The sequence below is a fragment of the Pseudomonas sp. 8 R 14 genome, assembly GCF_900005955.1.
In the GTDB taxonomy this organism is placed as follows: Bacteria; Pseudomonadota; Gammaproteobacteria; order Pseudomonadales; family Pseudomonadaceae; genus Aquipseudomonas; species Aquipseudomonas marginalis.
This window is the reverse complement of the sequence record NZ_CVTH01000092.1, coordinates 1,436-113,094: the sequence shown is the minus strand read 5'-3', so window position 1 is coordinate 113,094 and position 111,659 is coordinate 1,436. Positions and strand designations below refer to the sequence as shown.

Annotated in this window: 102 protein-coding genes and 2 pseudogenes; 56 read left to right on the top strand and 48 right to left on the bottom strand. The window is 58.3% G+C overall.

Features of this window, described 5'->3' with window-relative positions; translation table 11 throughout:
* Nucleotides 1-169 precede the first annotated feature (169 nt).
* Genes BFQ01_RS30085 through mfd form a run of 3 tightly spaced genes read right to left on the bottom strand, consistent with a single transcriptional unit; the run spans nt 170 to nt 6,900 of the window.
* A complete protein-coding gene (locus tag BFQ01_RS30085; protein ID WP_065928157.1) occupies nt 170-2,863 on the bottom strand; it encodes a DEAD/DEAH box helicase in 2,694 nt (897 codons plus the stop codon).
* A 9-nt stretch (nt 2,864-2,872) separates the two neighbouring features.
* Nucleotides 2,873-3,439, bottom strand: a complete 567-nt coding sequence (locus BFQ01_RS30080; protein ID WP_065928156.1) for a CsiV family protein — start codon at nt 3,437-3,439, stop codon at nt 2,873-2,875.
* Between the two features lie 11 nt (nt 3,440-3,450).
* Nucleotides 3,451-6,900: a transcription-repair coupling factor gene (mfd, locus tag BFQ01_RS30075; protein ID WP_027604233.1), complete on the bottom strand. Its 3,450-nt coding sequence runs from the start codon at nt 6,898-6,900 to the stop codon at nt 3,451-3,453.
* Between the two features lie 340 nt (nt 6,901-7,240).
* Here mfd and BFQ01_RS30070 point away from each other — a divergent pair, with 340 nt between their 5' ends.
* On the top strand, nt 7,241-8,704 hold the full coding sequence (locus tag BFQ01_RS30070; RefSeq protein WP_065928155.1) for a glyceraldehyde-3-phosphate dehydrogenase: 1,464 nt from the start codon (nt 7,241-7,243) through the stop codon (nt 8,702-8,704).
* A gap of 337 nt (nt 8,705-9,041) precedes the next feature.
* Here the strand turns inward: BFQ01_RS30070 and BFQ01_RS30065 are convergent, their stop codons facing one another.
* Nucleotides 9,042-9,575 carry a chalcone isomerase family protein gene (locus tag BFQ01_RS30065; RefSeq protein WP_065928154.1) on the bottom strand — a complete coding sequence of 178 codons (534 nt, stop codon included), beginning with the start codon at nt 9,573-9,575 and terminating at the stop codon, nt 9,042-9,044.
* 234 nt (nt 9,576-9,809) lie between these two features.
* On the opposite strand from BFQ01_RS30065, the gene sthA reads away from it, so the two are divergent.
* Nucleotides 9,810-11,204 (top strand): Si-specific NAD(P)(+) transhydrogenase, encoded by a 1,395-nt coding sequence (sthA, locus tag BFQ01_RS30060; RefSeq protein ID WP_005786183.1) that lies wholly within the window; start codon nt 9,810-9,812, stop codon nt 11,202-11,204.
* Between the two features lie 42 nt (nt 11,205-11,246).
* On the opposite strand, the gene BFQ01_RS30055 is transcribed toward sthA, so the two are convergent.
* Both BFQ01_RS30055 and BFQ01_RS30050 read right to left on the bottom strand, forming a co-directional pair.
* Complete coding sequence (locus BFQ01_RS30055) at nt 11,247-11,969, bottom strand: glycerophosphodiester phosphodiesterase (protein WP_027604230.1); 723 nt, start codon at nt 11,967-11,969, stop codon at nt 11,247-11,249.
* A gap of 44 nt (nt 11,970-12,013) precedes the next feature.
* Nucleotides 12,014-12,598 (bottom strand): PilZ domain-containing protein, encoded by a 585-nt coding sequence (locus tag BFQ01_RS30050; RefSeq protein WP_065928153.1) that lies wholly within the window; start codon nt 12,596-12,598, stop codon nt 12,014-12,016.
* Nucleotides 12,599-12,692: 94 nt separating this feature from the next.
* Here BFQ01_RS30050 and BFQ01_RS30045 point away from each other — a divergent pair, with 94 nt between their 5' ends.
* Genes BFQ01_RS30045 through BFQ01_RS30035 form a run of 3 tightly spaced genes read left to right on the top strand, consistent with a single transcriptional unit; the run spans nt 12,693 to nt 15,937 of the window.
* On the top strand, nt 12,693-13,943 hold the full coding sequence (locus BFQ01_RS30045; RefSeq protein WP_065928152.1) for a lipoprotein-releasing ABC transporter permease subunit: 1,251 nt from the start codon (nt 12,693-12,695) through the stop codon (nt 13,941-13,943).
* A gap of 7 nt (nt 13,944-13,950) precedes the next feature.
* Complete coding sequence (gene lolD, locus BFQ01_RS30040) at nt 13,951-14,634, top strand: lipoprotein-releasing ABC transporter ATP-binding protein LolD (protein WP_024074097.1); 684 nt, start codon at nt 13,951-13,953, stop codon at nt 14,632-14,634.
* Nucleotides 14,635-14,692: 58 nt separating this feature from the next.
* On the top strand, nt 14,693-15,937 hold the full coding sequence (locus BFQ01_RS30035; protein WP_065928151.1) for a lipoprotein-releasing ABC transporter permease subunit: 1,245 nt from the start codon (nt 14,693-14,695) through the stop codon (nt 15,935-15,937).
* Nucleotides 15,938-15,990: 53 nt separating this feature from the next.
* On the opposite strand, the gene BFQ01_RS30030 is transcribed toward BFQ01_RS30035, so the two are convergent.
* The gene (locus BFQ01_RS30030; RefSeq protein WP_065928150.1) at nt 15,991-17,346 is read right to left on the bottom strand and encodes a heavy metal sensor histidine kinase; all 1,356 of its coding nucleotides are present in this window, start codon (nt 17,344-17,346) and stop codon (nt 15,991-15,993) included.
* Nucleotides 17,343-18,023 carry a heavy metal response regulator transcription factor gene (locus BFQ01_RS30025; RefSeq protein ID WP_027604224.1) on the bottom strand — a complete coding sequence of 227 codons (681 nt, stop codon included), beginning with the start codon at nt 18,021-18,023 and terminating at the stop codon, nt 17,343-17,345. The genes BFQ01_RS30030 and BFQ01_RS30025 overlap by 4 nt, the downstream gene beginning before the upstream one ends.
* A gap of 157 nt (nt 18,024-18,180) precedes the next feature.
* Here BFQ01_RS30025 and BFQ01_RS30020 point away from each other — a divergent pair, with 157 nt between their 5' ends.
* Both BFQ01_RS30020 and queF read left to right on the top strand, forming a co-directional pair.
* The gene (locus BFQ01_RS30020) at nt 18,181-18,702 is read left to right on the top strand and encodes a copper-resistant cuproprotein CopI (protein WP_065928149.1); all 522 of its coding nucleotides are present in this window, start codon (nt 18,181-18,183) and stop codon (nt 18,700-18,702) included.
* A 67-nt stretch (nt 18,703-18,769) separates the two neighbouring features.
* On the top strand, nt 18,770-19,600 hold the full coding sequence (queF, locus tag BFQ01_RS30015) for an NADPH-dependent 7-cyano-7-deazaguanine reductase QueF (RefSeq protein WP_065928148.1): 831 nt from the start codon (nt 18,770-18,772) through the stop codon (nt 19,598-19,600).
* Nucleotides 19,601-19,663: 63 nt separating this feature from the next.
* Here queF and BFQ01_RS30010 read toward each other — a convergent pair whose 3' ends face one another.
* A complete protein-coding gene (locus tag BFQ01_RS30010) occupies nt 19,664-19,930 on the bottom strand; it encodes a DUF4404 family protein (RefSeq protein ID WP_065928147.1) in 267 nt (88 codons plus the stop codon).
* A gap of 110 nt (nt 19,931-20,040) precedes the next feature.
* A complete protein-coding gene (locus BFQ01_RS30005) occupies nt 20,041-20,649 on the bottom strand; it encodes a phosphatase (protein WP_065928146.1) in 609 nt (202 codons plus the stop codon).
* A 194-nt stretch (nt 20,650-20,843) separates the two neighbouring features.
* On the opposite strand from BFQ01_RS30005, the gene BFQ01_RS30000 reads away from it, so the two are divergent.
* Entirely contained in the window at nt 20,844-21,533 is a 690-nt protein-coding gene (locus BFQ01_RS30000; protein ID WP_027604219.1) for an MlaA family lipoprotein, read from the top strand.
* Between the two features lie 62 nt (nt 21,534-21,595).
* Here BFQ01_RS30000 and BFQ01_RS29995 read toward each other — a convergent pair whose 3' ends face one another.
* Nucleotides 21,596-21,892: a PilZ domain-containing protein gene (locus BFQ01_RS29995; RefSeq protein ID WP_065928145.1), complete on the bottom strand. Its 297-nt coding sequence runs from the start codon at nt 21,890-21,892 to the stop codon at nt 21,596-21,598.
* Between the two features lie 276 nt (nt 21,893-22,168).
* Between BFQ01_RS29995 and rssB the strand changes: the two genes are divergently transcribed.
* Together rssB and rssC are read left to right on the top strand one after the other, a co-directional pair.
* Nucleotides 22,169-23,350 carry a two-component system response regulator RssB gene (rssB, locus tag BFQ01_RS29985; RefSeq protein ID WP_027604216.1) on the top strand — a complete coding sequence of 394 codons (1,182 nt, stop codon included), beginning with the start codon at nt 22,169-22,171 and terminating at the stop codon, nt 23,348-23,350.
* The gene (gene rssC, locus BFQ01_RS29980) at nt 23,350-23,832 is read left to right on the top strand and encodes an anti-sigma factor antagonist RssC (RefSeq protein ID WP_010212025.1); all 483 of its coding nucleotides are present in this window, start codon (nt 23,350-23,352) and stop codon (nt 23,830-23,832) included. The genes rssB and rssC overlap by 1 nt, the downstream gene beginning before the upstream one ends.
* A gap of 88 nt (nt 23,833-23,920) precedes the next feature.
* Here rssC and tal read toward each other — a convergent pair whose 3' ends face one another.
* A complete protein-coding gene (tal, locus tag BFQ01_RS29975; RefSeq protein ID WP_065928144.1) occupies nt 23,921-24,847 on the bottom strand; it encodes a transaldolase in 927 nt (308 codons plus the stop codon).
* Nucleotides 24,848-25,034: 187 nt separating this feature from the next.
* Nucleotides 25,035-26,021, bottom strand: coding sequence for a tRNA dihydrouridine(20/20a) synthase DusA (gene dusA, locus BFQ01_RS29970; protein ID WP_065928143.1), 987 nt, complete (start codon nt 26,019-26,021; stop codon nt 25,035-25,037).
* A gap of 347 nt (nt 26,022-26,368) precedes the next feature.
* Between dusA and BFQ01_RS32015 the strand changes: the two genes are divergently transcribed.
* Nucleotides 26,369-26,590, top strand: a complete 222-nt coding sequence (locus BFQ01_RS32015) for a hypothetical protein (protein ID WP_083244959.1) — start codon at nt 26,369-26,371, stop codon at nt 26,588-26,590.
* A gap of 52 nt (nt 26,591-26,642) precedes the next feature.
* On the opposite strand, the gene BFQ01_RS29965 is transcribed toward BFQ01_RS32015, so the two are convergent.
* Together BFQ01_RS29965 and BFQ01_RS29960 are read right to left on the bottom strand one after the other, a co-directional pair.
* Nucleotides 26,643-27,482, bottom strand: coding sequence for a lipopolysaccharide kinase InaA family protein (locus BFQ01_RS29965; protein ID WP_065928142.1), 840 nt, complete (start codon nt 27,480-27,482; stop codon nt 26,643-26,645).
* Between the two features lie 162 nt (nt 27,483-27,644).
* The gene (locus tag BFQ01_RS29960) at nt 27,645-28,832 is read right to left on the bottom strand and encodes an MFS transporter (RefSeq protein ID WP_065928141.1); all 1,188 of its coding nucleotides are present in this window, start codon (nt 28,830-28,832) and stop codon (nt 27,645-27,647) included.
* Nucleotides 28,833-29,313: 481 nt separating this feature from the next.
* Between BFQ01_RS29960 and mqo the strand changes: the two genes are divergently transcribed.
* Nucleotides 29,314-30,960, top strand: a complete 1,647-nt coding sequence (gene mqo / locus BFQ01_RS29955; RefSeq protein ID WP_065928140.1) for a malate dehydrogenase (quinone) — start codon at nt 29,314-29,316, stop codon at nt 30,958-30,960.
* An 87-nt stretch (nt 30,961-31,047) separates the two neighbouring features.
* Here the strand turns inward: mqo and BFQ01_RS29950 are convergent, their stop codons facing one another.
* On the bottom strand, nt 31,048-31,761 hold the full coding sequence (locus BFQ01_RS29950; protein ID WP_256097801.1) for an NADPH-dependent F420 reductase: 714 nt from the start codon (nt 31,759-31,761) through the stop codon (nt 31,048-31,050).
* 71 nt (nt 31,762-31,832) lie between these two features.
* Between BFQ01_RS29950 and BFQ01_RS29945 the strand changes: the two genes are divergently transcribed.
* Both BFQ01_RS29945 and BFQ01_RS29940 read left to right on the top strand, forming a co-directional pair.
* On the top strand, nt 31,833-32,708 hold the full coding sequence (locus BFQ01_RS29945) for a LysR family transcriptional regulator (RefSeq protein ID WP_065928291.1): 876 nt from the start codon (nt 31,833-31,835) through the stop codon (nt 32,706-32,708).
* A gap of 131 nt (nt 32,709-32,839) precedes the next feature.
* Nucleotides 32,840-33,169, top strand: coding sequence for a YXWGXW repeat-containing protein (locus BFQ01_RS29940; RefSeq protein WP_065928138.1), 330 nt, complete (start codon nt 32,840-32,842; stop codon nt 33,167-33,169).
* A 7-nt stretch (nt 33,170-33,176) separates the two neighbouring features.
* Here the strand turns inward: BFQ01_RS29940 and BFQ01_RS29935 are convergent, their stop codons facing one another.
* The 5 genes from BFQ01_RS29935 to BFQ01_RS29915 form a co-directional block, all read right to left on the bottom strand.
* Entirely contained in the window at nt 33,177-33,548 is a 372-nt protein-coding gene (locus BFQ01_RS29935) for a hypothetical protein (RefSeq protein ID WP_065928137.1), read from the bottom strand.
* A 69-nt stretch (nt 33,549-33,617) separates the two neighbouring features.
* Entirely contained in the window at nt 33,618-34,013 is a 396-nt protein-coding gene (locus BFQ01_RS29930; protein WP_053132385.1) for a PIN domain-containing protein, read from the bottom strand.
* The gene (locus tag BFQ01_RS29925; protein WP_074845160.1) at nt 34,010-34,267 is read right to left on the bottom strand and encodes an AbrB/MazE/SpoVT family DNA-binding domain-containing protein; all 258 of its coding nucleotides are present in this window, start codon (nt 34,265-34,267) and stop codon (nt 34,010-34,012) included. Before BFQ01_RS29925 ends, BFQ01_RS29930 begins: the two co-directional genes overlap by 4 nt.
* A 207-nt stretch (nt 34,268-34,474) precedes the next feature.
* The gene (ppnN, locus tag BFQ01_RS29920) at nt 34,475-35,848 is read right to left on the bottom strand and encodes a nucleotide 5'-monophosphate nucleosidase PpnN (protein WP_065928136.1); all 1,374 of its coding nucleotides are present in this window, start codon (nt 35,846-35,848) and stop codon (nt 34,475-34,477) included.
* Nucleotides 35,849-35,995: 147 nt separating this feature from the next.
* Nucleotides 35,996-36,820, bottom strand: coding sequence for an aspartyl/asparaginyl beta-hydroxylase domain-containing protein (locus BFQ01_RS29915; RefSeq protein WP_027604202.1), 825 nt, complete (start codon nt 36,818-36,820; stop codon nt 35,996-35,998).
* Between the two features lie 309 nt (nt 36,821-37,129).
* Between BFQ01_RS29915 and fabV the strand changes: the two genes are divergently transcribed.
* The gene (gene fabV, locus BFQ01_RS29910; RefSeq protein WP_065928135.1) at nt 37,130-38,326 is read left to right on the top strand and encodes an enoyl-ACP reductase FabV; all 1,197 of its coding nucleotides are present in this window, start codon (nt 37,130-37,132) and stop codon (nt 38,324-38,326) included.
* A gap of 149 nt (nt 38,327-38,475) precedes the next feature.
* On the top strand, nt 38,476-39,099 hold the full coding sequence (locus BFQ01_RS29905) for an HAD family hydrolase (protein WP_065928134.1): 624 nt from the start codon (nt 38,476-38,478) through the stop codon (nt 39,097-39,099).
* On the opposite strand, the gene BFQ01_RS29900 is transcribed toward BFQ01_RS29905, so the two are convergent.
* The gene (locus tag BFQ01_RS29900) at nt 39,096-40,001 is read right to left on the bottom strand and encodes a LysR family transcriptional regulator (protein WP_065928133.1); all 906 of its coding nucleotides are present in this window, start codon (nt 39,999-40,001) and stop codon (nt 39,096-39,098) included. The genes BFQ01_RS29905 and BFQ01_RS29900 overlap by 4 nt on opposite strands.
* Before the next feature lie 103 nt (nt 40,002-40,104).
* Between BFQ01_RS29900 and BFQ01_RS29895 the strand changes: the two genes are divergently transcribed.
* Nucleotides 40,105-41,274: an aspartate aminotransferase family protein gene (locus BFQ01_RS29895; RefSeq protein ID WP_065928132.1), complete on the top strand. Its 1,170-nt coding sequence runs from the start codon at nt 40,105-40,107 to the stop codon at nt 41,272-41,274.
* On the opposite strand, the gene punR is transcribed toward BFQ01_RS29895, so the two are convergent.
* The gene (gene punR / locus BFQ01_RS29890) at nt 41,263-42,183 is read right to left on the bottom strand and encodes a DNA-binding transcriptional activator PunR (RefSeq protein ID WP_065928131.1); all 921 of its coding nucleotides are present in this window, start codon (nt 42,181-42,183) and stop codon (nt 41,263-41,265) included. The genes BFQ01_RS29895 and punR overlap by 12 nt on opposite strands.
* 122 nt (nt 42,184-42,305) lie before the next feature.
* On the opposite strand from punR, the gene punC reads away from it, so the two are divergent.
* Nucleotides 42,306-43,490, top strand: coding sequence for a purine nucleoside transporter PunC (gene punC, locus BFQ01_RS29885; RefSeq protein ID WP_065928130.1), 1,185 nt, complete (start codon nt 42,306-42,308; stop codon nt 43,488-43,490).
* Here the strand turns inward: punC and BFQ01_RS29880 are convergent.
* On the bottom strand, nt 43,487-44,320 hold the full coding sequence (locus BFQ01_RS29880; protein WP_065928129.1) for a nucleoside-binding protein: 834 nt from the start codon (nt 44,318-44,320) through the stop codon (nt 43,487-43,489). The genes punC and BFQ01_RS29880 overlap by 4 nt on opposite strands.
* Before the next feature lie 159 nt (nt 44,321-44,479).
* Here BFQ01_RS29880 and BFQ01_RS29875 point away from each other — a divergent pair, with 159 nt between their 5' ends.
* A complete protein-coding gene (locus BFQ01_RS29875; protein WP_065928128.1) occupies nt 44,480-45,982 on the top strand; it encodes a nucleobase:cation symporter-2 family protein in 1,503 nt (500 codons plus the stop codon).
* A 111-nt stretch (nt 45,983-46,093) separates the two neighbouring features.
* Here BFQ01_RS29875 and BFQ01_RS29870 read toward each other — a convergent pair whose 3' ends face one another.
* Both BFQ01_RS29870 and BFQ01_RS29865 read right to left on the bottom strand, forming a co-directional pair.
* On the bottom strand, nt 46,094-47,026 hold the full coding sequence (locus tag BFQ01_RS29870; RefSeq protein ID WP_065928127.1) for a proline iminopeptidase-family hydrolase: 933 nt from the start codon (nt 47,024-47,026) through the stop codon (nt 46,094-46,096).
* A 92-nt stretch (nt 47,027-47,118) separates the two neighbouring features.
* Nucleotides 47,119-47,883, bottom strand: a complete 765-nt coding sequence (locus BFQ01_RS29865) for a LuxR family transcriptional regulator (RefSeq protein ID WP_065928126.1) — start codon at nt 47,881-47,883, stop codon at nt 47,119-47,121.
* 183 nt (nt 47,884-48,066) lie between these two features.
* Here BFQ01_RS29865 and BFQ01_RS29860 point away from each other — a divergent pair, with 183 nt between their 5' ends.
* From BFQ01_RS29860 to BFQ01_RS29835, 6 genes are read left to right on the top strand one after another with little or no spacing between them, the layout of a single operon-like run.
* A complete protein-coding gene (locus BFQ01_RS29860; protein ID WP_027604191.1) occupies nt 48,067-48,954 on the top strand; it encodes a proline iminopeptidase-family hydrolase in 888 nt (295 codons plus the stop codon).
* A 3-nt stretch (nt 48,955-48,957) separates the two neighbouring features.
* Entirely contained in the window at nt 48,958-49,905 is a 948-nt protein-coding gene (locus tag BFQ01_RS29855; protein ID WP_065928125.1) for an ABC transporter permease, read from the top strand.
* Nucleotides 49,902-50,759: an ABC transporter permease gene (locus tag BFQ01_RS29850; RefSeq protein ID WP_065928124.1), complete on the top strand. Its 858-nt coding sequence runs from the start codon at nt 49,902-49,904 to the stop codon at nt 50,757-50,759. The genes BFQ01_RS29855 and BFQ01_RS29850 overlap by 4 nt, the downstream gene beginning before the upstream one ends.
* Nucleotides 50,756-51,712 carry an ABC transporter ATP-binding protein gene (locus tag BFQ01_RS29845; RefSeq protein ID WP_065928123.1) on the top strand — a complete coding sequence of 319 codons (957 nt, stop codon included), beginning with the start codon at nt 50,756-50,758 and terminating at the stop codon, nt 51,710-51,712. The genes BFQ01_RS29850 and BFQ01_RS29845 overlap by 4 nt, the downstream gene beginning before the upstream one ends.
* Entirely contained in the window at nt 51,709-52,728 is a 1,020-nt protein-coding gene (locus BFQ01_RS29840; RefSeq protein WP_065928122.1) for an ABC transporter ATP-binding protein, read from the top strand. Before BFQ01_RS29845 ends, BFQ01_RS29840 begins: the two co-directional genes overlap by 4 nt.
* A complete protein-coding gene (locus BFQ01_RS29835) occupies nt 52,710-54,224 on the top strand; it encodes an ABC transporter substrate-binding protein (RefSeq protein ID WP_065928121.1) in 1,515 nt (504 codons plus the stop codon). Before BFQ01_RS29840 ends, BFQ01_RS29835 begins: the two co-directional genes overlap by 19 nt.
* A 199-nt stretch (nt 54,225-54,423) precedes the next feature.
* On the opposite strand, the gene BFQ01_RS29830 is transcribed toward BFQ01_RS29835, so the two are convergent.
* The 4 genes from BFQ01_RS29830 to BFQ01_RS29815 all read right to left on the bottom strand — a co-directional run bounded on the left by BFQ01_RS29830 (nt 54,424) and on the right by BFQ01_RS29815 (nt 58,091).
* Nucleotides 54,424-55,164 (bottom strand): YciK family oxidoreductase, encoded by a 741-nt coding sequence (locus BFQ01_RS29830; RefSeq protein WP_065928120.1) that lies wholly within the window; start codon nt 55,162-55,164, stop codon nt 54,424-54,426.
* 156 nt (nt 55,165-55,320) lie between these two features.
* Complete coding sequence (gene mupP, locus BFQ01_RS29825; protein WP_065928119.1) at nt 55,321-55,992, bottom strand: N-acetylmuramic acid 6-phosphate phosphatase MupP; 672 nt, start codon at nt 55,990-55,992, stop codon at nt 55,321-55,323.
* Between the two features lie 4 nt (nt 55,993-55,996).
* Nucleotides 55,997-56,695: a bifunctional 2-polyprenyl-6-hydroxyphenol methylase/3-demethylubiquinol 3-O-methyltransferase UbiG gene (gene ubiG / locus BFQ01_RS29820; RefSeq protein ID WP_003172645.1), complete on the bottom strand. Its 699-nt coding sequence runs from the start codon at nt 56,693-56,695 to the stop codon at nt 55,997-55,999.
* 64 nt (nt 56,696-56,759) lie between these two features.
* The gene (locus tag BFQ01_RS29815) at nt 56,760-58,091 is read right to left on the bottom strand and encodes a TRZ/ATZ family hydrolase (protein ID WP_065928118.1); all 1,332 of its coding nucleotides are present in this window, start codon (nt 58,089-58,091) and stop codon (nt 56,760-56,762) included.
* A 109-nt stretch (nt 58,092-58,200) separates the two neighbouring features.
* Between BFQ01_RS29815 and mtnA the strand changes: the two genes are divergently transcribed.
* From mtnA to BFQ01_RS32010, 18 genes and pseudogenes are all read left to right on the top strand, one after another.
* The gene (gene mtnA / locus BFQ01_RS29810; protein ID WP_065928117.1) at nt 58,201-59,271 is read left to right on the top strand and encodes an S-methyl-5-thioribose-1-phosphate isomerase; all 1,071 of its coding nucleotides are present in this window, start codon (nt 58,201-58,203) and stop codon (nt 59,269-59,271) included.
* A gap of 421 nt (nt 59,272-59,692) precedes the next feature.
* On the top strand, nt 59,693-62,347 hold the full coding sequence (gene gyrA, locus BFQ01_RS29805) for a DNA gyrase subunit A (protein ID WP_065928116.1): 2,655 nt from the start codon (nt 59,693-59,695) through the stop codon (nt 62,345-62,347).
* Between the two features lie 212 nt (nt 62,348-62,559).
* Nucleotides 62,560-63,645: a 3-phosphoserine/phosphohydroxythreonine transaminase gene (serC, locus tag BFQ01_RS29800; protein WP_065928115.1), complete on the top strand. Its 1,086-nt coding sequence runs from the start codon at nt 62,560-62,562 to the stop codon at nt 63,643-63,645.
* Entirely contained in the window at nt 63,645-64,739 is a 1,095-nt protein-coding gene (gene pheA, locus BFQ01_RS29795) for a prephenate dehydratase (RefSeq protein ID WP_032892790.1), read from the top strand. The genes serC and pheA overlap by 1 nt, the downstream gene beginning before the upstream one ends.
* A gap of 9 nt (nt 64,740-64,748) precedes the next feature.
* A complete protein-coding gene (gene hisC, locus BFQ01_RS29790; RefSeq protein ID WP_065928114.1) occupies nt 64,749-65,861 on the top strand; it encodes a histidinol-phosphate transaminase in 1,113 nt (370 codons plus the stop codon).
* Nucleotides 65,862-65,889: 28 nt separating this feature from the next.
* Nucleotides 65,890-68,100 (top strand): bifunctional prephenate dehydrogenase/3-phosphoshikimate 1-carboxyvinyltransferase, encoded by a 2,211-nt coding sequence (locus BFQ01_RS29785; protein WP_065928289.1) that lies wholly within the window; start codon nt 65,890-65,892, stop codon nt 68,098-68,100.
* Nucleotides 68,097-68,786 carry a (d)CMP kinase gene (gene cmk, locus BFQ01_RS29780; protein WP_003172653.1) on the top strand — a complete coding sequence of 230 codons (690 nt, stop codon included), beginning with the start codon at nt 68,097-68,099 and terminating at the stop codon, nt 68,784-68,786. Before BFQ01_RS29785 ends, cmk begins: the two co-directional genes overlap by 4 nt.
* A gap of 120 nt (nt 68,787-68,906) precedes the next feature.
* Complete coding sequence (gene rpsA / locus BFQ01_RS29775) at nt 68,907-70,592, top strand: 30S ribosomal protein S1 (protein WP_027604177.1); 1,686 nt, start codon at nt 68,907-68,909, stop codon at nt 70,590-70,592.
* A gap of 151 nt (nt 70,593-70,743) precedes the next feature.
* On the top strand, nt 70,744-71,028 hold the full coding sequence (locus BFQ01_RS29770; RefSeq protein WP_027604176.1) for a hypothetical protein: 285 nt from the start codon (nt 70,744-70,746) through the stop codon (nt 71,026-71,028).
* A 130-nt stretch (nt 71,029-71,158) separates the two neighbouring features.
* Nucleotides 71,159-71,455 (top strand): integration host factor subunit beta, encoded by a 297-nt coding sequence (gene ihfB / locus BFQ01_RS29765; RefSeq protein WP_003218804.1) that lies wholly within the window; start codon nt 71,159-71,161, stop codon nt 71,453-71,455.
* Between the two features lie 26 nt (nt 71,456-71,481).
* Nucleotides 71,482-71,712, top strand: a complete 231-nt coding sequence (locus tag BFQ01_RS29760; RefSeq protein ID WP_065928113.1) for a DUF1049 domain-containing protein — start codon at nt 71,482-71,484, stop codon at nt 71,710-71,712.
* Nucleotides 71,713-72,048: 336 nt separating this feature from the next.
* Entirely contained in the window at nt 72,049-73,083 is a 1,035-nt protein-coding gene (locus tag BFQ01_RS29755; RefSeq protein ID WP_065928112.1) for a polysaccharide biosynthesis protein, read from the top strand.
* A gap of 3 nt (nt 73,084-73,086) precedes the next feature.
* On the top strand, nt 73,087-74,205 hold the full coding sequence (locus tag BFQ01_RS29750; protein ID WP_065928111.1) for a UDP-2-acetamido-2,6-beta-L-arabino-hexul-4-ose reductase: 1,119 nt from the start codon (nt 73,087-73,089) through the stop codon (nt 74,203-74,205).
* Between the two features lie 51 nt (nt 74,206-74,256).
* A complete protein-coding gene (wecB, locus tag BFQ01_RS29745) occupies nt 74,257-75,387 on the top strand; it encodes a non-hydrolyzing UDP-N-acetylglucosamine 2-epimerase (RefSeq protein ID WP_065928110.1) in 1,131 nt (376 codons plus the stop codon).
* A 69-nt stretch (nt 75,388-75,456) separates the two neighbouring features.
* Nucleotides 75,457-76,653, top strand: a complete 1,197-nt coding sequence (locus tag BFQ01_RS29740; RefSeq protein WP_083244962.1) for a glycosyltransferase family 4 protein — start codon at nt 75,457-75,459, stop codon at nt 76,651-76,653.
* 240 nt (nt 76,654-76,893) lie between these two features.
* Nucleotides 76,894-77,910, top strand: coding sequence for an MraY family glycosyltransferase (locus tag BFQ01_RS29735; RefSeq protein ID WP_065928108.1), 1,017 nt, complete (start codon nt 76,894-76,896; stop codon nt 77,908-77,910).
* Nucleotides 77,911-77,995: 85 nt separating this feature from the next.
* On the top strand, nt 77,996-80,017 hold the full coding sequence (locus BFQ01_RS29730) for a polysaccharide biosynthesis protein (RefSeq protein ID WP_065928107.1): 2,022 nt from the start codon (nt 77,996-77,998) through the stop codon (nt 80,015-80,017).
* Between the two features lie 129 nt (nt 80,018-80,146).
* Nucleotides 80,147-80,284: pseudogene (locus BFQ01_RS32010) on the top strand (transposase); the annotation flags it as partial.
* Between the two features lie 51 nt (nt 80,285-80,335).
* Here the strand turns inward: BFQ01_RS32010 and BFQ01_RS29725 are convergent.
* The 3 genes and pseudogenes from BFQ01_RS29725 to tnpB form a co-directional block, all read right to left on the bottom strand.
* Nucleotides 80,336-81,580, bottom strand: a complete 1,245-nt coding sequence (locus BFQ01_RS29725; RefSeq protein ID WP_256097800.1) for an IS66 family transposase — start codon at nt 81,578-81,580, stop codon at nt 80,336-80,338.
* On the bottom strand, nt 81,486-81,848 hold the full coding sequence (locus BFQ01_RS33150) for a transposase (protein WP_256097799.1): 363 nt from the start codon (nt 81,846-81,848) through the stop codon (nt 81,486-81,488). The genes BFQ01_RS29725 and BFQ01_RS33150 overlap by 95 nt, the downstream gene beginning before the upstream one ends.
* 27 nt (nt 81,849-81,875) lie before the next feature.
* Nucleotides 81,876-82,232, bottom strand: a pseudogene (tnpB, locus tag BFQ01_RS33145) (IS66 family insertion sequence element accessory protein TnpB).
* Nucleotides 82,233-82,625: 393 nt separating this feature from the next.
* On the opposite strand from tnpB, the gene ltrA reads away from it, so the two are divergent.
* Nucleotides 82,626-84,176 carry a group II intron reverse transcriptase/maturase gene (gene ltrA, locus BFQ01_RS29715; protein ID WP_370671285.1) on the top strand — a complete coding sequence of 517 codons (1,551 nt, stop codon included), beginning with the start codon at nt 82,626-82,628 and terminating at the stop codon, nt 84,174-84,176.
* Nucleotides 84,177-84,367: 191 nt separating this feature from the next.
* Here the strand turns inward: ltrA and BFQ01_RS29710 are convergent, their stop codons facing one another.
* The 8 genes from BFQ01_RS29710 to BFQ01_RS29680 all read right to left on the bottom strand — a co-directional run bounded on the left by BFQ01_RS29710 (nt 84,368) and on the right by BFQ01_RS29680 (nt 93,007).
* Nucleotides 84,368-85,717, bottom strand: a complete 1,350-nt coding sequence (locus BFQ01_RS29710) for a hypothetical protein (RefSeq protein WP_065928105.1) — start codon at nt 85,715-85,717, stop codon at nt 84,368-84,370.
* A gap of 52 nt (nt 85,718-85,769) precedes the next feature.
* Entirely contained in the window at nt 85,770-86,813 is a 1,044-nt protein-coding gene (locus tag BFQ01_RS29705; RefSeq protein ID WP_065928104.1) for a glycosyltransferase family A protein, read from the bottom strand.
* Nucleotides 86,806-87,684, bottom strand: a complete 879-nt coding sequence (locus tag BFQ01_RS29700) for a hypothetical protein (protein ID WP_065928103.1) — start codon at nt 87,682-87,684, stop codon at nt 86,806-86,808. The genes BFQ01_RS29705 and BFQ01_RS29700 overlap by 8 nt, the downstream gene beginning before the upstream one ends.
* 39 nt (nt 87,685-87,723) lie before the next feature.
* Nucleotides 87,724-89,484, bottom strand: a complete 1,761-nt coding sequence (locus BFQ01_RS29695; protein ID WP_065928102.1) for an ABC transporter ATP-binding protein — start codon at nt 89,482-89,484, stop codon at nt 87,724-87,726.
* A gap of 4 nt (nt 89,485-89,488) precedes the next feature.
* Nucleotides 89,489-90,613: a DegT/DnrJ/EryC1/StrS family aminotransferase gene (locus tag BFQ01_RS29690; RefSeq protein WP_065928101.1), complete on the bottom strand. Its 1,125-nt coding sequence runs from the start codon at nt 90,611-90,613 to the stop codon at nt 89,489-89,491.
* Entirely contained in the window at nt 90,610-91,074 is a 465-nt protein-coding gene (locus BFQ01_RS31995) for an acyltransferase (RefSeq protein WP_083244956.1), read from the bottom strand. The genes BFQ01_RS29690 and BFQ01_RS31995 overlap by 4 nt, the downstream gene beginning before the upstream one ends.
* Nucleotides 91,067-91,477 carry a sugar 3,4-ketoisomerase gene (locus tag BFQ01_RS29685; RefSeq protein ID WP_065928100.1) on the bottom strand — a complete coding sequence of 137 codons (411 nt, stop codon included), beginning with the start codon at nt 91,475-91,477 and terminating at the stop codon, nt 91,067-91,069. The genes BFQ01_RS31995 and BFQ01_RS29685 overlap by 8 nt, the downstream gene beginning before the upstream one ends.
* 564 nt (nt 91,478-92,041) lie before the next feature.
* Entirely contained in the window at nt 92,042-93,007 is a 966-nt protein-coding gene (locus BFQ01_RS29680) for an NAD-dependent epimerase/dehydratase family protein (RefSeq protein ID WP_065928099.1), read from the bottom strand.
* Between the two features lie 311 nt (nt 93,008-93,318).
* Between BFQ01_RS29680 and BFQ01_RS29675 the strand changes: the two genes are divergently transcribed.
* Entirely contained in the window at nt 93,319-93,651 is a 333-nt protein-coding gene (locus tag BFQ01_RS29675) for a ComEA family DNA-binding protein (protein ID WP_027604151.1), read from the top strand.
* A gap of 17 nt (nt 93,652-93,668) precedes the next feature.
* Here the strand turns inward: BFQ01_RS29675 and BFQ01_RS29670 are convergent, their stop codons facing one another.
* Nucleotides 93,669-94,247, bottom strand: coding sequence for a TetR/AcrR family transcriptional regulator (locus BFQ01_RS29670; RefSeq protein ID WP_065928098.1), 579 nt, complete (start codon nt 94,245-94,247; stop codon nt 93,669-93,671).
* Nucleotides 94,248-94,378: 131 nt separating this feature from the next.
* Here BFQ01_RS29670 and BFQ01_RS29665 point away from each other — a divergent pair, with 131 nt between their 5' ends.
* Both BFQ01_RS29665 and BFQ01_RS29660 read left to right on the top strand, forming a co-directional pair.
* On the top strand, nt 94,379-95,023 hold the full coding sequence (locus tag BFQ01_RS29665) for a GntR family transcriptional regulator (RefSeq protein WP_065928288.1): 645 nt from the start codon (nt 94,379-94,381) through the stop codon (nt 95,021-95,023).
* A gap of 15 nt (nt 95,024-95,038) precedes the next feature.
* On the top strand, nt 95,039-95,887 hold the full coding sequence (locus BFQ01_RS29660) for an urea carboxylase-associated family protein (RefSeq protein ID WP_027604148.1): 849 nt from the start codon (nt 95,039-95,041) through the stop codon (nt 95,885-95,887).
* A 6-nt stretch (nt 95,888-95,893) separates the two neighbouring features.
* Here BFQ01_RS29660 and BFQ01_RS29655 read toward each other — a convergent pair whose 3' ends face one another.
* Together BFQ01_RS29655 and eat are read right to left on the bottom strand one after the other, a co-directional pair.
* Nucleotides 95,894-96,061, bottom strand: a complete 168-nt coding sequence (locus BFQ01_RS29655) for a DUF2897 family protein (protein WP_003172675.1) — start codon at nt 96,059-96,061, stop codon at nt 95,894-95,896.
* Between the two features lie 110 nt (nt 96,062-96,171).
* Complete coding sequence (eat, locus tag BFQ01_RS29650) at nt 96,172-97,536, bottom strand: ethanolamine permease (protein WP_065928097.1); 1,365 nt, start codon at nt 97,534-97,536, stop codon at nt 96,172-96,174.
* Nucleotides 97,537-97,948: 412 nt separating this feature from the next.
* On the opposite strand from eat, the gene kdpF reads away from it, so the two are divergent.
* The 6 genes from kdpF (at nt 97,949) to BFQ01_RS29620 (ending at nt 105,834) form a co-directional block, all read left to right on the top strand.
* Nucleotides 97,949-98,038, top strand: a complete 90-nt coding sequence (gene kdpF, locus BFQ01_RS29645) for a K(+)-transporting ATPase subunit F (protein ID WP_003218754.1) — start codon at nt 97,949-97,951, stop codon at nt 98,036-98,038.
* 9 nt (nt 98,039-98,047) lie between these two features.
* A complete protein-coding gene (gene kdpA, locus BFQ01_RS29640) occupies nt 98,048-99,742 on the top strand; it encodes a potassium-transporting ATPase subunit KdpA (RefSeq protein ID WP_065928096.1) in 1,695 nt (564 codons plus the stop codon).
* A gap of 9 nt (nt 99,743-99,751) precedes the next feature.
* The gene (gene kdpB / locus BFQ01_RS29635; RefSeq protein WP_065928095.1) at nt 99,752-101,815 is read left to right on the top strand and encodes a potassium-transporting ATPase subunit KdpB; all 2,064 of its coding nucleotides are present in this window, start codon (nt 99,752-99,754) and stop codon (nt 101,813-101,815) included.
* A 64-nt stretch (nt 101,816-101,879) separates the two neighbouring features.
* On the top strand, nt 101,880-102,425 hold the full coding sequence (kdpC, locus tag BFQ01_RS29630) for a potassium-transporting ATPase subunit KdpC (protein ID WP_065928287.1): 546 nt from the start codon (nt 101,880-101,882) through the stop codon (nt 102,423-102,425).
* A gap of 30 nt (nt 102,426-102,455) precedes the next feature.
* Nucleotides 102,456-105,107 (top strand): sensor histidine kinase, encoded by a 2,652-nt coding sequence (locus BFQ01_RS29625; RefSeq protein ID WP_065928094.1) that lies wholly within the window; start codon nt 102,456-102,458, stop codon nt 105,105-105,107.
* 37 nt (nt 105,108-105,144) lie between these two features.
* On the top strand, nt 105,145-105,834 hold the full coding sequence (locus tag BFQ01_RS29620) for a response regulator (protein WP_027604142.1): 690 nt from the start codon (nt 105,145-105,147) through the stop codon (nt 105,832-105,834).
* A gap of 297 nt (nt 105,835-106,131) precedes the next feature.
* Here BFQ01_RS29620 and BFQ01_RS29615 read toward each other — a convergent pair whose 3' ends face one another.
* A complete protein-coding gene (locus BFQ01_RS29615) occupies nt 106,132-107,169 on the bottom strand; it encodes a patatin-like phospholipase family protein (RefSeq protein ID WP_003172684.1) in 1,038 nt (345 codons plus the stop codon).
* Nucleotides 107,170-107,385: 216 nt separating this feature from the next.
* Here BFQ01_RS29615 and BFQ01_RS29610 point away from each other — a divergent pair, with 216 nt between their 5' ends.
* The 3 genes from BFQ01_RS29610 to BFQ01_RS29600 all read left to right on the top strand — a co-directional run bounded on the left by BFQ01_RS29610 (nt 107,386) and on the right by BFQ01_RS29600 (nt 109,358).
* Nucleotides 107,386-107,664, top strand: coding sequence for a hypothetical protein (locus BFQ01_RS29610; RefSeq protein ID WP_003172685.1), 279 nt, complete (start codon nt 107,386-107,388; stop codon nt 107,662-107,664).
* A gap of 44 nt (nt 107,665-107,708) precedes the next feature.
* Complete coding sequence (locus BFQ01_RS29605; RefSeq protein WP_065928093.1) at nt 107,709-108,470, top strand: CHAD domain-containing protein; 762 nt, start codon at nt 107,709-107,711, stop codon at nt 108,468-108,470.
* A gap of 90 nt (nt 108,471-108,560) precedes the next feature.
* Complete coding sequence (locus tag BFQ01_RS29600) at nt 108,561-109,358, top strand: acyl-CoA thioesterase (protein WP_065928092.1); 798 nt, start codon at nt 108,561-108,563, stop codon at nt 109,356-109,358.
* A 3-nt stretch (nt 109,359-109,361) separates the two neighbouring features.
* Here BFQ01_RS29600 and BFQ01_RS29595 read toward each other — a convergent pair whose 3' ends face one another.
* The 3 genes from BFQ01_RS29595 to BFQ01_RS33140 form a co-directional block, all read right to left on the bottom strand.
* A complete protein-coding gene (locus BFQ01_RS29595; RefSeq protein WP_027604139.1) occupies nt 109,362-109,724 on the bottom strand; it encodes an Mpo1-like protein in 363 nt (120 codons plus the stop codon).
* 196 nt (nt 109,725-109,920) lie between these two features.
* Nucleotides 109,921-110,553: a hypothetical protein gene (locus tag BFQ01_RS32530; RefSeq protein ID WP_141691326.1), complete on the bottom strand. Its 633-nt coding sequence runs from the start codon at nt 110,551-110,553 to the stop codon at nt 109,921-109,923.
* A gap of 3 nt (nt 110,554-110,556) precedes the next feature.
* The coding region (locus BFQ01_RS33140; protein WP_256097798.1) for an RHS repeat-associated core domain-containing protein at nt 110,557-111,659 on the bottom strand (1,103 nt) is incomplete at its 5' end.

Genomic DNA, 111,659 nt, shown 5'->3' with positions numbered 1-111,659 from the left:
GCCTCACCCCCCGTAGCAGCTGCCGAGCGCAAGCGAGGCTGCGTAGGCCGCGCTGATGATCCAGGACCAAGTCGCGGCCTACGCAGCCTCGCCGGGGCTCGACAGCTGCTACGGATTTGCGTGGTGTTGGATAAGGCGGTATCTACGGGGGCGCGTCAGGTATGTTTTTTCAGCGCTTTTCCTGCTTATTGGGCAACGGCGCAAACAACGCCTCGATATCGTCGTTGCCCAACTGCCAATCCCCCGTGGTACGCCCATCCAGCACACCCGCTGCCAGGTCGGATTTTTCCTTTTGCAGGTGCTGGATTTTCTCCTCCACCGTGCCCCGCGCGATCATCTTGTACACGAACACCGGCTTCTCCTGGCCAATGCGGTATGCGCGGTCGGTGGCCTGGTTTTCCGTGGCCGGGTTCCACCAAGGGTCGTAGTGAATCACGGTATCGGCTTCGGTCAGGTTCAGCCCTACACCGCCGGCCTTCAGGCTGATAAGGAAAATCTGCAACTTGCCGCTCTGGAAATCCTTCACCGGTGTGCGCCGGTCGCGGGTCTGGCCCGTCAACAGGGCGTAGGCGACACCGCGCTTTTTCAGCTCCACTTCGATCAGGCTCAACATCGAGGTGAACTGGGAAAACAACAGGATCCGGCGACCTTCCTCAAACAGCTCTTCGAGCATTTCCATCAGGCTGTCGAGCTTGCCCGAGCTGCTGCCACGGGTGGGCAGGGTCGCATCGTTGACCAGGCGCAGATCGCAGCACACCTGGCGTAGCTTCAGCAGTGCTTCAAGGATGATGATCTGGCTGCGCGCCACGCCTTTGCGGGTGATTTCGTCGCGGACCTTTTTGTCCATGGCCAGGCGCATGGTCTCGTACACATCGCGCTGGGCCTCATTGAGGTCGACCCAGTGAATGATCTCGGTCTTGGGCGGCAGCTCCGTGGCCACCTGCTCCTTGGTGCGGCGCAGCAGGAAGGGTTTGATCCGACCGTTGAGGTGCTGCAGTCGTACTTCGCTGGCGCGCTTTTCGATGGGGACGCGGTAGTCGCGGTTGAAGCTTTTGACGTCGCCCAGCCAGCCCGGCAGCAGGAAGTGGAACAGCGACCACAACTCGCCCAGGTGATTTTCCAGCGGTGTGCCGCTCAGGCACAGGCGCTGCCGGGCATTCAGCTCGCGCGCGGCCTGGGCAGCCTTGCTGGAAGGGTTCTTGATGTACTGGGCTTCATCGAGGATCAGCACATGCAAGGGCAGGGCGGCCAGTTGCTCGATGTCCTTGGGCAGCAGCGCGTAGGTGGTCAACAGCAGGTCGTAGTCCTGCAGGCTGGCGAAGTGTTTTTTGCGCGTGGCCCCGTACAGCGCCAGCACCTTGAGTTGCGGGGTGAAGTGCGCCGCTTCGTCCAACCAGTTGGGGATCAGGCTGGTGGGCATCACCACCATGCACGGCCGGTCCAGGCGTCCGGCGATCTTTTCACTGAGGATATGCGCCAGGGTCTGCAGGGTTTTGCCCAGGCCCATGTCATCCGCAAGAATGCCGCCCACCTCCAGCTGGCGCAGCGACTGCATCCAGCTCAACCCTTCCAGTTGATAAGGCCGCAAGGTCGCGTTCAGGCCTTCGGGTGCCACACAGGTGAAGTCCTTGATGTCCCGCAGGCGCTGGGCAAAGTTGCGGATCTTCTCGCCGCCCTCCCATTGCAGGGGCAGGTCTTCCAGCGGGTTGAGGCGAATCGCATCGGCCTTGGCCAGGCGCAGCGCGGTGGTGCCCGGCTCCTGCAGGTAAAACTCACCGAGGGTGGCCAGTACCGGTTTCAGGCGGCCGTAGGGCAGGGCCACTTGCAGCGGGCCATGACCGCCATTGGGCAGGCCGGGGATATTCACCAGGATCAGCTCGTCATCGCGGCGCCGCGCGAGTTTTTCCGGGTTGAGGATCTCGGTGTGGGAGCGCATCAGGTTGAGCAGGATCGGCAGCAGGCTCAGGCGCTCACCGTTGACGATAATCCCCAGTTCCAGGTCGAACCAGTCGCGCTCGGGGCCTTCATCGACAGTGGCGTACCAGTCGTCGACCGCGCTCAGGTCAAACCCGAAGTCTTCGTCGATCTGCAACTCCCAACCCTCGGCCCGCAGGGTCGGCGAGGCATTGAGTGTGAAGTTCAGCCAGGCACTGTCATTAACCATCTCGAACAGCTCGCCGGCGCTTTCCGGCAAGGCCTTGCTCTGGCGCGTGGCGATCTTGAAACCGAGCAGGCGCAGTTGTTCGCGATAGGGCTGCTCCAGCTCGGGATGGCGCTTGATGCGCAGGCTGTGGGTTTCCTGGCGCACGATGATATCGGCGTTCTTTTGCCCGCTGACATAGTTGCCCAGGTAGTTGAACGACAACGCCGCACGGTGCTGGATATAGCGTTGCATCTTGCCGTTGCGCGGTTCAAATGCGCTGAACTCGACGCTGGCCAGCCACAGGCGCGGCACGGGCACCACATCCTCCATCACCACCTGCGGCAACACCGCACGGTTATCCAGCACGGCCTGGAGTTTTTCCAGCAACTCGGCATCCTGGGCCGCCGCCGGGTAGGCCAGGGTTTCCTGGACCTTGAGCAGCACCGCCGCGATGTGTTTGCAGTTGGTGTGCACCGGGCAGGTACAGCGGCTGTCCACCAGGATCAGCGCGCCCTTGGCCGATTCGCGCAAGGAGATGGTCTGCCGGTAAACGTTGCCCCCCGAGCCTTCGCAACTGGCGACGATGGTGCTGTCGCCGGATTCGACGATGCGCACGCGGTTCTCCAGGGCATAGCGCCGCCCGCGCTCCAGGCTTTGCTCTTTGAAGCGATTGGCCCATGAAGGGGCCAGGGGTTTGGTCAACGGCGACGTCAGGGGCATGGCGCTGGATCAGTCCTGAATGTCGGGCGGGGGTGCGCTGGGTGGCTTGGCGGTCAGCGAAGTGATCTTGATCAGCAGTGCCAGATGACCGCCATCCAGGTAGTTGAGCTGGTTGTTCTTGGTGCGCACGTCTTTCTGGCTCAGGTGTTCGCTGGCCACCACGCTGCCGTTGCTGTCGAACGTGTTGAGCCAGAAGTCCGCATCGATATCCGTGAAACGCCCCAGTTGCAGGCTTAACACGCCCTCGATGGGGAACTGGCCGAACTGCTCCTGGCCGTCGGTGATCGCGATCCTGACCGGCTGCTCGCCGAGGTTCTGTTCCCAGGCCTTGTGCGCCAGCACGGTGAAGCTGTTATCGGCGTTGAGTTTGTCGACGATATTGTTCAGGCGCGGCGGGCTCAGCCTGTCGCCCAACCGCTGCGCGCCCGCATCCCAGTTTTCCGGCGCCGCGCGGCTGTTGAGCGCCGGCTCCGCGTTCTGGCGTACCAGGATCATTTCCACCTGGTACGGACTGTCGGCAAATGCCGAAGGCGCGAGTACCACCAACAACAGGCTCAGAATGCGGAACAGGCGCATTGGGGCGTCCTTCAAGCAGATTTCGGGATGAGGCGCTCGAACAACGCCTCCAATGTATTAAAGCGTTCTTCGGCACGTTCCATCGGCACCATGAACTTGAACAGCGTAGCCCCTTCGAACTTGTAGCGATTGGGCTGGCCCTGGATCAGCTTGATCAGCACCAGTGGGTCCACCGGTGTCTGCGCTTCGAACTCGATACGCCCGCCTTGCGGCCCGGCGTCGACTTTCTTGATCCCAAGCTGCTCGGCCTGCAATTTGAGCAGGGTCAGGCGCACCAGGTTCTTGGTCGGCTCGGGCAGCAGGCCGAAGCGGTCGATCATCTCCACCTGCAGGTCCTTGAGGCCCTCTTCGTCGGTGGCCGAGGCGATGCGCTTGTACAGGATCAACCGTGCATGCACATCCGGCAGGTAGTCTTCGGGGATCAACGCCGGCAAGCGCAGGTTGATTTCCGGACCGCCGCCCAGGGGCTGGTCGAGGTTTGGCTGCTCGCCCTTGCGGATGGCTTTCACCGCGCGTTCGAGCATCTCCATATACAGGGTGAAGCCGACGGCCTGGATCTGCCCGCTCTGGCCATCGCCCAGCAGTTCGCCGGCACCGCGGATTTCCAGGTCGTTGGTGGCCAGCACAAAACCGGCGCCCAGGTCCTGGGTGTTGGCGATCGCTTCCAGGCGCTTTTCGGCGTCCCCGGTGATCTGCTGGCGGGGCGGCGTCAGCAGGTAGGCATACGCCTGGTGGTGACTGCGCCCAACCCGGCCGCGCAGTTGATGCAGCTGGGCCAGGCCGAACTTGTCCGCCCGCTCGATGATGATGGTGTTGGCGCTAGGCACGTCGATGCCGGTCTCGATGATGGTCGAGGCGATCAGCACGTTGAAGCGCTTGTGATAGAAGTCGCTCATCACCTGTTCGAGATCGCGTTCGCGCATCTGCCCGTGGCCGATGGCGATGCGTGCTTCCGGCACCAGTTCGGCGAGGTCGGCGGCGCATTTCTCGATGGTTTTTACGTCGTTGTGCAGGTAGTACACCTGGCCGCCGCGCAGCAATTCCCGCAGCAGCGCTTCCTTGACTGTGCTTTTGTTCTGCTCCATCACGAACGTGCGCACCGACAGGCGCCGCGCCGGCGGCGTGGCGATGATCGACAGGTCGCGCATGCCCGACACCGCCATGTTCAGCGTGCGCGGAATCGGCGTGGCGGTGAGGGTAAGGATGTCGACTTCACTGCGCAGGGCCTTGAGCTGTTCTTTTTGACGCACACCGAAGCGGTGTTCTTCGTCGATGATCACCAGGCCCAGGTTCTTGATCTTTACATCGTCCGACAGCAGCTTGTGCGTGCCGATCACGATGTCGATCTTGCCTTCGGCGAGGTCGGCGACGGCGGCATTCACTTCCTTGGCGGACTTGAAGCGGCTCATCACTTCCACGGTCACCGGCCAGTCGGCAAAGCGGTCGCGGAAGCTGTTGTAGTGTTGTTGGGCGAGCAGGGTAGTCGGCACCAGGATCGCCACTTGCTTGCCGCCGTGTACCGCAATAAAGGCCGCGCGCATGGCCACTTCGGTCTTGCCGAAGCCCACGTCGCCGCACACCAGGCGGTCCATCGGCTTGGGCGCGAGCATGTCGGCGCGCACCGCTTCGATGGTGGTTTGCTGGTCCGGGGTTTCTTCGAAGGCGAAGCCGGCACTGAAGGTGGCGTAGTCGGCTTTCGGGTCGGCGAAGGCATACCCTTCGCGCGCCGCACGACGGGCATAGATGTCGAGCAGTTCGGCGGCGACATCGCGCACCTGTTCGGCGGCCTTGCGCTTGGCTTTCTGCCAGGTCTCGGAGCCCAGGCGGTGCAACGGCGCCAGGGCGTCGTCGCTGCCGGTGTAGCGGGCGATCAGGTGCAGGTTGGCCACCGGCACGTAGAGCTTGGCGCCCTCGGCGTATTCCATGGTGAGGAATTCGGCGGCCTGGTTGTCGATCTCCAGGGTCTGCAGGCCCAGGTAGCGGCCGACACCGTGGTCGATATGCACCACCGGCGCGCCTTCGCGCAGTTCCGTGAGGTTTTTGATCACCGCATCGTTGTTGGCGTCGGCGCGTTTTTCACGGCGGCGACGCTGCATCACGCGCTGGCCGAACAGCGGGCTTTCGGCGATCAGCGCGAGCGCCGGGTCATCCAGCAGCAGGCCTTCGTCCAGTGGCGCGATGGTGATCGCCAGGCGCTCTTTGCTGGCGACAAAATCCGGCCAGCTGTCGACGGTTTTCGGCCGCAGCTTCAGGCGTTCCAGCAGCTCCAGCAGCACTTCACGGCGCCCGGCGGACTCTGCGGTGAACAGCACGCGGCCGGGGAAGTCGCCGAGGAAGTTCGAGAGTGCTTCCAGGGGTTGCGTGGCTTTGGCCTGGATCGCCAGGTCCGGCAGCGTCGCCGCCGGGAAACGCTCGCGACCGCTGCCGGTATCCACATCCTGTTGGCTGGCGACCACGCGCGGCCAGTTTTTCAGGCGGGCGAAGCAGTCTTCCACCGGCAGGAACAGCTCGGCGGGCGGCAATAAAGGCCGGGAAGGATCGACGCGGCGCTCTTCATAGCGGTTGCGCACGTCGTTCCAGAAGTTTTCCGCCGCCTGTTCGATGCCCGGCAACGAGAACACCTGGGTGTCCTGGGGCAGGTAGTCGAACAGGGTCGAGGTTTCGTCGAAGAACAGCGGCAGGTAGTACTCGATACCGGCCGGGGTAATCCCGCTGCTCAAGTCCTGGAAGATCGGGCAGCGGCGGAAGTCCACATCAAAGCGTTCACGGAAGCGCGCCTTGAAGCGCGTGACCGCGTCCTTTTGCAGCGGGAACTCCCGCGCCGGCAGCAGCTTGATCGACTCGACCTTGTCGATGGACCGCTGGTTTTCCGGATCGAAGGTGCGCAGGGTCTCGATTTCGTCATCGAACAGGTCGATGCGGTACGGCAACTTGCTGCCCATGGGGAACAGGTCGATCAGCGCACCACGCACGGCGAATTCACCGTGCTCATACACCGTGTCGACACAGCGGTAGCCGCTGGCTTCGAGGCGCGTGCGCATCTGTTCCACGTCGAGTTTCTGGCCGATATCCAGCACCAGGCTGCTGCCCAGCAGGAACTTGGTCGGCGCCAGGCGGTGCAGGGCGGTGGTGATCGGCACCACCAATACACCGTGGGCCAGTTCCGGCAGGCGGTACAGGCTGGCGATGCGCTGGGAGATGATGTCCTGGTGCGGCGAGAACAGGTCGTAGGGCAGGGTTTCCCAGTCGGGAAAATGCAGCACCGGCAAATCGGGGGCGAAGAAGCTCAGCTCCTGCTCCAACCGTTCGGCGCTTTGGCTGTCGGCGGTAAGCAGCAGGGTAAAGCGCTTGGCTGCGCTGGCAGCCTCGGCAATGGCCAGGCTCAGGGCGGCACCGGGCAGGTTGCCCCAGTGCTGTTTACCTGCCGCGGCAGGGAGAAGCGGTAGACGCAGAACGGGCACGGAAGGTTGAGCTCCAAGCGTTGCGACAAAGTCGGTAATTGTAACGGCCCGAGGTGCCGCCTGTCAGTTGCTGACTGAGCCTATTACGGTTTGTAGGAAATGTAGTGGCTAAGACAAACAAAGCAGCCTTTTGACTCATTATGTAGTGCCGTTTTGCACGGATGTTTCGGAGAGTTACGGACAAGTTGGCGGCACTGCGCCATTGGTGGCCTTCTGAAACCCGCGTGTTTCCTGGCCTGTAGCGGGGTGGTATTTTTTTGCAAGGGCTTTTTGTTGTGGTTGGCGCATTGCTCAACGGGCGGTCGGACGACATAATGTAGCCCCTTTTTTCAGCCCCTACATGTGGAAGGTTCCCGTGACTCAGAAGCCCGACCAGTGTCTTGGTGAATGGATCGACCGTGAAGCACTCGCAGAAGCGATGATCCCGCTTATCGGTCAGCTGTACCGCAATAACAATGTGGTGAGCTCGATCTATGGCCGCAGCCTGATCAACCAATCAGTCATCGCGATTCTCAAGGCGCATCGCTTTGCTCGCCATCGTTCCGCCGACGACAGCGAACTCTCCGTCCACGAAACATTCCCCCTGCTCAAGGCCATGAGCGAGCTCAAGCTCGGCGCGGCTTCGGTAGACCTGGGCAAGCTGGCCTACAAATTCCGCAAGGAAGGTGCCGGCCGCAGCGCCGAGCAGTTCGTGCGTGAAGAAATGGCCGATGTGGTGGGCCAGCAAAACGCCGCTGCCCGCAAAGGCACCGACGTTGTCCTGTACGGTTTCGGTCGTATCGGCCGCCTGCTGGCGCGCATCCTGATCGAAAAAACCGGTGGCGGCGACGGCCTGCGCCTGCGTGCCATCGTGGTGCGCAAAGGCGCCGAGAACGACCTGACCAAACGCGCCAGCCTGCTGCGTCGCGATTCGGTACACGGTTCGTTCAACGGCACCATCACCATCGACGAAGAAAACAACACCATCACCGCCAACGGTAACCTGATCCAGGTGATCTACGCGAAGAACCCGACCGAGGTGGATTACACCCAGTACGGCATCAAGGACGCCCTGCTGGTGGACAACACCGGCGTATGGCGTGATGCCGAAGGCCTGGGCCAGCACCTGGCCTGCCCGGGTATCGACCGCGTCGTGCTGACCGCGCCTGGCAAAGGCAAGCTCAAGAACATCGTGCACGGCATCAACCACGGTGAAATCACCGCTGACGACAAGATCGTGTCCGCCGCCTCCTGCACCACCAACGCCATCGTGCCGGTGCTCAAGGCTGTGAATGACAAGTTCGGCATCGTCAACGGCCACGTTGAAACCGTTCACTCGTACACCAACGACCAGAACCTGATCGACAACTTCCACAAGGGCGATCGCCGTGGCCGCAGCGCCGCGCTGAACATGGTCATCACCGAGACCGGTGCCGCCACCGCCGCTGCCAAGGCCTTGCCTGAGCTGGCCGGCAAGCTGACCGGTAACGCGATCCGTGTGCCGACGCCGAACGTGTCGATGGCCATTCTCAACCTGAACCTTGAGAAAGCCGCTACCCGTGAAGAGATGAACGAGTACCTGCGCTACATGGCGCTGCACTCCGACCTGCATAAGCAAATCGACTTCGTCAATTCCCAGGAAGTGGTGTCCACCGACTTCGTTGGCTCGCGCCACGCCGGTGTGGTGGACGCGGAAGCGACCATCAGCCAGGACAGCCGCGTTGTGCTGTACGTCTGGTACGACAACGAGTTCGGCTACAGCTGCCAGGTGGTTCGCGTGATGGAAGACATGGCCGGGGTCAACCCGCCTGCGTTCCCGCGCTAAGCCTTAGCACTGAATGAAAAAGCCCCGACTGGTTCGGGGCTTTTTCATGGCAGCGGGTTTTGTGTTGTCGAGCTGGGCCTCATCGGCAGCAGGCTCCCTCCCACATTTGAATGTATTCACAAGTCGACGTGTGGGAGGGGGCTAATGCCAGTCAGTTAAGGCTTTTTGTAGGAGCGAGCTTGCTCGCGAAAAACTCACAGGCGCCGCGTTCATTCAGGAAGCACGCGTTATCGTTGGCGTTTTTCGCGAGCAAGCTCGCTCCTACAGGAGGCGATGTACGCTTAACTGACTGGCATTAGGGCTTGCCCCCGATAGCGATCGTTCAGAGGATGCATACTCATTTCAGCAGTTTGCCGCGCAAATCATCGGACAAACCCTTGGGCGCCAGCCAAATACCCAGGTAGGCCCTTGCCAGCGCGTCATTGCGGCTGCTGAACACCACCTGCCCATTGATCTCCAGATTCAGGCCACGGCCGGGGCGAAAGTCCAGGGCGTAGCGATCACCGCTGCGGATGTTACGAAAGCTGGCGTGCAACTGGTCGACTTCAATCCTCAGGCGAGGGCTGGCTTGCTGGCGCTCCAAGGTGGCCGTCGCCGCCTTGATCACATCGTTGCGGTCGATGTCGCGAAAGTAATACAGCACAAGGCGCAGCGGCTGTTGCGAGTCCCATGCCTGCCTGGCGCTCACAGTCTGCGGGGCATACAGCGCAGCCGCGTACACATCCGCCCAGAGGTAGGTGAACACCGTCTGGTTTTTCAGCGCCAGTCCATGGGCTTGCGCAGGAAAATCGGCTTGCCGGAGCCGGTCTGCCTCACTTGCATGCACCACAACCGAAAAAATCATCATTAAACAGAAAACGACATGCCGCATAATGGCCCGTCCTGCAAAGGTGCGTGTCAGCAGTGTAATGCCCGTTTCCTGTTCCTGTAGTAAAGGCAAAACTGGCCTACGACGCGACCAAGGGTTAATGTGCGCGGCGTTGAGCCTTATATAGACTGTGCCCCGGTTCACACACTTGAGCCAAATTGTCCTTCATGACCGCTGGCCGCGGCATGATTTAGCCAGGCGTCCAACCGTGCGCCTGGCCTGTTCTGAGGAGTACGCATGGCTGTCTACAACTACGACGTGGTGGTACTGGGTTCCGGCCCGGCTGGAGAAGGTGCGGCGATGAACGCCGCGAAGGCAGGGCGCAAGGTGGCGATGGTCGATAGCCGTCGCCAGGTCGGCGGTAACTGCACCCACCTGGGTACCATCCCGTCCAAGGCTTTGCGTCACTCGGTGCGCCAGATCATGCAGTTCAACACCAACCCGATGTTCCGGGCCATTGGTGAGCCGCGCTGGTTCTCGTTCCCGGACGTGTTGAAAAGCGCCGAGAAGGTCATCTCCAAGCAAGTCGCTTCGCGCACCGGCTACTACGCCCGTAACCGTGTCGACCTGTTCTTCGGCACCGGCAGCTTCGCCGACGAGCAAACCGTCGAAGTGGTGTGCGCCAACGGCGTGGTCGAGAAGCTGGTGGCCAAGCACATCATCATCGCCACCGGTTCGCGCCCGTATCGCCCGGCGGACATCGATTTCCACCACCCGCGTATCTACGATAGCGACACCATCCTCAGCCTGGGCCATACCCCGCGCAAGTTGATCATCTACGGCGCCGGCGTGATCGGCTGTGAATACGCCTCGATCTTCAGCGGCCTGGGCGTGCTGGTGGAGCTGGTGGACAACCGCGACCAGTTGCTGAGCTTCCTCGACTCGGAAATTTCCCAGGCGTTGAGCTACCACTTCAGCAACAACAACATCACCGTGCGTCACAACGAAGAATACGAGCGGGTCGAAGGCCTGGACAACGGCGTGATCCTGCACCTCAAGTCCGGCAAGAAGATCAAGGCCGATGCCTTGCTGTGGTGCAACGGCCGTACCGGCAACACCGACAAGCTCGGCATGGAAAACATCGGGGTCAAGGTCAACAGCCGTGGCCAGATCGAAGTGGACGAGAACTATCGCACCTGCGTGACCAACATCTACGGTGCCGGTGACGTGATCGGCTGGCCAAGCCTGGCCAGTGCGGCGCATGACCAGGGCCGTTCGGCCGCCGGCAGCATTGTCGACAACGGCAGCTGGCGTTATGTGAACGACGTGCCGACCGGGATCTACACGATTCCCGAGATCAGCTCGATCGGCAAGAACGAGCACGAACTGACCAAGGCCAAGGTGCCTTACGAAGTGGGCAAGGCGTTCTTCAAGAGCATGGCGCGTGCGCAGATCGCCGGTGAGCCGCAAGGCATGCTCAAGATCCTGTTCCACCGCGAAACCCTGGAAGTCCTCGGCGTGCATTGCTTCGGCTACCAGGCTTCGGAGATCGTGCACATCGGCCAGGCGATCATGAACCAGCCGGGTGAGCAAAATACCCTCAAGTATTTCGTCAACACCACGTTCAACTACCCGACCATGGCCGAAGCCTATCGGGTAGCGGCCTACGACGGCCTCAACCGGCTTTTTTGAGCGGCTCCGGCCGGTGGCCTGAGCCGGCCGGGGAGACCGATTTCAGTAATTCTCGAGGGTGGCAGTGGCCAAACCGGGAAAGTCTGTAATCAGGCTATCTACGCCGAAGTCGGCGAGCCTGCGCATCAGCGCAGGTTCGTTGACCGTCCACACGGACACGTGCAGGCCCTGGCGCTGGGCTTTTTCCAGACGCTCGGGGGTGCACAACGTCCAGTTCAACGCCAGCATCTCACAGCCGTAGTTCTGCGCGACCTTCAGCGGGTCGAGCCACGCATATTCGGCGACCAGCCCGCGTGACAGGTCGGGGGTGAGTTCAACCGCCGCCTTCAACACTTCCCGCGAGCTTGAGGTCACGGTGACCTTGTCCATCAGGCCGAAACGCACGGCCATCTCACGAATGGCCAGCACGGTGGTCGCGGCGCGGGTGCGCGAGGCGCTTTTGACTTCCAGTTGCCAGTGATCGAAGTCGCACTGTTCGAACAGCTCTTCCAGGCGCGGAATCGGGCAAGGCTTGACCCAGCCCGGGCCGCCTTTGCGCGCGTCCATCTTCACCAGGTCTGCCGCCGAATACTCGACGACTTTGCCGCGCCGGTCGGTGGTGCGCTTGAGGGTCGGGTCGTGGATGACCATCAGTTCGCCGTCCATGGACAGGTGCAAATCCAGTTCGCAGCGGCGTACACCGTGCTTGAGACACGCCTGGAAGCTGGTCAGGGTGTTTTCCGGTGCTTCGCCTTTGGCACCGCGGTGGCCGTAGATCAGGGTCACAGTTGCTCCTTTACGCCAGGTTGTCTGGCAGGGTAAATACGAATTCAGGTGTCTTGGGCGTCGCTCTGTTCCCGTGCCAGGCGCCGTTCCTGCGCCTGTTTCTGCAGGATGTAGCGCGCCAGGAGCTGGCGTTGGGCATCGGTCATGGCTTCGAATTCCGTGCCGACGTCGAAGCCTGTGCCCTTGGAATCGCAATGGGTGACCCGCGCGCGCAGCAGCAGGCCGAGCGCCTGGGGCATCAGCACCAGCTTGACCGCCAGGTGCGCACCCACCGTCAGGGGGGAGGGGTGTTGGAAATCGATGCCGCCTTCGGAAATGATCACCGGCTGCGGGGCGCCGACCTCATCCAGCAGGCCGCGGGCCATGATTTGGCTGAGCAAATCCAGGCGTTTGTTCTGCACGCGGAGAAAGGCGACGAGGGTGCGATCCTTCTCGCTGAGCTGGCGCAGCAGGTGCTGGGCTTCAAATTCGCTCAGGTGCAGTTCACTGAGCAGATTGAACAGCGGTGAATCATCCAGCAACACTTCCTTGCTCGCCGCTTCGGGGGCAGACAGGCTTTTGATTTGGAGTGCGATCATGTCGTCGATACGGTAGTATTCGCGGCGCTCTTCTTCATCTAATGTCGACATGGCGAACCCCAGGTAACGGTAATGGTCTGAGTGTAAAGCTGCTTACCAGACCCCGCCACCGGGACGTCTTCTTTTCCTCCGAACAAGCCCCGACATGTTCAGACCTCTCTTCGTATTTATTGGCACGCGTTATACCCGTGCAAAGCGTCGCAATCATTTTGTGTCGTTCATTTCCTTGACCTCGATGATCGGTCTCGCCCTTGGTGTGGTCGTGATGATCGTGGTGCTGTCGGTGATGAACGGCTTCGATCATGAAATGCGCACCCGCGTGCTGGGCATGGTGCCCCACGCGACCATCGAGGGCGATGCGCCCATCAGCGACTGGCAAAGCCTGGCCGCCAAGGTCAAGCAGAACCCCAAGGTAGTGGCCGTGGCGCCGTTTACCCAGATGCAGGGGCTGCTGACCAACGACGGCAAGGTGCAGAAAATCCTGCTCAATGCCATCGATCCGGCCCAGGAACGCAACGTCTCGATCATCGACAAGTTCATGTTGCAGGGCAAGCTCGACGATCTGGCCCCCGGCAGTTTTGGCATTGTCATCGGTGACAAGGCGGCGGCCAAGCTCGGCGTAGGCATCGGCGACAAACTGACCTTCGTCGCGCCGGAAGTCACCGTGACGGCGGCCGGCATGTTCCCGCGCATGAAGCGCTTTACCGTGGTCGGCACCTTCCACGTCGGCGCCGGCGAGATCGACGGCTACCTCGGCCTGACCAACCTCACCGACCTGGCCCGCCTGCATCGCTGGCAGCCGGACCAGGTGCAAGGCCTGCGCCTGAAGTTCAACGACCTGTTCGATGCCCCGCGTGGCGCCTGGGAAATCGCCCAGCACCTGGGTGAAAGCCAGTACTACGCCCGCGACTGGACCCGCACCCACGGCAACCTGTACCAGGCCATCCGCATGGAAAAAGCCATGATCGGCCTGCTGTTGCTGCTGATCGTCGCGGTCGCGGCCTTCAACATCATCTCCACGCTGGTGATGGTGGTGAATGACAAGAAGGGCGACATCGCCATCCTGCGCACCCTCGGCGCCACGCCGGGGCAGATCATGGCGATCTTCATGGTGCAGGGCACCGTGATCGGCGTGGTCGGCACCTTGATCGGCACTGCGGTAGGCATTTTGGCCGCGCTGAACGTCAGTGCCGCCATCGCCTTGCTTGAAAAGGTGATCGGCCACAAGTTCCTCAACGCCGACGTCTACTTCATCGATTACCTGCCGTCCCAGGTGCAAGCCCAGGACGTGCTGATGGTGGGCGGCGCCGCGTTGGTCCTGAGTTTCCTTGCCACCCTGTATCCAGCCTGGCGCGCGGCACGTACCCAGCCAGCACAGGCCTTACGTTATGAGTGAATCGGGCATGAGTGAAAAAGCAATCCTGAGCTGCCGCAACCTGGGCAAATCCTACGAGGAAGGCCCGGAGTCGGTCGTGGTGCTGTCCAACCTGCAACTGGAACTGCATCCCGGCGAGCGCGTGGCGATCGTCGGCAGTTCCGGTTCCGGCAAAAGTACCTTGCTCAACCTGTTGGGCGGCCTCGATACGCCGTCCCAGGGCAGCGTATGGCTGGCCGGTGAAGAACTGTCGGCCCTGAATGAAAAGGCCCGTGGCCAGTTGCGCAACCGCTCGTTGGGCTTTGTGTACCAGTTCCACCACCTGTTGCCGGAATTCACCGCCCTGGAAAACGTGTGCATGCCGCTGTTGATCGGCAAGACCGCGATCCCGGAAGCGCGCCAGCGTGCCAAGGCGTTGCTCGAGCGCGTCGGCCTCGGCCATCGCCTGGAACACAAGCCGGCCGAACTGTCCGGCGGTGAGCGCCAGCGTGTGGCGATTGCCCGTGCCCTGGTGAACAACCCGGGCCTGGTGATGCTCGACGAGCCCACCGGCAACCTCGACTCCCACACCGCCCAGGGCATCAAGGACTTGATGCTGGAACTGAGCACCCAGATGCGCACCGCGTTCCTGGTGGTGACCCATGACATGAGCATGGCCCGCCAGATGGACCGCGTGCTGCACCTGCAGGAAGGTCATCTGGTCGCCATCTGACCTGTTTCAAGCCCGGTGCCTGACGCCGGGTTTTCTATTTTTCCAACGGTGCCCGCGAATGTTCAGACCGTTATCGATTTTCATCGGCACGCGCTATACCCGCGCCAAGCGCCGCAACCGTTTTGTTTCGTTCATCTCGATGACCTCGATGATTGGCCTCGCCCTGGGCGTGCTGGCGATGATCGTGGTGCTGTCGGTGATGAACGGCTTCCAGCGTGAAATGAGCTCGCGCATCCTTGGCATGGTGCCCCACGCCACTATCGTCGGGGTGAACCCGATCGACGATTGGCAGCCGCTGGCCGCTGCGGCGATGAAAAATCCGCAAGTGACTGCCGCCGTACCGTTCACGCAGATGGACGGCATGTTCTCCTACAAGGGCGCGATGCAGCCGATTGAGATCAGCGGTGTTGACCCGGCCCAGGAAGGCAAGGTGTCGATCGTGGCCCAGCATATCGTGCAGGGCAAACTGGAAGACCTGAAGCCCGGTGAGTTCGGCGTGGTGGTCGGCGAAATCACCGCCCGGCGTTTTCGCCTGAATGTGGGCGACAAATTGACCCTGATCGTCCCGGAGATCAGCAGTGCGCCCGGTGGTATCACCCCGCGCATGCAGCGTCTGAACGTAGTGGGTATCTTCAAGGTCGGCGCCGAGCTGGATGGCTCCATGGCCCTCATCCACATGGCTGACGCCGCCGAGATACAGCATTGGCAGCCGAACCAGGTGCAGAGCGTGCGCCTGGCGTTGAAAGACCTGTACGCAGCGCCCAAGGTCTCGGCGGACATCGCCGCCAGCCTCGGCAGCGGCTACAAGCCCGATGACTGGACCCACACCCAGGGCAGCCTGTTCAGCGCGATGAAGATGGAAAAGACCATGATCGGCCTGTTGTTGCTGATGATCGTCGCCGTCGCGGCGTTCAACATCATCGCCACGCTGATCATGGTGGTGAACGACAAGGGCGCGGACATCGCGATCCTGCGTACCATCGGCGCCACGCCACGGCAGATCATGGCGATCTTCATGGTGCAGGGCACGGTGATCGGCATTGTCGGCACCTTGATCGGCGGTGTGCTGGGGGTGATTGCGGCGCTGAACGTGAGTGAGCTGGTGGGCTGGCTGGAACGGGTGAGCGGGCAGCATATCTTCAGTTCGGATGTGTACTTCGTCAGCAACCTGCCTTCCGAGCTGCAAAGTGGCGATGTGGTGCTGATTTGTACGGCCGGGTTTGTGTTGAGCTTCCTAGCGACGATTTACCCGGCGTATCGGGCGGCGAAGATTGAGCCGGCGCATGCCCTTAGGTATTCGTAGTCTTTAAGACCGCTATCGGGGGCAAGCCCCCGATAGGGCCGGCCCGGCTTGCATCAATTTCCCCTGGGCAACTCAATCACAAATCTTGTCCACCCCGCCGCGGATTCACAAAAAATCCTCCCCCCATGGGCTCGCACAATCGACTGGGTAATCGCCAATCCCAGCCCCGCATGCTCGCTGCTGCCCTCATGGCGCGCCGGGTCGGCTCGGTAGAACCGGTCGAACAGCCTCGGCAACACGTGCGCTGGAATACCTTCCCCGCTGTTTTCTACCGTCAGTGTCACGCCCCGTGCGCCTTCAACCATCCGCACGCGCACTTGGCCGCCGGCCGGGGTGAACCTGAGGGCGTTATCCAGCAGGTTCGACAGGGCCCGGCGCAGCATGCCGCGATCGCCGGCGGTTTGCGCGCCGCCTTCGCGTACCAGCGAGACCTGTGCGTCTTCTGCCAGCAACGCGAAAAACTCCAGCAACGTCTCCACTTCATCCGCCAGTACCAACGGCTCGCGCTTGGGCACCAGCAAGCCGTGGTCCGCCTTGGCCAGGTACAGCATGTCATTCACCAACTGCGCCATCCATTGCAGCTCTTCCAGGTTGCTGTGCAGCGCTTCGCGGTAATCCTCCAGGGGGCGCGGTTGGGTCAGGATGACCTGGGTCTGGGTCAGCAGGTTCGACAGGGGCGTGCGCAGTTCATGGGCAATGTCGGCGGAGAAGGCCGACAGACGTTGGAAGGCGTCGTCCAATCGCCCGAGCATGGCATTGAAGGCCTGGGCCAGTTCGGCCAATTCCGCCGGCATTTGCTGGTGAGGCAGGCGCTGGGTCAAGGAGTGGGCCGACACGCTGGCAGCCACTTCGCCCATGCGCCGCAACGGCCGCAAGCCACTGCGTGCAGCCCAGGCGCCCAGCAGCGCGGTGGCCAGGGCCGACAGGCCGACGGTGAGCCAGATCAAGTGTTGCATACGTTGCAGGAAGTGCTGGTGATGGGTGATGTCGAGCATCAGGGTCAGTTGCGGTGAGGTGGGCTGGCCGGGCCTCAAGGGGGCGTTGTACACGCGGTAGTCGGTGCCGGCGTTCTGCAGGGTGTGCAGGCCAGGCGCCTCGGGCAGGCTGACGCTTGGTGCATCGTCCAGCCAGCGCTGGCCGGCGGCGGTGATGCGCAATGTCAGGTCAGGCTGGCGATTGAGTTCGGCTCGCAGCTGCGCTTCGCGTTGGGCGAATGAGTCCAGTGATTCGACGCCCTGCAAGGTGCTGCGCAGCGCCACCAGCTTGCTGTCGAGTTGCTGTTGGTCCAGCTCAATGAAGTGCGCCTCGCTGGCACGGTTGAACAGCACGCCGGCGAACAACGAGACCACCGCGGTGCACGCCGCAAACAGCAGGGCCAGGCGGCTGGCCAGGGACAGACGCTGGATCAATGGCTGCGCTCCTCCAGCACATAACCCATGCCGCGCACGGTATGGATCAGCTTGGTGGGGAAAGGATCGTCGACTTTCAGGCGCAGGCGTCGGATCGCGACTTCGATGATGTTGGTGTCACTGTCGAAATTCATGTCCCACACCTGGGAGGCAATCAGCGACTTGGGCAGGACTTCGCCCTGGCGGCGCAGCAGCAGTTCCAGCAGGGAGAACTCCTTGGCGGTGAGGTCGATGCGCTGGCCGTCCCGTTCGACGCGGCGGCGGAGCAGGTCCAGGCGCAGGTCGGCCAGTTGCAGGGCGGTTTCCTGCGGCGTGCTGCTGCCACGGCGCAACAGGCTGCGTACCCGCGCCAGCAGTTCGGAGAAGGCAAAGGGCTTGACCAGGTAATCGTCGGCACCCAGTTCCAGGCCGTGCACCCGGTCTTCCACGGCATCCCGGGCGGTCAGAAACAGCACCGGGATCTCCAGGCCGGCACTGCGCACTGCTTGCAGGATTTGCCAACCGTCGCGACCGGGCAGCATCACATCCAGGATCAACAGGTCATAATCGCCGGTCAGCGCCAGGTGCTGGCCGCTGGTGCCGTCGGCCACCAGTTCGGTGGTAAAGCCCGCCTCGGCCAGGCCTTGGCGCAGATAGTGGCCGGTTTTCGGTTGGTCTTCGACGATCAGCAATTTCATGGGCGGCTCTTGGCAACAGTTCACGAGGGGCTTTATACCCTGGGTGCCAGGGGAAGGGCGCAACCTGACAAAGTTGTAATCTAGCAGTCAGCTGGCTGGCAGCGGCGCACTCTTAGAGTGCTGTCCAAGCAGGTTGCACACTTTTTGGAGAATCGAGATGGCATTGCGTACACCCCTGTTGTTGGCGGGCTGCCTGTTGGCGTTGAGTTTCAATGCAATGGCGGATGCGGCCCATACCTACGCGTTCGGCCAGCCGGCACCGGCGGATAAGGCCACACGCACCGTGGAGGTGACGCTGCAGGACATTTCCTTTTCGCCCAAATCCCTGGACGTCAAGGCCGGTGAGACGGTGCGCTTTGTACTGGTCAACAAAGGCCAGTTGCTGCATGAATTCAACCTCGGTGACGCGGCGATGCACGCCGAACACCAGAAGGAAATGCTGCAGATGCAGGCCAGCGGCATGCTCACCTCCACGGGTATGGGCAAGATGGATCACAGCGCCATGGGCCACGGTGAAATGGGCGGCATGAAACACGACGATCCCAACAGCGTGCTGGTGGAACCCGGCAAGACTGCTGAGCTGACCTGGACGTTCACCAAGGCCACCGGCCTGGAGTTTGCCTGCAACCTCCCCGGGCATTACCAGGCGGGCATGGTCGGCAAGCTGACCGTTGAGTAAGGCGTTTCTTAAGGGCGGGGGCAAAGGCTGGTAGACTGGCGCGGTTTATTTAGCCAGGTTTTCCGCCATGCATCCCGCAGCCGAACATTCGCCGCTGGGCAAGTCCAGTGAATACATTTCCACCTACACCCCTTCGTTGCTGTTCCCGATTCCACGCGCCGCCAAGTGGGCCGAGCTGGGCCTGAGCGCCGAGACCCTGCCGTACAAGGGCGTGGACTTCTGGAACTGCTTCGAGTTGTCCTGGCTGCTGCCGTCGGGCAAGCCGGTGGTGGCCATCGGTGAGTTCAGCATCCCGGCCGACTCGCCGAACATCATCGAGTCCAAGTCGTTCAAGCTGTATCTCAACTCGCTCAACCAGACAGCGTTTGCCGATGTGCAAAGCCTGGAAGCGACCCTGCGCACCGACCTCAGCGCCGCCGCCGGCAAGCCTGTTACCGTGCGTATCCGCAGCTTGGCCGACATTGAGGCCGAAGGCGTGATGGCGTTGCCGGGCACGTGTGTTGACGATCTGGATATCAGTGTCAGCAACTACGAACACCCGCGCCCGGAGCTGCTGCGTTGCGATGACTCGCGCATTGTCGAGGAGAGCGTGCACAGCCACCTGCTCAAGTCCAACTGCCCGGTGACCAGCCAGCCCGACTGGGGCAGCGTGGTGGTGGCGTACCGTGGTTCGGCGTTGGATCACGGGAGTTTGCTGGAATACCTGGTGAGCTTTCGCCAGCACTCGGATTTCCATGAACAGTGCGTGGAGCGCATCTTCCTTGACCTGCAGCGTTTGCTGAAGCCGGAAAAGTTGACGGTGTATGCGCGCTATGTGCGGCGCGGCGGGTTGGATATCAACCCTTACCGCAGCACTGAAGATGTGGCGTTCCAGAACGTGCGCCTGGCCCGTCAGTAAACAAAGATGGGAGGGGGCGAGCCCTCTCCTACCTTTTGGTTCTGCGCCTGGCTTGGGCTCGGGTCAGATCCCCATATTGCCCAAGGTGATCATGATATTGCGCAGTGTCCCGGAAATCACCGGGTGCTCAGCGTCGAACTCTATGGCAGCTTGGCTCACATCGTCGGAAATACTCGGCGTCTGAGTGGCCGGTTCAAGTTCAAGTTGCAATTCAAACTTGGCAATCAAGGCTTGCAGCGCTTCACGTTTTTCTTCCGACAGCGGCGGTTCCTGTTCCAGCTGCCCGCGCAGGATCTCGACCTGTTCTTCCAGTTTTTTGCGATCAGGCATGACGTTCTTCCTTTTATCGATAGGCACTGGCATAGACCACGGCACGCCGTGAAAGGTCTACGGACTGACCTGTAGATTAATCCACGGGCGCCGACTGTGCATGATCTCGATCAGGGCTTCTCGCCTTTGAGCTGACGCAGGCTGATGTCGGCCAGGCAGGTGCCGAGTTCACCGAGGTGATCGATCACCGAGTGGACCCCCAGGCCATAGAGCTCAACGGTGGCTTTGCCGCGCTTGTGCTCGCGTTCCTTGTCGCTCAGCGCCTGCCACTGCTCGGGCGCCAGGCCGCACAGCGAACCACAGGAGGCCAGGCCAATGGTCCACAAGCCGGCATTCAGGCCCGATTGCAACAGGCGCGGCTCGCCGCTGACCAGTACGCAACCTTCCAGGCGTTCAATGTTGAGTTCCATCAAGGCTTGCCAGCAGGCATGAGGGGCGGGCCAGCGGATGGAGGAGGGGGATGCGGCCTTGAGCCAGTTGGGCAGTACGGCGGCCAGTGGTGTGGTTACCGACGGCGGCAGTTCATCCAGCCAGGCACAGGGGACGCCTTGTTCCTTGAGGCTGCGCAGGATTTTCAGGGCGCCGGGTGTGGCTTGGGAGTCCGGGGAGGGGGAATCGGTGCGCGCCCGGGAACCAAAGTCCACCAGGCAACCACTCAGGCCAAACAGAACAGCAGTCAAGGCGGGCGCGTTGGCGATGGCTATCTCGGCGTGAGGCATGTCGACATCCCTGAAATAGCTGTGACGCTATCGGGGCAGGATGACAAGCAGATGACAGCGGGGTAATTGTAGGAAAATTGTCCATTTGTGTTAGGACGATTCCTGGCAGCTGCCTAATTGGGTACTTCCGTCATATACTGACGGCCTTATTCAGGGCATAGCGCCCATGACAGACCATTCAAGGAGCAAAAGCTATGCGCTGGAGCCACTACTTCGCTCAGCTATCTGTGTGTGCCACTGTCCTGCTGGCGCCTTTCGCTGCACAGGCTGCATCGGAAGATGATCCATGGGAAAGCGTCAACCGCCCGATCTTCACCTTCAACGACACCGTTGATACCTACGCCCTCAAGCCATTGGCCCAAGGCTATCAGTGGATCACCCCGCAATTTGTCGAAGACGGTATCCATAACTTCTTCCGCAATATCGGTGACGTCGGCAACCTGGCTAACAATGTGCTGCAGCTCAAGCCCCACAATGCCGGGGTCGACACTGCGCGCTTGCTGGTTAACACCACGTTCGGCGTGCTGGGCTTTATCGACGTCGGCACCAAAATGGGGCTGCAACGCAGTGATGAAGACTTTGGCCAGACCCTCGGTTACTGGGGCGTGGGCAGCGGTCCCTACGTGATGATCCCGCTGCTGGGCCCGAGCACCTTGCGTGATGCACCGTCCAAATACGTGGACAGCTACACCCAACCGTACCGCTATATGAACGATATCGGCTGGCGCAACAGCACCATGGGCCTGAACATCGTTGACACCCGTGCCAGCCTGCTCGACAGCGAGAAACTGATCACCGGCGACAAGTACACCTTTATCCGCAATGCCTACCTGCAGAACCGCGAGTTCAAGGTCAAGGATGGCAAGGTCGTCGACGACTTTTAAGCTGTGATGTTTTGAAATGAAAAAAAGGCGACCCTGGCGGTCGCCTTTTTTGTGCGCGGGTTTCAGCGCATTTTCAGGATCCTAAGCCCGAGTTGTTGCTCGTCGCCCACGGTTTTGGTCCAGACCACTTCCGTGTCAGCCTCCAGGCCCTTGAGCGCCGCGTGCTCTGAATCAATGCGCACGGTGAGCAGGTCTCCCACGGCGAACTGGCGCGGTGCCTGCACCTGCATCCCGGAGCTGGAAAGGTCCAGGCAAACGCCGGCAAACTCCTGGCCTTCGTGGAGCAAAGATACTTCGGCATCCACCCGCATGCGGATGAAATCGCGTTTTTCGGCGTAGTCGCGCTCGTGTTCGCCCATCGGTTCCATCCTTACTTTGTGTTGTGGTCTTGGCTGTTCTTATAACTCCCGGTGATTTGCGATGTAAAGACGCCCGGCGACCATCGGCATGAGCTTGAAACCCCCGGCGGATGGGAGTACCGTCTGCGCCTTAGAAGGGCACCTCTGCTTTACAGTTGTGCATGGGAAAAATCCCATTGCGTTGTAGTACAGAGAGGCTAGAAAGCGAATCCAGTACGTGAGCCCGGCCATTGCCGAGCCACCTACGCCAACCTAATTCTGGCGCCGTTTGCCCACATGCAAAAAACCAGTGCCACGCTGCTGATAATCGATGACGACGAAGTAGTGCGCGCGAGCCTCGCGGCCTATTTGGAAGACAGTGGCTTCAGCGTCCTGCAGGCCAGTAATGGCCAACAGGGTCTCCAGGTATTCGAGCGCGACCAGCCCGACCTCGTGATCTGCGACCTGCGCATGCCCCAGATGGGCGGCCTGGAGTTGATTCGTCAGGTGACCGAGCTTGCCCCGCAGACGCCGGTGATTGTCGTGTCCGGTGCCGGCGTCATGAACGATGCCGTCGAGGCCTTGCGTCTGGGCGCTGCCGACTACCTGATCAAGCCCCTCGAAGACCTGGCGGTACTGGAGCACTCTGTGCGCCGCGCCTTGGATCGTGCGCGCCTGCTAGTCGAGAACCAGCGCTACCGCGAAAAGCTCGAAACCGCCAACCGCGAACTCGAAGCCAGCCTTAACCTGCTCCAGGAAGACCAGAACGCCGGTCGCCAGGTGCAGATGAACATGCTGCCGGTCAGCCCCTGGACCATCGACGAATTCCAGTTTGCCCACCAAATCATCCCGTCGCTGTACCTGTCGGGTGATTTTGTCGACTATTTCCGCGTAGACGAGCGGCGTGTCGCGTTCTACCTGGCCGATGTCTCCGGCCATGGTGCTTCCTCTGCTTTTGTCACCGTGTTGTTGAAGTTCATGACCACACGGCTGTTGTTCGAATCCAAGCGCAATGGCACCTTGCCGGAGTTCACCCCCTCCGAGGTGCTGGGTCACATCAACCGTGGCTTGATCAGCTGCAAGCTGGGCAAGCACGTGACGATGGTGGGTGGCGTGATTGATGAAGAAACCGGTCTTTTGACCTACAGCATCGGCGGCCACCTGCCGATGCCTGTTTTATACACTCCCGACAGTGTGCGTTACCTGGAAGGGCGTGGCCTACCCGTAGGCTTGTTCAATGAAGCCACCTACGAAGACCACATCCTGGAGCTGCCGCCGACGTTCAGCCTGACGCTGATGTCCGACGGCATCCTGGACCTTCTTCCAGAGCCTACACTCAAAGAGAAAGAAGCCGCCTTGCCCCAGAAGGTCAAGTCGGCGGGCGGCAGCCTGGATGGCCTGCGGCAGGTTTTTGGATTGGCCACGCTAGGGGAGATGCCGGATGATATCGCCCTATTGGTGTTGAGCAGGAATCTTTGATGAGTACCGGAAGAATCCAATTCGCCGAGCAAGACGGGACCTTCGTCCTGAAGTTTGTCGGTGAAGTGCGCCTGACCTTGTGTTCGGCGCTGGATGCGACGATTGAGCGGATTTTCACGGCGTTGAATTTCTCGGCGATCGTGATCGATCTGACCGAAACCCGCAGCATCGATAGCACCACCCTTGGGCTGTTGGCCAAGTTGTCCATTCTGTCCCGGCAGAAGGTCGGCCTGTTGCCGACCGTCGTCACCACCCACGAAGACATCACCCGTCTGTTGCAGTCCATGGGCTTCGACCAGGTGTTCAACATCGTTGATCGCCCGATCCCGTGCCCGGAATGCCTCACCGACCTGCCGTCCCAGGACCAGTCCGAGGAAATCGTACGGGTCAAGGTGCTGGAAGCGCACAAGATCCTGATGGGCCTCAACGAGTCCAACCGCGAAGCCTTCCACGACCTCGTCAACGCCCTCGAGCGTCACTGATCCCAGGGATCGCCTGCACGTAGGGGACAACAGAGCAAAAAAAGGGCGGTACCCTCACAGGTACCGCCCTTTTTGCCGCCTGCGCCGTTTACAGCTTGGCGGACAACAGTGCCTCAAGCTTCTCCTGGTCCCGGGCAAACTGACGAATCCCCTCCGCCAGCTTCTCAGTCGCCATCGCATCCTCGTTGGACTCCCAACGGAACTGCGCTTCAGTCAGATGCACTCGCGCTTCTCCGGCGTGCCCTGGCGACAACTTGCGTTCCAGCTTGCCGTCATCCGCCGCCAGCTTCTCCAGCAGGTCCGGGCTGATGGTCAGGCGATCACAGCCGGCCAGCTCTTCAATCTGGCTCAGGTTGCGGAAACTCGCACCCATCACCACGGTCTTGTAGTCATTAGCCTTGTAGTAGTTGTAGATGCGTGTCACCGACTGCACGCCCGGATCATCAGCGCCGGTGTAGTCGTTGCCATTGGCTTTCTTGTACCAGTCGTAGATACGGCCTACGAACGGTGAAATCAGGAACACGCCGGCTTCTGCGCACGCCACCGCCTGGGCAAACGAGAACAGCAGGGTCAGGTTGGTCTGGATGCCTTCTTTTTCCAGCTTCTCCGCCGCGCGGATGCCTTCCCAGGTGGACGCGATCTTGATCAGCACGCGGTCACGGCTAACCCCGGCTTTGTCGTACAGGTCGATCAGACGGTGCGCACGCTTGAGTACGGCGTCAGTGTCGAACGACAGGCGGGCATCCACCTCGGTGGAGATGCGTCCTGGCACGACCTTAAGGATCTCCTGGCCCACGGCCACTGCGAAACGGTCGCTGGCCAGGCCGACATCACCGTTGCAATCCTGCACACACTCATCCAGCAGCTTGGCATAGCCTGGAATCGACGCGGCCTTGAGCAGGAGGGAAGGGTTGGTAGTGGCGTCTTGGGGCTTGAGCTTGGCGAGGGTAGAAAAATCGCCGGTATCGGCTACGACAGTAGTGAATTGCTTGAGTTGTTCCAACTTGGAAGTCATGGGCGTGCTCTGTCCTATGGGTCTGATGACATTACCCGAGCGCTGGCAGGCGCTCAAGGGCGCAAATGCGTTCGATCGTTTGCGAGGGCAACAACCTGAAAACAGCCGTTTGAATGCCCGGCGGTACTGCTGAATAGGAGGCCAAAACCGCCAGCAGGTTCAACCCAATTGCCCCATGACTGGACACTCAGCGTCCTTCTAACAAAGCGCCGGCTTGATCCAGCAACGCCAGCGGATCACTGGCCTTGTGAATATCCACTGACAATAACTGCCGAAACTTCCTCGCCCCCGGAAACCCCGTCCCCAATCCCAGCACGTGGCGGGTTATATGGTGCATCGTCCCGCCGTTCGCCAAATGCTCCGCAATATAGGGTCGCAACTGCGCCAACGCCTCCGCCCGACTGATCACCGGCGCTTCACTGCCAAACAACTGCTGATCCACCTCCGCCAGCAGATACGGATTGTGATAAGCCTCGCGGCCCAGCATCACCCCGTCAAACGTCTGCAAATGCTCATGGCATTGCTCCAACGTCTTGATCCCGCCATTGAGAATAAACTCCAGCTCAGGGAAATCCTGCTTCAACTGCGCCGCCACGTCATACCGCAACGGCGGAATGTCGCGGTTTTCCTTCGGCGACAAGCCCTCAAGAATCGCAATCCGCGCATGCACGGTGAAACTGGTGCAGCCGGCGTCCTTCACCGTCCCGACGAAATCACACAACTGGGCATAACTGTCCCTGCCGTTGATGCCGATACGGTGCTTCACCGTCACCGGAGTCGACACCGCATCACGCATCGCCTTCACACAATCGGCCACCAGGGCCGGGTGAGCCATCAGGATCGCGCCGATCATGTTGTTCTGGACGCGGTCGCTCGGGCAGCCGACGTTCAGGTTCACTTCGTCGTAACCGGCAGCCTCGGCCATACGGGCGCAGGCGGCCAGGTCTGCGGGGACACTGCCGCCGAGCTGGAGCGCGAGCGGGTGCTCGGCTTCGTTGTGGCGCAGGAAGCGGTCATGGTCGCCGTGGAGGATTGCGCCGGTGGTGACCATCTCGGTGTAGAGCAGGGCGCGTTTGGAGAGCAGGCGCAGGAAGAACCGGCAGTGGCGGTCGGTCCAATCCATCATCGGGGCGACGGAGAAGCGGCGGGAGAAAGTAGCAGTGTGTAGGGACATTGGGGATCTGAGTCAACGAGGCGAATTGGGCGCAGTTTATCAGGGATGGATCTAGGCTGTGGGAGACGCTTGTTTTGCGGTATTCACCACTTCGAACGCGGACATTGCCGTGTATGGAATATGCCGAGGATTTACAGGCGATCACTGCGAGCCCGACATGCGATCAGGTAGGACCAGTTGGCTACTGCCCATTCGCGGTTGTGTTTGACCCGGCCTCCGTCGATCACCAGCCGGCAACCTGAACCCTCCCTGTCCCCCAGCAAAGTTTCATAATTCCTTCCGCCGTTGAGGTCTACGATCTTTCTCAAGAGAAGCCCCCACGGTCCAGTCCACAGGGAACTGAAAAAATGATTTCGAACCTCGTCAAAGTCGTGATGATTACGAGCACGTTGCTGTTGGGCGCTTGTTCTTCGGGTGCGCCGGGCATGAGTGGCGACCCTTGCTTTTCAGGCGGATGCCAGGCGTTTGGTGACCGCAGCTCCAGCAAGGCTGCCAAAACCAATTTTGGCGGCAGTGGCCTGGGGAGTAGTTATGGGGAATATGGGACGGGGTTGTTGCATGATGATTGATGGCGCATATGGCCCGGCGTGGGGCAGGCGCCCTTGTCGCCGGGGAGGTGAGTCAGCCCGTTACCACAACCCCATTATGGAAAATCTCGCGCCTGGCGCGGCGGCTGATGTTTTCATGTTTGCTTGAGGTGTAGATTTCGTCAAAACGACGGCGATCAATGCCCTCGTAGTTGCCAAGTTCTTGCAGCACCCTCCGGTCGTAATCCTCTTCGATCATGAACCGGAAAATTTCCCGCCGATAATAGAACCCAAATTGAAACGCCAGTACCTCGGTCAAGTAGTCCGTTGGCGTGAGAAAGCAGTTTTCCAGGTCGATGGCCTTGGCGTGCGTCGGCTGCTCCAGGTTGATCATCACATTGTTTGCCCAGAAGTCCATATGCACCACGCCTTTGCTGTGCAGGCAGTGCAACAGTTTGAACGACGCGGTGATCAGGCTCTGGATGGCACGCTCCTGCTTGAGCCATTCCAGGCCATTGAGGTGGCCCTCCAGCATCTCGGTAAAGATGAAGAATTCCTGGATCAGGCCAAGCGCTGACTTTCGATAACCGAACCCATATAAGCCAGCAACCGGCGCACCGCGTTTCTGGGCGCCGAGGGTGTTGATGACTTCTTCGACCGGCCAGTCAAACGCACCGTCCCGCTTGGCGCGCCCGAAGGTCACGCGCAATTTGGGCCTGAGGCTGTCCAGCGGCTGGGATTTAGCGAACAGGTTGGCTTCCATCCCTTTGAGCGGTGCGCTGATGCGATCTGTCAGTTGGTGGCGCGTGTCGATCAGGTCCTGAATCGCCTGTTGCGTTTTGTGGTCGGCGGTGTCGGTGGTGAAGATCGTCGCATTGCGATGAGTGAGGGTCGTCGGAAAACTTTGCAATACACCTGTGTCAGGAAAGCTCAAAACACGTCCTTGTCATTGGGAATAAATATGACGGATATGTTACAACTTGTGCTTATTGGATCCAACCTGAACTTTACCTGAACGGAAATGAAATAGTCTCATTGCGCCGATTCTTCACTGTTCATGGCGATTGAAATGTGCTGATAGCCCTGGGGCTTGAGCTTAATGCCCTCCCTGCATCCGCCGTGCTATCAGGTAAATGCCCAGCCCGACCAGTGCCGTCGCCGCGCCGATGTAGCCGGTGCTGGTCCAGCCAAACCCAGCCGTAATCGCCATCCCGCCGAACCATGGCCCCAGCGCATTGGCCAGGTTGAACGCCGCATGGTTGGACGCTGCCGCCAGGCTCGGTGCTTCGTGGGCGATGTCCATCAGGCGGATCTGCAGCGGTGCGGCCAACGAGACCATGGTGCCGACCAGGCCCATGCTCAGCAGCACGCCCCATAGCGAGGCCGCCGCGAAGGGGAAGAACAGCAACACGGCCATCGACCACACCAATATCCAGCCCACGGCGCGAAACTGCATGCGATCAAACAGCTTGCCGCCGGCGATGTTGCCGATAATCCCGCCCACGCCGAATGCTGCCAGCCCAAATGGAATCCACTGCGGGGATACCTTGGTTACTTCCAGCATGGTCGGTGCCAGGTAACTGAACACGCAGAACATACCGGCAAAGCCGATGGCGCCAATGGACAGCGCCATCCACACCTGGGGTTTGGTGAAGGCGCGCAGTTCCTTGCGCGGGTCGCTGCGTTGTTCGTCGTGGCGATGGGGCACAAATTGCCAGACCAGGGCGATGGTGCACAGGGCGATCACGCTCACCAGTGCAAACGCCGAGCGCCAGCCCAGGTGCTGGCCGAGGAAGGTGGCGATAGGATTGCCGAGCAGCATCGCGAGGGTCAGGCCCATCATTACCCGCGCCACGGCGCCGGCGCGTTTGTCGTTGGGCACCATGCTCGAGGCGACCACGGCAGCAATGCCGAAGTAGGCGCCGTGGGGCAGGCCGCTGATAAAGCGGAACGCCACCAACGAGCCGAAGGTCGGGGTGAACGCAGTGGCAAGGTTGCCCAGGGCATACAGGCCCATCAGCAACAGCAGCATGTGTTTGCGCAGCAGCTTGGCGCCGAGGATGGCCAGCAGTGGGGCGCCGACCATGACGCCGAGGGCATAGGCGCTGATGGCGTGGCCAACCTGGGGTTCGCTTAAACCCAGGTTTTGCGCGATGTCGGGCATCAGGCCCATGATGGCGAATTCGCCGGTACCGATCGCGAAGGCGCCCACGGCCATGGCGGCTTCCATTTTGGCGGCGCTGCGCGCGGGCAGTACGTGCCCGGGAGTTTGGTGGATAGACATGGATCGCTCTGTGATGAAAGGTGGTACGAGGGAGTGCGTCGATGCTACGCAAGCAGCGACGAAGGAGTCTAGAACAGCCTTTTGCCCGAGAGTTCCTGCCCTGTGACCTCAGGTCGCGCTTGCCACACTTGACACTCGCGCGTTAAAACCGGCGATTTAGAGTTGTCAATTGGTCAAACGACGCATAAACGCCGTGTGGCGTGATATTCTGCGCGCCGTCTTGGTCTGGTCTTTCCCCGGTACGTACACCCGTATACGTCCCGGCGTTTGGCTGTCGCCCAGGTAGCTGAAGCCAATAATGATAAGAAGTCAGCGCAGAAGGGACATAAAAGTGAGGTCGATACGTCGGCCTTGTGTGCCCACCCTGCGGTCCCCGAGTGAATGTGCAAACCCCGCGGTGCGTTGCCTGGCGCAGCGTGATTGAGGGTTGCCCATGATCAGGGGCGGTGGGGCGGATGGCGTTTTATCATAGGTGCTACTGATGTTTAAAAAAGTAAACACTGCCCTGCTGGGGCTGGCTTTGTCGATGGGGATCACGTCCGTTCACGCGGAAGAGACAAAGAAAGTCGATGTGCTGCTGATCGGCGGCGGCATCATGAGTGCAACCCTGGGTGTCTGGCTCAATGAGCTGGAGCCGGGCTGGTCGATGGAAATGGTCGAGCGCCTCGATGGCGTCGCCGAAGAAAGCTCCAACGGCTGGAACAACGCCGGTACCGGTCACTCGGCCCTGGCTGAGCTGAACTACACCCCGGAAGACAAGAACGGCAACGTTGAGATCCCGAAAGCGGTCGAGATCAACGAAGCGTTCCAGATCTCCCGTCAGTTCTGGTCCTGGCAGGTCCAGCAGGGCGTGCTGAAGAACCCGCGTTCGTTCATCAACTCCACGCCGCACATGAGCTTTGTGTGGGGCGATGACAACATCAAGTTCCTCAAGAAGCGCTACGAAGCCCTGCAAGCGAGCCCGCTGTTCGCCGGCATGCAGTACTCCGAAGACCCGGCGCAGATCGCCAAGTGGGTTCCGCTGATGATGGAAGGGCGTGACCCGAACCAGAAAATCGCGGCCACCTGGAGCCCGCTGGGTACCGACATGAACTTCGGCGAGATCACCCGCCAGTTCGTCGCTCACCTGCAAACCACGCCTAAGTTCGACCTGAAACTGTCGAGCGAAGTGCAGGACATCACCAAGAACGCCGACGGTTCGTGGCGTGTCAGCTACAAAAACCTGAAAGACGGCACCAAGACTGAAACCGACGCCAAGTTCGTGTTCATCGGCGCGGGCGGCGGTGCACTGCACCTGCTGCAAAAGTCGGGCATTCCTGAAGCCAAGGAATACGCTGGCTTCCCGGTCGGCGGCTCGTTCCTGGTGACCGATAACCCAACCGTCGCCGAGCAGCACCTGGCCAAGGCCTACGGCAAGGCTTCGGTTGGCGCGCCACCGATGTCGGTTCCGCACCTGGACACCCGCGTGCTGGATGGCAAGCGCGTGATTCTGTTTGGCCCATTCGCCACCTTCTCGACCAAGTTCCTGAAAGAAGGCTCGTACCTGGACCTGCTGACCAGCACCACCACCCACAACATCTGGCCAATGACCAAAGTCGGTATTCGTGAATACCCACTGGTCGAGTACCTCGCCGGCCAACTGATGCTGTCGGATGACGACCGCTTCAAGGCGCTGCAGGAGTACTTCCCGAACGCCAAGCAATCCGACTGGCGCCTGTGGCAGGCCGGCCAGCGCGTGCAGATCATCAAGCGTGACGAAGAGCAGGGCGGCGTCCTGAAACTCGGTACCGAGGTGGTCAGCTCCGCCGACAACACCATTGCAGGCCTGTTGGGTGCATCGCCAGGCGCGTCCACCGCGGCTCCGATCATGCTGACCGTGCTGCAGAAAGTGTTCAAGGACAAGGTTGCGACCCCTGAGTGGCAGGCAAAACTGCACCAGATCGTGCCTAGCTACGGCACCAAGCTGAACGACAGTCCTGAGGCTGTTGCCAAGGAATGGGCCTACACCGCCAATATCCTGCAACTGCCTGCACCGCCTGTGATTCCGCAAAAGGCTGCTGTCAAGGCGCCCGAGGCTGCCAAGCCTGCGGCTGAGCCGAGCAAGCCGGCGTCTGACCTGGCGCTGTAAGCCGCTGGGGAGGTCCTGGGTCAGGACCTTGCCGGTAACAAAAAGCCCGCTGAACCGGTAACGGTCAGCGGGCTTTTTTGTGCGTGTCTAACGGCGGGTGCGTTCGACAGGCGGCAGTTCAACCGTACGCTCGGCGGCGGCCAGCGCTGCTTTCAAGCCAGCCTGGTCCAGCGGGACGCAATAGGCAGGCTTGCCGCGTTCCAGCCGCCAGCTGTCATCCAGGCTGCCGGCATCCACGGCGTCGAAACCCAATTCGTCGAGTAGCGTGATGACGCGTGCCTTCGCTGCGGCGTCATCCGCTGCCACCGGCAACGCCCGGCGGTCGGGGGCACCGTGGGGGCGGGCGTCCTGCGTCAGGTCGGGAGCGAAGATCGCGTTGAACACTTTCACCACATGTGAATGGGGCAGATGCTCGGCGAGCAACCGGCTGGTGGTGGATTCGAAGCGATCCAGTACCGGGATATGGCCGTCGCGGTTCGGGTAGTAATTATTCGCATCCATCACAGTCTTGCCCTCCAGCCATTGCGCCGGGACGCTGCGGTAATGCTCCAGGGGGATCGCCACGAGCACCACATCGCCGAATTTGGCGGCGTCGTCGGCACTGCCCACCTGCACGCCGAGTATGCCGCTCACTACGCTGCTCATGGTGTGGGGACCACGGGAGTTACTCAACATCACTTCGTGCCCGGCCGCCAGCGCCAGTTGGGCCACGGCGCGCCCGATAAAGCCTGCTCCAATAACACCAATCTTCATGGTCTTGCTCCAATGAATGGGGGAGCGGTTATGATGATTGGCAACCAATCGGCGATAAATCGTCGTTTTAGTGTGGATGTTGTTACTGGGAGTAGGGAGTGATGGATCGCCTGTCGAGCATGAATGCCTTTGTGATAGCTGCTGAGTTGGGCTCGTACACGCGGGCTGCCGAGCGCTTGGGCATGTCGCCGCAGATGGTGGCCAAACATGTCACCGCGCTGGAGCAGCGCCTGGGCGCTCGCTTGCTTAACCGCACCACACGAAGGCAAAGCCTGACGGAGCTGGGGAGCGCGTACTACGAGCGTTGCAAACATATCCTGGTAGAAGCCGAGGCTGCCGATTCACTGGCGCAGATCATGAACGACACGCCGCGCGGCAAGCTGAAAATCACCGCGCCCGTCACCTTCGGATCCTACAGCCTGATGCCGTTGATTACCGGGTTCCTGCGCGACAACCCGGATGTGGAAATCGACCTGCACTTGACCGACCGTTTCGTGGACCTGGTGGAGGAGGGCTATGAAGCCGCTTTTCGTATCGGCCCCCTGGCGACCACCGGCCTGACAGCCAGGCCACTGGCACCTTACCGCCTGGTGGTCTGCGCGTCGCCGGAGTACCTGGCGGCACGCGGTACCCCGCAGGCCCCGGCGGACCTTGAACATCACGAATGTCTCGGCTACGCCTTCTGGTCGCGGCCGGCGGATCGCGAGTGGGTGTTCTACCAGGCTTCGACGCCTTATAAGGTGCAGGTTGCCAGTCGCTTGCAGATCAATGAAAGCAGGGCCTTGATGTCCGCCGCGCTGGATGGTTTTGGCATCGTGCTCGGTCCGGAAGACTTCTTGCGCCGGGCATTGGCCGGGGGCGAATTGGTGAGAGTGCTGCCGAACTTTGAAGCGCCGAGCCGGCCGATGCACCTTGTCTACACGGCGAACCGCCAGCGTACGGCCAAGTTGAGACGCTTTGTCGAAGCGGTGTTGGGACGCTTCGGTCACCCTTGATGCGTGCTGCTTCAGCAATCCGACAGACACAACCTGTTAAAAAAGTACCCAGGCCTGAGCAGGAGCACGGCTGAAACACGGGGGCATTTTTACCGGTGCAGGTGTTGGGCGATAACGCCCGAGGGGGTTGTATGTTGTTACGTTACGCGGCATTAGCGGCCGTTGTGGTCGCGGCGTCCGGGTGTGTGCAGGAGCGAGTGGTGCATGAGCGCCGGCCTGTACAGCGTGAATATGTCGAGGTGGTCGCGCCACAACCGCCGCCGACCCAGATCATCGAAGTCGAGCCTGCCGTACGTGAAGGTTACATATGGTCACGTGGTTACTGGCGCTGGGAAGGCGGGCGCTACGTTGCCGTACACGGCCATTGGGAGCCGGTGCGAGAAGGCTATCGTTATGTGCATCCGCATTGGGTGCAGCGCAATGATGGCTATCACTGGCAGGTGGGGGGCTGGGTTCGTTGAACCCCGACTAGGAGGGCTTTTTTGTACCCAGGAGCCGTACTTCCCGCAGCAGCGCGGCACCGAGTTGATCGGTGCCCAGTTCCTTGTATCCCACGGCCTTGACCTCTCCGTTCTCTTCGGCCTGGATGATGATCACCGGTGTCTCTTTGCCGCTGGCTTCGTCGATGTGAAAAGCATATTGGGGAATATCCACCTTGATCGGCGTACCTGCGGCCTTGCCTTGCACATTGATCAGGAACGCTGCGCAGCCGGCGTCCACATCCACACTAGTGGCAGAACGCCCGCTGACGAAGCAGCTCTTTGGCAGGTCGGGCCAGATGATCTCGGCCAGGGCGAGGGACGGCGTCAGGGCCAGGGCAGCAAGAAGAAGCGTGCGCACGTGGGGCGTTCTCTCGTTCAGGGATTAGCGACTTTTACCAAAGCCTGCCCCTTGCCGCAATGTTGCCGCTCAGCCCAGACGCTTCATACCCGCTGCCTTGGCCGCACCGAGGTCAAAGGTAGCGGTGTATTCGCACCCGGCCGCGTGGGCGCAGCGCTCTATCAGGCAATCGGCAAAATCGGCGTTGTTGGCCGTGAACCGTCGAAGCGCCTGCCAGATGACCTCGGCATGTTCGACGGTCAATTCACGGGTGCGCAGCAGTGTTTCCAGAACGACGACAATGTCATTTTTGGCACATTGGTAGCAGCTCTGTAATACCCATACCAACTCCACCACGGACACCAGGCTGACAAACCCTGGCGAAAGCGTGGTGAGGGATTCGATCAATTCGCAGGCCTTGGGGGATTGAACGGGATCATCCTGGGTGACGTAGCGCACCAGTACATTGGTATCCAGTCCGATCATCCAGCCTTCGCTCCCTGTGCTGCGATGGCGCGGTTCATGTCGTCAATGGACACGACCCTTGCAGGCTTCCGGACCAGCCCCTTGAGGTCATGGACAGTCTTGCTCGCTGCAATGATGGAAAACTTGCCATCTTCCGTTTCGACGAACTCGACGCGGTCGCCTGTTTCCAGGCCAAGTGCGGTCCTGACTTGGACGGGGATGGTGATTTGCCCTTTTGAGGTAAGTGTGGCGGTCGCCATGGTAAAGATCTCCAACATGATGCTCCTTACCTTAGGGTAAGGAGTGGTGGAGGACAATATCCGTTGGTCCATAGGTCGCTCTTCAGGTGGAGGATGAGTCGGGGTCATGAAAACCTAGTCCGAACTCAGCCCTCCCGCACGCTTACTCATGCCGCAAAGAGATACAAACTATGACCGACCGCCATTAAAGCCTGGCGGCTGTAAGCAAATTACCTGGCGAGCTCACTGCACTACGCGATAACACGGCACATACGCCGCGCCACCCGGCAACTTCATGCGATGCTGGGCAACGAACGCCTGCAACAGCTCATCCAGTGGCTTCATGATGGCCGGGTCGCCGTGGATCTCGTATGGGCCATGTTCTTCGATCAGGCGAATGCCCTTGTCCTTCACGTTACCCGCCACGATTCCCGAAAACGCACGGCGCAGGTTGGCTGCCAGTTCATGGGGCGGCAGTGCGTGGCTCAGTTGCAGGCTGGCCATGTTTTCGTGGGTCGGGTCGAACGGGCGCTGGAAGCCTTCGTCGATCTTCAGCAGCCAGTTGAAGTGAAACGCGTCGTTGCGCTCACGGCGGAACTGCTTCACCGCCTTGAGGCCGACAGTCATCTGGCGGGCCACTTCGGCCGGGTCGTCGATGATGATCTGGTAGTGCGCCTGCGCGGCTTCGCCGAGGGTGGCGCCGACGAAGGCATGCAACTGTTGCAGGTACGGCGCGGCTTGTTTCGGCCCGGTGAGAATGACCGGGAAGGGCACGTCGCGGTTGTCCGGGTGCATCAGGATGCCCAGCAGGTACAGGAACTCTTCGGCCGTACCGGCGCCGCCGGGGAAGATGATGATGCCGTGGCCCACGCGCACGAAGGCTTCAAGGCGTTTTTCGATGTCCGGCAGGATCACCAGTTCGTTGACGATCGGGTTCGGCGCTTCGGCGGCGATGATGCCCGGCTCGGTCAGGCCCAGGTAGCGCCCGCCGGTAATGCGTTGTTTGGCGTGGGAAATGGTCGCGCCCTTCATCGGGCCTTTCATCACGCCCGGGCCGCAACCGGTGCACACGTCGAGGCTGCGCAGGCCGAGTTCGTGGCCGACTTTCTTGGTGTATTTGTACTCTTCGGTGTTGATCGAGTGCCCGCCCCAGCACACCACGATCTTCGGTTCCACGCCCGGACGCAGGGTGCGGGCATTGCGCAGCAGGTGGAATACGTAGTCGGTGATGCCCTGGGAGTTGCTCAGGTCGATGCGCTGGCTGTCCAGCTCGTTCTCGGTGTAGACGATGTCCCGCAGGGCGCTGAACAGCATTTCGCGGGTGCTGGCGATCATTTCGCCATCGACGAAAGCATCGGCGGGGGCGTTCAACAGCTCCAGGCGTACGCCACGGTCCTGCTGGTGGATGCGCACTTCAAAGTTCTTGTAGGCGTCGAGGATGGTCTTGGCGTTATCGATATGGGCGCCGGTGTTGAGGATCGCCAGGGCGCACTGGCGAAACAGGGTGTAGATGCTGCCGGTACCGGCTTCGCTCAGTTGCTGGACTTCACGTTGGGACAGGGTTTCGAGGCTGCCCTTGGGGCTGACGGAGGCATTGATGACTTGGCGTTGGGGCATTCTGATTCCTTGAAAACGCAGCCACCGCACCTGTCGAGGTGCGATGACGTGAGAATGGTGGGCGCAGGTTAGGGCGCACGAGCCGGATATTTACCTCAGGCGCAGGGCCGAGCGCAAATACCGTCCAACACCATCATGCCGCAGAACTTACTCAATCAGCTTCCAGTTTTTGTAGAAAACCCGACGCAGGGTAAAGACCAGCCCGGCAAAACCCGCGATGACGGCGTTAAGCACCGACGGCAGCGGCGTTGGCCGTACGATGTCGATAAACAGGCAGTAGCGCTTGGCGTCGTTCTTGTTGAAGGACGCATGCATCAGCGTGTCATCAAAGATAAACAGCGGGTCGTCGTGCCAGTAGTGCTTGTGCTTGCCGACCTGGATGTACACGCCATCGTGATGGGGCGCCGGTGCCATGTTGTAGAGCACGCGGAACATCATGCGCAGGGGGCCGAAGTGAAAGGACGTCGAGCGGTTCTCGTTGAACACCGACACGCCGATGGTTTTCACGAACGGCAGTTTTTTGCGCAGTTCAGGAATATCCAGGGTGGTTTCGATCGGTCGCCCGTACCACTGGAAAAACAACATGCCGCGCTTCTTCTCGGCCATGCGTTCATCCAGGTAGCCGATGATTTCATCCTTGTGGGCCATGGCGTCATCGAGCACCTGTTGCAGGTCTGTGCGCCAGGCCGGTGGCAGGTCGCCCATCGTGTAGACGTGACGGTTACGCGCGCTCAGCAGGTCGAAGAGGGTGTTGAACGGTGCCAGCAGCCAGGTATTGCGGCCACTGCCGATAAAGTATTTCTTGACGGTCGGCTTGTCATACAGGCCGTTACGCAGGAAGTCGTAAACGCCGCACACCAGTACCAGGCAGAGGAACACCAGCGTGGTTTCGGGGAACACATCGATAATCAGCAACACGCCGAGTACCCAGGCGACCGATACCGCTTTCTTACGCAAAGCAGACTTGTTCATGCAACTCAGCTCCAGAAGGACGCCATTCGACAGGTCCGGATCCGTGGCCGCGAGTGGTGGGGTTTTGAAATATAATGAAACATCTTCGTCATGATAAGGCGTCCAGCAGCGGATTGGCGTTTTAAATAGTGCAAAATTGTGAAGGCTCGACACAGTCTTTAAACCTGGTGGGCTCGTGTGGATTGGATTTTGTAAACAGAAGATTTGCGACTATCGTGACGCTTCGGTTTTTCGGACGTCATAGACCGGTACGATTGAAGTTGAATGGCCACCATTGGCCTTCGGCACCTTGGAAGAGGCAGAAATTTTATGATCATCAAACCGCGGGTTCGTGGCTTTATCTGTGTGACCGCTCACCCTGTTGGCTGTGAAGCGAACGTCAAGGAACAGATCGACTACGTAACTGAGCACGGCGCCATCAAAGACGGCCCGAAGAAGGTGCTGGTCCTTGGCGCTTCCACCGGCTACGGCCTGGCCGCGCGCATCAGTGCAGCGTTTGGCTGCGGCGCCGACACCCTGGGCGTGTTTTTTGAGAAAGAAGGCGAAGAAGGCAAGCTGAGCTCCGCCGGCTGGTACAACAGCGCTGCGTTCGAGAAGTTTGCCGTTGAAAAAGGCCTGTACGCCAAGAGCATCAACGGCGACGCGTTTTCCGACGAGATCAAGCGCCTGACCATCGAAACCATCAAGAAAGACCTGGGCAAGATCGACCTGGTCGTCTACAGCCTGGCCGCGCCACGGCGTACTGATCCAAAAACCGGTGAAGTCTACAACTCCACCCTCAAGCCAATCGGCAAGGCTGTGACCCTGCGCGGTATCAATACCGACAAAGGCGTTGTGGTCGACACTACCCTCGAGCCTGCAACCCAGGAAGAAATCGACGGCACCGTCAATGTCATGGGCGGCGCCGACTGGCAGCTGTGGATCGACGCCCTGCGTGATGCCGACGTACTGGCCGAAGGCGCCAAGACTACCGCGTTCACCTACCTCGGTGAGAAGCTGACCCAGGACATCTACTGGAATGGCTCCATCGGCGAAGCCAAGAAAGACCTGGACAAGAAAGTCCTGACCCTGCGCGACAACCTCGCTGCACTGAAGGGCGACGCCCGCGTATCGGTTCTCAAGGCGGTGGTCACCCAGGCCAGCTCCGCGATCCCGATCATGCCGCTGTACTTGTCGTTGCTGTTCAAAGTGATGAAAGAGCAGGGCACCCACGAAGGCTGCATCGAGCAGGTCTACGGCCTGTTCAAGGACAGCCTGTACGGCAGCGAACCGAAGCTTGACGCCGACGGCCGCCTGCGCGCCGACCTGGCCGAACTGGAACCGAAGGTCCAGGACGCCGTGGCGGCACTGTGGAACCAGGTCACCGACGAGAACGTCGACGAGATCAGTGATTTCGCCGGCTACAAGGCTGAGTTCCTGCGCTTGTTCGGCTTTGAAATCGATGGTGTGGACTACGAGGCTGACGTGAACCCGACCGTGAAGATCAAGGGTCTGGTCCAAGCCTAAACGCGGTTAAAAATGTGGGAGGAGGCGTGTCCCCCTCCCATATTTGTTTTTTTGGTTTTTCAGATCCGTCTTACGCTCCGGCGCGCACCTCCCTCCTTGTAAATCTGCCAGACTCCCTCAGCTCTCAAACCATGCTAACGGAGGATCTGATGACGATTCGTGCAGTCGTTTTTGATTTCGGCGGTGTTCTCTTCGATTGGAACCCGCAGCACCTCTATCGCAAACTGATTGCCGACGATCAAGAGCGGCAATGGTTCCTCGATAACATCTGTACCCAGGCCTGGAACACCGAGCAGGATGCGGGGCGGCCGCTGGCCGAAGCCACACAGATCCTGATCGATCAATACCCCGAGCATGAACCCTTGATCACGGCCTATTACGGCCGCTGGCACGAAATGCTGCGTGGCCCGTTGCCCGAAGGCGTGGCGATTCTCAACGCGCTGCATCAGGCCAACATGCCACTGTTCGGGCTCACAAACTGGTCGGCCGAGACCTTTCCCTATGCGCTCGCCAATTACCCCTTCCTTCGGAAATTTCGCAACATCGTGGTGTCTGGCGAGTTGAAGCTGATCAAGCCCGACGCGGCGATCTACCACGCGAGCCTCAGCCAGGTACGGGTGTACCTGCCGGATATCCAGCCGGGGGAGGTGGTGTTTATCGATGATGTCGCCGGCAATATCGAAGCGGCCGTCGCCCTCGGCTGGCAAGGCATTCACCACGTGTCTGCCGAGCAGACGGCGGCGCGATTGCGCGAGTTGGGCGTGGGCTTCTAGCGCGCCCACTTTTCCATGGCGAAATCCACAAAGGCGCGCAGCTTCGGCAAGCGATAACGGTCCTGGCCGTACAGCAAATGCATGGGCCGGCTGGGCAGTTGATAGGTGGTCAGCAAGGCCACCAGCTTGCCGGTTTGCAGGTCGGGCTGCACCAGGGCATCCGGTAGCATGACGATCCCCATGCCTTGCACGGCGGCCTGGCGCAAGGCCTGGGAGCTATTGATGGTCAGCGAGCCGGACACCGGGATTTCCACTTCGCCTTCTGCGCCGGTCATGCGCCACAGCTTGTCGGCGTTGCGCCAGTCATCGGTGGAAGGGTAGGCGAATGCCAGGCAGTCGTGCTGTTGCAGGTCCTCGGGTGTCTGGGGTGTACCACGTCGGGCCAGATAGTCCGGTGAGGCGCACAGGGTGATGGTGTAGTCCTGCATTGGTCGGGCGATCAGGCTTGAGGGTTCCAGCTCGCCCAGGCGGATAGCCACGTCAAAGCCGCTGTCGACCATGTCCATGCGCTGGTTGCTGAGCACCACGTACAGCTTGATCAGCGGGTAGCGTTGGGAAAACTCGCTCAAGGCCGGCGCCAGGCGTTCAGTGCCGAACGCCGGTGGCGCGGTGATGCGCAGGGTACCTTTGGGGATGTCGCCGTGGGCCTGTTCGGCCCATTGCTCGGAGTCTGCCACCAGCCCGAGTACTTCCAGGCAACGCTGGTAATACTGGCCGCCGAACTCCGTGAGGCTCTGTTTGCGGGTGGTGCGCTTGAGCAGGCTGACGCCCAGGCGTTGTTCGAGGGCGCGCAGGTGGTTGCCGACCATGGTGGTCGACATCCCGCAGGCGTGGGCGGCGGCGGTCATGCTGCCGCTCTCCACCACTTTCACGTACACCGACATCGCTTGGAACAGGTCCATTATCAAGTCCTGGTTTAAAGTCATTGCAGGAGGGCGCAGTTTATCCAGCTGGGATGGCTAACGATACTGTTGCTATCTCAACGATGCACTGGAGTCCGCCACCATGACCGCCGCCTGCCTGATGACCACCTATCAACCCCTGGCCCTGAGCTTCACCCGTGGCCTCGGCACGCGCCTGTGGGACCAGCAGGGGCGCGAATACCTGGACGCAGTGGCGGGTGTGGCGGTGACTAACGTCGGGCATTCCCACCCGAAACTGGTGACGGCCATCAGCGAGCAGGCCGGCCTGTTGTTGCACACCTCCAACCTCTACAGCATCGACTGGCAACAACGTCTGGCCCAGCGCCTGACGCGGCTGTCCGGCCTGGACCGTGCCTTCTTCAATAATTCCGGCGCCGAAGCCAACGAGACGGCGCTGAAACTGGCGCGGTTGCATGGCTGGAAAAAAGGCATCGAAGAGCCCTTGGTGGTGGTGATGGAGAATGCCTTTCATGGTCGTACGCTGGGTACCATGGCGGCCAGCGATGGCCCCTCGGTGCGCTTGGGTTTCCAACGTTTGCCGGGGGATTTTCTCAAGGTCAGGTTTGGTGATCTGGTGGCGATCGAGGCAATCACCCAGACGTTTGGCACACGGATCGCGGCGGTCTTGCTGGAGCCCATCCAGGGCGAAAGTGGTGTACTGCCAGCGCCGCCGGGTTACCTGCAAGCCCTGCGTGACCACTGCACACGGCACGGCTGGCTGATGATGCTCGACGAAATCCAGACCGGCATCGGCCGCACCGGCGCCTGGTTTGCCTTCCAGCATGAAGGCATTGTCCCTGATGTGATGACCCTGGCCAAAGGCCTCGGCAATGGCGTGCCCATCGGTGCCTGCCTGGCCAGGGCAGCGGTAGCCGCGCTTTTCACGCCGGGCAGTCATGGCAGCACCTTTGGCGGCAACCCGCTGGCGTGCCGGGTGGGCTGCACGGTGTTGGACATTATCGAAGAGCAAGGCTTGTTGCAGAACGCTGCACAACAGGGCGAGCGCTTGCTGGCGCGGTTACGCATGGAATTGGAAGAGCATCCGCAGGTGCTGGCGATTCGGGGGCAGGGCCTGATGATCGGTGTTGAGCTGGCCAGCCCCTATCGCGACCTGGCCCAGCGTGCTGCCCAAGAGCATGGGCTGCTGATCAACGTGACGCGGGGCAAGGTCATTCGCCTGCTGCCGCCGTTGACCCTGGATGCCAAGGAGGTGGAGATGATCGTGCGGGCCCTCAGTCGGCTATTGAACTAGGTCCTTTCCGTTGAGCCACTCCTGGTTCATCGTCTCGGTATCCCCCAGGTACTCCAGCAACCACGCCATGGCCGGGGACAGTTTGCTCTGTGCCCAGGCCACGCACGATGGGCTGGCCGGGAAGGGGCGCGTCAGTTGCAGCGCCACCAATTCACCGCGTTCGATCCACGGCAATACCTGATGCGCCGGTGCCATGCCGACGCACAGGCCATCGCGCAGGCAATCGATGGCGGAGGCCCAGTTCGGGACTACCAACCGGCGTTGGTTATCCAGAGTCCAGGTGTCGCGCTTGGGCAGGTTGCGCGAGGTGTCGGTCATGCACAGCGAGGCGAAGGGGCGCAGTTGGTCGTCATTGAGCAACCCTTCCATGGCCGCCAACGGGTGCCGGGCGCTGACCACGCACAGCCAATTCAATAAGCCCATATCGCGAAAGGTGAAGTGACTGGCCACTGGCACGGCGCTGGTGGCACCGATGACAATATCGGTGCGCTCATCCGCCAGGGCATCCCACACACCGTTGTACACCTCGTATTCCAGCAGCAATTCCACCTCGGGAAACTGTCGATAGAAATCCAGCACCAACTGTCGGCAGCGCTGGGGTTTGACGATGGAATCCACGGCCACCTTCAACTGGCCACTCCAGCCATTGGCCACCTGCTGGCACAGGCGCCGTGTGCCGAGCATTTTTTTCATTACCCCGCGGGCCTCGTCGATAAACAGACGGCCGGCGGGTGTCAGCTCCACATCACGATGCCGGCGCACAAACAACGGCACCGCCAGCCACTCTTCAAGTTGACGTACGGTATAACTGATGGCTGACGGCACGCGGTGCAATTCCTGGGCGGCGGCGCTGAAGCTGCCATGGCGCGCTACCGCATCGACGACATCCAGGGAGTATTCGGACCACATGAGGGTTGCCTTCAAAATTATTGATAACAGCCGCCAATTATTATCGCTTCACAGCAAAACTGTCAGCTTCATAATGGGCGGCAGTCAGCAAATAGTTTGATGGCAGGATTAACAAGGTTTCAATGAAAAATTCTTTTGGTTTCACCTGGTATCTGGCGGGGCTGAGCATGCTCGGTTACCTCGCAATGGACATGTATTTGCCGGCGTTCGGCGCCATGGGCGAGCAGTTGCAGATTGGTGCGGGCGCGGTGGGCGCCAGCCTGAGTATTTTTCTCGCGGGCTTTGCCGTGGGGCAGTTGCTGTGGGGGCCGTTGTCCGACCGCCTGGGGCGCAAGCCGATTCTGCTCGCAGGCTTGAGCCTGTTTGTGGTGGGTTGCGCGGGGATGTTTTGGGTCGAGACCGCGCCGCAGTTGCTGGCCTTGCGCTTTATGCAGGCGATTGGCGTGTGTTCTGCGGCCGTGAGCTGGCAGGCGCTGGTGATCGACCGCTACCCGGCCAACAAGGCCCACCGCGTGTTCGCCAGCATCATGCCGTTGATGTCGTTGTCACCGGCCCTGGCGCCGCTGCTGGGCGCGATGGTGCTGAACCACTTCGGTTGGCAAGCCATCTTTGGCGTATTGCTGGGGGTGTCGTTGCTGTTGTTGCTGCCGACGTTGTTCCTGCGCTCCGTGTCGAAACCTCAGACGCGGGAAGACGAACCTTCGCGCCTTGGCTATTGGCAGTTGCTCACCTCCCGGGTGTTTACCGGCAATGTGATGATCTTCGCCGCCTGCTCGGCCAGTTTCTTCGCCTGGCTGACCGCTTCACCCTTCATCCTCGGCGACATGGGCTATAGCCCGAATGACATCGGCCTGAGCTACGTGCTGCCGACATTGGCGTTTCTGGTGGGTGGCTACAGTTGCCGTAGCGCTTTGCAGCGTTTCCAGGGCAAGACGCTGTTGCCGTGGTTGCTGCTGGCCTATTGCATCAGCATGGTGGCGCTGTACCTGGTCGCCACCTTGACCGTGCCGACGCTCACCACCTTGCTGATTCCGTTCTGCCTGATGGCGCTGGTCAACGGCGCCAGCTACCCGATCGTGGTGGCGAATGCGCTGATGCCGTTTGCAGAACATTCCGGCAAGGCGGCGGCACTGCAAAACACCCTGCAATTGGGCCTGTGCTTTCTCAGCAGCCTGTTGGTGTCCTCGATGATCGAGCAACCGTTGCTGATCACGGCGATCGTGATGCTGGCGACCGCGCCCTTGGCCGTCTTGGGCTATTGGCTGGCGCGGCCGAAAGCAGACAAGTCGGAACTGGCCGCCGCCTAGAACGTCACTTCCATGTTCACCGTCGGCGTTGACGTACGGCTGCCCCTGCCGCCGTCCACGCCGAACTTGTTGTGCCAGTACTCGTAACCCACCCCGAGGTACAGGTTCGGCTTCACGCTCTTGCCCGGTCGCACCGCGACCATCAGCGCGCTGCGCATCAGGGTTTCCGGTGCCGTGTCACGGCCATGGTAGTCCGCGCCTTTTTCCCCGACGTAGTTCACAAAGCCCTGGAATTTCGCCGCATGGTTGGCGATCTCGAAAGGGCGCATCCACGTCAGGTTGAGCATGTAGGTGTCGTCAAACGTGTGGTTCGACTCCCGTGCACCGGGGATGCCGGTGTGGTTGCGCTCCTTGTAGTACAGAAGGCTCAGGTCCAGCACGCCCACGGTGTTGAACTTCAATGTCGGGCCGAGCACCAGTGCGCGTTTTTTCGCCGACGCGACGTTGTTGTTGCGGTTCGCATCAAAGCCCAGGGTCAGCGCGTAATCCTTGATCAGCCCGGTGCCCAGTGGCACATCCAGCACCCGTGACGCATACAACTGATGCCGGTACACCGCGTACACCTCGCTGCCACCGTGGTCGGTGCCCTTGCGCGGGTCGCGGCTGTCGGACAGGAACACGTCCAGGTTCAGGAAGTTGCTGCCATACCGGTAGCCGCTGGCGTGGGTAACGCTGTAGATGCGCTTGCTGAATTCGTCGGGGTTATTCGGATTGGTGAATTGCTGGCCGTAGCGAAAACCTACGCTGTTGTTCATCCATTCCACCGCGACGGCCTCCCCGCCGCCGAGGAGGGTGAGTGCAACGGTGGCTCCCTGTAATGCCTTTTTCATGGTTTCTGTGTCCTTTGGCGTTCTGGCTCATCACGGCCAGATTGTTTTTGTAACGCCGATGGAGGGTATCTTGTTCGATTGATTGTATACAACTCTATGGACATCCAGTCTAAACATTGCATACAGTGTCACCACAACAAAAACAGAGAACCCCTCACCATGACTATCCCGAAGGCGTCACCGCAGCGGCCGGAAGATGAGAATCTAGGCGTCGCCGCCAACATGGCTTACGGCCTGCAGCATGTGCTCACCATGTACGGCGGCATCGTCGCAGTACCGTTGATCGTGGGCCAGGCGGCCGGGTTGTCACCGGCGGATATCGGCCTGTTGATCGCCGCGTCGCTGTTTGCCGGTGGCCTTGCCACCCTGTTGCAAACCCTTGGCCTGCCGTTCTTTGGCTGTCAGTTGCCGCTGGTGCAGGGCGTGTCGTTTGCCGGTGTGGCAACCATGGTGGCGATTGTCGGCAGCGATGGCGCCGGCGGGGTACCGGCGATTCTCGGCGCGGTGATGGCCGCGTCGTTTATCGGGCTGTTGATCACCCCGGTGTTCTCGCGGATCACCCAGTTTTTCCCGCCGTTGGTGACCGGTATTGTGATCACCACAATCGGCCTGACCCTGATGCCCGTGGCGGCGCGCTGGGCCATGGGCGGTAACAGCCGCGCGGCGGATTTCGGCAGCATGCCCAATATCGGCCTGGCGGCGTTGACCCTGGTGTTGGTGCTGCTATTGAGCAAGATCGGCTGCGCGACCATCTCGCGCCTGTCGATCCTGCTGGCGATGGTGATCGGCACGGTGATCGCGGTGTTCCTCGGCATGGCGGATTTTTCCGGGGTCAGCCAGGGGCCCATGTTCGGTTTCCCTGCGCCGTTCCATTTCGGTATGCCGACCTTTCACATCGCGGCGATCATTTCCATGTGCATCGTGGTGATGGTGACACTGGTGGAAACCTCGGCCGACATCCTGGCGGTGGGGGAAATCATCGATACCAAGGTCGACTCCAAGCGCCTGGGTAACGGCCTGCGCGCCGATATGCTGTCGAGCATGTTCGCGCCGATCTTCGGTTCGTTCACCCAGAGTGCCTTCGCCCAGAACGTTGGCCTGGTGGCGGTGACCGGAGTGAAGAGTCGTTTTGTGGTGGCAACCGGCGGCTTGTTCCTGGTAATCCTCGGATTGCTGCCATTTATGGGGCGGGTGATCGCGGCGGTGCCGACCTCGGTACTGGGCGGTGCCGGGATTGTGCTGTTCGGTACCGTGGCGGCCAGTGGTATTCGCACCTTGTCCAAGGTGGATTACCGCAACAACATGAACCTGATCATCGTCGCCACGTCCATCGGGTTTGGCATGATCCCGATTGCCGCACCGAGTTTCTACGACCAGTTCCCCAGCTGGTTCGCGACCATTTTCCATTCGGGTATCAGTTCGTCGGCGATCATGGCGATCCTGCTGAACCTGGCGTTCAACCATTTCACCGTAGGCAATTCGGACCAGCAGTCGGTGTTTGTAGCGGGGACTGAGCGCAGTTTGTGTTTCCACGACGTAGCGGCGTTGCGTGATGGGGACTATTTCAGGGGGGGCAAGTTATTTGATGCCGAGGGCAAGGAAATTCCATTGGTGGCGCAGGAGCCAAGGAAAGCCGCACACGCTGAAACCACAGAGGTCTGAAAATGTGGGAGATTGCTCCCGATAGCGGTGGGTCAGTCACAAATACAGTGGCTGACACTCTGCTATCGGGAGCAAGTCGAATCGTCGCACCGCCCCTCCCACATTTGGAACTCAACCAGCCTTGCGGACTGTGTGCGGAACAGAGCACGCCTCATCCAGAAACTTCACCACGGTGCCCATGCACGCCTGGCGTTCTTCCACGTGGGGCATGTGGCTGGAGTCTTCGAACAGCGCCCAGCGCACATCCGCGATCTCATCCAGGAATGGCTTGACCACCAGTGGCGTGGCCTCGTCATGCCGGCCGGAAATCACCAGGGTCGGCACCTTGATCGCCGACAGGCGGCCAATGGATTTCCAGTCCTTCAGGCTGCCGATCACGTGGAACTCGGTCGGGCCGCTCATGGCGTGATACACCGTGGGGTCCGAGTCGACCTGGGCGAAGGTGCGCGCCACTTCTTCCGGCCATGGGTTCACCCGGCACACATGCTGGTCATAGAACACCCGCGAGGCGGCGAGGTATTCCGGGTCGAGGTAGGTGCCGGCGGCTTCATGCTTGAGCAGGGTTTCATGCACGCCTTGGGGCAGCAGCTTGCGCAGGCGGTTGGCTTCGCTGACCCAGGTGCGCATGCAGGTCGGTGAATTGGCCGGGATAAACGCACGCAGGCCCTTGGGTTGCAGGATTGCGTGCTCGCTGCCGAGCATGCCGCCCCAGGACTGACCAAGGATCGCGTAGTTATCGCTGATCTGCAGGTGGTCCAGCAGGTTGTCCAGTTCTTTAAGGAACAAATCGACGGTCCAGAAGGACGGGTCTTTCTCAGGCAAGTGCGTGGAGCGGCCGTTGCCCAGTTGGTCGTAGTGGATGACCGCATGACCGCTGGCCGCGACGTCCTTGAACGCGTCGACATAATCATGGGTACAGCCCGGGCCACCGTGGATGACCACCAGCGGCGTGCGGCCGCTGGCCAGGTCGCCAGTGACGCGGTACCAGGTCTGGTAGTCGCCAAACGCGGCATACCCTTCGCGGATTTTTTCGATGAAGTCCATTTCCTGCCCTGCCCTGAAAAAATGATCAGGGACACGATAGTCTGCGGGCGAGATTTAGGTAACTAGCAAAACAGCTAGGTTTTGCCGGGGGATCAGTCTTCCAGCAGGCGGTAATGGGTGGCGCGGACCACCGCCTGCACACGGTTCTTGGCGCCCAGTTTGTGCATCGCCGAGGCCAGGTGCAGGGTGACGACGGCAAGTGAGCGGCTCAGTTGCGTGGCGATTTCGGCGGCGGTCAGGCCGTCGGCGGCCCATTTGAGGCATTCGCGTTCACGTTTGGTCAGGTGAATGTGCGGGTAGGTGCGCAGCTCCTTGCCGAACAGCGGGTAGGCCGCTTCCTGCAACGCGTGGGAAATCAGGCTGAAGTCCGACAAGGTCTGCTGCGCGTCCTGCAGCACGGCAGGCGTTTTGCCAGTGCGCAAGCCGGTCAGTGACGCGAAGCCGCCACGGGGCAGATGCATCGGCACGCTGACGCCGCAGGTCAGTTGCTGGTCGTGCAGGTAGGACGAAACGGGGGCGTGGCAGGGGTCGATGATGGTTTGCAGGGCCGTGTCAGCCTGGGCTTCGTAGGACCACACGAACGGCGATACCGTGCGCAGAGCCAGGTGTTGCACCGGGTCGATCTGGTAGAAACCCTTGCTGCACCACAGCGCATGCCAATCGGTCGGCGTGTTGCGCAGCTCCAGCACCGAGGGGGTGATCAATGCACCATCCTGGTCGATCGGCACCGGGGTGTAGTCGTATACCAGTGCATCGAAGCCCAATTGCTGGGCGAGGATAAAAGTGTTGTCCATCTGCTCATCCAGGCTCCTGCCCGGCATCAGACGTTGATTGAAGGCAGTTAGCTTGGCCAGCATCCGTTCTGCTCCCGAATTCATTTGAATCTCCACTTCCTGCAAGTAGAATGCCACGCCCCGGCGAAGGACTGCCAGGCCAAACCTATAAGAAATACCAGGTTATGGACGCGCGGCATCCTCGGTAGTGTTGGCCTGATAACCGGCCGCTGCCCGCCAGGCCGATACAACACAAGGAATGTATGCATGTGGCGTGAAATTGCCCCCGACCAGCAGTACAACGTGCAAGTCGATGGCCACAACCTCGTGGTCTACAGCTTCGGCGAAGGCGATGAGGTGCTCTTGTGTCTCAACGGCGGGCCGGGCCTGCCGTGTGACTACTTGCGCGACGCCCATGGCTGGCTCAAGGACCATGACCTGCGAGTGGTTGCATTCGACCAGCTTGGCACAGGCGCATCAGCCAGACCGACCGATGTTTCCCTGTGGGAAATCCGCCGTTATGTCGAAGAAGTCGAAACCGTACGCCAAGCCCTTGGCCTCGGCCGCGTGCACCTGCTCGGGCATTCCTGGGGCGGCTGGCTGGGCATCGAATACGCCATCCATTACCCCGACAGGCTGAAAAGCCTGATCCTCGAGAACACCGTCGGCGACATTCCGCATCTTTCTCAAGAACTCGAACGCCTGCGCGGCGCGCTGGGCAGTGAGACCGTGGCGATGATGCAACGCCACGAAGCCATGGGTACCCTGGATCACCCGCAGTACCAGGCCGCGATCACCTTGCTCAACTATCGCCACGTCTGCCGCCTGGACGAATGGCCCGAACCGGTCAAGCGCTCCCTCGGCGACTGGAACATGGGGCCCTACGAAACCATGCAGGGCCCCAACGAATTCCTCTACGTCGGCAACCTCAAGGACTGGAACCGCATCCCCGAGATGGCCGCTTTCAACATGCCGATCCTGATCACCACCGGCCAGCACGACGAACTCACCCCAGCCTGCGCCATGCGCATGAAGATGGCGGCCAGACACGCCGAACTGCATGTATTTCCCAACAGTAGCCATATGCCGTTCTATGAAGAGCCACAGGCTTATTTTCCGGTACTGTTGGACTTTCTCGCTCGCCACCGAGGCTGACAGATGAACCTGGCGCGCTACCGTTTTGTACTGTCCCGGCCACTGCAATTGCTGCCGGTACTGTTTGGCATCAGCCTGATCACGTTTGTGCTGGTGCGCTCGATTCCTGGCGACCCGGCGCGGGCCCTGCTGGGCTCGCGCAGCACGCCGGATGCCTTGCTGAAAGTCCGCGCCCAGTACGGCCTCGACCAGCCTTTGTGGCAGCAGTATTTCTATTTCCTGAAGAACCTGCTCAAGGGCGATCTCGGCCAATCACTGCTGTACAAAGTCGACGCCTTGAAATTGATCGTCACCCGCATCGAACCCACCCTGGTGCTGGTGCTTGGCAGTGTGGTGCTGGCACTGCTGATTGCGGTGCCGCTGGCGACGTGGGCGGCGCGCAATAAAGGCGGGTGGGCGGACAACCTGATCCGCGTGTTCACCACCGTGGGCCTGGGCATGCCGGCGTTCTGGCTGGGCCTGATGCTGATCCTGCTGCTCAGTGTGCAATGGGGCCTGTTCCCGGTGTCCGGCTACGGCCGTACCTGGCTGGACAAGGCGCACCATATGGTCTTGCCGTGCCTGACCATCGCCCTGGCGCTGTCGGCGGTGCTGGTCCGCAACCTGCGGGCGAGCATGTTGATGGAGCTGCAGGCCGACCACGTCACTGCCGCGCGGGCCCGTGGGCTGTCGGAAGCTGCGGTGTTCCGTCGCCATGTGTTGCCCAATTCCCTGGTGCCGGCGGTCAACCTGCTGGCGGTGAATATTGGCTGGCTGATCAGCGGCACCGTCGTGATCGAAAGCCTGTTCGCCATTCCCGGCATCGGCCAGTTGCTGGTGCGCGGCATTTTTACCCGCGACTACATGGTGGTGCAGGGCGTGGCGATGGTGCTGGCGTGCGCGACGGTGGTGGTCAACTTTATCGCCGACGTGGTCACGGTGGCCCTCGACCCTCGGGTGAAAATGCAATGAGCAGCCGTCCACTGATTGCCCCATGGCGCCTGCGTCTGCGGTTTGGCTTTCGCAATGGCCGCCTGACGGCCGCGTGGGGGCTGTTGATCCTGCTGGTATGGTTGGTCCTGGCGCTATGTGCGCCGTGGATCGCGCCCTATGACCCGATCGCGCAGAACACCGACATCAGCTTGCTGGGGCCGAGCCTAGCCCATCCATTCGGCACGGATAACTACGGTCGAGACATCCTTTCGAGGGTGATCTGGGGCGCGCGCGTCGATCTGCAACTGGCCATTATCGGGGTGATTTTCCCGTTCATGATCGGCACGTTTGTCGGCGCGGTTTCCGGCTATATCGGCGGGCGCTTCGACAGTTTCTGCATGCGCGTGATCGATGTGATCCTGGCGTTCCCGTTCCTGGTGTTGATGCTGGCGATCATGGCTATCCTCGGTCCGGGCCTGAAGAGTTTTTATATCGCCATGGCGCTGGTGGGCTGGGTGTCGTATGCGCGGCTGATCCGCTCACAGATCCTGGTGCTCAAGGAAAGCGACTTCGCCCTGGCGGCCAAGAGCCTGGGCTTTGGCCATGGGCGCATTCTGTTCCGACATTTGCTGCCGAATGCGATGTTTGGCTCGATTGTGTTTTCCATGTCTGACGCGGTGCTGGTACTGCTCAACGGTGCCGCCGTGAGCTACCTGGGCCTGGGCGTGCAACCGCCGACGGCGGAGTGGGGGACGATGATTGCCGAAGGGCAGGCGTTTATCACCACGGCTTGGTGGATCTGCACCTTTCCGGGGCTGGCCATCGTGACCCTGGCCATGGGCTTCAGCCTGCTGGCCGATGGTGTGGCGCAAGTGCTGGGGGATCGCTCATGAGCCTGCTGCAGGTGCAAGACCTCAGCGTGATCGCCAACAACGCCGGGCGCGATGTGACCTTGGTCGACCGCGTGTCCTTTGACCTGGCCGAAGGCGAGATCCTCGGCCTGGTGGGTGAAAGCGGCTCGGGCAAGACCATGGCCTGCCGTGGCTTGATGCGCCTGTTGCCGTCGCCCAACCTGCGCGTGCAGGGCGGTGCGGTACGCCTGGCGGGCCAGGACCTGCTGCAACTGGATGACGCCGGCATGCGGGCGGTGCGTGGCGGGCAGTTGGGCATGATCTTCCAGAACCCCAGCAGCCACCTCGACCCCTTGATGCGCATCGGCGATCAGATCGCCGAAGGCATCCGCCTGCATCAGGGCGCGTCGAAAAAAGACGCGCGCCGACAAGCCATCGAAGTGTTGCGCCAGGTGGGCATTCCCGATCCCCAGGCACGGGTCGACAACTATCCCCATGAATTTTCCGGTGGCATGCGCCAGCGCGCGATGATCGCCGTGGCCCTGGGCTGCAACCCGAAAGTGCTGATTGCCGACGAGCCGACCACGGCGTTGGACGTGACCGTGCAGGCGCAGATCCTGCGCCTGCTGCTGGACCTGCGTGACCAGCGCGGCCTGTCGCTCATCATGATCACCCACGACCTCGGCGTGGTTGCGCAAACCTGTGATTCCATCGCCGTGATGTACGCCGGGCGCCTGTGCGAGCACGGCAGCAAGTACGACGTGCTCGCCCATCCGCAACACCCCTACACAGCCGGTCTGATTGATTGCCAACCGACCCACGGCAGTGGTCCTGGGTTGCTGCGTACCATCCCCGGCCAGCCGCCCTTGCTCGATGCGTTACCCGACGGCTGCCGCTTCAACCCGCGTTGCCCGCAGGTCGGCGCGTTGTGCACCGAACGGTTGCCCGAAGGCGCGCGCGTGGCCTGTCACTACCCGTTGGGAGCACGCCCATGAGCCTGTTGCAGATCAAGAACCTCGAGGTGCGGTTCGCCGCGTCCGGCACGGGGGTGTTCGGCCTGAACAAGCAGTGGGTGAAGGCGGTGAACGGTGTGTCGCTGAACCTTGCAGCCGGTGAAACCCTGGGGTTGGTGGGAGAGTCCGGCAGCGGCAAAAGCACCCTGGGCCGCGCGATCCTGCACCTCAACCCGATCAGTGCCGGGCAGGTGCTGTTCGATGGCATCGACATGGCCCATGGCAGCGCGATCGACATCGTGCGCCTGCGCCAGGAAACGGCGATGATCTTCCAGGATCCCTACGCCGCGTTGAACCCGCGCCACACCATCGGCGAAACCATCGCCGAGGTGTTGCGGGTGCAGCGCAAAGTCCCGGCAGAGCGTATCCCGGCTCGCGTCAACGAACTGCTTGACCTGGTCGGCCTGCGCCCCGAACTGGCCAGTCGCAAACCCGGCGCCCTCAGTGGTGGCCAATGCCAGCGTGTCGGTATTGCCCGGGCGCTGGCGGTGGAGCCGCGCTTGATCATCGCCGATGAATGCGTGGCGGCCCTGGATGTATCGATCCAGGGCCAGATCATCAACCTGCTGTTGGAACTGCAACAGCGCATGAACCTGGCGATCCTGTTTATCGCCCACGATTTGGCCATCGTGCGGCGCCTGTGCGACCGCGTGGCGGTGATGTACCTGGGCAAGATCGTCGAGGAAGGGCCGGTGGAAGCGGTCTTCACCTCGCCGCGCCATCCGTATACGGCGGCGTTGATCGAGGCTATTCCGGAGATCGATCCGCACCGGCCCTTGCCGACGCAGCCGTTGCCTGGCGAGCCGCCGAGCCCGCTGAATTTGCCTACGGGCTGTGCCTTCCACCCGCGTTGCCGGTACGCCCGGACGATGTGTTCCGTGGTATTGCCGCCTACCCATTCCCTGCACGAGCATCGATACAGTTGCGTGCTTGAAGAACCGTTGACCCTACCTGCCCATCATGAACAAGGAGTTATGACATGCAATCGCGCCACTTGAAGTTGCTCGCCGCTGCTACGTTGACCGCGTGGTCCCTCACTGCCGGATTGGCGCAAGCCGCCGGCGTCCTGACCATCGGCTGCCGTGAAGACAGCACCACGTTCGACCCGATCAAAAGCGCGCAAAACCGCGATACCTGGGTATTTGCCAACGTCTACGACACCCTGGTACGCGTGGACAACCTGGGCACCAAGATGGAGCCGGGCCTGGCTGAAAGCTGGGATATTTCCAAGGACGGCCTGACCTACACCTTCAAGCTGCGCGATGCGAAGTTCTCCGACGGTTCGGCGATCACCGCCGAGGATGCAGCGTTCAGCCTGTTGCGCATCCGCGATAACAAGGCTTCGTTGTGGGCTGACCCCTTCAACCTGATCAACACAGCCAAGGCATCAGACCCGCACACCCTGGTCGTCACGCTGAAGACTCCGGCGGTGGCTTTCCTCTCGCAACTGGCCTCGCCGACGGTCTCGATCCTGTCGGAAAAAGCCATGACCAAAATGGGTGAAGACGCCTACTCGGAAAATCCGGTGACCTCCGGCGCGTTTACCGTGGACGAATGGCGCAAGGGCGACCGGGTCATCCTGAAGAAGAACCCGAACTTCTGGCAGGCCAAGAAGGTCAGCCTGGATGGCGTGGAGTGGGTCTCCGTGACCGACGACAATACGCGGATGCGCATGGTGCAGAACAACGAGCTGGACACGGCGATCTTCGTACCGTTTTCCCGGGTTGAAGAGCTGAAGAAAGACAAGAACGTGGTGATCCACTCCGACCCGTCCACCCGTGAAGATCACCTGCTGATCAACCACGCCCACGGTCTGCTGGCCAAGCAGGAGGTACGCGAGGCGCTGGACATGGCCATCGACAAGCAGTCGCTGGTGAAAACCGCGACCTACGGTCAGGGCACGGTGGCCTATTCCTACATCCCGAAAGGCTCGTTGTTCCACTACGCCAACAACCTGCAACGCCCGTATGACCCGACCGCCGCCAAGAAACTGTTGGAAAAGGCTGGCGCGAAGGACTTGAAGCTCAACTATGTGGTCAACGCCGGCAACGAAGCCGACGAGCAGATCGCGGTGATCATCAAGGACCAGTTGGCCAAGGTCGGCGTGACCGCCAACCTGCAGAAGGTCGACCCGACCCAAAGCTGGCAGATGCTGGTGGACGGTGAGTACGATATTTCGGTGATGTACTGGACCAACGACATCCTCGACCCGGACCAGAAGACCACCTTCGTGCTCGGCCACGACACCAACCAGAACTACATGACCCGCTACAAGAACGACAAGGTCAAGGACTTGGTCGCGGCGGCGCGCATCGAAGCCGACCCGGTCAAGCGTGAGCAGATGTATGTCGAGTTGCAGAAACTGGCGAAACAGGATGTGAACTGGATCGACCTGTACTACAGCCCGTACATCAACATCTCACGCAAGAATGTGAGCAACTTCCTGCAAAATCCGTTGGGGCGCTTCACCCTTGAGGAAGTGGTGAAGAACTAAATAAGTAAACCCAATGTGGGAAGAGACCTGTGGTGAGCGGGCTTGCCCCGCGCTGGGCTGCGAAGCAGCCCCACAGTTCAGCCAGCGCGATCTGACAGAGAGATTACGTTGGCAGGTTTTGGGGCCGCTTCGCAGCCCGGCGCGGGGCAAGCCCGCTCACCACAAAAGCCAACTCCCACAGCGGGTAGGGTGTCAGGGATTACTGCGCGTCAAACGCCTGCCCATTGATGCCGGTACTGTCCGGGCCCATCAGGTACAGGTACACCGGCATGATCTCTTCCGGTGCCGGCCTTTCCATCGGATTCTCCCCTGGATATGCCTGGGCCCGCATGCTGGTGCGCGTGCCGCCCGGGTTGATGCTGTTGGCGCGCACCGGTGCGACGGTGTCGAGCTCATCCGCCAGGGTCTGCATCAAGCCTTCAGTGGCGAATTTCGACACCCCATAAGCGCCCCAATATGCCCGGCCCTTGCGCCCGACGCTGCTGGAGGTGAACACCACCGACGCATCCTGGGACAGCTTGAGCAGCGGCAACAACGTGCTGGTGAGCATGAACATCGCATTGACGTTGATGTGCATCACCCGCATGAAGTTCTCGCCGGACAACTGCTCGATCGGCGTACGTGGGCCGATGATCGAGGCGTTGTGCAGCAGGCCATCGAGGTGGCCGAATTCTTTTTCGATCATCGCGGCCAGCTCATCGTATTGATGAGGCAGGGCGGTCTCCAGGTTGAACGGAATCACCACCGGTTGCGGCTGGCCGGCCGCTTCGATTTCGTCATACACCTTGGCCAGGTTGGCTTCGGTCTTGCCCAGCAACAGCACGGTGGCGCCATGGGCGGCGTAGGTTTTCGCCGCCGCCGCGCCAATCCCGCGACCGGCACCGGTTACCAGGATCACCCGGCCTTTGAGCAGTTCTGGACGTGCGGAGTAATCAAACATAAACAACCTCGACAGAATTCACAGAAAATCCAAGCACCCCTTGTAGGAGCGAGCTCGCTCGCGAAAAACGTCAACGATAACGCGGGGTATCTGGATCAACGCGGCGATCTCGGGTTCTTCGCGAGCAAGCTCGCTCCTACAGAGGGGAGCGAACCATCAGCAACTGCACAGCGCGTTATCCAGCACCTTGCGCAGTTCCAGTGGATGATCCACCACCACATCCGCGCCCCAGTGGCGTGGGTTGTCATCCGGGTGGATGTAGCCATAGGTGACCGCCGCCGTGCGGGTGCCGGCGTCGCGGCCGGACTCGATGTCGCGCAGGTCATCGCCCACGAACAGCACGCTGGCCGGGTCCAGGCCGAGCATCTTGCACGCCAGGATCATCGGCTCCGGATCCGGCTTGCTGTTTTTCACGTGGTCCGGGCAGATCAGCAGCGCCGAACGCTCGGCCAGGCCCAGTTGCTGCATGATCGGCTCGGCAAAGCGCAGTGGCTTGTTGGTGACCACGCCCCAGATCAGCTTGGATTTCTCGATGTCTTCCAGCAGTTCGGCCATGCCGTCGAACAATGTGCTGTGGACCGCACAACCCTTCAGGTAACGCTCGAGGAATTCCAGGCGCAACTCTTCAAAGCCGGGGGATTCCGGGTCCATCGAGAAGGTCACGGCCACCATCGCCCGCGCACCGCCGGAGATTTCATCGCGGATATGCTGTGGGTTGATCGGTGGCAGGTCGCGGTCGGCGCGCATCGCCTGGCAGATGGCGATAAAGTCCGGCGCAGTGTCCAGCAGGGTACCGTCCATGTCGAAGAGAACCGCTCGCAACTTCACAGGCTTACTCCTCGCGCAGGGTCTGGATCATGTAGTTGACGTCAACGTCGCTGGCCAGTTTGTAGTGCTTGGTCAGCGGGTTGTAGGTCAGGCCGATGATGTCCTTGACGGTCAGCCCGGCCTGGCGGCTCCACGCACCCAGTTCGGACGGGCGGATGAATTTCTTGAAATCGTGGGTGCCGCGCGGCAGCAGCTTCATGATGTATTCGGCGCCGATGATCGCGAACAGGTAGGCCTTGGGGTTGCGGTTGATGGTGGAGAAGAACACCTGGCCGCCCGGCTTGACCATGCGGAAGCAGGCGCGGATCACCGACGATGGGTCTGGCACGTGCTCCAGCATTTCCAGGCAGGTGACCACGTCGAACTGCTCAGGCATTTCCTCGGCCAGGGCTTCGGCGGTGATCTGGCGATATTCCACGCTCACGCCGGATTCCAGCTGGTGCAACTGGGCCACGGCCAGCGGCGCTTCGCCCATGTCGATCCCCATCACGGTGGCGCCGCGCTGGGCCATGGCTTCGCTGAGGATGCCGCCGCCGCAACCAACGTCCAGCACCTTCTTGCCGGCCAGGTTGACGCGTTCGTCAATCCAGTTGACCCGCAGCGGGTTGATGTCGTGCAGGGGTTTGAACTCGCTTTCGCGGTCCCACCAGCGGTGGGCCAGGGCTTCAAACTTGGCGATTTCGGCGTGGTCGACGTTGCTCATGGTGAATCCTCTAAATCTGATAAATCGGTTTGTCGGTCCTGAACACGTAGGTTCAGAGCCAGCGTTATTCGGTGTGCCCGCTGATGCGTTTTCCCCAGGCGATGGCCGTGGCGGTCAACTGTTGTTCATCCATGCGGGTGAGTTGCCGGTCGTCGAGCAACTGCTTGCCGGCGACCCAAAGGTGTTTCACGCAATCGCGTCCGGTGGCATATATAAGCTGTGAGACCGGATCGTAGATCGGTTGTTGCGCCAGCCCCGTCAGATCGAAGGCGACCATATCCGCCGCCTTGCCCACTTCCAGGGAGCCGATTTCACTTTCCAGGCCCATGGCACGCGCACCGTTGAGCGTAGCCATGCGCAGCGCACGGTGGGCGTCCAGGGCGGTGGCCGAACCCGCGACGGCCTTGGCCAGCATCGCGGCGGTACGGGTTTCACCCAGCAGGTCCAGGTCGTTGTTACTGGCGGCGCCGTCGGTGCCGATGGCCACATTGACGCCCGCCTGCCATAGACGCTCCACCGGGCAGAAGCCACTGGCCAGTTTCAGGTTCGATTCCGGGCAATGGATCACGCTGGTGTTGCTTTCTACCAGCAAAGCCAGGTCGTCCTCGCTGATTTGGGTCATATGAACGGCCTGGAAGCGCGGGCCCAGCAAGCCGAGGCGTCCCAGGCGCGCCAACGGCCGCTCGCCGGTCTGTTCGACGGCCTGTTGTACCTCGAAAGCGGTTTCATGCACATGCATATGGATCGCGGCGTCCAGCTCTTCGGCGATGACCCGGATCTTTTCCAGGTTGGCATCGCACACCGTGTAGGGCGCGTGGGGGCCGAAGGTGATCTTGATGCGCGGATGGTGCTTGAGGTCGCCGAACAGCTCGATGCCCTGGCGGATCGCCTCATCGGCGGTGCCGGCGCCGGGAATCGGGAAGTCGAGGATCGGAATCGCGATCTGCGCACGCATGCCACTGTTGTGCACGCAATCGCTGGCGACCTTGGGGTAGAAGTACATGTCCGAGAAGCAGGTGATACCGCCCTTGAGCTGCTCGGCAATGGCCAGGTCGGTGCCGTCACGCACGAAGGCCTCGTCGACCCACTTGGCTTCGGCGGGCCAGATGTGTTTTTCCAGCCAGGTCATCAAGGGCAGGTCATCGGCCAGGCCGCGAAACAGGCTCATCGCCGCATGCCCGTGGGCGTTGATCAGGCCGGGACTGAGCAGCATGCCCGGCAGTTCGCGCACTTCAGCGGCCGACAGCTTCAACGCCGCAGCCCGTGGACCGATAAAGGCGATACGCCCATTGCGGATGCCCACGCCATGGTCCTTGAGCACCACGCCGGCGGGTTCGACAGGTACCAGCCAGGTTGGCAGTAGCAATAAGTCGAGCGGGGCGGCAGTGGAGGTCATCGCAGGCTTCTTCCCGGGCAGCTATAAAAGAAGCGCGAAGTATACCCGAGCGTCCTGGCTGGCGGATCGCTATAATCGGCGGCTTTTGTTGATGAGTACGGGGTGACGGATGCGCGATCGACTGTTGGCAGCGGAGAAAGTGAAGGCCATCGATTGGCGTGATGGCACGCTGCACCTGCTCGATCAACGCGCCCTGCCGTCCCAGGAGCGCTGGGTGGCCTGCTCCACGGTCGATGCAGTGGCTGCGGCCATTCGCGCCATGGTGGTGCGTGGCGCATCGGCGATCGGCATCAGCGCGGCCTATGGCCTGGTGCTCGCCGCTCGCGAGCGTATCGCCGAGGGCGGTGACTGGCAGGCCGCCTGGGAAGAGGACTACGCACTACTGGCCGATACCCGTCCGACCGCCTCGAACCTGTTCTGGGCGCTCAAGCGCATGCGCGATCGCCTGGATCGCGTCAAGAAGCACGCCGATCCGCTGGCGGTGCTGGAGGCCGAAGCGATCGCTATCCATGAAAGCGACCGGGAAGCCAACTTCGTCATGGCCCAGTTGGGCGTTGAGCGGATTCGCAAGCATCAGGGCAACGCCCAGGCGATCTTGACCCATGGCAACGCCGGCGCCTTGGCAACCGGCGGTGTCGGCACGGCCCTCGGGGTGATTCGCGCGGCGTTCCTGGAAGGCTTGGTCGAGCACGTCTACGCCAATGAAACCCGCCCATGGCTGCAAGGCTCGCGGCTGACCGCCTGGGAACTGGCGGGCGAGGGGATCCCGGTCACCGTGAATGCCGACTCCGCCGGCGCGCATCTCCTCAAGACCAAGGGCATCACCTGGGTGATCGTCGGCGCCGATTGCATTGCCGCCAATGGCGATGTGATCAGCAAGATCGGCACCTATCAATTGGCGGTGTGCGCCATGCACCACGGCGTGCGTTTCATGGTGGTGGCGCCGAGTTCGAGCCTGGACCTGATGATGGCCACTGGTGACGATGTGGCCCTGGAGGAGCGCGATCCCGGTGAACTGCTGGAGGTCATGGGGCAGCGCTTGGAGGTCAATGCGTTTAATCCGGTATTTGATGTGACCCCGGCCGACCTGATCGATGTGATCGTGACTGAGAAGGGCGTGGTTGAGCGGCCGGATACGGCGAAATTGGCCAAGCTGATGTGCCGTAAGCGGCTGCATTGAGGGCTGTGGTGTCTGTGAAATGGCTATCGTGGGCAAGCCCCCTGCCACATTTTGACTGTTCACAATTAAAGTGTGGAATGGGCTTGCCCCCGATTGGCCCTGAAAGTCAATAAAACCCTCGGATCCGCCCTCAAAAAAAAGCACCACCCCATCTCTGAGCCCCTCTCGGCCTCCTCAAGCCTGTCATCCGTCAAATTACTAGTCTCCATGCGCATCAGGGGGATAGGTGCGTGGCGGCGATTGTGATAACATCCGGCGGTTTCCAGGGCCGCCCCCAGGGGGGGGCCATAACGTGCAGATCCGTGTCATAACTCGTTGATTTGTCGTAAGTCGTTGTCAGGCAGTGTGCCGGCGACGGCGAGCTTCGTTCGTCCCATATGGATGCGACGAGGTTTCACCCGAAAAAGGAATCAGGCTTCTCATGGGCGAACTGGCCAAAGAAATCCTCCCGGTCAATATCGAAGACGAGCTGAAACAGTCCTACCTCGACTACGCGATGAGCGTAATTGTCGGTCGGGCACTGCCTGATGCGCGCGATGGCTTGAAGCCCGTGCACCGGCGTGTGCTGTTCGCAATGAGCGAGCTGGGTAACGACTGGAACAAGCCGTACAAGAAATCTGCCCGTGTTGTCGGTGACGTGATCGGTAAGTATCACCCTCACGGCGACACTGCGGTGTACGACACCATCGTTCGGATGGCCCAGCCGTTTTCCCTGCGCTACCTGCTGGTAGACGGCCAGGGCAACTTCGGTTCGGTCGACGGCGACAACGCCGCGGCCATGCGATACACCGAAGTGCGCATGACCAAGCTGGCGCACGAGCTGCTGGCCGACCTGCATAAAGAAACCGTGGACTGGGTGCCGAACTACGACGGTACCGAAATGATCCCGGCGGTCATGCCGACCCGGATCCCCAACCTGCTGGTCAACGGTTCCAGCGGTATCGCCGTGGGCATGGCCACCAACATCCCGCCGCACAACCTCGGTGAAGTCATCGACGGTTGCCTGGCCCTTATCGACAACCCTGAGCTGACCGTCGATGAGCTGATGCAATACATCCCGGGCCCGGACTTCCCGACCGCTGCGATCATCAACGGTCGCGCCGGCATCATCGAAGCCTACCGCACCGGTCGCGGCCGTATTTACATGCGCGCCCGCTCGATCATCGAGGACATCGACAAGGTCGGTGGCCGCCAGCAGATCGTCATCACCGAACTCCCGTACCAGTTGAACAAGGCGCGTCTGATCGAGAAGATCGCCGAGCTGGTTAAAGAGAAGAAACTCGAAGGCATCACCGAACTGCGCGACGAATCCGACAAAGACGGTATGCGCGTGGTGATCGAGCTGCGTCGTGGCGAAGTGCCTGAGGTGATCCTCAACAACCTCTACGCCCAGACCCAGCTGCAAAGCGTGTTTGGTATCAACGTGGTTGCACTGATCGACGGCCGCCCACGCATCCTGAACCTCAAGGACCTGCTGGAAGCCTTCGTGCGTCACCGTCGCGAAGTGGTGACCCGCCGTACCGTGTTCGAATTGCGCAAGGCCCGTGAACGCGGCCACATCCTGGAAGGCCAGGCGGTTGCATTGTCGAACATCGACCCCGTCATCGCCCTGATCAAGGCCTCGCCGACCCCGTCGGAAGCCAAGGAAGCCCTGATCAAGATGCCATGGGAATCCAGCGCCGTCGTGGCGATGGTTGAACGTGCCGGTGCCGACTCGTGCCGCCCGGAGACCCTGGACCCGCAATACGGCCTGCGTGACGGCAAGTACTTCCTGTCGCCGGAACAGGCTCAGGCCATCCTGGAACTGCGCCTGCACCGCCTGACCGGCCTGGAACACGAGAAGCTGCTGGCCGAGTACCAGGAGATCCTCAACCAGATCGGCGAGCTGATCCGCATCCTCAACAGCGCCGTGCGCCTGATGGAAGTGATCCGCGAAGAACTGGAAGTGATCCGCGCCGAATACGGCGACGTGCGCCGCACCGAAATCCTCGATGCGCGCCTCGACCTGACCCTGGGTGACATGATCCCGGAAGAAGAGCGCGTGGTGACCATCTCCCACGGTGGCTATGCCAAGACCCAGCCATTGGCTGCGTACCAGGCCCAGCGTCGTGGCGGTAAAGGTAAATCGGCTACCGGCGTGAAGGATGAGGACTACATCGCCCACCTGCTGGTCGCCAACAGCCACACCACGCTGCTGCTGTTCTCCAGCAAGGGCAAGGTGTACTGGCTCAAGACCTACGAAATCCCGGAAGCCTCCCGCGCTGCCCGTGGTCGTCCGTTGGTCAACCTGCTGCCGCTGGACAGTGATGAATACATCACCACCATGCTGCCGGTCGAGGAATACACCGAAGGTCACTTCATCTTCATGGCCACCGCCAAAGGCACCGTGAAGAAGACCCCGCTGGAATCCTTCAGCCGCCAGCGCAGCGTGGGCCTGATCGCCCTGGAGCTGGACGAAGGCGACGTGCTGATCAGCGCGGCCATTACCGATGGCGAGCGTGAAGTCATGCTGTTCTCCGACGGCGGCAAGGTCACTCGCTTCAAGGAATCCGACGTTCGCGCCATGGGCCGTACCGCCCGCGGTGTGCGCGGCATGCGCCTGCCGGAAGGGCAGAAGCTGATTTCGATGCTGATCCCGGAAGAAGGCAGCCAGATCCTCACCGCTTCCGAGCGTGGTTATGGCAAACGCACCGCCATCAGCGAGTTCCCGGAGTACAAGCGTGGCGGCCAGGGCGTTATCGCCATGGTCAGCAACGACCGCAACGGCCGTCTGGTCGGCGCGGTCCAGGTGCTCGATGGCGAGGAAATCATGCTGATTTCCGACCAGGGCACCCTGGTGCGTACCCGTGTGGCCGAAGTGTCGAGCCTGGGCCGTAACACCCAGGGTGTGACCTTGATCAAACTGGCCAAGGACGAAAAACTGGTCGGCCTGGAGCGTGTCCAGGAACCATCGGAAGTCGAAGGCGAAGAGCTGGAAGGTGAGGAGTTCGAAGGCGAGGTGATCGCAACCGGCGATGACAGCGTCGACGAGCCAACCCTCGATGCTGCCGCAGACGAAGAAGAACCGCAGGAATAAGCGGACACACAGGGGGCGGATGAAGATTCGCCCCCTTGTTGTTTGTCCCCTTTGAAAGAACAACGCCGCCCCCTGTAGGAGCGAGCTTGCTCGCGAAAATCGTCAACGATAACGCGAGCTGCCTGATGCGCCCTTGCGCTCTCGGGTTTTTCGCGAGCAAGCTCGCTCCTACCGTGTTTGATTTCAGTCCCACCAGATCAGAGAGATTGGATGTGAGCAAGAGAGCCTATAACTTCTGTGCCGGTCCCGCGGCGCTTCCTGAAGCAGTCCTGCAGCGTGCGCAGGGTGAACTCCTCGACTGGCATGGAAAAGGCCTCTCCGTGATGGAAATGAGCCATCGCAGCGATGAGTTCGTGTCCATTGCCACCAAGGCCGAGCAGGATCTGCGCGACTTGCTCGACATTCCATCCAACTACAAAGTGCTGTTCCTGCAAGGCGGCGCGAGCCAGCAGTTCGCCCAGATCCCGCTGAACCTGCTGCCGGAAGGCGGCACTGCCGACTACATCGACACCGGTATCTGGGGGCAGAAGGCTATTGAAGAGGCTTCGCGCTACGGTCATGTCAATGTGGCCGGCACTGCCAAGCCCTACGACTACTTCGCCATTCCCGGTCAGAACGAATGGAAGCTGTCCAAGGACGCAGCCTACGTGCACTACGTCGCGAACGAAACCATTGGCGGCCTGGAGTTCGACTGGGTGCCGGAAGTCGGCGACGTTCCGCTGGTGTGCGACATGTCCTCGGACATCCTCTCGCGGCCTATCGATGTGTCGCGCTACGGCATGATCTACGCCGGCGCGCAGAAGAACATCGGCCCGAGCGGCATCCTGGTCAATATCGTGCGTGAGGACCTGCTGGGTCGCGCCCGTTCACTGTGCCCGACCATGCTCAACTACAAGGTCGCGGCCGACAACGGCTCGATGTACAACACCCCGCCGGCCTTCGCCTGGTACCTGTCGGGCCTGGTGTTCGAGTGGCTGAAGGAGCAGGGCGGCGTGGCGGCCATGGGCAAGCTCAACGAAGAGAAGAAGCGCACCCTGTACGACTTCATCGACGCCAGCGGCCTGTACAGCAACCCGATCAACCTCACCGACCGCTCGTGGATGAACGTGCCGTTCCGCCTGGCCGATGACCGCCTGGACAAGCCATTCCTGGCCGGTGCCGACGCCCGTGGCCTGCTGAACCTCAAGGGTCACCGTTCGGTAGGTGGCATGCGCGCCTCCATCTACAACGCTGTGGACATTCACGCGATCAATGCGCTGGTTGCCTACATGGCAGAGTTCGAAAAGGAACACGGCTAATGTCTGAACAAGAACTCAAGGCCCTGCGTGTACGCATTGACAGCCTGGACGAGAAAGTCCTGGAGCTGATCAGTGAGCGTGCGCGCTGCGCCCAGGAAGTGGCACGGGTGAAGATGGCGTCCCTGGCGGAGGGCGAAGTGCCGGTGTTCTACCGGCCGGAGCGTGAAGCCCAGGTGCTCAAGCGCGTCATGGAGCGTAACAAGGGCCCACTGGGCAACGAAGAGATGGCGCGGTTGTTCCGTGAAATCATGTCGTCGTGCCTGGCGCTCGAGCAGCCGCTGAAAGTGGCCTACCTCGGCCCGGAAGGCACCTTCACCCAGGCGGCGGCCATGAAGCACTTCGGCCACGCGGTGATCAGCAAGCCCATGGCGGCCATCGACGAGGTGTTCCGTGAAGTGGCGGCCGGCGCGGTGAACTTTGGCGTGGTACCGGTGGAAAACTCCACCGAAGGCGCGGTCAACCACACGCTGGACAGCTTCCTTGAGCACGACATGGTGATCTGCGGCGAAGTCGAGCTGCGCATCCACCATCACCTGCTGGTGGGTGAGAACACCAAGACCGACAGCATCAGCCGCATCTATTCCCACGCCCAGTCCCTGGCCCAGTGCCGCAAGTGGCTGGATGCGCATTACCCGAATGTGGAGCGCGTGGCGGTGTCCAGCAACGCCGAAGCGGCCAAGCGGGTCAAGGGTGAATGGAGTTCGGCGGCGATCGCCGGTGATATGGCGGCAGGTCTGTATGGCCTGACGCGCCTGGCCGAGAAAATCGAGGATCGCCCGGACAATTCCACGCGCTTCCTGATGATCGGCAGCCAGGAAGTGCCGCCGACCGGCGACGACAAGACTTCGATCATCGTCTCCATGAGCAACAAGCCCGGCGCGCTGCATGAGCTGCTGGTGCCGTTCCACGATAACGGGATTGACCTGACGCGCATCGAGACGCGTCCTTCGCGCAGCGGTAAATGGACTTACGTGTTCTTTATCGACTTTATCGGCCACCACCGCGATCCGCTGGTCAAGGGCGTGCTGGAGAAGATCAGTCAGGAAGCCGTGGCACTCAAGGTGCTGGGCTCTTACCCGAAAGCGGTTTTGTGAGGCTTTAACATGAGTGGCAACTTCCTCGCCCTGGCCCAGCCGGGCGTGCAACAACTGTCGCCGTACGTTCCGGGCAAGCCTGTGGACGAGCTGGCGCGTGAGTTGAACCTGGACCCCTCCAAGATCGTCAAGCTGGCGAGTAACGAGAACCCACTGGGCCCAAGCCCCAAGGTGTTGGCGGCGATTCGCGAAGAGTTGGCCGAGCTGACCCGTTACCCGGACGGCAATGGCTTCGCCCTCAAGTCCCTGCTGGCAGAAACATGCCGGGTCGAGCTGAACCAGGTCACCCTGGGCAACGGTTCCAATGACATCCTCGAGCTGGTCGGGCGTGCCTACCTGGCGCCGGGCCTGAACGCCGTGTTCAGCGAGCACGCGTTTGCGGTCTACCCGATCGTCACCCAGGCGGTCGGTGCCGACGCCCGTGTTATCCCTGCCAGGAACTGGGGCCATGACCTGCCGGCCATGCTGGCCGCCATCGACGCCCAGACCCGCGTCGTGTTTATCGCCAACCCGAACAACCCGACCGGCACCTGGTTCGATGCGCAGGCGCTCAACGACTTCCTGCAGGACGTGCCTGAGCATGTACTGGTGGTGTTGGACGAGGCCTACATCGAGTACGCCGAAGGCAGCGACCTGCCGAACGGCCTGGATTTCCTGGCGGCCTACCCGAACCTGCTGGTGTCGCGCACCTTCTCCAAGGCCTATGGCCTGGCCTCGCTGCGGGTCGGCTATGGCTTGTCGACAGCGGTGGTGGCCGATGTGCTGAACCGCGTGCGCCAACCGTTCAACGTCAACAGCCTCGCCCTGGCGGCAGCCTGTGCGGCGGTGAAGGATGCCGAGTATCTGGAAGAAGGTCGCCGCATCAACGCAAGCGGCATGCTGCAGTTGCAGGATGGCTTCCGTGCGTTGGGCCTGGGCTGGATTCCCTCCAAGGGCAACTTCATCTGTGTCGACCTTGGTCAAGTGGCCGCCCCGGTATTCCAGGGGCTGCTGCGCGAAGGTGTGATCGTGCGGCCGGTGGCCAACTACGGCATGCCGAACCACCTGCGGATCACCATCGGCTTGCCGGCTGAAAACAGCCGCTTCCTGGAGGCGCTGGCCAAGGTCCTGGCTCGTGGTTGATGTCACTGCATTGCAACCTGCCGTGCCTATGATCGGTCGCCTGGTGGTGGTCGGCCTGGGCTTGATCGGTGGCTCCTTCGCCAAAGGCCTGCGCGAAAGCGGGCTGTGCGGCGAAGTAGTCGGTGTGGACCTGGACCCGCAATCGCGCAAGCTGGCGGTGGAGTTGGGCGTGGTGGATCGCTGCGAGGCGGACCTGGCGCTGGCGTGCCAGGGGGCTGACGTCATCCAGCTCGCTGTGCCGATCCTGGCCATGGAGAAGCTGCTGGCGGTATTGGCCGGTATGGACCTGGGCCAGGCGATCCTGACGGACGTCGGCAGTGCCAAGGGCAATGTGGTGCGGGCGGCGCAACAGGCTTTTGGCGGCATGCCGTCGCGCTTTGTGCCGGGCCATCCGATTGCCGGTTCCGAGCAGAGCGGGGTGGAAGCGTCCAATGCGCAGCTGTTCCGCCGCCATAAAGTGATCCTGACGCCGCTGGAACAAACCGATCCGGCCGCGCTGGCCGTGGTGGATCGTCTCTGGCGTGAGCTGGGGGCGGACGTGGAGCATATGCAGGTCGAACGCCACGACGAAGTGCTGGCGGCGACCAGTCATTTGCCCCATCTGTTGGCATTCGGCCTGGTGGACTCCCTGGCCAAGCGCAACGAAAACCTCGAGATTTTCCGTTACGCCGCCGGTGGCTTCCGCGATTTCACGCGGATTGCCGGCAGCGATCCGGTGATGTGGCACGACATCTTTCTCGCCAATCGCGAAGCGGTGTTGCGCACCCTGGACACCTTCCGCAGTGACCTCGACGCCTTGCGCGACGCGGTCGATGCCGGGGATGGCCATCAATTATTGGGCGTGTTCACCCGTGCGCGTGTGGCGCGTGAGCATTTCAGCAAGATCCTGGCTCGCCGGGCCTATATGGAAACCGCTGTGAACGCCGATGACCTGACTTTCCTCGCCAACCCGGGCGGCCGCTTGAGCGGGCGTATCCGGGTGCCGGGTGACAAGTCGATCTCCCATCGCTCGATCATGCTCGGCTCGTTGGCCGAGGGCGTGACGGAGGTGGAAGGGTTCCTTGAGGGTGAAGACGCCCTGGCGACCCTGCAGGCGTTTCGCGACATGGGCGTGGTGATTGAAGGGCCGCACCATGGGCGCGTGACCATTCATGGTGTGGGCTTGCACGGCTTGAAGCCGGCGCCGGGGCCGATCTACCTGGGTAATTCCGGTACGTCCATGCGCCTGCTGTCCGGTTTGTTGGCGGCACAACGCTTTGACAGCGTGTTGACCGGCGATGCTTCCCTGTCCAAGCGCCCGATGAACCGCGTGGCCAAGCCATTGCGGGACATGGGGGCGGTGATCGAGACCGGGCCGGAAGGGCGTCCGCCGCTGACCATTCGTGGCGGCCAGGCGCTCAAAGGCATGAGCTATGCAATGCCGATGGCCAGTGCCCAGGTCAAATCCTGTCTGTTGCTGGCGGGGCTGTATGCCGAAGGTCAAACCGCAGTGACCGAGCCTGCGCCGACCCGTGACCATACCGAGCGTATGTTGCGCGGTTTTGGTTACCCGGTTGCGGTGGAAGGCGCTACCGCATCGGTGGAATCGGGTCATGTACTGACGGCTGCCCATATTGAAGTGCCGGGGGACATCTCCTCTTCGGCATTCTTCCTAGTGGCGGCTTCGATTGCCGCGGGCTCCGAGTTGTTGCTGGAGCATGTCGGCATCAACCCGACCCGCACCGGGGTGATCGATATCCTGCGGTTGATGGGGGCCGATATCACCTTGGAAAACCCGCGCGAAGTGGGTGGCGAGCCTGTCGCTGACCTGCGGGTGCGGGCAGCTGTATTGAAGGGTATCGAGATTCCAGAAGCGCTGGTGCCCCTGGCTATTGATGAATTCCCGGTGTTGTTCGTCGCGGCCGCCTGCGCTGAAGGCCGGACCATTTTGCGGGGCGCCGAAGAGTTGCGTGTTAAGGAGTCCGACCGTATCCAGGTCATGGCCGACGGTCTGCAGGTGTTGGGAGTGAAGTGTGAACCGACCGCCGATGGGATTATCATTGACGGTGGCCTGATGGGCGGTGGTGAAGTCCATGCCCATGGCGATCACCGGATTGCCATGGCCTTCAGCGTGGCTTCCCTGCGGGCGGCTGCGCCGATTCGTATCCATGACTGCGCCAATGTTGCTACGTCTTTTCCGAACTTTCTTACACTGTGTGCCCAAGTCGGCATCCGTGTTGCCCAAGAGGCTCAATTGTGAATATCAAAGCACCGGTGATTACCATCGACGGGCCAAGCGGCTCGGGCAAAGGCACGATCGCCGGCATCCTGGCCAAGCGCCTGGGCTGGTGCCTGCTGGATTCCGGCGCGTTGTACCGCCTGCTGGCGTTTGCCGCACGCAACCATGGCGTCGACCTGACCAACGAAGAATCCCTGAAGCTGCTGGCCGCGCACCTCGATGTGCAGTTCGTCGGCGCGACGGAAGGTCATCCCCAGCGCATCATCCTGGAAGGGGACGATGTGACCGATGACCTGCGTAACGAGCAGGTCGGCTCCTGGGCCTCCCAGGTTGCCGCGCTGCCGGCGGTGCGTGATGCGCTGTTGCAGCGTCAGCGGGCTTTCCAGGAGCCGCCGGGGCTGGTGGCCGATGGCCGCGACATGGGCACGGTGGTGTTTCCCGAGGCGCCGCTGAAGATTTTCCTGACCGCCAGCGCCGAGGAGCGGGCTCGCCGCCGCTACTTGCAGTTGAAGGGCAAAGTCGATGGTGTTAGTCTGTCGAGTCTGCTAGATGAGATCCGTGCACGCGATGAGCGTGATACCCAGCGCGCAGTAGCCCCGCTCAAGCCGGCGGCTGATGCCATACAGCTGGATTCCACGGAGTTGTCCATCGAGCAGGTGCTGGAACGCATCTTGAGTGAAATCGCCATTCGCGATATCGCCGGGTGATCAAGAAGGCCGCAGGGGACCAGTCATAGTCCTGCGGTGGCTTCTTTTAACTGAAACTGACCCACACCGTCTGGGGTGTGGAGATGGGCGTATTCTTCGCCCTTATCAACAGGAATTAAAATGAGCGAAAGCTTTGCGGAACTCTTTGAAGAAAGCCTAAAAACCCTGAACCTTCAGGCAGGCTCCATCATCACCGGTGTTATCGTTGATATCGATTACCAAGCTCGCTGGGTAACCGTTCACGCTGGTCTGAAGTCTGAAGCTCTGATCCCGCTGGAACAGTTCTACAACGATGCTGGTGATCTGACAATCAATGTCGGTGACGAAGTTCACGTTGCTCTGGACTCGGTTGAAGACGGTTTCGGTGAAACCAAGCTGTCCCGTGAAAAAGCCAAGCGCGCTGAATGCTGGATTGTTCTCGAAGCAGCCTTCGCAGCTGAAGAAGTGGTCAAGGGCGTTATCAACGGTAAGGTTAAAGGCGGCTTCACTGTCGACGTTAACGGCATCCGTGCGTTCCTGCCAGGTTCTTTGGTCGACGTTCGTCCTGTGCGCGACACCACGCACCTGGAAGGCAAGGAACTCGAATTCAAGGTCATCAAGCTCGACCAGAAGCGCAACAACGTTGTCGTTTCCCGTCGCAGCGTCCTGGAAGCAGAGAACTCCGCCGAGCGTGAAGCTCTGCTGGAATCCCTGCAGGAAGGCCAACAAGTCAAAGGTATCGTCAAGAACCTCACCGATTACGGCGCATTCGTCGATCTGGGTGGCGTCGATGGCCTGCTGCACATTACCGACATGGCTTGGAAGCGTATCAAGCATCCTTCCGAAATCGTCAATGTTGGCGACGAGATCGATGTCAAGGTTCTGAAATACGATCGCGAGCGCAACCGTGTTTCCCTGGGCCTGAAGCAACTGGGTGAAGATCCATGGGTCGCTATCAAAGCCCGTTACCCAGAAAGCACTCGCGTCACCGCACGTGTTACCAACCTGACCGACTACGGCTGCTTCGCTGAGCTGGAAGAAGGCGTTGAAGGCCTGGTACACGTTTCCGAAATGGACTGGACCAACAAGAACATCCACCCTTCGAAAGTCGTACAAGTCGGCGACGAAGTGGAAGTCATGGTTCTGGACATCGACGAAGAGCGTCGTCGTATCTCCCTGGGCATCAAGCAGTGCAAATCTAACCCATGGGAAGATTTCTCTGGCCAGTTCAACAAGGGCGATAAAATCTCCGGCACCATCAAGTCGATCACCGATTTCGGTATCTTCATTGGTCTGGACGGCGGCATCGACGGCCTGGTTCACCTGTCCGACATCTCCTGGAACGAAGTTGGCGAAGAAGCTGTTCGTCGTTTCAAGAAGGGCGACGAGCTGGACACCGTTATCCTGTCGGTTGACCCAGAGCGCGAGCGCATCTCCCTGGGTATCAAGCAACTGGAAAGCGATCCGTTCTCCGAGTACGTTCAAGAGAACGACAAAGGCGCAATCGTTAAAGGCACTGTGAAAGAAGTTGACGCCAAAGGCGCCATCATCGTTCTGGCCGACGATATCGAAGCGACTCTGAAAGCCTCCGAAATCAGCCGTGACCGCGTTGAAGACGCGCGCAACGTTCTGAAAGAAGGCCAGGAAGTAGAAGCCAAGATCATCAGCGTCGATCGCAAGAGCCGCGTGATCCAACTCTCCATCAAGTCGAAAGACGAAGTGGAAGAGAAAGAAGCCATCCAGAGCCTGAAATCGGCTCCGGAAGCTGCAACAGGCGAGACCACCATGGCCTCCCTGCTGCGCGAAGCAATGGCTAAACAGAACTAAGTTCTGTAAGGCTGTTAAAAAGGGCGACTTCGGTCGCCCTTTTTTATGCCTGAAATTCGCTGAATCAACACGCAAGAACCAAGGCAGACGCCTTGGTGTCAGAGCTGAATAGAGTATTGATAAAGGCGCTCCCGTGTTTTTAAGGATTTCGATGAACAGGCTTATCGTGGTGTTCGCAGTAGTAATGCTTGCAGGCTGTTCCGTTACCAGCGCCAAAACTCACGCGAGGCGCGGTGTCAGCGGCATTGAGGTCGATTGCTCGGGGTTGGGCAACAACTGGGATAAGTGCGAGAAACGCGCCGCCCGCGAATGCAGGATGCAGGGCTATAAGGTCATCACCAGGTCCAGCGACGCCAAGGACGAAGAGGGTGATTACTTGTTCGGTTGGAACCCTGCAGGAGCGGTCACTCGTACCATGCTCGTGATCTGCAATTGAGAGTGTGGGTCGCTCATGGCGGCGTTATTCAAACGGCAGATAAGTTGGTAGATGGGCTGTTCAAATTCATCAAGTCATGCTAAAACCTTCGAAGCGCTTTTCCTAGCTGCTTGAAAAAGAAGGGAAAAATATGACGAAGTCGGAGTTGATCGAACGAATTGTCACCCATCAAGGGCTGCTTTCATCCAAGGATGTGGAGCTGGCTATCAAGACCATGCTTGAGCAAATGTCCCAGTGCCTCGCGACCGGGGATCGAATTGAGATCCGTGGGTTTGGCAGTTTTTCGCTGCACTACCGCGCGCCAAGGGTAGGGCGGAATCCTAAGACTGGGCAGTCGGTGAGTCTGGATGGGAAATTTGTGCCTCATTTCAAGCCGGGGAAGGAATTGCGGGATCGGGTGAATGAGGATGAGGAAGAAGGGGTTTAAATTGATTTAGCTTGGAGGGGCGGAGTATGCACAGATTCAAGCGAATTATTTTGGCTGTGGTTGTCTTATTTTTCGTATTTTTTGTGTTGGCCTTTGTGCTGGAAAATCAGCAAACTGCATCGCTGTTGTTTTTTGGTTGGTCTACAGTCGAGCTTCCGATTTCAGTTTTTGTGACCCTGTCATTAATCGTGGGGATGATGGTTGGGCCTGCGCTAGGGTTGTTAATAGGCTCAAGACGCCTTGGCCGAAAAGCCTAATCTGGCTTTCAGGTAGTAGGGGGAAGATTTACAGTCTATGTAATCGACGGCGTTTGCTCCGTTTTAACAGTTGATCCATGCTGTTTGCCCTCATATTTGCGTTCGCTTTTGACTTTGGGAGTGCAGCGCTTAGAATAGCCCCCAATTTCAATAACCTCATCTTCAACTGCACTGCACTGCACATAGCTGATTTTTCAGGCTGTAGGCTAGCAAACTTCGACGTGTTCCTTGAGCCTTTCACCGTTAGGCATTTTCTATGGGCTTGTAAGCTTATGGACTGCACATATTGAGGTTGCTAGAAGCTTGTCGTGTGGTGCGCGTTGCATAGGACACATTATGTTCAGCGGAAAAACGCTTCTTATCACTGGTGGTACCGGTTCATTCGGGAATGCAGTGCTTAAACGCTTCCTCCATACTGATATCGCTGAAATTCGCATCTTCAGTCGTGATGAGAAGAAGCAGGATGATATGCGCAAGCGCTACACGAACGCCAAGCTGAAATTCTACATCGGCGACGTCCGCGATTATCAGAGCGTGCTTAACGCTACCCGTGGCGTCGACTATATATTTCACGCCGCAGCGCTGAAGCAGGTTCCCTCCTGTGAATTTCATCCGATGGAAGCCGTCAAGACAAACGTCATCGGCACCGAGAACGTGCTTGAGGCCGCAATCCAAAATGCAGTCAAGCGCTTGGTCTGCTTGAGTACTGACAAAGCTGTCTATCCTATCAACGCCATGGGTATTTCCAAGGCGATGATGGAAAAAGTGATGGTGGCCAAGTCTCGCAATGTAGACGACGAAAAAACCGTTATCTGCGGCACCCGCTACGGTAATGTCATGGCATCCCGCGGCTCAGTGATCCCGCTGTTCATCGAACAAATTCGTGCAGGGCAATCCTTGACGTTGACGGATCCGAATATGAGTCGGTTTATGATGACGCTCGCAGATGCCGTCGACCTGGTGTTGTACGCTTTCGAGCATGGTCGTAATGGTGATCTTTTCGTACAGAAAGCGCCTGCAGCAACGGTTGAAACCTTGGCTCGGGCTTTGACCTCAATGATGGGTAAACCTGAGCACCCTATTCAGATAATTGGTACTCGTCATGGCGAGAAGCTTTTTGAGGCTTTGCTGAGTCGGGAAGAGATGGCGTGTGCCGAAGATAAGGGTAACTATTATCGCGTGCCGCCAGACTTGCGGGATCTGAACTACTCCAAGTTCGTGGAGCTTGGTGAAGAGAAAATCTCCCGTACAGAAGATTACAACTCTCACAATACAGAAAGACTGGATGTGGCTGGTATGCAGCGTCTTTTGCTTAAGCTTGAGTTCATGCAGGCAATCCAGCGTGGCGAGCAAGCCACGCCGGAGGAGTGAGCGATGAAGGTCCTTATCACTGGCGCCAACGGTTTTGTCGGTAAGAACCTTATCTCGCACTTGGAGGAGCGCAAGGATGTTCAAGTTCTCTCCTTCTCTCGCGAAAACAGTATCACTGAGTTGCCCGCTTTGGTGGCTGATTGTGATTTTATTTTCCATTTGGCTGGGGTCAATCGACCGCAGTCATCTGACGAGTTTAAGGTGGGCAATACCGACTTGACTGTTTCGCTTTGCGAAGCAATTAAGTCGAGCGGCAGGTCCATCCCAGTACTCTATGCCTCGTCTACCCAAGCCGACCAGGCTAACCCCTACGGCGCAAGCAAGTTGGCCGCTGAGCAGGCATTGCTAGAGTTGCAGGCGAGCCTTGGTTCTAAGGTTGAGATCTTGCGCTTGCCTAATGTATTTGGTAAGTGGGCACGCCCGAATTATAACTCGGCTGTCGCAACGTTCTGTCACAACATCACTCGAGGCTTGCCAATCCAGGTCAATGACAGGAATGCACTGGTCAACTTGGTTTATATTGACGATGTTGTCGATTGCTTCATTAGAGCTATGAACGCAGGATCATCTGTCGAGTATGTTGCCCAAGTACATCCCATATATAGCATCACTGTGGGTGATTTGGCTGACCAATTGCTCGCCTTTCGCGAAAGTCGTGACTCACTGATCAGTGAAGCTGTTGGTGCGGGACTAACACGTGCACTTTATTCGACTTATGTCAGTTACCTGCCCGTTGAGCAGTTTACTTATGAGTTGCATAAGCATGGCGACCCACGTGGTGTTTTTGTAGAAATGCTCAAGACCAAAGACAGTGGTCAATTTTCTTATTTCACCGCTCATCCTGGTATCACGCGCGGCGGGCATTATCATCACAGCAAGACAGAAAAGTTTCTGGTAATCAAAGGGAATGCCTGCTTCCGCTTTCGTCATATAGTTTCTGGTGAGTTTTACGAATTGGTTACCCATGGTGATCGCCCGCAGGTCGTGGAAACGGTACCAGGTTGGACTCACGATATTACCAATGTTGGTGAGGAAGAAATGATCGTAATGTTGTGGGCGAATGAGATTTTCGACCGGGAGCGGCCGGATACTTTTGCAAGGCCCGTAGGAACTCATGCCTGAGCGTCCAAGAGGCACAAACCCGATGTTAATGATTCTGGAAAGAGTGTTGAGATGAAAAAACTGAAAGTAGTCACAGTTGTAGGCACCCGTCCGGAAATCATCCGTTTATCGCGCGTGATGGCCGAGTTGGACAAGCATTGTGATCACATTCTGGTGCACACCGGACAGAATTATGATTACGAATTGAACGAGATTTTTTTCCGAGATCTTGGTATTCGTACACCCGACTACTTTTTAAACGCAGCAGGCGTCAGTGGCGCCCAAACCATAGGTAACGTTATCATTGCAGTAGATCGAGTGCTGGAGGACGTTAAGCCAGAAGCATTGTTAGTGCTCGGTGATACCAATAGTTGTATGGCAGTCATTCCGGCAAAACGTCGAAGAATTCCGACTTTTCACATGGAGGCTGGTAATCGCTGTTTCGATATGCGCGTTCCGGAAGAGATCAATCGTCGCATTGTCGATCATACTGCAGACATAAATCTTACCTACAGCAGCATCGCACGCGATTACTTGCTGCGTGAAGGCCTGCCGCCAGACATGGTTATCAAGACCGGTAGTCCAATGTTTGAAGTGCTCAATTATTATCGGGACGGTATCGAAGCGTCTGATGTGCTGAAGAGGCTCGGATTGGAGGCTGGAAAGTTTTTTGTCGTGAGCGCTCATCGCGAAGAGAATATTGACTCAGACAAAAACTTTCTGAAGTTGGTCGACGTACTCAATACCGTCGCCGCACATTATGACTTTCCGGTTATTGTGAGTACTCACCCTCGCACGCAAAAACGCGTAGATGTCATGGGGGTAAAATTTCACAAGAATGTACAGCTTCTCAAACCATTAGGTTTCAAGGATTACAACAAGTTGCAGCTGACTTCCAAGTCGGTTTTGTCGGATAGCGGCACGATTAATGAAGAGTCATCTATTCTTGATTTTCCGGCGCTTAATATCCGTGAGGCACATGAGCGTCCTGAGGGAATGGAGGAGGCTGCCGTCATGATGGTTGGTCTGGAAGTTGAGCGTGTCATGCAAGGTCTGCAGTTATTGGAAAGCCAGGCAACGAGGCAGCAACGAACGCTGCGACTTGTGGCGGACTATAGCATGCCAAATGTTGCCGAGAAGGTGGTTAGGATCATCCATAGCTATCGTGACTATGTAATGCGTACTGTATGGAAGCAATATTGATTGGAAAGGCTCGGGCAGGAAAAGCCGCTAAAAATATTGGTGGTTACCCAGTATTTTTGGCCTGAAAACATGCGCATCAATAATATGGTCCAAGGTTTTGTATCCAAGGGGCATGAGGTTACGGTGCTCACGGGCTTACCTAACTATCCGGAAGGAAAAATTTATGCGGATTTTCTGAGTGAGCCTGCGCAGTTCTCCACGTATAACGGTGCACGAATTATTCGGGTGCCAATAATATCCAGGGGAAAGCGAAGTGTTACGCTGGCCCTAAACTATCTCTCGTTTTTTATAAGTGCCTCGACTATCGGAAGCTATAAGCTAAGAGGGCAGTCATTCGACTCAATTTTTGTGTTTGCGGTCTCTCCTATCATGGTCACTATTCCAGCTTTGCTACTTGGACGACTGAAGAAGGCACCGGTGTTTGTATGGATTCTTGATTTGTGGCCTGAGTCCTTAAGTGCTGTGGGGTTTACCAAGAACCCTACGTTGCTCCGTTTGGTGGGCAAGATGGTGTCTTGGATCTATAATCGTGCCGATTATCTATTGCTGCAGTCGCGCTCATTTGACGACAATGTCAGAAGTTATTGCACTCGTTCAATTTCAATCGACCGGCTTGTGTACTTCCCTAGTTGGGCCGAGGATGATTTTTCAGGTGATCTTCAAGCCACTTCTGATCTATTGCCCCGCGATGACTCAGTCTTCACCATCCTGTTCGCTGGCAATCTTGGTGAGGCACAGGACTTTCCAACCATTCTAGAAGCGGTCAAAGCGACCCGCGCGGAATTGCCTGTGCGCTGGGTGATTGTGGGGAGCGGCCGCGCCAGCGAGTGGCTGATCGAACAGGTAGCAGAACACAAGATGGATAATGTTCTGCTGCTGGGAAGACATCCACTGGAGAAAATGCCCGCGCTTTTTGCCGCAGCAGACGCGCTGCTGGTGTCTTTGAAGACCAATGAGGTTTTTGAAAAAACGATTCCGGGCAAAGTTCAGGCCTATCTTGCATCGGGTAAGCCCATCATCGCAATGATCGATGGTGAGGCTGCCAGAGTTGTCGTCGAGTCTGCAGCTGGAATGGCTTGTAGCTCCGGAAATGCCCAAGGGTTGGCTGAAATCGTACGGAAGATGAGCGCTTTGCCTGTGCGAGAGCTTGAGGGGATGGGCCAGTCCGGTCGGCGTTACTACCTTGAACATTTTTCAAAGACGATGTTGTTCGAGCGTCTTGAGGCTCTTTTCAGAACTGCCACTTTAAGACGAGATGATAAATGATGGAAAAGCGCTGCCCCGCAGTATGTATGTTTTTTTTGACGGGGGTATAGCTGAATTTTGGTGTTTCGAAGAGATGACCAGCTTTGCTGGAGTTTGCTACATATACACTTGGCATGCCCAAAAAATAACAAGTGGTGGAAATAGTCAGGCAATCTTCGAATAACCTTACAAACTTGAATAGGCACAGCCATAGGGCTTGACCTTACTTGTCCGTATTTTGCTTCAGGAACTTATTTTTACATGGTTATCTGGTTAGTATTCGCGGTGGTACTGATAGGGTCTCTTCTATCTACGGGGGGGCTACGACGCTATGCCTTGTCGCGTAGCCTTATGGACATACCTAACGGGCGTAGTTCGCACTCTGTGCCGACACCGCGTGGTGGCGGGGTCGCGATTGTTCTGACCTATTTGACGGCATTGGTGTTGATGGCGTTCGTCGGGTCAGTCAATTGGACTGTAACTGTAACTTTGCTCGGTAGCGGTGCGTTGATTGCGTTGGTTGGATTTCTCGATGATCACGGGCATATAGCTGCGCGTTGGCGCCTTTTAGCTCATTTTTTTGCGGCAGCTTGGTCACTTTTCTGGATGGGGGGGTTGCCTCCTGTCACCCTGATGAGTATCACTGTAGATCTTGGCTGGCTTGGTCATTTACTTGCGGCTGTATATCTGGTTTGGATGCTTAATCTGTATAATTTTATGGATGGGATCGATGGTATCGCCAGCGCAGAGGCCGTTTGTGTCTGCTTGGGGGCATGTTTGGTGTACTGGTTGACGGGGCATGAAGACCTCATCATGCCGCCTATTTTACTGGCATTGTCCGTACTTGGTTTCCTGTATTGGAATTTCCCTCCCGCGCGTATTTTCATGGGTGATGCGGGAAGTGGCTTTCTAGGTATTGTGATTGGTGCTCTTTCATTGCAAGCCGCTCGGGTAGATAGTGAGTTTTTGTGGGTGTGGCTGATTTTGTTGGGGGTATTTATTGTTGATGCCACCTTTACCCTCTGGCGACGGTTGTGGCGCGGAGACAAGATATACGAAGCGCATCGCAGTCATGCCTATCAGTATGCATCACGTCTAGCTGGACGCCATTTGCCAGTAACTTTGGCGGTGACCGCCATTAACCTACTCTGGCTGCTACCGATAGGCGTTTGTGTCGGATTAGGGTTCGATGGCTTTTGGGGCTTTCTGTTGGCCTATGCCCCGTTGATATTGCTGGCTATTAAGTTTCATGCTGGTGAGTTGGAAAAAACTGGATAATTTTTGCTTTGCTCAAGGATCTCGCGGGACGTAGACGTCACCGTTTTTTCTGGCAGTCATAGGGATCGAGGTATAAAAAGGGTATATGGATAATTTACGCACCCGTTTATTGGGTTTGCCGCGTAGGCAAAAACGCTTTTTGCAAGTCGCCACCGATATTGTGCTGGTCTGGGTTGCGCTCTGGCTGGCGTTTGTCGTACGCCTGGGTTTTGAGGATCTCAATAACCCTTTCGTTGTTCATTTGTGGCTTTTTCTCAGTGCACCAGTTATAGCAATTCCACTTTTTATTCACTTTGGCATGTACCGTGCCGTGATGCGGTATTTTGGCAATGATGCGTTAATCGCCATTATCAAAGCAGTGAGCCTATCATCATTGTTACTGTCTCTGGTGGTTTACCTGTACAGCAATCATCAGACATTGGTTCCACGGTCAATCGTATTCAACTATTGGTGGTTGAGCATGGTAATCATTGGTGGCCTACGTCTGGGAATGCGCCAATACTTTCTTGGCGACTGGTTTACTACCGTCCAACATGTACCTTTTACAAACCGCGATGATGGTTTGCCAAAGGTGGTCATCTATGGTGCTGGTGCTGCTGGTAATCAACTGGTAGCAGCACTGCGTATGGGCAAGTTGATGCGGCCCGTAGCTTTTATTGATGATGACAGTAGCATAGCTGATCGCGTCATCTCTGGACTGCAGGTATACAAGCCCAGACATATTCAACGGATGATTGACGAGACTGGAGCAGAAGAGCTGCTCTTGGCCATCCCCTCATCTACGCGGGCACGACGCAGAGAAATACTTGGTTACCTGGAAGGCTATCCGCTGCATGTGCGCAGTGTGCCTGGATTCATGGATTTAGCCAGCGGTCGGGTCAAAGTAGATGATATTCAGGAAGTCGATATTGCCGATCTACTAGGTCGAGACTCAGTGCCTGCGCAAGAGGATCTATTGGAAAGGTGTATAAAGAACCGTGTAGTAATGGTTACCGGTGCAGGGGGATCGATTGGATCGGAGCTTTGCCGGCAAATATTGACGCTGGGCCCTACCGATCTGCTGCTGTTTGATCATAGTGAATACAATCTCTACTCTATCCAGTCAGAGCTCGAACAGCGTGTCCAGTCGGAGGCGTTGAACGTCAGGCTTATGTTTATTCTCGGCTCTGTGCGTAACCAGAACAGGTTATTAGACGTCATGAAGTTCTGGTCGGTTGATACTGTCTACCACGCTGCGGCTTACAAACATGTTCCTATGGTGGAACACAATATCGCAGAAGGTATCCTCAATAATTTGATGGGCACCCTCAACACAGCCCAGGCGGCATTGCAGGCTGGTGTTGAGAACTTTGTGCTAATTTCAACCGACAAAGCGGTACGACCGACTAACGTAATGGGGAGTACCAAGCGCTTGGCTGAGTTGGTGTTGCAGGCATTGAGCAAGGAACTGGCACCTGTTTTATTTGGAGATGCTTCGAATGTATCCAGTGTAAACAAAACTCGCTTCACGATGGTGCGTTTTGGTAATGTGCTGGGTTCTTCAGGATCTGTTATTCCGTTGTTTCATAAACAGATCCAGGCTGGTGGTCCATTGACTGTTACACATCCGAAAATCACCCGTTATTTCATGACTATTCCTGAGGCCGCACAGTTGGTTATCCAAGCGGGTTCTTTAGGGCAGGGCGGTGATGTATTCGTCCTCGACATGGGGGAGCCAGTGAAGATTATTGAGCTAGCTGAAAAGATGATTCACCTTTCGGGGTTGAGTGTTCGCTCGGATAAAAACCCGCGTGGGGATATCAAGATCAATTTCAGCGGACTGCGTCCAGGTGAAAAGCTATATGAGGAGTTATTGATTGGCGATAACGTCGCCGCTACCAGTCATCCAATGATCATGCGAGCCAGCGAGGAGTTTCTGACATGGGACGCATTGAAGGAAAAATTGTCAGTTTTGCTGATTGCCGTCGAAGCTCATGATTATGTTCTGATCAGACAAATTCTGAAGTCTATCGTAAGTGGATACAGCCCTGAGGACGAAATTGTTGACTGGATGTATGTTCAGCGACAATCCTCAAAAAAAATATCGGCACGCTGTGATAAAAACTGAGTAACAGCAAGCAAATCGCTTCAGCTCATCGGGAGGCGTGCCCTAGGTTACCAGGGATTGAGAGCCAGTCGGAACGCCGCCCTCATTTCCAAGCCTACCAATACCCAATTAGAGGCGTAAACGTCCGGCGAACACCTGCAACCGCTGCTCAACTCGATGCGTGACTGGCTGCTGGAAAGGCGCGTAATCCACTGCGACGAAACGCGCGTCCAGGTGATGAAAGAGCCTGATCGAGAGCCGACCAGTCAGTCCTGGATGTGGGTAAAAACCGGCGTAAGCGCTCCATAAACCCCACCTGGCTAAAGATGGGCAGAGCGTTCAGCCGTGAAGTCGAGGTTCGCAGTTCCACGGCAGCAAGGCTTCGTAATCTTCAACCGATGTCGCCGTTGGCAGGCGTTCCAGTGCGTGGCACAGCCACGCATAGGGCTCTTGGCCGTTGGCTTTGGCAGTCTCAACTAGGCTGTACAGTTGAGCACTGGCCGTTGCGCCCTTGGGCGTGTCGCTAAACAGCCAGTTCTTTCTTCCTATCACGAAGGGGCGGATCGCGCGTTCTGCCGCGTTGTTGTTCATCGGTAAATACCCTTCCTCAACGTATCGTTCTAACTTGCTCCAGTTACTTGCGAGGTAACTGATGGCTTTGCCCAACGCATTCTGAGCGGTGACTTGTGGCTGCGTCTTTTCGATCCAGCTTTTCAACTGAGCCAGTATCGGCAGGCTATGTGCGTGACGGCCGTTTTTACGGTCAGCATCGCTACTGGCCTTCAAGTCGCGCTCGATGCCGTAAAGCTTGTTGATCAGACTCAGCGCGATATCCGCGCGTCCCGTCTTGCCTTTGGGTTGCACTTTCTGTGCTTCAACAAACTTGCGACGCGCATGAGCCCAACAGCCTAAACGCTCAACTCCGGCTTGGGCGCCCAGTGCGTTGTAACCGGCGTAATCATCGGTCATGACGTAACCGCGATAGCCTTCGAGCAGGCGCGTCGGTACCTCCTGCGCGCGGCTGGTGGAGTAGTCAAAAAGGATTACTGGCCTATCGGGTGGGCCGCCGGTTTGCACCCACATCCAGGACTGGCTGCTCGCCTCGCGGTCAGGCTCTTTCAACACCTGCACCCGTGTTTCATCGCAGTGGATCACGCGACTGACCAGCAGGCTGTCGCGCATTAAATTCAGCAGCGGCTGGAAGTGATCGCCGCACTGGATCACCCAGCGAGCCAAGGTCTGGCGCGGGATATCAATACCGTGACGCCCCAACACTTTTTCAAAACGATGAAGCGGCAAACCGTCTACATATTTGGTCGTCAGCAGCATCGCCAGAACACTGGGGCTGGCCATGCTCTTTTCAATCAATTGCGCTGGCTTGTCTGCAGTGACTGGTGCGCTCTCGCAGTCGCGGCAACCGTAGATTTTGCGCACATGTTTGATGACGCGAATCTGCATCGGCACGATTTCAAGCTGCTCGCTGACTTCCTCACCAATGGCGTGTTTGCGGCAACCGCAGGCGCAGGTCAGTTCGTGTTCGGGCAGTTCGTGGATGACTTCGATGCGCGGCAGATCGGCAGGCATTGCCACGGCGCTTGGCGGGGGCGACAACCTCTTCTTCAGCATTCTCGTCGATAGCTTCGACGACGCTTTCGGCTTCGTTGAACAGGGCCAATTGTGGCGTCGCTGGATCGGCTGTTTGCTCGGACTTGCGTCCGAACAAGCGCTGGCGTAGCAGCGCATTTTCTTCTTCCAGATGAACAATACGGCCCTTGCTCGTTTCGCGCTCAAGCAACATCTGCTCAAGCAATTGTTTAAGCAGCGCAGGGTCGTCAGGAAGATCTTTGGGCATCGGAATTATGCCCTGGATTATACCGAATCAGGCCACGAATCGCGGTGTCAAAACCTGATGGGGACGGTTACGCCAGAGGTCAAAACCGTCGAGCAGCCAGTTGAGTTCCTGAACGGTCAGGACAATCGCTTCGTCCGTCACATCGGGCGATGTTTTGAAACGCTCGGACTCCAGGCGCTTAAGCCAAAGGCAGAAGCCGTTACGCTCCTAGTACAAAATCTTCACCCGGTTGCGTGGCTTGTTGAGGAAGACGAAAAGCACGGGGTCGAACACCGCGACCTTGATGTCCAGTTCGACCAAGGCCGCTAAACCGTCGATGGACTTTCGGAAGTCGACGGGCTTGGGGTACAGATACACTTTTTCGACTTTTGCGTCGGGACGCATCATGGCGAATGGGCTCCAGAAAGAAATCGGGAGCACAGCATCCGGGATCATGCGGCGGCTTTGAATATGGGGTTCATGGAGCGCTTAGTGCGCCAGCCAAGCTGGCAGTTGATAAAGGGTGAAAGTCCCTACGAGAGAAGTTATGGCGAAACACCTCGACCCCGAGTCATGCGTTGTGCACCGTGAGGTGTACGGCGAAGCGTTGGCAGGGGAAAACCAGCAGGCCAGCCATTGAGCCGCGAAATCATGAGTCCAGGGCGCCGACGCTGTTATGCGAAGCGGAAGGCCACAGTGTGCATGACGATAATCGCAAGCCATGCTTCACGCCCTGCGCGGTCGTAGACCCTGAGCATGCTGGGAAGTCAACTGTACGGAAGCTGGGAGATCTCGTCCGTGTCTGGTCGTGACAAGCCAGACGGGGCAGGAAAGGTCACAAGCCAAAAGCCTGCTGTCTACGCGGATGAGAAGTCGGATAACTCCGTAGTACCTGAGAAGTTGCCGAACAACGGGCTTGCCTCGGCGGAGGTGATGGAGGAAAGGGAGTTAGCCAAGGGGAACAGTGAACAGCCTTCCGCATCCCGGACGCAGAGCCGGACAAGTGCGTTGTCAGGGTTGCTCGCTGTACGTCAAGCAGCTCGGCGAGATCGCCGGGTAAAGTTCACGAGCTTGCTGCACCACTTGACGGTCGAGCTATTGCACGAGAGTTTCTACAATCTCAAGCGAGACGCGGCCAGTGGTGTGGATGGTCTATCGTGGCGAGAGTACGAGCAAGGTCTGCTCACAAGGCTGACAGCCTTACACGACAAAGTGCATAGTGGCCGCTATCGCGCCCAGCCTGTCCGGCGGGTGTTTATCCCAAAGGCAGATGGTAGCGAGCGCCCGCTGGGCGTAACCGCACTGGAAGACAAGATCGTCCAGACCGCAGTCGTGCAAGTGCTCAACGCAATTTATGAGCAGAACTTTCTCGGACTCTCGTATGGTTTTCGCCCAGGTCGAGGGCAACACGATGCATTGGATGCGTTATCGGTAGGAATACAGAATTCGCGTGTTCGTTGGATATTGGACGTGGATATTCGAGCGTTCTTTGACACCATCGATCACGAATGGATGATGTGCTTCCTGCAACACCGAATTGCGGATAGGCGAATGTTAGCGCTGATAGTTCGATGGCTGCGCACAGGTGTTCTCGAAAATGGAAAGCGCATTCCTGCGAAGCAGGGTACGCCGCAAGGCGCGCCCATTTCACCGTTGCTTGCCAACATCTACCTGCACTACGTGATGGACTTGTGGATCAGGCAATGGCGCGAGCGTACTGCACGAGGTCAGATGATTGCTGTGCGATACGCAGACGACAGTGTGCTTGGATTTGAAAAGCATGAAGATGCATGGAGTTATCGCCAGGCGTTGGAGGCTCGACTAGCCCAGTTCAACCTGACACTGCATCCAGAGAAAACACGTTTGCTACGGTTTGGCTGGTTCGCGATCGAAGATCACAAGAAGCGCGGGGAAGGAAAACCGGAAACTTTCGATTTTCTCGGGTTCACGCATATCTGTGACAAAACCAAGAACGGGATGTTTGTGGTTAGACGCGTGACCATCGCCAAGCGCATGAGAACGACAATCAGGGAGATACGGGCGCAGTTACACAAGCACAGGCATGAGCCCGTCCCGGTAATCGGACAATGGTTGAGCCGTCTGTTTAAAGGTTACTGCAACTACTATCACGTACCCGGTAACACACGGCGACTGGATGCCTTTCGCCGTGAAGTGATCGGTGCGTGGAGGCATGCTCTTAAACGGCGAAGTCAGCGGCACCGTCTGAACTGGGAGCGCATGGCTACATTGGCCCGGCTATTCATACCCTATCCAAGAGAGCTACCAATGCATCCGCATCCCATAACCCGCTTCGGCGTCAAAACCCAAGGCAGGAGCCGTATGCGGTAATTCCGCAAGTACGGATCTGTGCGGGGGGGGGGGGCAGGTGACTGCCATTCCTACCGCGACCGGAATAGGAACGGCGTGTTGGCTGTATGAAATACCCGTTTAAAAGGCTGGAACTGGTGCCCACTTAAATTTAAGTGCACACCATTTCTTGGCTTTGCGGGGTTGGGGAGATGACTTGACTGTACGGTTACTTAGAGGCTTACTCGCGGCCTTGAGAAAATAAATAATACTGTTAAGACCCAAAAAGAAGTCATAGTTTCTAGGAAACCAAATACTTGGTTGTTTGCTGGTATATAGAGAAATAGTATGCCAAATAAAGGCAGTAGCATACGGGCGAAAAAATCTTCGTACATGATAGCTGACAAATAAATCCATGAGAAATAGGCGCCAAGAATTAACATTATTATGGCAACGCCAAAAAAACCCACGTCGTTGGCTATGTAGCTATAAAAAGAATGCCAGTAAACAAATTCATCCCATTGTTCGCTTATTTTATGTTGAAATGTTCTGTCTCTTATGTCAAAACCTAGATACTCGGCAAACGCTTTTTGTAGGAAAACAGAGTGGCCGATACCGAAGGATGTGGTGAAGTCCTCATCCAGTGCAATCGACATTCCATAATAACCCTGTACCATATAAATGGTCAGCTTTTCGTAAAGATCCGTCGCGTGAGTCCTCTCTGTATTTGTCTCATCACTCTTAAATCTAATTCCTTTGTCTTTTAGATACTCAAATCGCTCGGGGACGCTATTTTCAAATGCGACCTGATAGGGTGAATGTCCGGACTTGACACTATAAAATTGCCAGAAAGAAAAGAAAAATATAGCCACCAGAGAAATTGTAAAAAACTTTCGTTGCTTAATCGTGGAAAAAACACCGGAAGATTTATTCGAGACTACTAAGATGCCGAGACAGATGGATATTATAAAAAAATAGGAAAAATTTATAGCGCTTAGGCTGGCAATGATTCCGGACAAAAGTGGGATGGTTGCTATTAAAACGCCGGCAATTTTACGGAATGTACTCAAGGTGTGCCAATAAAATACTAGGCCCGGTAGCAGGATGTACTTGAATGCGCTGGTAAAAAATAAGCTGGCAGTTATCAGCGGGTTATTTATAAAACCATCCATTGCTGCGTCAGATGCATAGAAGGCACGAGCTTGCCAGGGCGCAACCAATCCTCTATGTAAGTTGGAAAAAAAATCGTTCGGTATATATGAGTGCGAAAGGGTAAGGTTTCTATGCTGAACTATATTTGCCGCAAGCGCCAAGACCAATATTAACCAGAAATAATGTGTGAATTTGTTTTTTTTAGTTTGGATTTTTAGGGGCGTTTTGTTAACTTTTATTTTTTTGGTGAAATAAAAACTCTGTACTATATAGCCCCCTATAAAAAAGATATGGTATAGAAAAATAAATCCTAAAAACTCGCTAGTGTTTTGCAGTGGCCATATGATGGGGCCATAGAAAAGCAGCCATAATCCCAGTAGTAAATATACTTCAACTAAAAAAAGCGGCGCATAAACTTTTATTTTGTTCACTTTCCAGATCCTTGGCAAGATGCGTTGACATAAGATGTAGGCGTGTATAGCCTCATTTGTTCTTGGTGCGTGAGCATGAGTCCACTATATGACCGTCATGAGATATACAATCTTTATAAAACATCTTTGCTCGCCTGACTATCAGGTTGTAATGCTCCTGATGTGGTTCTGGCTCCGGTACTGACGCTGAGTAAGTTTTAAGAAGAGGAAGCAGGTTCGCAGCGATTTTGAAAAGGTAGGTGTAATAGCTAATATTAAGCAATTTTTTAAGAGAACTATTGTCGATTTTGTAACAGTAAATCCTGTTTCTTAGCAAATACTTACCCAGCCAGGTCTTTTCGCAAGAAAGCATATAGCTAAAAACCTTTAGTTTGTCTACGTCAAAGTCTGAGCCTCTAATGAGGTAGGTTGAGCCAGATGTTCGTCTATAGTATATGTATACTTTTTTTGATTGTGTGAAGCTAATGTCCTGATAAGAGTTTGCAATTTTTACCATCATTGGGAAGTCTTCAGTGACACTGTGGCTGTTTATAAAGGAGGAAAGCTCCTTATCTTTCAAGAATTTTTTATTGTAAAATAAGCTTGGAGTGTTAATGCTGCTGACACCTTTCAGGCGTTCGAAAAACTTCTTTCCTTGGTAAATTACTTCTGTTGCTAAAATATGAAAGATGGTCGATTTTGATTCAAGGATTTTACCGTCGATCAGCAATAGTGGTAATCCAGAAAAAAAATCGTGATGCTTCAACTGTTCGACTTCTTCAAATATATTTGTGCATGCATAAACGTCATCGCCGGCAGTTATTTTAAATCGCTCGCCTTCAATCAGTGGCCATATCCTAGTGTAGTTCAGACAAGTGCCTTTGTTCGTGCCATCAGCCAAAATTTTGATATCTGTGAAGAGTTTTTCGTGTATAGAAAGCCAACGACTGGCCAGTGCAACAGTCTGATCCCGTGAGCCATCGTCAGCTACAATTAAATTAAATTCATACGCTGAACCAAAATTTTCAATCAAAAATCTAATGCTTTCAAGGTGTTCAATAATGTAGGCCTCATGATTGAACGTCAGGATGGCAAAAGTAAATTTACTCTTAATCACGTGACATACCTTTTAAAAACTTTCTGTTTAGAGTTCTGTAGATAAAAATAAAAGCATCCATCCCAATCATTTTGAAACCGAGCAGAAAGAAATCTATTTTCCATTTGAGGCCGTATTTGCCGTCTGATAATGACTCACTGGCAATGCCTCTTTGATCAAGATCTATAGAAAGCTTGTATTTTTCTATAATGGGAGCAATCACACTCAAAACCCACTTTCCTCTGCGTATAGCCCCGCCTAACGTATAATTATAGATAAATGTATCTTCCTTGCCCGCTTGAGCGCAGTAAAAGCGACAGCTATCCTTGAAGGTCCTTGCGCTGCCAAAAAACTCCCAAGCCCAGGGTGAATCTAACTCTCCTGTAAAGTCCATTAGGCGTTTAGTTCGCCAGATGGCGGGGGCCGAGTTCAGTCGATAGTCATTTCTCTTGCCTACCAATTCAAAGCCATCATGATGACCATCGAACTCATTCGGGCCTGGAATAGTATTAAAATAAAATACTGCAATGTCAGGGTTTTTTTTCATGTCGAATATGCATTCAGCTAGCTTTTTTTTACTGACTGGAGCTTCAAGGATGAAATCGTCAAATAAAGTAACTACGAATTCTGTATCTACTAAGGATAATGCTTTGCGGAGTCGCCATCCCCATGGTTTTTTTCCTTCTTTGACATTCAGATTCAGAGTGACTATCTGTAATCCATCGAATCTGAAACTCTTGTGCTCAGTGTTTAAAATTATCTTACATTCGCAATCGGGCCACATCGCTTTGAATGCATAAAAAAAGGGCGGCCAGACGTCCTCATAGTTGTCGCAAGAGTTTATAATAATAGTGCAGTCGGTTTTTTTGATGGGTTGAGCACTATATATCATGAACTTATATCCTGTTAGATGCGCAATTTATTTGTAATGCTATTGGGTAGAACTGCGTATCGAATTGTAAGAGCCGGATTTTGCGATCACTCCGTTTTCTACTTCGATCACGGTATCGCAACCTTTAAGCGTGTTCAGTCGATGAGCAATTACAATAAGCGTTATTTCTTTTCCAAGCCCCTCGACTGCTTTCATTACCTCTAACTCGGTTTTTCCATCAAGAGCGCTGGTGGCTTCATCTAGAATGATAACCTTGGCTTCTTTGTAAAATGCCCGAGCTATCGCAATACGCTGACGTTGTCCTCCGGACAGAAAAACGCCCCGTTCTCCCACCTGAGTATTATAACCATTTGTCCAAGACTCGATAACACTCGACATTTGAGCTTTCTCCGCTGCTCGACGCACGCGATCGAAGTCGATGTCCGAATAAGGTACTCCGAATGCAATATTTTCAGCCACGGACGCGTCTGATAGAAATATGAGCTGCGGTACATGGGCTATATTGGCCTGCCAGTTGCGGCTATTGGCTGCCGTCACTTCCACACCATCGACTAGAAAAGCGCCTTCATTCGGCGTCAATAACCCCATCAAAATATCGAGCATTGTGCTTTTGCCACTACCCGTTGCACCCATGATGCCGATACGGCTGCCTTTGAGGATGTTCAGCCTTACGTTCTGCAACACCCAGGGGGCGTCTGGGCCGTAGCGAAATGAAACCGCGTCTAGTGATATAGACTGCTCGAAAGGTAACGGAGTTCTCGGCACCTCTACATCTGTTTGGTTGTCCACTTCAGGGAGAAGATTCAGTACGTCCTGCAAAGAATCATGTGCTCCCTTGATGCATGCCCAAGCTGCGTAGGATTGTTGCAGGACTGGAAGTAACCGCTGTGCAGCAAGTGCAAGAGCGCCCAGCATTGGAATGGATGCTAGCAGCCCACCCGGCTGTTGCGAGAGCCAATATGCAAATACAGCAACCATTAGCATGCCAAAGGATTCAATCGTATAGCGTGGAGCGTTCGCGATGATTTGAATATTGGCTTTTGCTCGACGTAATTTGTAATCGGCAGCATTGAAATCTTTACGATAGCCGCGTTGCGATGAATCAATGATTACGTCGCGAATGCCCTCAAGACTTTCACTCAATAATTTCAGCAGTTTGTCTGAGCTTAAGCTGACTTCAAGGCTGTCTTTTCCAAGCTGTTTTTTTGTAATAAAAATGACAGAAAGATAAACGCCACCAAAGCTAGAAAATGCCAAAAAGGCCACTACCGGTTGGATCGCTAATACAATCACGAGTATCGCCAGCATCATGAAAATTGAGCTGGCGATCGTCAACACCGGGAATAGAAATTCACGTACAACCATGTCAACTTTGTTGAAGATGGCCGTGATGACTTCACTGCTATTTCTCGCCAAGTGCATGCTATAGGGCTGATAAATGACGGCCTTGTATATTCCGTCCGACAGGTCGCTGCCCACTGCGGAACTAAATCTATTCTGCGCCCACATAAGGATAAAACGGCTCACGCCTGAAAAAATTGCGGCCAGTGCAAAAATGATAGTGAGAGGGAGCAGCAGTCCATCCGCTGAGGTAACCCCTAGTGCGGTAAACATGCTATTTGCCAGTGGCTGATCCATTATTTTTGCTGGATTGATCAACACTGCAAGAAAAGGAACTATCGCTCCGATACTCAGGACTTCGGCAAATGATGCCACTATCATAAGAGAAAGAATTATACATAGTTGCACCTTTCTCTTGAACGTCAGGCACTTCCAAAGTCGGATTAATGATGCGGTCATCAACTCACTCTTCACACAAAAAATTGTTGACCGCTGCAATGACAAGTTCAGTCTCTGATAGAGTCATGACAGGGCTTATTGGCAAGCTCAATACTCGCGCATGTATCGCTTCAGTAATGGGGTAGCACTTGTTGTTCCAATCCCTGTAAGCGTGCTGTTGATGCGCAGGTACAGGATAGTGGATTATGGTCTGGATTCCTTTCTCCGCCAGATAACGTTGTAGTTCATCACGGCGGTCACACTGGACGACAAAGACATGCCATACGTGATCTTTCAGCGATTGGACGCGGGTACCTGGCGGCAGCGGTAATACTATGTTTGGATTTTTTATTCCATCCATGTAAGTTTGCGCCACATTTCTACGCTGTTGTGTTTGCTCGTCCAGATACTTGATTTTGACACTCAGCATGGCCGCTTGAATTTCGTCTAAGCGGCTGTTTACCCCTTGGTATAGATTTTTGTATTTCTCATGGGAGCCATAATTACGCAACGCTCTGAGCGTATCCGCCAGTTCGTCATCATCGGTAGTGATGGCCCCCGCGTCGCCTAAGGCACCAAGGTTTTTTCCTGGATAAAAGCTGAATCCCGATGCATGTCCCCAACTCCCGGCCTGTCGGCCATCATGGCTAGCACCGTGAGCTTGGGCGGAGTCTTCCAGCACAAGAAGGTTATTTCGATGTGCCAGCCCCATCAACGCCGGCATATCACAAAGCTGTCCATACAAGTGGACCGCCATGATGACTCGGGTTCTAGCTGTGATAGCAGCCGCTGCATACTCGGGCTTCAGATTAAAAGTGGCTGCATCCGGCTCCACCAAAATTGGTATCAGTCGGTTTTCGGTTATGGCAAGAACGCTTGCAATGTAGGTATTAGCAGGGACAATAACTTCATCGCCATCTTTGAGTTTGCCCAATTCCTTCCAAGCACGAAGTGTAAGATTCAGTGCATCCAGACCATTTGCGACGCCGATACAGTGGCGACTACCGGTATAGGCCGAGAATGCATTTTCGAAGTCAGACAGTTCCTTACCGCCAATATACCAGCCAGAATCTATCACTCGAGTGCAAGACTCAACTAACTCATCGCGCATTGTGGCGTTTATTTTCTTTAAATCGAGAAAGCTAATCATATATCAATATGCCTGACAATTTTAGCAGGGTTACCTATCACAACGGCCCTGTCTGGGACGTCCTTTGTTACAACAGCGCCCGCGCCGACCATTGCTTGGCTCCCCACTGTAATACCAGGAAGCAGTGTTGCATTAGCTCCAATGCTGGCGCCTTTTTTGATGGTGACCCCCGTGAAAATACGGGGAAAAGACTTCGATCTAGGAAAAGGGTCATTAGTAAATGTGGCATTGGGGCCAATGAATACATTGTCTTCTATACGGGTACCCTCCCATAAGAAAACACCTGATTTTACAGTGACATTATTCCCAATAATAACGTCATTTTCTACCAGCGTGTGTGCGCATATATTACAGTTGCTACCTATAATCGCGCCTTCGAAAATAACACTGTACTGCCATATTCGTGTATCACTTCCTATATTGAGGCTTTTAACATCTGCCAAAGCATGAATTTCAGGCATATTTTATGCTCTCTGCGAAATCATTATAATCCCGGATGTAGTCCGACTCATCGTAATGCTCACTAGCCAGCACTAGCAGTATGCAGTCATCGCTGAAATCGGACATTTCCCGCCATACCATGCTTTCGATCAATAACCCTTTTGTAGCGTTATCCATCCAGCATGCTTCGCGAACCAAGCCATTGTCGAGAGTCATTCTCAATCGGCCCTTTACGCAGATGGCAACTTGCTTCAAGCTGCGATGCGCGTGAAATCCTCGGCTGACACCTTCAGCAGTTCTATAGATATAATAGACGCGCTTGATGTCAAAAGGGATTGCCTTTTCCATGCCGATTTCGAGAGCTACCAATTCCCCCCTTTCGTCACCCAGGCCGGGAAAATCAATCCACTTGATCAAGCTCATCTTTTTCCAACCTCATATTTCTTTGAAAAATTCTTAAAGATGCATCTAACGGTTATTTGGTTATTTTCTAGCTAAGCTGAAAAGCTCCTAGAATACGCCAAACAGCGTTGATATTCACGGGATTTTTCTGCCACAGCCTACAGCTGCATCTTATCGTGCCCCCTCTATCAAGTGTTTAAAGGCGTCGTCAGCAGCCTAGTGTCTGGAACAGCGAAGGAGGGAGGCCAGGCGGTCCGGAGGTTACCTGCAAAACTGCGAATCGCTTACCCGACGACTTGGCAGCTAGTGTACGTAGCCAACTGATGACATGTGTTTCTCTCGGCGAAAATGCGTCCCTAACACACCGCCGATTTCTCGGATCAAGCCCGGCCGTCGAGTTCGACGCTCGCATAGCTACCAGCTGGTCATCGGTCTCGTTAGCCAAGGGCAGATGCTCAACTAATCGTGATCAAGACTGAGTTGGGTATTAAGGGGGCGAAAAATGGCGAACAGTTACATTCGTTATGGATCATAATTTTTTAGTGAAGAGCTGAATTAAAAATTGTTTTAATAGTTGGGGTTAATTCAGCTGTCGGTTTGACGAAGAGTCATGAATATTCTTCCAGAATTTATAATTGCGGTGTCAGCTGAAATCGGCGGAGCCCACCCAAGCAGTGTCCTCGATTTCGATGAGTCTATCTGTAATGAACCGTATAGTTGCGTATAGGTGTTCTGTTTGCCGATCAAGCGTGCAAAGGTTTTCAAAAAAATAGAAGGGATGGGAAATAATAGTGCTTTGTGCCCCATGCCCTCGGCTAAGTAACTGACCAATTGGCCTGTAGAGAAATCCGTACCGTCTGATACGAGAAATATCTGATTAGCTGCCGCCGGGTGGTCTATGCACACACAGATGAAATCAACCAGGTTTTCTAGTGCGACCATGCTTCTGCTATTTTTAATCCGTTTGAACGGTAATGGAATACCGGATTGTACGAGCTTGAGCAACCTTCTGAAATTTCCGGGGGCATGTGCGGCATACACCAAAGGAGGTCTAATGATCACAACATTCATTTCAGATTGCTCGGCAATTTGTAAGAGCCCGATCTCAGCCTCCAGTTTTGAAGTGGCGTAATCCGCGTGAGGGACGGGCTCTGACGATTCTGAAAAAGGGAAGGTTGAAGTAGAAGCGCCATTTACCCCAATAGAGCTGATAAAGACGAAGCGCTTTACGCCCTGCGCTGCGGCCTGCCTAGCCAAGTTCAGTGTCGCATGGGTATTGGCCTCTCTGAATAGCTCAAGTGCATTGCTCTCTTGTTTTAACACGTGGGCGCGGCCTGCCGTGTGAACCACGCAGTCAACATCAAGCAACGCCTCATGCCACACTGTTTGCGAGTTGAAATCGCCAAGGTTGAATACTTGGTAAGCGGTTTCGAGTGCCGTATTTTCTGATCGAGTCGCTACGGCAATCCGATGATTTGCACGTTGGGCGAGCTGATCTAGGAGTTCTGAACCGACAAAACCCGTAGCGCCGGTGAGTAAAACTTTTTTCATCTGTAAAGAGTCTCTACCTGTGACGCGAGCATTATGGATATAGGCGTTTGTGCCCCTTACCGGAACGTGCCTCGTCGTTATTCTGGCTAATTGATCTTTATTTCGTAAGTTGTTTACGTTTTTGAGGTGACTTTACCATGTGATACATACTGCCATATTTTGGCGAGTCGCTGGTCTCACGGAGACGACAATGCTCGAGAAATTCATACCTTGTAACGTGGCTTTTTTTGACGTGGTTCCAATTTCATCTAGCGTGAAAAAGCAGCCTCGGAAAAGCTGCTTTTCTCTTACACTGTCATGGAGCGTCACCAATGCAAAACACTTACCTCACCTCCCTAATCTTCGCCTTCCTCACGACCCTCTCAGTCACCACCACCGCAGCCCCGTCCATCAAACCCGAAGCTCCAACCCCTATCACCGCCCAGATGACCAAGGTCGAGCAGTCCACCAAGGTCAACCTGAACACCGCCGACGCCGAAACCCTGCGTCGTGACCTCTTCGGTATCGGTGCCGCTAAAGCCCAGGCGATCATCGCCTATCGCGAAAGCAATGGTCCGTTCACGGCGGTGGATGAGTTGTTGGAAGTGAAGGGGATTGGCAAGGCGCTGCTGGAGAAGAATCGCGATAGGCTGGCCATCAACTGATTCATCCAGGAGGCCGGTCATTGATCGGCCTTTTTGCCCTCCGGGTTCTGCGTTTTCAGGCGTTCGCGCACCACGGCCATGATCTGTCTTGCCAATTGAGGGGCTTCAACACTTCTGGCCAGTACCAATGCGCCCACCAGTGTCGACATCATCACCAGGCTCTTTGCATCGCAACGCTCCTCTCCCAATGCCGTTTCTATTTGCTTGAGCCTTGCGTTGAGTACCTGGTCTGTAGTCGCACTGGGCTGGCCTCGGAGCCCCAGTTCTGAACACATCGTTGGCAGCGGGCAGCCTTGGTCCGGGGAGGCCAGGTGCCATTCCGACAGGTAACTGTCGATAAACGCGCCCAGCGGCTGCTCCTGGCTGAACAGCATGTCGCAATGGGCGTCCAGGTCTGCGGCGGCCGCCTGCAGGGCTGTCTCCACCAGTTCGTCCTTGGATTTGAAATGCGCGTAAAAGCCGCCATGAGTCAGGTTCAACGCTTTCATCAGTGGCTGCAGGCCGGTGGCGTCGATGCCGTTGCGGCGAAAGCGCGCAGAGGCTTCCTTAATGATGCGTTGGTGGGTCTGGGCTTTGTGGTTTTGTGAATAACGCATGGGGCAGCCTCGGTTACAGGCGGGCATTTTAACCAACTTGTTCTTTTTTACACACTCGTCGGCAATCAGGGCGTTGGCATGAAATGTGATTACATCTAGACGGAGGATTGTTCAACAATCGTGAGGTGGTCATGACGCTCAGTTTGTCTTTAGCCGACCAGATTGCCCTGGAGCTGCGTGCCGACATCATTGCGGGGCGGTTATTGCCAGGCATGGCATTGGTCGAGGTGGATCTGGTCAAGGCCTACAGTGCGTCGCGCAATACGATTCGCGAAGCCTTGCACCGTCTGGGGCAGGAGGGGTTGACCCGTTATGTGCGTAACAAGGGCGTCATGGTGCGGCGGTTGCAGCGGGAGGAAGTCCGCGACCTGTTTGTAGTCCGCCGTACCCTGGAGTTGCAGGCCATCGCCGGAAGCGAGGCCTTGACGCCCGAGCAATCCGAGCGCCTGCAAAACGCCATTGACGCCACCACCCTGGCCCGTGAGCGCGAGGATTGGCGTGCGGTGGTCACCCACAGTTTGATGTTCCATCAGCACATCGTCGGGTTGATGGGCAGCCCGTTGTTCGATGAGTTTTTTGCCCAGGTCATCGCCCAGTTGCGCCTGGTGTTTTGCGCCGCGCCTGATGAGCAACGTTTCCAGTCGCCCTGGCTGGAGCGTGACCGTGAGATTTATCAATGGCTGGTCGAGCAGGACAAACCGGCGGCAGGGGAGGCGATGAGCCTGTACCTGGATGATTCGGAACGCCTGTCCTTGGCCCTGTTTACCCACCCCTGATCGAGGATCTGCATCATGTACAAAGACTATCCGGCCGCTTATCAGGTCAGCAAGGGTTCGGCGTTGCAGGTCGACGCGGCATTTTACGAGCGCATTCGTGACCGAAAAGATCAGCGCAGCTTGATCGAGCAGTTCGAGGTACCGATTCGCACGGGCAGGGCGTGGAAGGTGCCCGCGGGGCATGTGTTTCGTGTCACCACGCCCGTGGGTCCGCAGGTGGGGGACTTCAATGTGTGGAACGCCAATGACCCCCGCGAACGTCTTTGGGCTGCACGTACCCGTCAGTTGCAGGGGGCGCATGTGAGCACTCATGACCGGCTATGGTCGAATCTGCCATTTCTAAGGCCACTGGTGACCATCACCGATGACAGCCTGGCCAGTTACGGCATCGATGAGCACGGCGGGCGTCTGCATGACTTGCTGGGGACACGGTGCGATCCCTATGTGAACCGCATGCTCACCGGCGAGGACTTCCATCACCATTGCCACTCCAACCTGACCCGCGCGGTATTACCCCACGGTCTGACGGAATTCGACGTGCATGACGTGCTGAATATTTTCCAGTGTACGGGCCTCAATCACGACGACATGTATTTCATGAAAGCCTGCCCGGCGCAGAAGGGCGATTATCTGGAGTTCTTTGCCGAGATTGATTTGCTCTGCGCGCTGTCGACGTGCCCGGGCGGGGATTTGTCGCTGCCGATGTGGGGGCCGGATGCGCAGGATCCGCTGACGGTGTGCCGTCCGTTGGGGGTTGAGATCTATCGGCTGGAGGACGAGTTGCTGGACGGCTGGAGCCAGCCGGAGCGTGCTGCCTATAAAGGGCAGCACGGGTTGCAGATTGCCAAGGCGGATTGGGAGTAAGCGGTCCTAGCGGTCCTGCGCGTCCTTGGCGTCCGCCTGGGCATTGCGCTCGGCCACGCGCTTGCGTTGTTCGTCGGTGAGTTCCACCTTGTTGGCGCTGTCACGCAGCATCATCAGCCCTCCGACGATCGACCCGATCGCAACCACCATAATCAACCACGCATACCACGGCATAAGGCTCTCCTTGAGGCAGATTACCGTCGGAGAATTTTCCCACGGTAATAACTACTTTGAGTGACGGGCTTTCTGAGTAGTTCAGTGTAGGCCCGTTCTGCCTCGAAACCTTAGAGCCCGGTCAACATTGCATCTGCCGGTGCATCGGCACGGTCCTGTGCGGTCATTTGGAAGTAGATGAAACCCACGGCCATAAAGCCGAGGAAGATCAGCCCGATCAGCGTGTTGAACCACGCCATGGCTACCAGGCAGACCACGGCCAGCGCCAGCGCAATGCCGGGCACGATCGGATAACCCGGCGCGCGGAAGGTACGTTCCAGCAGCGGTTCGGTCTTACGCAGTTTGAACAGGCTGAGCATGCTCATGATGTACATCACAATGGCACCGAACACCGCCATGGTGATCATCGCCGCGGTCAATGTCATGCCGCCCAGGTTGATCAGGCCATCGCTGTAGATGGCGGCGATGCCGACCACGCCACCGGCGATGATTGCCCGGTGTGGTGTCTGAAAGCGCGATAATTTGGCGAGGAAGGAGGGCAGGTAACCGGCGCGGGCCAGGGCAAAGAACTGGCGCGAGTAGCCCAGGATAATGCCGTGGAAGCTCGCCACCAGGCCGAACAGGCCGATCCAGACCAGCATGTGCAGCCAGCCGGAGTTGTCGCCCACCACGGTTTTCATCGCCTGCGGCAGTGGATCGTTGATGTTCGACAGGGTGCGCCAGTCGCCCACGCCGCCGGCGAAGAACATCACGCCCATGGCCAGGATCACCAGGGTCAGGATGCCGCTGATGTAGGCCTTTGGAATGGTGCGCTTCGGATCTTTTGCTTCCTCGGCCGCCATGGCTGCGCCTTCGATGGCCAGGAAAAACCAGATGGCAAACGGAATCGCCGCAAACATCCCGGCAACCGCCGGGGCGCCGAAGGTATCGGAACCGGCCCAACCGTTCAGGGCAAAGTTGCTGAAGCTGAACGCGGGCGCGACCACGCCCATGAACACCAGCAGCTCGGCGACGGCGAGCACGCACACCACCAGCTCGAAGGTCGCGGCCAGTTTCACGCCGAGAATATTCAGCCCCATGAATACGATGTAGGCACCGACGGCCGCATGCTTGGGGTCCAGGGCCGGGAACTGCACATTCAGATACGCGCCGATCGCCAGGGCGATGGCAGGCGGGGCGAAGACAAATTCGATCAGGGTGGCGAGGCCTGCGATCAAGCCGCCTTTCTCCCCAAAGGCGCGACGACTGTAGGCAAACGGCCCGCCTGCGTGAGGAATGGCGGTAGTCAGCTCGGTGAAACTGAAGATAAAGCAGGTGTACATCGCGGCGACCATCAGCGAGGTCACCAGGAAGCCCAAGGTCCCGGCCACGCCCCAGCCGTAGCTCCAGCCGAAGTATTCCCCGGAAATCACCAGCCCGACGGCAATGCCCCATAAATGCAGGGTGCCCAAGGTGGGTTTGAGTTGTGTGTTCATTGTGCTGCGCTCCCTGAACGGTTTGGAATGATTCAAGGTGTTGCAGCGGCCATGCCAGCCTGAGAATCATTGTCGTAAAGCGGCGCAACTGTCGTGTGGGGGATGGTTTGGCGTTTGAAATTTGCCGGTGTCGCACCAGATAGGTGCGGCGGTCACGGTGCCGGCGCTATCGGGAGCAAGCCCCCTCCCACAGGTTGACTGGCGCTCGGCATGACAACGCGGTCAAGTGTGGGAGGGGGCTTGCTCCCGATAGCGCCCGCCCAGACGCCGAATACCCCCGTGTAAACCCCGCATAAACCCACTCTTTACGCCATCTTTACGCCCCGTCCACCCCCTCGCTCTCGTTCCTTTACGCCACTCCTGCGGACAATTGCCCCACACGCGGCACTCGCCGCTAAACGGAGAGACTTCCATGAGCGTTCTGGACGGGGTGTCACTGCTATTGGCCGTGGCGCTGTTCATTTATCTGCTGGTTGCGCTGTTACGCGCGGATCGGAACTAGGAGCTGGCCATGCACAGTTATGACTATTGGCTGATCATTGCCTTCTTTGCCGTGGTACTGGTGCCGGCGCCGTTCCTGGGGCGGTTCTACTACAAGGTGATGGAAGGCCAGCGCACGTGGCTCAGCCCGGTGCTGGGGCCTGTCGAAAAAGCCTGTTATCGCCTGTCGGGGGTGGATGAACATCAGGAACAAAGCTGGCAGAAATACATGCTGGCCTTGCTCGCGTTCAACCTCGCGGGCTTTTTGCTGTTGTTCGCGATCCTGCTGTTCCAGGACTATCTCCCACTGAACCCGCAGAAATTGCCGGGCCAGGAATGGACCCTGGCCTTCAATACCGCGGTCAGTTTCATGACCAACACCAACTGGCAGTCCTACAGCGGTGAGGCGTCCCTGAGCTACCTCAGCCAGATGGCTGGCCTGACCGTGCAGAACTTCGTCAGTGCGGCCACCGGCCTGGCCGTCCTGGTCGCGCTGTGCCGTGGGATCGGGCGAAAATCCGCCAGGACCCTGGGTAACTTCTGGGTCGACATGACCCGCGCCACGCTCTACGGCCTGCTGCCGTTGTGCCTGGTGCTGGCGCTGTTCCTGGTGTGGCAGGGCGTACCGCAAACCTTCGCGCACTATGTGGATGCCGTGACCCTGCAAGGCGTGGATCAAGTGATCCCCCTGGGCCCGGCAGCCAGCCAGATTGCGATCAAGCAACTGGGCACCAACGGCGGCGGCTTCTTCGGCGTCAACTCGGCGCACCCGTTTGAAGACCCGACCGCCTGGGCCAACCTGTTCGAAGTGGCTTCGATCATCCTGATCCCGGTGGCGTTGGTATTCACCTTCGGCCACTACGTGAAAGACCTGCGCCAGAGCCGCGCGATCCTTGGCTGCATGCTGGCGCTGTTCCTGATCGGCGGCGCCACTTCCCTGTGGTCCGAATACCAGCCCAACCCGACCTTGAACAACCCGGCCGTCGAGCAGACCGCACCGCTGGAAGGCAAGGAAGCGCGCTTCGGCACCACCGGCACGGTGTTGTGGTCGGTGACCACCACGGCGGCGTCCAACGGTTCGGTCAACGGCATGCAAGACAGCCTCAACCCCCTCAGTGGGATGGTGGCGCTGGTCAACATGATGGTCGGCGAAGTGATCTTCGGCGGCGTCGGCGCCGGTATGTACGGCATGTTGCTCAACGTGTTGATCGCGGTGTTCCTGGCCGGCCTGATGATCGGGCGCACCCCGGAATACCTGGGCAAGAAACTCCAGGCCAAGGAAGTGCAGCTGCTGGTCGTGACCCTGTTGGTGATGCCGGTGGGCGTGCTGGTACTGGGTGCCATCGCCGCGAGCCTGCCCGGCCCAGCCGGCGCGATCAGTAACCCTGGCCCTCATGGTTTCAGCCAGTTGCTGTACGCCTACACCTCGGCCAGCGCCAACAACGGCTCGGCGTTCGGCGGTTTCAGTGCCAACACGCCGTTCCACAACCTGATGCTGGGCCTGGGCATGTTGATCGGCCGCTTCGGCTACATCCTCCCGGTACTGGCCCTGGCCGGCAGCCTGGCGATGAAGAAGACCGCACCGATTGGCCAGAACAGCTTCCCGACCCATGGTCCGCTGTTCGTGACCCTGTTGACCGTGACTATTTTGCTGGTGGGCGGCCTGACTTTCCTGCCGACGCTGGCGCTGGGGCCCATCGCTGAACACTTGAGCATGGGCTTCTAAAAAGGGGATATGAACATGAATATGCCTGCAAAAAACGCGGCCCCGGTCAAAACCCAGGAACCCGCCAAAACCGCCGTCTCTGCCCTGTGGCGCCCGGCGCTGGTCCAGGCGTTCGTCAAGCTGGACCCGCGCCAGCTGCAACGCTCGCCGGTGATGCTGGTGGTCGAGCTGACCGCCATCCTCACCACCGTGCTGTGCTTTGTGCCCGACACCGCCGTACCGACGTATGTGGCCGTGCAAATCGCCGTGTGGCTGTGGTTCACCGTGCTGTTCGCCAACTTCGCCGAAGCCTTGGCCGAAGGACGCGGCAAGGCCCGTGCCGACAGCCTCAAGGCCGGCAGCGAAGGCCTGAGCGCGCGGCGTAAGGAAGCCGATGGCAGCTTCAAGGTCGTGCCGGCCACCAGTCTGCGTAAAGGTGATGTGGTGCGTGTGGCCGCCGGGGAAATGATTCCCGGCGACGGCGAGGTCGTCGAAGGCATCGCAGCGGTCAACGAAGCGGCGATCACCGGTGAGTCCGCGCCGGTGATCCGCGAGTCCGGCGGCGATCGCTCGGCCGTCACCGGCAACACGCGGCTGGTGTCGGACTGGCTGCTGATCCGCATCACCGCCAACCCCGGCGAGTCCACCCTGGACCGCATGATCGCCCTGGTCGAAGGCGCCAAGCGTCAGAAAACTCCCAACGAAGTCGCGCTGGATATCCTGCTGATTGGCCTGACCCTGATCTTCCTGCTGGTGGTCGTGACCTTGCAGCCCTTCGCCCACTTCGCCAACGGCAGCTTGCCGCTGGTGTTTTTGGTCGCACTGCTGGTGACGCTGATTCCTACCACCATCGGCGGCTTGTTGTCGGCCATCGGTATTGCCGGCATGGACCGCCTGGTGCGCCTCAATGTGATCGCGAAGTCCGGTCGTGCCGTGGAGGCGGCCGGTGACGTGCATGTGTTGCTGCTGGACAAGACCGGCACCATCACTTTTGGTAACCGTCGGTGTGCGGCGGTGGTTGCGGCGCCTGGCGTCAGCGGCAAGGAAGTGGCCGAAGGTGCGTTGTTTGCTTCTTTGGCCGATGACACGGCAGAAGGCAAATCCATCGTCGAATACCTGCGGGCTCTGCACCCGCAGGCCGAGCCATCCCTGGATGAACTGACCGCGGTACCGTTCAGCGCCGAGACCCGCTTGTCCGGTGTCGACTACCAGGGCCGCGTGTTCCGCAAAGGCGCAGTGGATTCGTTGCTGGCGTTTATCGGCCAGCCACGCGGCGACCTGCAACCGGCATTGGCGCGGGAAATCGACAAGATCGCCCAGAGCGGCGGCACGCCCTTGCTGGTGTGTGCCGACGGCAAATTGCTCGGTGCGATCCACCTCAAGGACGTGGTCAAGCCCGGTATCCGCGAACGTTTCGCCGAGCTGCGCAAGCTGGGGATTCGCACGGTGATGGTCACCGGTGACAACCCGCTGACGGCCGCTGCGATCGCTGCCGAAGCCGGTGTGGATGACGTGCTGGCCGAAGCGACCCCGGAGAAAAAACTCGCGCGCATCCGTCACGAGCAAAACGACGGCCGTCTGGTGGCGATGTGCGGCGACGGTGCCAACGACGCCCCGGCACTCGCCCAGGCGGACGTCGGCATGGCGATGAACGACGGCACCCAGGCCGCCCGCGAGGCCGCCAATATGGTCGACCTCGACAGCGACCCCACCAAGCTGCTGGACGTGGTGCAGATCGGCAAGGAGTTGCTGGTGACCCGTGGTGCGTTGACCACCTTTTCCATCGCCAACGACGTGGCCAAGTACTTCGCGATCCTGCCGGCGTTGTTCGCCTCGATCTACCCGCAGTTGGGCGTGCTCAACGTGATGCACTTGCAGAGCCCCCAGAGCGCGATTCTCTCGGCCATCGTGTTCAACGCGCTGATCATCGTGGTGCTGATTCCCCTGGCGCTGCGCGGTGTGCGTGTGCAGGCCGCGAGTGCGGCGGCGTTGCTGCGGCGCAACCTGCTGATCTATGGCCTGGGCGGGTTGCTGGTTCCGTTCGTGGGCATCAAGGCGATCGACATGCTGCTGACCGCGCTGCACCTGGTGTGACCCGATGCCTGTGGGCACCACCCCGGTGCCCACAGGTTGCAAAGACCGAATTGAGGAATTTGAAATGTCCAACATAATCCGCCCGGCCCTGAGCCTGCTGGTGCTCATGACCCTGATCACCGGCGTGGCCTACCCACTGGTGGTGACCGGTGTCGCCCAAGTCGCCTTCCCGGACCAGGCCAACGGCAGCCTGGTGCGCGATGCCGGCGGCAAAGTGCGTGGCTCCAGCCTGATCGCCCAGGACTTTACCGGTGACAGCTGGTTCCATCCGCGCCCTTCGGCGGGTGCCTTTGCGACGGTTTCCAGCAGCGCCAGTAACCTCGGCCCCAGCAACCCGGCCTTGGCCACCCGCGTGTTCGATGACGCGAACAAACAGTTGGTGCCCGGCCAGGGCCCGGTGCCTTTGGTGTCGCTGACTACCTCCGGCAGCGGTCTTGATCCACACTTGCCACCCCAGGCGATTGCCTATCAACTGGCACGGGTGGCTGCCGCGCGAAATGTGCCGGTATCGACCCTGCAACGGTTGATGGATGAACATATCGAAAGCCCGCTGGTGGGGCCGCCAGTGGTGAATGTGCTGGCGCTGAACATGGCGTTGGAAAAGCTGTAACCCGATCAATACCTGAAGGACACTGCCCGCATGAGCGACTCCGGCCGCGCCGATGCCCTGCTAGCCGATCTACCCCGGGACGGCCGTGGCCGGCTCAAAGTTTTCCTCGGCGCTGCGCCGGGTGTGGGCAAGACCTACGCCATGCTCCAGGCTGCCCACACCCAACTGCGCCAGGGCGTCAAACTGATCGCCGGCGTGGTTGAAACCCACGGCCGAGCCGAGACCGAAGCCTTGCTCAGCGGCCTGCCGCAACAACCGCTGTTGCGCAGCGAATACCGTGGCGTGATGCTCGAAGAAATGGACCTCGACGGCCTGCTCGCCGCCAAGCCCAAGCTGGTGCTGGTGGACGAACTGGCCCACAGCAACGCCCCCGGCAGCCGCCATGAAAAGCGTTGGCAAGACATTCAGGAACTGCTCGCCGCCGGCATCGACGTGTTTACCACGGTCAACGTCCAGCACCTGGAAAGCCTGAATGACCAGGTCCGCGGCATCACCGGTGTGCAGGTTCGCGAAACCTTGCCGGATTGGGTGTTGCAGGAGGCCGACGAACTGCTGTTGATCGACCTGCCGTCCCGCGAACTGCTCGAGCGTCTGCGCGACGGCAAGGTGTATGTGCCGGAGCAGGCCCGCGCCGCCATCGATGCGTTCTTTACCCAGACCAACCTGATGGCCCTGCGCGAGCTGGCGATGCAGACCGCCGCCGCCCATGTCGACGACGATTTGGCCCAGGGTTATCGCCAGCTCGGCCAGGCGGCGCCGGCGGTGCGTGGGCGTTTGTTGGTGGGCGTGGATGGCGATGCGCAGGCCGAACGCCTGGTGCGCCATGCCAGTCGCGTCGCCCAGCGTCGGCATTTGCCGTGGAGCCTGGTGCATATCGACAACGGCCGTGCGCGGGATGAGCAGGCCCGCCTGCGCCTGCAAAACGCCCAGCAACTGGCCGAGCGCCTTGGCGGCGAAGTGGTGCTGCTGCGGGCGGGGGAGGTGGCCAAGACCTTGATCCAGCATGCCGCCGAACGCCGTGCCAGCCTGCTGTTGGTGGGGCAGTCGCGAATGCGTTGGCGGCGTCGCCTGTTCGGTGGCGGTTTGGCGGCGCGCCTGTTGCGTAATGCCCGGGGCTTGGAAATCAACGTCCTCGACAGTGACGATGTGCCCGCAGCCCCACGCCTGCCGGATGTGCGCGGCCTGGTGTGGTTCGATTACGCCTTGGCTGTGGTTGCGACCATCGTCGCCGCCGCTGTGGCCTGGGCCGTGGCAAGCGCGCTGCCGTTGCCCAATATCTCGCTGGTGTTTCTTGCCGCCGTGTTGCTGGTGGCGGTGCGCAGCAGCCTGGGGCCGTCCCTGGTGTGTGCGGCGTTGTCGTTCCTGACCTATGACTTCCTGTTTATCCCGCCGAATTTCTCCTTCGCCATCCAGCGCGAAGAGGACGTGCTGACGCTGTTGTTCTTCCTGCTGATGGCGGCGCTCACCGGCAATCTTGCCGCGCGCCAGCGCCGTCAGTTGCAGGCATTGCGCGACACCCAGGAAGAAACCGGCGAACTGCTCGACCTGTCGCGCAAACTCACCGCCGCCACCGACCGCCAGGCGGTGATCAGTGCCGCCGCCCACCATCTGGAAGGTTGGAGCGACCTGGATCTGTGCCTGGTCAATCGCGACGGCCAGGGTGGCTGGAAGGTCGAGACCGGCGGCCCGCTGACCTTCACCGAAGCCGAGCGTGCTGCGGCCGATTGGGCCTGGCAGCATGACCAGCCGGCAGGCATGGGCACCGGCACCTTGCCGTTCGGGCGCTGGTGGTGGTGGCCGTTGTCGGGCGAAGAAGGCCCGCTCGGGTTGCTCGGCGTCAGTGCCAAGCCGGGCCTGGAATTGAGCGGCCAACGCCGTCGCTTGCTGACCGCCTTGAGCCAGCCTCTGGCCCAGGCCCTGGCGCGGGCACAGTTGGCCCAGGAGCTGGAGTCCGCCCGTTTGCATGGCGAAACCGAGCAACTGCGCAGCGCCTTGCTGGCGTCGGTGTCCCACGATTTGCGCACACCGTTGACTTCCATGCGCGGCAGTATCGACAGCCTGCTGGCGCTCGGCGAAGCCATCCCCCTGGAGGATCGCCGCGAGTTGCTCGAAGGCACCCGCGATGAGGCCGAGCGCCTGGACCGCTATATCCAGAACCTGCTGGACATGACGCGACTGGGCCATGGCGCGCTGAAGCTGGCGCGGGACTGGGTGTCGCCCGGCGATATTGTCGGCAGTGCGCTCGGGCGTTTGCGCGCGGTGTTGGCACCTCTGCAGGTGAGCACCAATGTGCCGGCGGAGTTGCCGTTGCTCTATGTCCATGCTGCGTTGATCGAACAGGCACTGGTCAATGTGCTGGAAAATGCCGCGCGCTTTTCACCGCCCCACGGTCGATTGCAACTGAGCGCCGGCGTCTCGGATAACCGATTGTTTTTCGCCGTGGCGGATGAGGGGCCCGGTATTCCTGAGGATGAGCGGGCGAAGATCTTCGACATGTTCTACACCGCCGCACGCGGTGATCGAGGCGGGCAGGGAACCGGCCTCGGCCTGGCGATCTGCCAGGGCATGGTCGGCGCCCATGGTGGGCATATCAGCGTGGCCGATGGCATTGAGGGGCGCGGTACCTGTATCACGCTGTTCCTGCCATTGCCGACACAGCCTGGCCTGGAAGGCGAGGCGTGAGCTACCCTGTTTTCTCTACGGATGTTGATTGGACGCCATGAGCCAGACCGCGACGATTTTAGTCATTGATGACGAACCGCAGATCCGCAAATTCCTGCGCATCAGCCTGGCCTCCCAGGGCTACAAAGTGATCGAGGCCGGTACCGGCAACGAAGGCCTGGCCCAGGCTGCGTTGAGCAAACCCGACTTGCTGGTGCTCGACCTGGGCCTGCCGGACATGGACGGCCAGCAGGTGTTGCGCGAGTTTCGTGAGTGGTCGACGGTGCCGGTACTGGTGCTGTCGGTGCGGGCCAGCGAAGGGCAGAAGGTTGAAGCCCTTGACGGTGGCGCCAATGATTATGTCACCAAGCCCTTCGGCATCCAGGAGTTTCTGGCCCGCGTGCGCGCCTTGTTGCGCCAGGCGCCGGTGGGCGAGACCCAGGAAGCGGCGTTGCAGTTTGGCCCGTTGACGGTGGACCTGGCCTATCGCCGCGTGCTGCTGGACGGCGCCGAGGTGGCACTGACCCGCAAGGAATACGCGGTGTTGGCACAACTGGCGCGGCATCCGGGACGGGTGATTACCCAACAGCAACTGCTCAAGGACATCTGGGGGCCGACCCACACCGACGACAGTCACTACCTGCGGATTGTGGTGGGGCATCTGCGCCAGAAGCTGGCGGATGATCCGACCCAGCCGAGGTTTATCGTGACCGAGGCGGGAGTGGGGTATCGGTTGTTGAGCGCCTGAGGCGATCTGTCAGCCTCTCTGTGGTTCTGTGGTTCTGTGGTTCTGTGGTTCTGTGGTTCTGTGGTTCTGTGGTTCTGTGGTTCTGTGGTTCTGTGGTTCTGTGGTTCTGTGGTTCTGTGGTTCTGTGGGTTATGTGGATTCTGTGGTGAGCGGGCTTGCCCCGCGCTGGGCTGCGTAGCAGCCCCAAAACCAGGCCCAAAGGAGTACCTGACACTGCGCGTTCCTCATTGAGTGGGGCCGCTGCGCAGCCCAACGCGGGGCAAGCCCGCTCACCACGGCTCTAGCGACACGGCTGTCTCAGCGCTGCTCACTCTCATAGCGATCCAGGGTATCACTGGCAATTTCCCGCCCAAGTGCGATCAACTCCGGCGCCTTGTAGAACTCGAAAAACCGGCACACCCGCTTCGGCACGTTGATCAGTACATCCGGCGGGTAGCCAGCGATCTTGTATTGCGCCAGCGAAGTCTGCATCACCTCGAAACTCTGGTTGATCAGATCCAGCAATGACGCCGGCCCGACGTTATCGATGATGAATGAACCGGTGGCCGACTTCGGCGCCCCCGGCTTTTCCGGTGCGGCGGCAGGTTGCTGGGATTCGGGTTCGGCCGACTCCAGCCACGGATTGATCTCGGCCGCCTGGGCCTGCAAGGCTTCCTGCTCAAGTTTCATCAACTGCTCGGCCTGCTTGCGGCGAAACGGCAGGTGCGAACCCAGTGATTTCGCCAGGCTGTTGAAGCGGCTCTTGAACGCCGGCGGGCGCTGGATCACAGGCAAATGGTAGTGTTTCTGGTTGGTGGCGTTGAGGTTGACCGCGATGATCAAGTCACAATGGCTCGACACCACCGGCACGATCGGCAGCGGGTTGAGCAGGCCGCCGTCCACCAGCATGCGGTTGCCTTGCATCACCGGGGTGAACAGGCTGGGAATCGCTGCCGAGGCGCGCATGGCCTGGTGCAGGCAGCCTTCCTGGAACCAGATTTCCTGTTGGTTGGTCAGGTCGGTGGCAACGGCGGTGTAGGGGATGCGCAGCTCTTCGATATTGATCTCGCCGACGATCTTGCGGATCTGCCCGAAGACCTTTTCGCCACGAATCGCCCCAAGGCGGAAACTCACGTCCACCAGGCGCAGCACGTCGAGGTAGTCGAGGCTTTCAATCCAGTTTCGATACTCGTCCAGTTTGCCGGCGGCGTAGATCCCGCCCACCACGGCACCCATGGAGCAACCGGCGATACAGGCGATGTCGTAGCCGCGCCGTTCGATTTCCTCGATCACCCCGATATGGGCGTAGCCCCGGGCCCCGCCGGAACCCAACACCAAGGCAACACGTTTCTTCATGGTCGATGTCCTTCATAAACGGGGGCCCACAATGCGCCTATTTTGGGGGCCGCTTCAATCTTCGTTGCGCCTGGCAATATTTTTCAAGAATAGCGCCCAGGCTCGGGTATGCTCTGGCAATAGGTACTACCGATTTCAGGCTAAGGACAAGGCACTTTTTCTTGTAGGCAACGTCTACAGCGTACGACTGTTTTTCTTTATTTTGAGGTGTCATCGATGAAAGCCTGGATGTGTGTGCCTGTGATCATGTTGGCCCTGGCGGGTTGTGCCGGGAAAACCGCATACCGCGACAGCTGTGGCTCGCAATTGGATGCCGCCTGGAAAGAACTCGACCTGGCCAAGGCCGAAGGTTTTGCCGGCACCGTCAGCTACTCCAAGGCTTTGTCGTTACTGACGGGCGCCAAGACCCAGCAGCAATTCGAGGCGTTTGAAGGCTGCTCCAACAAGGCCGAAAAAGCGCGGTTCTATATTCGTGAGTCGCGCGCCGGGCGTTAACGTGCAGCGCAGAGTGGGATTTTTCATCTGAGAGTGAGGGCAGGATGTCAGCTTTGGTCGATCAGTTAGTCGCTCAGGTCATTGGCCTGGAAGTAGGGTTACTGAGCTGCCAGGCTCGCCTCGCTGCCGTTACCGATGATGAAGCCCTGCATGATCTGCGCACCACCGTGCGCCGCCTGCGCAGTCTGTTGCGTCCTTTGCGCGGGCTGCCGGGTGTGGAACAGCTTGAATTGGCCGCCGGCACGGTCGGCCAGTTGACGACGCCGCTGCGCGACCGAGAGGTGCTGGCGGCGTATTTGCATCAGCATGGTTATCACGAGGCCGCAGATCGACGCCTGCGCCTGCAACCCGACGCCTATCGCCAGGTGGCGCAAGGCCCGGAAGTTGCGCATCTGCTGCTGATCCTTGATGCATTCCCGCGCTTTATCCGCGCCTCGGAGCACCAGAAATTGCTCAAGGGTTTGCGACCGCGCATCGAGAAGCGCCTGGCCAGGCAATGGCAGAAACTCGATCAAGCGCTGAAAGATCCAGACCATGATCGCCACCGTTTGCGCTTGTTGATCAAGCGTGTGCGCTATGCCGCCGAGGCTTACCCCCAGCTGGATAAGTTGCCCGCCAATGCCCTGCCACGCCTGAAGAAAGCCCAAGCGGCACTGGGTGATTGGCATGACTGCTGGCAATGGTTGGCCCAGGCCGAACATCAAGCCGATCTGCAGCCCTGTGTTGCGATATGGCATCGCACCATGGCCAAGGCCGAAGGGCAGGCGGATCGCGTGCTGGACAAACTCAGCGCGGATTGTTTCTAAATCGGTCCGGCTTTTGGCCGGAATAAGCGCTGTACCTTGGCTGCTCGCTGGTTAAGATCGCACATCCGTTTTTTTTGATGTGAGGTCGCCATGCGCTTTAGTGATTTGCTCGACGCCGCCCGAAGCAACCCGCTGGATGTCACCATTCCCGCTGAATGGGCCCAGGGCCGTACCACGTTCGGTGGCCTGGTTGCTGCGTTGCAATACGAAGCCTTGCGCGCCCAGGTGCCGACGGACCGCCCATTGCGCTCGCTCGCGATCACCTTCGTTGGCCCGGTCGCGCCCGATGTACCCGCCAGCTATCAAGTCGAAGTGTTGCGTGAAGGCAAGGCGGTCAGCCAGTTGCTCGGCCGCGTCGTGCAGAACGGTGACGTGGCGACCCTGGTACAGGCCAGTTTTGGCGCATCCCGCGAGTCGGAAATCGATGTGGCGAGCGAACCGCCGCCGACGTTCAAGCACTGGGATGAGTGCCAGGAACTGCCCTATATCAAAGGCGTCACGCCTGAATTCATGCGCCACCTGGCGATGCGTTGGAGCGTTGGCGGTTTGCCGTTTACCGGGAATAAATCCCGCGAGATGGGCGGTTGGGTTCGCTTGCGCGGGGATGTGAAGGAGGAACCGCTGACCGAAGCGCATATCCTCGCCCTGGTCGACGCCTGGCCACCGGCGTTACTGCCGCACCTGAAAAAGCCCGCTCCGGGCAGCACACTGACCTGGACCATCGAATTCATCCAGCCCTTGCAGGAGTTGACGACCCTGGACTGGTGCCAGTACTACGTCAGCATCGAACATGCGCGCGACGGCTACGGTCACGCCGCCGCCGCGCTGTGGAGCCCAACCGGCGCGTTGATCGCCCTCAGCCGCCAGACCGTGGTGGTCTTCGCCTGATCGTCAGTGGCGGTGGCGCAGCCGCCAGGCACGCCACCAGCCACCGCTCAACACAAAGCGCGGGAACGTCAGGAACTGCTCGACCACCAGGCGCTGTACTGCGTCTTTACGATCACTGAACGGCTCACCGGCCTCGGCTTCCAGGCTATGGCCATGACGCTGCAACGCCAGGCCAGCGAGGATGCCGACTACGCCAATGGCGAAACTGGCCAGGCTCAGGCTGAACACTCCGGACACAATCAACAGAAACCCGATGATAAACAGCGGCACGGCAATCAGGTGCAACGCCAGGTTGGTCGGGTGCTGATGGTTTTGCGGGTAGTTACGCCATTGCCAGGCGGGGAGATTGGGATGACGTTTGCCCATGATGGTGAACCCTCTGTCCGTTGAAATAACATGGGGAGAGTTTAGGTGGGGGTGGGCGGGTGGGCGAATTGGGGTTGGCTATGGGGTCTATAGACTTAGCAGGAAATACTAGGTATCGACTAGCAGTCCAGTATTCAACTCTTCTGAGAGGGCACCCACGTAAAGTAAATAAATGAATGTCGCACTTCTAAACCCATTACCTATGAATATATTCGTAAACACCGTTTTGCTGGATCTCTTCCAAGCTCATTTTCTGAATGGTTTTGTTTAGTAAAGACAAGTGTTCTGAGTGGCAAATGAGCTGGGCGACCCCATGTGTTTCTGCATCATAGAACCTGAAGGAAATAGAGTTTCCGTCAGAAAGGATTAATTTGAAGTCGTCAGTTTTTGAGATGTTCGTGAGAGTGCTTAGGTTGTGCCATAGGTGTTCAAGATTGCTTTCATTTTTTTGCATAAGTGTTACAGAAGTTTGGTAGCATGCCATGCAGTCAGGATTAATCTGAAGTGGGTTGCAATCTAAGTTGATTATCTGGGAGTAGACGTTGGTGAATTCATTTTTTCTTAAAATATCTCTTGGATTTGATTTTTTATAAAAGTTCTTTTGTAAAATGTATTCTTCGCTTTTGCTATAGCAAGGCGATAGATGTGTATGCCACTGTACAATTTTTGGCCATTTTTCTGTAATTCTTGAGCTAAACTCACACCAGGTTTTCCACACACCTGCATAATCTTGGTTAAGCAGTGTTACCGTTATATAGTTGTCGTCGTGGCTAGGATGTAGTTGATCCCACGGATGGATGCCTATTTGTCTGATGAATACTGTTTCCATTTTTTATCTCTTGAAGTATGAGTGATTGTCTGTGTCGTTTTTTAACGGTATTGATTGTCCGTTGATTCTGATCTCCGTGTTGAAGTGTGGACCAAGGTTACCTTTTTTATGACCAAGTGAGTGCTCCCTGATTTCTATTTGGCGTTCCTGTAGTTTGAATGTGTACACTCTACCCTCCGTGTATTGCTCCTGATCAGTGATCTTAACTCTGCGTATTAGTGTCGGGTGTTGAGTCTTTGGGATTTCGCCTATTGCTTTTGCTCTTTTGAAAGCACCATTTCTAGATAGTTTACTATCGGCCCCTTTAGGTAGTTCTACATCTCCCTCGTGAACTTTTGCATGTTTCTCGGGGGCATCAGCGCCGTTTGTCGGTTTACATCCATTTTCACCAGGACAAGTACTTAAGCCTAACGGATCTACCCAGCCGGTGGGATTGGGCACGTACTGGTACGCGTTGATCCCACCCGCCAACTTCACCGGATCAGGCGTCAGGTAACACCCAATATCCGGATTGTAGTAGCGATGGCGGTTGTAGTGCAGTCCGCTTTCCTGATCGAAGTACTGACCCTGGAAACGCAGCGGGTTGTCGATTGTGCCTTTGTCGAGTCGGCTGATCTGGCCGTAGGCGCGGTAGTGCGCGGACCAGACGATGGCGCCGTCTGGAGAGGTGAGTTCTTGCGGCGTGCCGAGGTGGTCGAGTTGGTAGTGAAAGGCTTTGGTGTCTTGTGGACCAAAGCCATCCAGTAGGACCAGCGGACGGAAACTGTCGGGCTCATAGAGATAGCTGCGATGGCGATCCGCATGGTGTTCGGCAATCAGCCTGTCGCCTTGCCAGAAAAACTCCGTCGTTAGGCCGTCCACGGTTTTGCTGATGCGCCGCCCAAACGGGTCGTAGCGGTAACTGGCGGTTTGGCCGTTGGGTTGGGTGATGCCGATCAGCCGATGCTGGCAGTCGTAGCGATATTCGGTAATCAGCGCGTGCCCACGGCCCCGCCGTTCACGGATCAGGTTCCCGAAGGCGTCATAGTCGTAGTGGCGGTCGCCCTGGATCATCAGGCGGTTGCCGGCGACGATGTCGGGGCCGGGGCGGTCTTGCATCAGCAGGT

Bases quoted from the DNA above. Each gene is read 5' to 3' on its own strand.
- BFQ01_RS30085 (WP_065928157.1), bottom strand. From the start codon at position 2,863: ATGCCCCTGACGTCGCCGTTGACCAAACCCCTGGCCCCTTCATGGGCC.
- BFQ01_RS30080 (WP_065928156.1), bottom strand. From the start codon at position 3,439: ATGCGCCTGTTCCGCATTCTGAGCCTGTTGTTGGTGGTACTCGCGCCT.
- BFQ01_RS30070 (WP_065928155.1), top strand. From the start codon at position 7,241: ATGTGGAAGGTTCCCGTGACTCAGAAGCCCGACCAGTGTCTTGGTGAA.
- BFQ01_RS30065 (WP_065928154.1), bottom strand. From the start codon at position 9,575: ATGCGGCATGTCGTTTTCTGTTTAATGATGATTTTTTCGGTTGTGGTG.
- sthA (WP_005786183.1), top strand. From the start codon at position 9,810: ATGGCTGTCTACAACTACGACGTGGTGGTACTGGGTTCCGGCCCGGCT.
- BFQ01_RS30050 (WP_065928153.1), bottom strand. From the start codon at position 12,598: ATGTCGACATTAGATGAAGAAGAGCGCCGCGAATACTACCGTATCGAC.
- BFQ01_RS30045 (WP_065928152.1), top strand. From the start codon at position 12,693: ATGTTCAGACCTCTCTTCGTATTTATTGGCACGCGTTATACCCGTGCA.
- lolD (WP_024074097.1), top strand. From the start codon at position 13,951: ATGAGTGAAAAAGCAATCCTGAGCTGCCGCAACCTGGGCAAATCCTAC.
- BFQ01_RS30035 (WP_065928151.1), top strand. From the start codon at position 14,693: ATGTTCAGACCGTTATCGATTTTCATCGGCACGCGCTATACCCGCGCC.
- BFQ01_RS30025 (WP_027604224.1), bottom strand. From the start codon at position 18,023: ATGAAATTGCTGATCGTCGAAGACCAACCGAAAACCGGCCACTATCTG.
- BFQ01_RS30020 (WP_065928149.1), top strand. From the start codon at position 18,181: ATGGCATTGCGTACACCCCTGTTGTTGGCGGGCTGCCTGTTGGCGTTG.
- queF (WP_065928148.1), top strand. From the start codon at position 18,770: ATGCATCCCGCAGCCGAACATTCGCCGCTGGGCAAGTCCAGTGAATAC.
- BFQ01_RS30010 (WP_065928147.1), bottom strand. From the start codon at position 19,930: ATGCCTGATCGCAAAAAACTGGAAGAACAGGTCGAGATCCTGCGCGGG.
- BFQ01_RS30005 (WP_065928146.1), bottom strand. From the start codon at position 20,649: ATGCCTCACGCCGAGATAGCCATCGCCAACGCGCCCGCCTTGACTGCT.
- BFQ01_RS30000 (WP_027604219.1), top strand. From the start codon at position 20,844: ATGCGCTGGAGCCACTACTTCGCTCAGCTATCTGTGTGTGCCACTGTC.
- BFQ01_RS29995 (WP_065928145.1), bottom strand. From the start codon at position 21,892: ATGGGCGAACACGAGCGCGACTACGCCGAAAAACGCGATTTCATCCGC.
- rssB (WP_027604216.1), top strand. From the start codon at position 22,169: ATGCAAAAAACCAGTGCCACGCTGCTGATAATCGATGACGACGAAGTA.
- rssC (WP_010212025.1), top strand. From the start codon at position 23,350: ATGAGTACCGGAAGAATCCAATTCGCCGAGCAAGACGGGACCTTCGTC.
- tal (WP_065928144.1), bottom strand. From the start codon at position 24,847: ATGACTTCCAAGTTGGAACAACTCAAGCAATTCACTACTGTCGTAGCC.
- dusA (WP_065928143.1), bottom strand. From the start codon at position 26,021: ATGTCCCTACACACTGCTACTTTCTCCCGCCGCTTCTCCGTCGCCCCG.
- BFQ01_RS32015 (WP_083244959.1), top strand. From the start codon at position 26,369: ATGATTTCGAACCTCGTCAAAGTCGTGATGATTACGAGCACGTTGCTG.
- BFQ01_RS29960 (WP_065928141.1), bottom strand. From the start codon at position 28,832: ATGTCTATCCACCAAACTCCCGGGCACGTACTGCCCGCGCGCAGCGCC.
- mqo (WP_065928140.1), top strand. From the start codon at position 29,314: ATGTTTAAAAAAGTAAACACTGCCCTGCTGGGGCTGGCTTTGTCGATG.
- BFQ01_RS29945 (WP_065928291.1), top strand. From the start codon at position 31,833: ATGAATGCCTTTGTGATAGCTGCTGAGTTGGGCTCGTACACGCGGGCT.
- BFQ01_RS29940 (WP_065928138.1), top strand. From the start codon at position 32,840: ATGTTGTTACGTTACGCGGCATTAGCGGCCGTTGTGGTCGCGGCGTCC.
- BFQ01_RS29930 (WP_053132385.1), bottom strand. From the start codon at position 34,013: ATGATCGGACTGGATACCAATGTACTGGTGCGCTACGTCACCCAGGAT.
- ppnN (WP_065928136.1), bottom strand. From the start codon at position 35,848: ATGCCCCAACGCCAAGTCATCAATGCCTCCGTCAGCCCCAAGGGCAGC.
- BFQ01_RS29915 (WP_027604202.1), bottom strand. From the start codon at position 36,820: ATGAACAAGTCTGCTTTGCGTAAGAAAGCGGTATCGGTCGCCTGGGTA.
- fabV (WP_065928135.1), top strand. From the start codon at position 37,130: ATGATCATCAAACCGCGGGTTCGTGGCTTTATCTGTGTGACCGCTCAC.
- BFQ01_RS29905 (WP_065928134.1), top strand. From the start codon at position 38,476: ATGACGATTCGTGCAGTCGTTTTTGATTTCGGCGGTGTTCTCTTCGAT.
- BFQ01_RS29900 (WP_065928133.1), bottom strand. From the start codon at position 40,001: ATGGACCTGTTCCAAGCGATGTCGGTGTACGTGAAAGTGGTGGAGAGC.
- BFQ01_RS29895 (WP_065928132.1), top strand. From the start codon at position 40,105: ATGACCGCCGCCTGCCTGATGACCACCTATCAACCCCTGGCCCTGAGC.
- punR (WP_065928131.1), bottom strand. From the start codon at position 42,183: ATGTGGTCCGAATACTCCCTGGATGTCGTCGATGCGGTAGCGCGCCAT.
- punC (WP_065928130.1), top strand. From the start codon at position 42,306: ATGAAAAATTCTTTTGGTTTCACCTGGTATCTGGCGGGGCTGAGCATG.
- BFQ01_RS29880 (WP_065928129.1), bottom strand. From the start codon at position 44,320: ATGAAAAAGGCATTACAGGGAGCCACCGTTGCACTCACCCTCCTCGGC.
- BFQ01_RS29875 (WP_065928128.1), top strand. From the start codon at position 44,480: ATGACTATCCCGAAGGCGTCACCGCAGCGGCCGGAAGATGAGAATCTA.
- BFQ01_RS29870 (WP_065928127.1), bottom strand. From the start codon at position 47,026: ATGGACTTCATCGAAAAAATCCGCGAAGGGTATGCCGCGTTTGGCGAC.
- BFQ01_RS29865 (WP_065928126.1), bottom strand. From the start codon at position 47,883: ATGCTGGCCAAGCTAACTGCCTTCAATCAACGTCTGATGCCGGGCAGG.
- BFQ01_RS29860 (WP_027604191.1), top strand. From the start codon at position 48,067: ATGTGGCGTGAAATTGCCCCCGACCAGCAGTACAACGTGCAAGTCGAT.
- BFQ01_RS29855 (WP_065928125.1), top strand. From the start codon at position 48,958: ATGAACCTGGCGCGCTACCGTTTTGTACTGTCCCGGCCACTGCAATTG.
- BFQ01_RS29850 (WP_065928124.1), top strand. From the start codon at position 49,902: ATGAGCAGCCGTCCACTGATTGCCCCATGGCGCCTGCGTCTGCGGTTT.
- BFQ01_RS29845 (WP_065928123.1), top strand. From the start codon at position 50,756: ATGAGCCTGCTGCAGGTGCAAGACCTCAGCGTGATCGCCAACAACGCC.
- BFQ01_RS29840 (WP_065928122.1), top strand. From the start codon at position 51,709: ATGAGCCTGTTGCAGATCAAGAACCTCGAGGTGCGGTTCGCCGCGTCC.
- BFQ01_RS29835 (WP_065928121.1), top strand. From the start codon at position 52,710: ATGCAATCGCGCCACTTGAAGTTGCTCGCCGCTGCTACGTTGACCGCG.
- BFQ01_RS29830 (WP_065928120.1), bottom strand. From the start codon at position 55,164: ATGTTTGATTACTCCGCACGTCCAGAACTGCTCAAAGGCCGGGTGATC.
- ubiG (WP_003172645.1), bottom strand. From the start codon at position 56,695: ATGAGCAACGTCGACCACGCCGAAATCGCCAAGTTTGAAGCCCTGGCC.
- BFQ01_RS29815 (WP_065928118.1), bottom strand. From the start codon at position 58,091: ATGACCTCCACTGCCGCCCCGCTCGACTTATTGCTACTGCCAACCTGG.
- mtnA (WP_065928117.1), top strand. From the start codon at position 58,201: ATGCGCGATCGACTGTTGGCAGCGGAGAAAGTGAAGGCCATCGATTGG.
- gyrA (WP_065928116.1), top strand. From the start codon at position 59,693: ATGGGCGAACTGGCCAAAGAAATCCTCCCGGTCAATATCGAAGACGAG.
- pheA (WP_032892790.1), top strand. From the start codon at position 63,645: ATGTCTGAACAAGAACTCAAGGCCCTGCGTGTACGCATTGACAGCCTG.
- hisC (WP_065928114.1), top strand. From the start codon at position 64,749: ATGAGTGGCAACTTCCTCGCCCTGGCCCAGCCGGGCGTGCAACAACTG.
- BFQ01_RS29785 (WP_065928289.1), top strand. From the start codon at position 65,890: ATGATCGGTCGCCTGGTGGTGGTCGGCCTGGGCTTGATCGGTGGCTCC.
- rpsA (WP_027604177.1), top strand. From the start codon at position 68,907: ATGAGCGAAAGCTTTGCGGAACTCTTTGAAGAAAGCCTAAAAACCCTG.
- BFQ01_RS29770 (WP_027604176.1), top strand. From the start codon at position 70,744: ATGAACAGGCTTATCGTGGTGTTCGCAGTAGTAATGCTTGCAGGCTGT.
- ihfB (WP_003218804.1), top strand. From the start codon at position 71,159: ATGACGAAGTCGGAGTTGATCGAACGAATTGTCACCCATCAAGGGCTG.
- BFQ01_RS29760 (WP_065928113.1), top strand. From the start codon at position 71,482: ATGCACAGATTCAAGCGAATTATTTTGGCTGTGGTTGTCTTATTTTTC.
- BFQ01_RS29755 (WP_065928112.1), top strand. From the start codon at position 72,049: ATGTTCAGCGGAAAAACGCTTCTTATCACTGGTGGTACCGGTTCATTC.
- BFQ01_RS29750 (WP_065928111.1), top strand. From the start codon at position 73,087: ATGAAGGTCCTTATCACTGGCGCCAACGGTTTTGTCGGTAAGAACCTT.
- wecB (WP_065928110.1), top strand. From the start codon at position 74,257: ATGAAAAAACTGAAAGTAGTCACAGTTGTAGGCACCCGTCCGGAAATC.
- BFQ01_RS29740 (WP_083244962.1), top strand. From the start codon at position 75,457: ATGCGCATCAATAATATGGTCCAAGGTTTTGTATCCAAGGGGCATGAG.
- BFQ01_RS29735 (WP_065928108.1), top strand. From the start codon at position 76,894: ATGGTTATCTGGTTAGTATTCGCGGTGGTACTGATAGGGTCTCTTCTA.
- BFQ01_RS29730 (WP_065928107.1), top strand. From the start codon at position 77,996: ATGGATAATTTACGCACCCGTTTATTGGGTTTGCCGCGTAGGCAAAAA.
- BFQ01_RS29725 (WP_256097800.1), bottom strand. From the start codon at position 81,580: ATGCCTGCCGATCTGCCGCGCATCGAAGTCATCCACGAACTGCCCGAA.
- BFQ01_RS33150 (WP_256097799.1), bottom strand. From the start codon at position 81,848: ATGCCCAAAGATCTTCCTGACGACCCTGCGCTGCTTAAACAATTGCTT.
- BFQ01_RS29700 (WP_065928103.1), bottom strand. From the start codon at position 87,684: ATGATATATAGTGCTCAACCCATCAAAAAAACCGACTGCACTATTATT.
- BFQ01_RS29695 (WP_065928102.1), bottom strand. From the start codon at position 89,484: ATGACCGCATCATTAATCCGACTTTGGAAGTGCCTGACGTTCAAGAGA.
- BFQ01_RS29690 (WP_065928101.1), bottom strand. From the start codon at position 90,613: ATGATTAGCTTTCTCGATTTAAAGAAAATAAACGCCACAATGCGCGAT.
- BFQ01_RS31995 (WP_083244956.1), bottom strand. From the start codon at position 91,074: ATGCCTGAAATTCATGCTTTGGCAGATGTTAAAAGCCTCAATATAGGA.
- BFQ01_RS29685 (WP_065928100.1), bottom strand. From the start codon at position 91,477: ATGAGCTTGATCAAGTGGATTGATTTTCCCGGCCTGGGTGACGAAAGG.
- BFQ01_RS29680 (WP_065928099.1), bottom strand. From the start codon at position 93,007: ATGAAAAAAGTTTTACTCACCGGCGCTACGGGTTTTGTCGGTTCAGAA.
- BFQ01_RS29675 (WP_027604151.1), top strand. From the start codon at position 93,319: ATGCAAAACACTTACCTCACCTCCCTAATCTTCGCCTTCCTCACGACC.
- BFQ01_RS29670 (WP_065928098.1), bottom strand. From the start codon at position 94,247: ATGCGTTATTCACAAAACCACAAAGCCCAGACCCACCAACGCATCATT.
- BFQ01_RS29665 (WP_065928288.1), top strand. From the start codon at position 94,379: ATGACGCTCAGTTTGTCTTTAGCCGACCAGATTGCCCTGGAGCTGCGT.
- BFQ01_RS29660 (WP_027604148.1), top strand. From the start codon at position 95,039: ATGTACAAAGACTATCCGGCCGCTTATCAGGTCAGCAAGGGTTCGGCG.
- BFQ01_RS29655 (WP_003172675.1), bottom strand. From the start codon at position 96,061: ATGCCGTGGTATGCGTGGTTGATTATGGTGGTTGCGATCGGGTCGATC.
- eat (WP_065928097.1), bottom strand. From the start codon at position 97,536: ATGAACACACAACTCAAACCCACCTTGGGCACCCTGCATTTATGGGGC.
- kdpF (WP_003218754.1), top strand. From the start codon at position 97,949: ATGAGCGTTCTGGACGGGGTGTCACTGCTATTGGCCGTGGCGCTGTTC.
- kdpA (WP_065928096.1), top strand. From the start codon at position 98,048: ATGCACAGTTATGACTATTGGCTGATCATTGCCTTCTTTGCCGTGGTA.
- kdpB (WP_065928095.1), top strand. From the start codon at position 99,752: ATGAACATGAATATGCCTGCAAAAAACGCGGCCCCGGTCAAAACCCAG.
- kdpC (WP_065928287.1), top strand. From the start codon at position 101,880: ATGTCCAACATAATCCGCCCGGCCCTGAGCCTGCTGGTGCTCATGACC.
- BFQ01_RS29625 (WP_065928094.1), top strand. From the start codon at position 102,456: ATGAGCGACTCCGGCCGCGCCGATGCCCTGCTAGCCGATCTACCCCGG.
- BFQ01_RS29620 (WP_027604142.1), top strand. From the start codon at position 105,145: ATGAGCCAGACCGCGACGATTTTAGTCATTGATGACGAACCGCAGATC.
- BFQ01_RS29615 (WP_003172684.1), bottom strand. From the start codon at position 107,169: ATGAAGAAACGTGTTGCCTTGGTGTTGGGTTCCGGCGGGGCCCGGGGC.
- BFQ01_RS29610 (WP_003172685.1), top strand. From the start codon at position 107,386: ATGAAAGCCTGGATGTGTGTGCCTGTGATCATGTTGGCCCTGGCGGGT.
- BFQ01_RS29605 (WP_065928093.1), top strand. From the start codon at position 107,709: ATGTCAGCTTTGGTCGATCAGTTAGTCGCTCAGGTCATTGGCCTGGAA.
- BFQ01_RS29600 (WP_065928092.1), top strand. From the start codon at position 108,561: ATGCGCTTTAGTGATTTGCTCGACGCCGCCCGAAGCAACCCGCTGGAT.
- BFQ01_RS29595 (WP_027604139.1), bottom strand. From the start codon at position 109,724: ATGGGCAAACGTCATCCCAATCTCCCCGCCTGGCAATGGCGTAACTAC.
- BFQ01_RS32530 (WP_141691326.1), bottom strand. From the start codon at position 110,553: ATGGAAACAGTATTCATCAGACAAATAGGCATCCATCCGTGGGATCAA.